Here is a 115,343-nt window from a genome sequence, read left to right on the forward strand (position 1 = left end):
TGGTCAATTTGCTCCGAATCTTGGTGGTCAGTTTACTCCGGAACAGGTGGTCAATTTGCTCCGAAAATTGGTGGTCAATTTGAGCGTTTTTTCCAACAGATACCATTTTACCTTATTCACTATACAAACACGCAGAATTAGATTATGGCGGCAGATTGGAGCGCATTGATTCTTATAATAAAAAGAAAAATGTATTTGTAACCCTTCAGCTATTACCACGAAAAAATTGGGATGAGGAAGCCAAAGAGATTTTTGAGTTTAATGCATTTGTAAAAAAGAAAAAGTGATGAATACGAAATCAGCTTTGTACACCACTGCAGAAATTGAGAATATTTCAGCTCAAATTTCGGTATTAGATTATTTCCTTCATCTAGAAAATAAAGGCAAAGTAAAATTCGAAAGAAAAACAGGAAATGACCAATATTTTCGGACGGAGAATAATAAATTTTCTGTCTCAGAAAATGGATATTATGATTTTAAAACCGCTGAAGGTGGCCAAATAATAAAAGCAGTAATGCAGTTGGAAAAATTAGAATGGAAAGATGCCCTGGAATTTGTAAAGAATTTTAATGGACAAGTTATGGAACAAAGAGGAGTTGCAGAAAAAAAAATATTTCAATTTGAAAATGAAAATGCTCCACTTTCTGAAGTAATTATTACAAATTCAATTAGTCCTAATAATGAGAAACTGATTTCCTATTTCGAAGAACGTGGGATTTCAAAGGATATTTTACTGAAAAACACCCGGCAAATTCATTACGAAACTGCTGGTAAAAATTATTTTGGAATCGGAATAGAAAATCTGTCAGAAGGCATTGAAATTCGGAATCCAATAATGAAAACCAAAATTGGAAAAAATGACATTTCAGAAATTAAAGGAAGTAAAGATGAATTGGTCGTTTTTGAAGGAATGACCGATATGCTTTCCTTTCTGGAACTTTTAAAAACGAATAATCAAAAGAATAATAGAACGCTAATTTCCCTAAATTCCACTACCAATCTCGACAAATTTCTGAGTAGATATTCAGATTTTAGTGGGAAAATGTTTCTTTGTCTTGATGGTGATTCTTCTGGAAATTTGGCAACCCAAAAAATAATCAATGAATTAAAAGGGAAAAACATCAAGGATATACGAGCAATGTATCAAATTTCTGAAAGCGAGAATAATGATCTGAATGATTATTTGGTGAAGAAAATAAATCTTCAAAATAAAAATATTAACTTAGTGGAACCAAAAAATCCGGATCATGAAACCACTACAATTAAATCCAACAGAATATCCGAAACTCAGCAAGTGGAACGAAAATCACTTGGAGAAAACGCTGGAAAAATTAGTGAAAACTTCCAATCCGAGCAAAACGGAATTCACCCAAGCGGACAAAATTTGGGCAGCAACAATGCTGGAAATGGATCTACAATCGCAAGCCGGAGCGATTTATCAGGAAGAGGAAGTAATGAATCCATTAACAGAACACAACAAAAAAATGTTGGCAAAAATGAAGGAAGAGAAAATTCCCTGGGCGGAAGATTTTTAGAGAATTCAACAAATATTGCAGAGTTAGATGCTCTGATTTCAAAATATAAAGGTCAAAAAATGACCAATGAACAAGTCGCAGAAGTAGTTTCTGCGGCTTGTTTTGTTTCTAATGATAAAGAAATCCTACTTCGGGAAAATCTAAAAATCACCAATAGTCTAAAAGATATTTGTAATCAGTTTGAAAGTGGGGGAACTGCGAAAGAAGGCAGGGGTATTTTAGATGAATATTACACCGATGGAAAAATTGTAGAAGTCGTCTGCAATTTAATTAAGGATCAATTTAAAAAATACGATAAAATTTCTGTTCTGGAACCAAGTGTTGGAAGTGGTAATTTTATTTATGCTGCGAAAGGATTGCCCGTAAAATCTAATGTCACAGGATTTGAAATTAATGAAACGACCGCAAAAATTGCTAAAATCTTACATCCGGACGCAACTATCAATCTTCGCTCTTTCGAAACTGAATTTATTGATGAAAAAGGTAATAAAAAAGAGTCAAAAGATTTCTCTGATAAATATGATCTAGTGCTTGGGAATCCACCTTATGGCGAACACAGAGGTTTGTACAAAGGTTTAGGGGAGGAAAGTAAAATCTCAAAATATGAAGATTATTTCGTGAAGCGCGGATTAGATTCTTTAAAAGAAGGTGGAATTTTGGCAATGGTGCTTCCATCTGGTTGGCTCAATCGGCAAAAAAAACTTGAAAATGCAGATCTACAAAATGCTTTTCGTTTACCGAACGGTATTTTTTCGGGAACGCAAGTGGGAACGGACATTATCATTTTGAAAAAATCTCCCCAAAAAATAAGTCAAAATATTTCTACTCATTTTGAAGCAAATCCACAAAATATTTTAGGAGAAATTCGGGAAAAAACCAATCGCTTTGGAAGATTTGAAAACTTCGTTTATGGAAGTTTGGAGGAAGCCATCAATTTATTGGAGAACCTTCAAAACAAAAAGGAAACCGTCAGAATTGGAAATCTTTTTGAGGATTTATCTACAGAGGAAAATACTTCGCAAACTGTTAATTCAAGTGAAAAAATTCACATTAGTAATGAAGAAAACCCATTAAATTCTGAAAAGCAAAATGAATTTTCCCTAAAAATAGCGCAAGATAAAACTGAACTTGTGCTGCAGAAGTTAAATGAAATTAAATTTAAATCGCCTTCAATATTAAGTGAAATTCGAAAATATTCAAATTTAAAAATCCAAATCGGCGATAACTCTAAATCTTTTCCGGCAGATAAGCTGGAAGAGATCATTAAAAAATCGGATAGAATTCTGCAATCTCAAAATGGGAAAAATTCTGAATATGAAATTCAATCTCAACCCTTAATAAAAAAAGGAATTCTAAAATACCAATTTACCAAACAGGATGAGATTGTAAATTCCTCCCTTCAAAATAGTTCAGATATTACGGAAGAACAAATTGCAGCCTTCAAAGCGACTTCTTATGATGGAACTATAAAAAATCATTCAAGACATTTTAATTTTGCCAATTATTACAAAGAAAAATATGTACACGATTTTTATTATGCAGAAGGAAATATCTATGAAAAACTGGAGCAATTAGAAGAGGATTTTAAAAATGATTGGGGAATCGGTGGTTTGGAAAAGAAGCAATACGAAAAACAAAAAGCATTGTTAGAAAATGTTTTGCCTAAACTGAAGGATTTAGAGGAAATATCCATAAGTCCAAATCATGAATTTGTTCATAAATTTGACTTAGGTCAGATTGAAAAAGAGCAGTATAATCCTATTAACGGGCGAACAGAAGAGGTAACTGTAGATTATAATCTTGCAGAAAAGTTTAAGGATTTTGTCAGCAATTTACCGAGTGATGCTTTCTCTGGATCCTCATCTTGGGAAGTGAAAAGTTTTGTAGATAATGAAACGGTTACGGGAAGTGACAAAGAAAGAAATGCTTTAATTAGAGAGAGAAGAAAAGCAGCAGCAAATGATTTGTTTTCTAAATTCATTCGTGAAGAATTAACCGAAGAATTAAGAGATCGATTCGTTAAAGATTTCAATAGAAATTATAATCATATTCACGTTCCAGAATATTCAAAGTTTCCATTATTTTCTAAAATTCATCAAAATTTTAAAGGGGAAGAATTGCGATTAACGGAAGTTCAAAAAGCTGGAATCGGCAGACAAACTACAAAAGGGGTTGGACTTTTGGCGCATGAAGTTGGTTTTGGAAAAACATTGTCTGGAATCCTGTCAATGCACGAAGCAATGGAAAGAGGAAACGCAACTAAACCGCTCATTGTAGTTCCAAACGATACAATATTAAAACAATGGGTAGAAACTATTTTTGAAACCATTCCGAATGCAAAAGTCAATGTTTTAGGGAATCTGGGGAAGGACTATAATTTATCCAAATTTGATAATAAAGAGGGAGAAATAAGCATTGTGACTTATGAAGGGTTTAACAATATTGGATTTTCCAGCGAGATTACGGAAAAATTATCCGAAAAGTTTAATTATATCTCTACGAGCGAGTTAAAAAATCTTACCAATACGGAAAGAGAGCAGCAAATAGAGTTGCAGAAAGAAAAAGAAATCGACGGGAAAATGATGCGTGGTAAAGTCTATGATTGGGAAGATTTTGGCTTTGATCATTTAACCTATGATGAAGTTCACAACGCCAATCATATCGTTGGGAAAGTAAAAATTGAAGACCGAAGATTTTCTTCAGATTTTAGAAATCAAAATCAGCAAACCTCCAAATTAGGAATTAATACTTGGATGGCGGCGCAGTATATTCAAGATAAACAAAATGGCAGAAATGTCACCTTACTTTCCGCAACGCCTTTTACAAACAAACCTTTGGAATATTATTCCATTTTATCTTTAATTGCTAATAAACGCTTGGAAGAATCGGGATATTTTAATGTCAATAATTTCTTTGAAACCTTTATGGAAGCAGATAATGATATGGAAATTGATGCAAAGGGCGATGTGAAATTTAAAGCAAATGTAAGACGGTTTAAAAATAATTCTTTATTTCAGCAACTATTATCCGAGTTTATCGATGTAAAAGGGGAGGAAGATAACGCGGAATTAATTCGACCAAATAAGATCAATAAAGAGTACAAAATTGAGCAGAATGATTTAACTAAAGAACATTACGACCTACTTAATCAAAATTTTAACGATAGGGAAAAGGGCGCAATTTTAACCCATATTTTAAATGCGCGACTGATTGCAGTTTCTCCTTATTTATCACTCTTTTATAATGATGCAGAGCCTACTATCATAGAATTTATAGAGAATTCTCCGAAACTTAATGAAACGATGAATCTGATTCGTCAAAACAAAATGGATATTCCAGATTCCGGACAAATTATTTATTCTGAATTGGCTGTTGCTCAATTTCCAAAATTGAAAGAATACTTAATTAATGAAGTGGGATATAAACCCGAAGAAATAGGAATTATCACCGGAGCGACGAGTAAGAAAAACCGAATTTCCATACAGGATGATTTTAATTCTGGGAAAATAAAAATTGTTATCGGCAGTGAAGCGATTCAAGAAGGGATGAACCTTCAAGAAAATACAACCGACGTTTATTTACTTACTTTACCGTATAACTTCACTTCACTACGACAAATAGAAGGTCGTGCTTGGAGACAAGGAAATAAAAATGAAAACGTGCGCGTAAATTTTATGTTAACAAATGACAGTATTGACGTTTTTATGCTCCAAAAATTACAGGCAAAACAAGCTAGATATTTAGAAGCCATGAAAAAAGGTGCGAATGTTTTGGATATTTCCGACATCAGTACATCAGATCTTAAAACTTCAATCATTACTAATCCGGAAACGCGAGCAAGTATAGAAATTGAATTGATTAAAAAACGTTTGGAAAGTGAGAAAAACAAATATCTGGCAGATAGCGCTTTCGTATTACGCAAATATGAAGATTTCACTAAAGCGCAGGGAGAAGTTACAAAAGCAGAAATGTCCTATAATAGAATTAATGAATATGCAAAAAACACTTCCGACAGTAATTCTGATTATTGGGAAAACCAGCTGCCTTTTTATCAGAAAACAATAGATTTAGCCAAAGTAGAAGTTCAAAAAACAATGGAAAATTTAGCAGAAAAAGGAGTGAATGTTGCAGAAATTGAAAAACAAACCAAAGCAACTGAAGTACGAATTTTAGAATTGGACCAGAAATTAGAAGAACTTCCGACTACGAGAGAAAATTTAATTATTCAATTTAAGGAAGAAAAACTGCAACAAATAAAACAAAGTGAACATAAAAATTATCTGAAAGAAAGATTTGAAGAAAATATGCTTCTTTTTAATTTTCCACATTCTGAAAGTAAAATAATCGAACTTAATAAAGATGAAATCCTACCTCAATATTATTTACCTGAAACAAATATGGAACAATCAAGAATGTCAAGTAGAAGATAATTTATAACCTTGATGAATTTTAGAATAATCTACTCCTAAAAGAAAAAAATCGGAGATATTAGTCCCCGATTTAGTCCCCGATAATGTTAAGTTACTGATTTACAGTAGTTGTTTGTAGACCCACAGGGATTCGAACCCCAACTGACGGTACCAAAAACCGAAGTGCTACCGTTACACCATGGGTCTGTCTTTATTTTGGTGGTGCAAATCTAAAAAATTTTTTCATATCTAACAATTATTTTTCAAAAATTAATCCTAAAAAGAGGTTTGACGTACTTACGGTATCTGTTTTTTCAGATAAATTCCCTATTTTTGAGGAAATAAATATTTACAAATGAGTAGTATCGAAGATAAGAAAAAGGCACTGGCTTTGGTGCTTGATAAACTAGATAAAACCTACGGAAAAGGAACCGTAATGACTTTGGGAGACGCGTCTGTAGACACAACCATTGAAGTGATTCCTTCTGGATCATTAGGAATTGATGTGGCTTTAGGAGTGGGAGGTTATCCAAGAGGACGAGTTATTGAAATTTACGGACCAGAATCTTCTGGAAAAACAACTTTAACCCTTCATGCAATTGCAGAAGCACAAAAATTGGGTGGAATTGCTGCATTTATTGATGCAGAGCACGCTTTCGATCGTGGGTACGCCGCAAAACTAGGAATTAAGCTGGAAGATTTGATTATTTCTCAACCAGACAATGGGGAACAAGCCTTAGAGATTGCTGATAATTTGATTCGTTCTGGAGCAGTTGATATTGTAGTGATTGACTCCGTTGCAGCTCTAACTCCGAAAGCGGAGATTGAAGGTGAAATGGGAGATTCCAAAATGGGACTTCATGCAAGATTGATGTCGCAAGCTTTGAGAAAATTGACTGGAACGATTTCTAAAACAAAATGTACAGTAATTTTCATCAACCAATTAAGAGAGAAAATCGGTGTCATGTTCGGAAATCCAGAAACAACAACAGGTGGAAATGCCCTTAAGTTTTATGCTTCGGTTAGAATTGATATCAGAAAAGCAAGTGCTCCCATTAAAAACGGGGACGAAGCCGTTGGAAGCCGCGTAAAAGTGAAGATCGTAAAAAACAAAGTCGCTCCTCCTTTTAAAATTGCCGAATTCGACATTATGTATGGGGAAGGAATTTCCAAAACCGGCGAAATTTTGGATGCGGCAGTTGATATGGGTATCGTGAAGAAAAGCGGTTCTTGGTTCAGTTACGCAGAAACTAAATTAGGTCAAGGCCGCGACGCGGTAAGAGATATGTTAAAAGATAATCCAGAACTTTCTGACGAATTGGAAGGTAAAATCCGAGAAGAAATCAAGAATAAAAAAGGATAAAATATCGATTTGATGTTTCAGGACTTTGAATTTAAGACAGCGATTGCGCTGTCTTTTTTATTGTGAAAAAGTGAGTCGCGAAGCGGTGAAATAGGGGTAGGTAATTGAGCGAAAAATAGGAGCTGCGAAGCTGCGAAATATTGATAGATCTAATAACCATAAAAAATAAGCTGCGAAGCTGCGAAATATTTAAAAATGAATTTAATTTATCAGTAGAGGCGGGCTTCAGCCCGCCTTTTTTAGGTGAGTTTATCGTTGGCTTTAGCCGAAACTTATGTCGCGGTTTTCTATTTTCTTCTGGTAATTTTTTTTGAAACCTCTCTCCTTAAAGAAATCCCGCTCTGCAATAGGGATAGAAACGAAAATCCCGCAGAAAGCGTTGGAAAAGAAAAGGCTTGAGGAATTGTAGTGTATAGCCCGACCCGAGCGGTAGGAAAAGCTTTGGCGAGGGGATTGCCCAAAAAAAAATTGACAATCTGTCACTTTGAGGAGATTGGTGTTTTATTTGAGAACTCAACTGCATAATTTAAAAATCAATTAACATGACAAAAGGAAATATTAATGTATCGGTGGAAAATATTTTTCCCTTAATTAAAAAGTTTCTCTACAGCGATCACGAAATATTTTTGCGGGAACTGATTTCTAATGCAACGGATGCGACTTTGAAATTGAAACATTTAACAAGCATTGGGGAAATTAAAACGGATTACGGACAGCCGAAAATTGAAGTTAAAATTGATAAGGAAGCGAAAACTTTAACAATTATTGACCAGGGAATTGGGATGACTGGCGAAGAAGTGGAAAAATACATCAATCAGATCGCCTTTTCTGGAGCCGAAGAATTTTTGGAAAAATACAAGGACACTTCAAAGGATTCTGGAATTATTGGTCATTTTGGACTTGGTTTTTATTCTGCATTTATGGTGGCGGAAAAGGTGGAAATTCTTACTAAATCCTATAAAGACGAATCTGCTGCTCGTTGGATCTGTGATGGAAGTCCAGAATATTCTTTGGAAGAAACTGCAGATAAAACCGAGAGAGGAACTGAAATTACTTTGCATATCGCGGAAGATTCTACGGAGTTTTTGGAAGAGTCAAGAATTCGCGAGTTGTTGTTGAAGTATAATAAATTCATGCCTGTTCCAATTAAATTTGGAATAAAAACTGAGACGCTTCCTTTAGCGGAAGATGCTGCTGAAAATGCAAAAGCGGAAACAGTTGAAGTTGATAATATCATCAATAACCCAACTCCAGCCTGGACAAAAGCACCTTCTGAACTTTCAGATGCGGATTATAAAGAATTCTACCATGAATTGTATCCAATGCAATTTGAAGAGCCTTTATTTAATATTCATTTAAATGTTGATTATCCTTTTAATTTAACGGGAATTCTCTATTTCCCAAAATTGACGAATGGTTTAAATATTGAAAAAGATAAAATTCAATTGTACCAAAATCAGGTTTATGTAACCGATGAGGTAAAAGGAATTGTACCTGATTTCTTAATGTTATTGCGTGGTGTGATTGATTCTCCGGATATTCCGTTGAACGTTTCGCGTTCTTATTTGCAAGCGGACGGTGCGGTGAAGAAAATCTCTTCTTACATCACCAAAAAAGTAGCCGACAAAATGGTTTCTTTATTTAATGAAAACCGCGAAGATTACGAGCAGAAATGGAACGATATCAAAATCGTGATTGAATATGGAATGATCTCTGAAGATAAATTCTTCGATAAGTCCGACAAATTTGCGTTGTACCCAACAACTGATGGGAAAAATTATTTGTGGTCTGAATTGGAAGAGAAAGTAAAACCAATGCAAACTGATAAAGACGGAAACTTTGTAATTCTGTATGCAACAAATGCAGATGAACAGCACAGTTACATACAGTCTGCGAAAGACAAAGGGTATGAAGTTCTTCTTTTAGATTCTCCAATTGTCCCACATCTAATTCAGAAATTAGAACAAAGCAAAGAAAAAATTTCTTTTGCCAGAGTGGATGCTGATCACGTAAATAACTTGATTAAAAAAGAAGATACGGCGATTTCTAAGTTGAATGATGAGGAAAAAGAATCTTTGAAGAAAAATATCGAAGAAGCGGTTAGTGATACAAAATTCTCCGTTCAAGTTGAAGATTTAGAAAGTACCGAAGCGCCCTTCATGATCACACAACCGGAATTTATGCGCAGAATGAAAGACATGCAGGCAACCGGCGGCGGCGGCGGAATGTTCGGAATGGGAAGCTTCCCCGAAATGTATAACTTGGTCGTAAATTCTAACAGCGAACTGGCTGCAGAAATTTTGAAGAATGAAAATGCAGAGGAGAAAAACTCTAAAATCAAATATGCTTTAGACTTAGCAAAACTTTCTCAGAATTTATTGAAAGGGAAGGATTTAACTGAGTTTATTCAGAGAAGTTATCAGAATTTAAGCAAGTAATTTCTACTTTGTCAAAGTTTAAATCTTTGACAAAGTTTTTTAAAACAATCCTTCAAGGTTTCAACATCTTGAAGGATTTTGTTTTTACTTACAATTCATCTAGCGGATTCCAAAATACTTTTTTAAAATTCTGAATTTTTCCTTCCTTCACTTCTACACCTTCGAGTTTTAATTTCTCCACAAAATCTCTTTGACAACTTGCAGTAATTCTACCAGAAGCATTACAAACGCGATGCGCTGGAAAATCCTCCTCGTGATTGCGCAAGGCATTTCCAACTTGTCGCGCATGATTTGGATACCCAACTGCTTTTGCAATCGCGCCGTAATTGGTGACTCTTCCTCTGGGAATCATCATGATAATTTCAAAAACCTGATTTTTGAATAGGTCGTTCACTTGATCAATTTAATGGTAATATTGTAAATTGAAATCTAAAAATATAAATTGGTATGAAAAAGAAATTCTTTATAATTCTTAATAAGATCAACAAGAAGATTTTGCCGAAACTTGGTGGACAAGATCCTCTGAAAATGAATAAATTTCAAAAGGGAATGTTGGCTTATCGGTATTATGTGGTGATTAATTCTTTGGATTAGAACAAGAAGAGCTATAAATTGATTTTTTATTGTTTTGCGTATTCGAGCTTGCAGAAATTTTAGAACCATTTTCTTACAATGAAAACTCAAAAAATGTTATTTTCTCGCAATTTCTCTCGGTTACATCAGGAACGATGAATAGAAATAGTGGAAAAAAAACGCCTAAAAAGGCGTTTTTATAATTTTAGATTGTAATTTAAACTTTAGATTTCTAATCATCTAATCATCTAACATCTAACATCTAACATCTAACATTCTAAGAATTCTCCAAAATATAAGAAAACATCAATGGCGCACAAATGGTTGCATCACTTTCAACGATAAACTTCGGTGTAGTAATATCCAGTTTTCCCCACGTGATCTTTTCATTTGGAACCGCGCCGGAATAAGATCCATAAGAAGTCGTAGAATCCGAGATTTGACAGAAATAAGACCAGAAAGGAATGTCCGTCATTTCCATATCCTGATACAGCATCGGAACTACGCAAATCGGGAAATCACCTGCAATTCCACCTCCAACCTGGAAGAAACCAACTCCTTTTCCACCCGAATTTTTCGGATACCAATCTGCCAAAAACATCATGTATTCAATCCCGGATTTCACGGTAGAAGCTTGCAATTCGCCTTTGATACAATAGCTGGAGAAAATATTTCCCATCGTAGAATCTTCCCAACCGGGAACCACAATTGGTAAGTTTTTTTCCGCTGCAGCCAACATCCAGGAATTCTCTTTCGGAATTTCATAATATTGCTCTAGAACGCCTGACAAAAGCATTTTGTACATATATTCATGCGGGAAATACCGTTCTCCTTTCGCTTCCGCATCTTTCCAAATCTCTACAATATGTTTTTGCAAACGTCGGAATGCTTCTTCTTCCGGAATACACGTATCAGTAACTCTATTTAGGCCCCTTTCCAACAAAGCCCATTCATCTTGAGCCGTTAAATCCCGGTAATGCGGCACTCTTTCGTAATGCGAATGTGCCACCAAATTCATCAGATCTTCCTCTAAATTTGCACCGGTACAGGAAATAATATCCACTTTATCCTGACGGATCATTTCCGCCAATATTTTTCCAATTTCCGCCGTAGACATGGCTCCAGCCAAAGTGATCATCATTTTTCCACCATCTTTTAAATGCGCCACATAACCTTTGGAGGCGTCAACTAAAGCAGCAGAGTTGAAATGCAGATAATATTTTTCTATAAATTCCGTGATCGGTTTACTCATAATTTTTGATTTTAGCAAAGATAATGAAATTTAAGAATTTTTTTTGGGAGCAAGAAGATTTGTCTTTTTTCCGAAGATTTTACCCGCTTTCCGTTGCAATCTTTTTTTTGCAAAAAAGGATTTCCACTTCAATCGGGGCTAGAATGAAAGGTATTTTTTCTAACAGAAAATGATTTTTGTTCACCGAAAACCTTGTCAAGGTTATTTTTTGAATATTTGATTGAGTTTTTTAAACTTGAATTTTTTAATTGGAAGAATTTGTTGCGCTTATTCTCCTCTAAATCTTCGGTTCTCCTTTTTTTCCGAAATTTGCTTCTTGGCTTTGATCCTTTTTTCAATTTTTGATCTTGAAGGTTTCGTGGCTTTTCTCGCTTTTGGAATGAACAGCGCTTTCTTCACAATTTCTAAAATCCGGTCTGTCGCAATTTTTTTATTTTGAAGTTGCGTTCTACTTTCCGAAACGGTGAGTTGCAAGATTCCCTCCAGATTAATGCGGTTTTTGAGTTTAGCAAAAATCAGTTCCTTTCCTTCGATAGAAAAAAAATCGCTTTCTGCCACATTCCACATGACGGTTACAGAAGTTTCCACCTTATTCACGTTTTGTCCACCTGCACCGCTGCTGCGGGAAGTTTTATACGTCAATTCTTTGGTAAAATATTTCATAATATTGCAATAATTCCCCTCTTTTGGAGGGGTGGCAAAATTCGTAGAATTTTGACGGGGTGGTTTATTTGTTTTGCTTAACCAAATTTAATAATTCTTTGCGATTCACTTTCCCATTCGGAATTCTGGGAAAGTTTTCTAAGAAAATCATTTCTTTTGGACGATGATTTTTCGAGGGATAAATAATATTTTCGAGATTTTTTTCTACCTCTTCATTTTTTCTTCCTTCAATAAGTAGAATTAGCTTTTGTCCCAGTAATTTGTCATTTATCCCTAAAAATACAACCTCGTTTGAAATTGTTTTTTTAAGGAGACTTTCCAATTGTTCCGGATATATCTTTAATCCTGCAGAATTGATAACATTATCAATTCTTCCCAAAAACTTAAATTCTTTCTCCGGATTTTGATTATTTTCAGGTATTTTAATTTCAACGAGATCGTTCGTTTTTAATATTTCCGGATTTAAATTGGGTGCGAAAATTTGGAGACATCCTCTTTCATCCAAAGAAATTTCCACGCCTTCCAAAATATTGAAATATTCTTCAGCTACAGGATAAATTTGTTTTAAAGCAATGTGAGAAAGCGTTTCCGACATTCCGTAAGTTTCGTAGATGCGATGGTCTGATGTTGGATGTTGGAGGTCGGATGTTAAAGTTGTCGTGATTTTATTTTTCAAAGATTCCGAAACTGCAGCTCCGCCAATAATCAAATTTTTAATCAGGTGAATTTTGTCCAAAGAATTTTCTACCTGAAGTGGCGACATTGCGCAAAAATTTATTTCTTCGAACAGATCTAAAATTGGTTTCGAAGTAGGTGTTTTTACGACCAATTTTAAATTTCTTTCGATGGCTCTTACCACCATCATTTTCCCCGAAATATAATCCACTGGAAGACAGAGTAGGGAAGAATCACCTTTTTTCAGTCCCAAAATATCGCAGGTCACTTTTGCAGAATTCAACATTCTTTCTTTTTCGATTTCGAAAATTTTAGGAGTTCCTGTGGAGCCAGAAGTTTGCACTTTTACCATTTTCGAATCACTTAACCATTCTGCAGTAAATTTCAGCACTTTTTTCTCAAAGTCTTTTTCTGCAGATGATTCGGATAAATTTAAATTGGAAAAGTCAATGTTCATATTTTGAATTTACATTCTATTCACCGTTCCGATTCCTAGTAATTCTAAGCCTTTTTTAATGGTTTTTCCCGTCAATTCTGAGACTTCTAAACGGAAAGATTTTGCATTTTCATCTTCTTGATTTAGAATAGGATTATTTTGGTAAAAGGAATTGTAGGATTTTACGACTTCGTAGATGTAATTGGCAACAAGAGCCGGAGAAAGTTGCTCTGCAGCCCGGGAAATTACTTCTTTAAAGTTGGAAAGATTCATCACTAATTCTTTTTCCGACGGATTTAACTCATGGGTGGACGTAGAACTTGAGGTATAATTTGCTTTACTAAGAAGTGATTGAATTCTAGCATAAGTATATTGAATGAACGGACCAGTATTTCCGGAGAAATCAATACTTTCAGCTGGATTAAAAAGCATTTTTCTCTTCGGGTCAACTTTGAGCATAAAATATTTCAAAGCGCCTAAACCAACGGTTTCGTAAGATTTTTCTTTGTCCTCATCTGATAATGTTTCCAGTTTGCCAAGTTCTTGCGCCTTATCTTTTGCAGTTTCATACATTTCCTGCATTAAATCATCGGCATCAACGACAGTACCTTCACGTGATTTCATTTTTCCTTCTGGAAGTTCCACCATTCCGTAAGAAAGATGATAAAGGTTTTCTGCCCAATTGTAGCCCAGTTTTTTTAATATTTTGAATAAGACATCAAAATGATAATCTTGTTCATTTCCTACCGTGTAAATTAATTTTTGAATATTATTTTCCTCAAATCTTTGAACAGCTGTACCTAAATCTTGAGTCATATAAACAGAAGTTCCATCGCCCCGAAGTAATAATTTATGATCCAATCCTTCTTCGGAAAGGTCGCACCACACAGAATTATCTTCTTTTCTGTAAAGAATACCTTTGATTAGACCTTGGTGAATAAGATCTTTTCCTAAAAGGTAAGTTTCACTTTCATGCTGAACCTGGTCGAAATCCACCCCTAATCTTTTATAGGTAGCGTCAAATCCGGCATAAACCCACGAATTCATTTCGGTCCAAAGTTGACGAACTTGCTCATCACCTTTTTCCCAATCGAGCAGCATTTTTTGGGCTTCTAAAATGATTGGTGCTTGCTTTTTGGCGGTTTCTTCATCTGATCCTTCAGAAACTAATTCCGCGATTTGTTTTTTATACTCTTTATCAAATGCAACGTAATAATTCCCAACCAGCTTATCACCTTTTAATCCTGTAGATTCTGGAGTTTCATGGGTACCCGAATTTTTCCAAGCCAACATGGATTTACAAATATGGATTCCACGGTCATTAATGATTTGGGTCTTGATTACCTTATATCCATCCTCTTTCAAAATTTGCGCTACCGAATAGCCCAAAAGATTGTTTCTAATATGCCCTAAATGGAGGGGTTTATTGGTATTAGGAGAAGAGTATTCTACCATTACCGTTTCATTTTTTGGAATAATCTCTGCAAAAGTATCCTTGGTGGATTTAAAGTTGTCGAGGAATGAATTATTATTTACTGTAAGATTCAAAAATCCCTTTACTACTTTGTAAGATGCTACCAAATCACTTTGAGTAGAAAGTGCATCACCTAGTTCCATAGCAATCAGGTCAGGACTTTTTTTCAGAATTTTGACCAAAGGAAAGGTAACGATGGTAAAATCACCTTCAAATTCCGTTTTATTTTGCTGCACTTCCATTTTCACGTCGGTGATTTGGAAGACCGTTTGGATAATTTCTGATATTTTATGTTCGATTATATTTTTAATGTTCATGGATGTTATTTAGAGGTGCAAATATACGGAAATAAAAAAACCACTCCGAGGAGTGGTTTATATTAAAGAGCTGAATAATTTAGTTTTTATCCCAAATCAATTTAGTGCTCATTTTGTCTCCACCAATACTGGTAGAAGCCGCTTCATAGTTCACACGATTAAGTGATTGCGTAGAAGTAGGGTAGAATAATCTTGCCGGTAAATCAGTTAAACCATCTATTAAAGAAGTAAAGGTATAAGTTGTACTTCCTTCATAAGGTACATTATAAGTGCCAGTTTGACCAGGCAACAATAATGTGTTAGGATAACCAGTTCTTCTGTATTCTGCCCAAGCTTCGTAAGGTTGCATGAATAGAGCTACATATTTCTGATTTAAAACTGTTTCTTTGGTAGCTGCAGGTAGAGTAGCAATAAATGCTGTAATGCTCGCTGCTGGTACACCCCATTTTTCCATAGAGGCTTTAACACCATTCATATAGTTTGCCTGAGACCAACCATTCGCTTCACTCACCAAAAATTCTACTTCAGAATATTCCATGAACATTTCTTTGTAATCCTTTTTGTAAACGTTTTTACTAAAAAAGTTAGCCGTAGAGGCTTGGCTAGGACCTGCTGAACTAGCAATACCGTAAGGCATACCATTAAAATCTGCAGGATTTGTAGAAACTGGAGAAGTTCCAGCTAATATTAATGCTTTAGTTACTCCTACTGGCGTAGCATATTGGAATAATCTTGGGTCTAGTCCAAAATTACCTCTTTGTCCTTTCAATAATTGAACAAAAGTTTTGTTGATAGCAAAATCAGATCTTGTTCTAAAATCTCTGTACATTGGAGATGGATTAACTAAGTTGTCTTCATACATAACTCCAACATTATCTGCGTTAGAGGTCATTACTCCAGAAGCAATTGATTCTGTAATTGCAGCTTCTGCTCCAGGAACAACTCCTTTCACACGTGTTGCAACTCTTAATCTTAATGAGTTAGCGAATTTTTTTAATTTAGCACTAGAACCAAAAAGAACATCTCCAGAAGTAAATACTTTTCCAGGTACGATCATCATTGATGACTCCTTAAGCTCCTTCATGATGTCAGCATAAATTTTTGCTTGAGTAGCAAATTTCGGCTGAAGTTCGGTATTAATAGAAAGCGCTTGAAAATCAGGATCAGCATTTCCGTAAGAATAATAAGGAACATCTCCGTATGTATCAGCTAGATTTAAGAAAACATAAGCAAGCATCGTTCTAGCGGCTGCAATTTGATTTTCATTAGGTCCATAAGCGCTCATAGCACCTTTGGTGGCTGGATTTGTATTTAATTCAATAATCTGCTTGTAATCTTGTGCCACTCTGTAAGAGACAGACCAGATTGTAGCACCACTTGTAATTCTATACGCATATCTGTCTTCATCAGTATATGCTCTTTGTGCTGAGTACTGTACCCAAGGTAAAGCTACTCTACCAGAGGAGAATGAACCTCTCATTTCATCCATATATTCTTTATTGGCACTATTAAAGATACCGTAGGATAATGGGTTTTTTGTTTGATTTGGATTGACATCAATCTCCTCAAATCGATCTGCACAACTGTTTATGCTAAAGAGCATTGTAACAGCGGAGATGATATAAATTATTTTTTTCATTTTTATTAAAATTTAAAATTAACGTTAAATCCGTATATTCTAGTTGATGGCAATGAACCACCCTCTAGACCCTGAATATTACCTGATCCGTAAGATGTATTTTCTGGATCAATTCCTTTATTGCTAAGGTTCCAAGTAAATAGATTTCTAGCGAAAGCAGATACTCTAATTCCTTGAACACCATTTCCGATCATTGATTTAGGAAGGTCATATGACAATGTCAAATCTCTTAACTTAATGTAACTCGCATCAAAAACATTTAAAGCATCTACACCACCAAAATAAGAGGACCCCCAATCTACTGCAGAAATATTTTTAGTATTAACAGATCCGTCTTCTAAAACACCGTCTAAAACAACACCGGCTTCTCTATTTCCGCCTAATGCCGTTGATTCTAGCATCCCTGAATAATGACCCCACATGTTTGTTGTAGAGAAGTATTTACCACCTTCTTGAATATCAAGCAAAGCAGAAAGACTTAAACTTTTATATTTCCAACTTGATCTAATTCCTAAGTTGTATTCTGGAAGAATTGAACCTAGAACTTTTAATGCAGAAGCTTTGTAAAATCCGTTTCCATCAATTACTTTGTTACCGTTTGCATCATATACAAAATCTGTTCCTAAGATTGAACCATATGCATTTCCAACATCTGCAGCTAACTGAGCACGGAATGGTGCATTCGTGATCACATATCTCTCTAAATCATCCTTAAGGGTTACCAATTCATTGGTATTTTTAGCAAAATTTACTGCAATATCCCAAGAGAAATCTGAAGTTTTTACTGGTGTAAGGTTTAAAGTTGCTTCAATACCTTTGTTGGTCATTTCACCTGCATTAATTCTACTAAACAAGAATCCTGTTGCTGGATCTACTGGTACTGGTAAAATAAGGTCTTTAGATACAACATCATAATATGTTACATCAATTCCAACTCTACTTTTAAATAATCTTAATTCTAAACCAATTTCTTTTGTGAATTTAAGTTCAGGTTTGATATTAGGATCATTATTTGTGTTAGGATTTGAATAAGATGGAGCACCATTAAATTGCGGTCTTACATCTGTAAACGTATCTCTAATAAATGCACTAGGACTACTTTGAGCAATCTTAGACCATCCTCCTCTAATCTTACCGAAACTTAACCAGTCTGCTTTCAATACATTACTGAAAACAAAACTACCTGTTACTGAGGGATAGAATCCTGCATCGTTAATGTTAGAAAACCAGTCATTTCTACCAGTAGTTTCTACGAATAACATATCCTTATATCCTAATGAAACGTAGTAAAATAAACTTTTTACAGCTAATTGACTTTCGAAATTAGAAGACTGCGCTGCAGCAACACTATTACTTAAGTTGTATAAGTTTGGAATAACTAAACCACCTACAGTATTACCTGAAAGACGGTCAGATTTAGAATCTCTGTAGTTAGCTCCCACAAGTGAATTTACACTTAACTCACCAAAGTTTTTATCGAAATGTAATCTACCTTCATAGTTATATTCAGAAACGTTTCTTTTGTTAATAAAATAACCTGGGATTGCAGCAGAACCTACAGCAACTCTTTCTGAATTTATCAATGAATAGTTATCGGCGTAAACTTTACCAACTGCGTAGATATTCTTATTGAAATTATAAGTAACTCCAGCAGAACCGTAAGTTCTTACACGCTTGTCCATTGAAGTATTTTCATTGATGGTCCAATATGGATTATCTGAATACAATGGAGTTGGATCATTCCAAGCTGATCTGTTCCAAGTTCTTTGGCTGCCATCAGCTAATCTATAGTCCATCAATTTAGAGTAATCTAACTGACGCTGACCAAATTGATAAAATTTCTGAGCAACTGAATCATCACCATAACCAGTTTCTGGTCTGTTAAATCCTCTTGTTACTACGTAATTAACGGAAGCATCAACTTTTAATCTCTCAGAAAGTTTGGTGTTTAAGTTAATATTTACATTATCTCTGTTCACTTTTGAATTAGGAACAATTCCCTCAATCATCGTGTTCGAGTAAGATAATCTAACGTTAGTGTCTTCAAATGATTTTGAAACTGAGAAGTTGTTTGTATAGTTAGTACCAGTATTGAAAAAACTATTAACATCTTTGTTAGGAGCAACAAATGGAACTGGCTTCAAGTAATCCCCTGCAAATTCAGGATCAAATGCGTACCATGGCAAATACAATAAGTTTTGGTTGTATTTTGGTCCCCAAGATGCATCAGTTTCATACTCCATAATGTTATACAAAGTACCATCAATTACTTGTGTAGGTAGTGTACTAGAAAGTCCACCTCCATATTGATTTTGTAAGATTGGTGCAATGTAAGCGCTTTCGAAGCTAACTCCTGTGTTAAACTCTACAGTAGTTCTTCCTCTTTTTGCAGATTTTGTGGTATATAAAATAGCACCATTTCCTGCTCTAGAACCATAAAGTGCTGCAGCTGGACCACCTTTAAGTACAGTTACAGATTCGATATCGTCTGGACTGATGTCAAAAGTAGCATCTCCATAATCTCTACCACCTGCACCTCTTTCGGTGTTAACATCATTTACATTTGTATTGTCTAATGGAACCCCATCTACTACAATTAAAGGTCTGTTTTCTCCAGTAATGGAGCTAATTCCTCTCATTGTAATCCTTGTAGATCCACCAATAGAAGAGGTAGCAGTAACCTGCACACCTGCAACATTTCCAGATAATGCACTTACCGCATTACTCTGACCAGCATCTGATAGGTTTTCTCCAGAAATTTCCTGAGCAGCATACCCTAATGCTTTTTTCTCTCTCTTAATACCCAAAGCCGTTACTACGACACCTTCGATATCCTGCGTTCTTGCGGTATCAACTTGTGCATTCACTAGTGCGAAAGACGAAGTTAAAACTACAGCTAGTACGCTTGTTGTTAGTTTCTTCATATCAAATTAAATTTTTTCATTGTCACAAAAGTGCAAAACTTTTATAATATGACCAAACTTTTTGTTAAATAATTCTTAATAAATTTGTGGAATACATATCCTAAAACGTGAAAATAGTAGAACAACCGCAAATTGTGGAACTTAAAATGTCTTGGTCAAACGCTTATATAGAAGCGGGTTGCGATGAAGTAGGGCGTGGATGTCTTTGTGGTCCCGTGGTGGCAGCGGCCGTAATATTACCTGAAAATTTTAACCAAAATTTGGTTAATGATTCCAAAAAATTAACATTTAAGACGCGAAATTATTTGGATTCTTATATAAAGGACCATGTAAAAGAATACGCAATCGCGGAACTTTCTCCCGATTTTATCGATGCACATAATATTCTCAATGCCAGTATTCATGCAATGCACTTAGCGCTAGACCAGTTAAGTATCAGACCAGAATTAATTTTAGTAGATGGCAACCGTTTTCATCCTTATCAGTTTATTCCGCATCAATGTATTATAAAAGGAGATGCAGTAATGCTCTCTATTGCGTGTGCCTCTATCCTAGCAAAAAACTATAGAGATGAATTGATGATGAAATTGCATGAGGAATTTCCGTACTATGGATGGAGTACCAACATGGGTTATGCAACAAAACATCATCGGGAAATGCTAAATAAATATGGACCGACCGTTCACCATAGAAAATCGTTTCGATTGGATTACAGTGAAAATTCAGCAGAGAAAAAGGTCAAGAATCAGAAATCAGCGAAATAAAAAAACGGAAGACTTTTGCTTCCGTTTTTTATAATCTTTAAAACAAATTTTATTTCTTTTTTATTTCTTTCTGCTGCGCTTTTTGCTGCTCCTGCGCTTTCTCCATCATTTCACGCATTCTCTTTTGAAAGCTCCCTTCTTTCTTAGGCTCTTTCTTTTTATTTGCTGCAATCTGCGCATGGATTTTCTTTTCATCCAAAATCCAATATTTTATCACCAAAATAATAATAATGTTAATGGCATTGGATACGAAATAATACCAAGATAAACCTGAGGCAGAAGTATTTAAGAAGAAAAGGAAGGTAATCGGGAAGATGTACATTAAAACCTTCATATTTGGCATTCCTTCTTGTGTAGGTTGCTGTATGTTTCCAGAAGTCATAATGGTATAAATCAAAATCACAATGGTACACGCAATGGCGAAAATACTTAAGTGATCTTCTAAGAAAGGAATATGAAAAGGCAAAGCAATCACATCGTCATACGCAGTTAAATCTTTGGCAAACCAGAAACTTTTTCCACGCAAGTCTATCATATTCGGAAAGAAGCGGAATAAAGCATAGAATATAGGAATCTGTAGAAGTGCTGGTAAACAACCTGCCATCTGATTAACTCCGGCTTTCCGGTAAATAGCCATGGTTTCCTGCTGCTTTTTCATGGCATCAGCATCCTTGTTTTTCTCATTAGCAGCATCAATTTCTGGTCGAATCACTTTCATCATAGCGCTCAGTTTATGCTGCTTAAACATTACAGGTGATAAAATGATTTTCACGATGATTGTCATCAAGAAAATCACCCAACCTGCGGCAATTCCCCAACTGCTAATTATATTATACATCGGGATGAAAAACCATCTGTTTAAAGAGCCAATAAATGACCAACCTAAAGGCAACAATTCATCAAAGTTTTTATCATAAGATTTCAATAAATCTAAATCCAAAGGCATAAAATACCATTTAAAATTTTGATTCAGTTCATTCCCAGCTAAGTCCAACTGACCATCAAAATTGAATTTCTTTAAAAACTCACCTTCTTCAATCATGTCTTGAACACCTTTTGAATTTTTGAATCCAGTTTGAGGCTCAATGACTGCAGAGAAAAACTGTTGCTTAATCGCTAGCCAATTTAAAGTTTCATCGGGTTCATCCATTTCAGTTCTTCCATCGTAGTCAAAACTGGAATAGTTATCAAACGCGTAATTAAATTCGGTGTGGGTTTGTTCCTGAGACCGACCTTTTTCCATTTCACGAACGGTGTAATCCCAAATGAAATTTGCTTTCTGATCAGAAATTATTTGACCTAAACCTTGTGTCTTAACATCGAAATTAACCGTGTATTTTTCTCCTAATGTATAGATAAACTGAATAATCGCACCATTGAAATTAGATTGCATCGTCACCGTATTTCCGGCCTGAGTTGGACTAAATACCAGATCTTTCGTGCTAAATGTTTTTCCGGTTTTATCTTTAAATTGAAAACCGTACGTGGAATTATTTTTGTCGAAAATTAATAATTCTTTATCGTTGCTGTCTGTTTTCGGGTTATAGGCTTTGTACTCATTCAATTGAACTGTAGAAATCTGACCACCCAAAGTAGAAATTCCTAAAGTTAATTCCTTATTCTTTAATTGAACTTGCTGAATGGAGGCAGTTTTTACACTGTCATTCATATTCGTCACCATCGCAGGTTTAGTATTAACGGGTGCAGCGGTGGAAACTGTAGAAGTGGTATTGGCTGGATTTGCTTTAAGATCTGCGGCTTGTTTATTTTGAAAATAAAACATGGCGCCGATAAGAATCATAGAGAATAGCGCGAAACTGATAAGTTGATTTTTATCTAAACCGTTATTTTGTTGCATCTTTTAGTATTGAAATTTTTCTTTAGGAAAGAAATTTTTAAGTGATTTTCTACCTTTTAATTTTGGGTGACAAAAATACTTAAATTTTTGGCAATGAAGAACTTTTTGCGCTTCATTTAAAAGAGAAGAGATAAAAAACGAGTTGTCTTTTATCTCTTTTTGATTTATTTTTTTGTTGAGGCTTTAATTAATGCCTTAAATAAAGGATGTGGAGAAGCCACCGTACTTTTATATTCCGGGTGATATTGCACTCCGATGTAAAAGGGATGATCTTTCAGCTCAATGGTTTCTACCAATTCCGTTTCTGGATTAAAGCCAGTAGGAACCAGGCCATTTTTTTCGAATTCATCTTTAAACTCAGAATTAAATTCGTAGCGGTGACGGTGTCTTTCGCTGATATTTTTAGCGCCGTAAATTTCATTTAATTTAGAACCTGTTTTTAGGGAACATTTCCACGCACCTAATCGCATGGTTCCACCTTTATCGACTACATTTTTTTGATCTTCCATTAAAGAAATTACGGGTTCAGGTGTAGAAGTGTCGAATTCCATAGAATTCGCTTTTTTATATCCCAAAATATTTCTAGCAAATTCGATGGTCATGATTTGCATCCCCAAACATATTCCTAAAAGCGGAATATTATTTTCTCGCGCATATTTCGCAGCAGCAATTTTTCCCTCGATGCCACGATCACCAAATCCGGGCGCAATTAACATTCCATCAACTCCGGCCAAAGTTTCTTCAATATTTTCTTCTGTGAGATCACCACTATAAACCCACCGAAGTTTTACTTCAGTTTCTAAATCTGCACCGGCATGGATAAAAGATTCCGCAATGGATTTATAAGAATCTTGTAAAGACACATATTTACCGACTAGTGCGATTTCTACTTTTTTCTTCGGATTTTTATATTTTTTCAAAAAGTTTTTCCAGTCTTTTAAATCAGCTTGTTTGTCAGATTTTAGATTCAATTCTTTTAATACTACATCGTCAAAATCTTGCTTTTGAAGATACAATGGAACTTCATAAATCGTTTCCAGATCTTTGCACTCAATTACATTTTCTAGGGAAACGTTACAAAACTGAGCTAATTTCATCCTTTGCTCTTTTGGAATAACGTGTTCTGTTCTACAAACCAAAACATCGGCCTGGATTCCGGATTCCATCAATTGGCGAACGGAATGTTGCGAAGGTTTTGTTTTCAATTCACCGCTAGAAGCTAAGTAGGGAAGAAGGGTCAAGTGAATCACCATGGAATTATGTTCGCCCAGTTCCCATTTTAATTGCCGAACACTCTCTATATAAGGAAGAGATTCAATATCGCCCACAGTTCCGCCAATTTCGGTGATGATGATGTCGTAATTTTGTTTCGCCAGCATTTTTATCCGGCGCTTTATTTCGTTCGTGATATGGGGAATCACCTGCACGGTTTTTCCTAAAAAGTCGCCTTTTCTTTCTTTTTCAATAACGGTTTGGTAGATTTTACCCGTCGTTACATTATTGTTTTGAGAAGTTTTAGAATCCAGAAATCTTTCATAATGACCAAGATCCAAATCGGTTTCGGCACCATCATCAGTTACATAACATTCGCCATGCTCATAAGGATTTAGCGTTCCCGGATCAATATTAATGTAAGGGTCAAGTTTTTGGATGGTGACATTAAATCCTCGCGATTTGAGCAGTAAGCCCAATGATGCAGAGACGATTCCTTTGCCTAAAGAAGAAGTTACACCGCCCGTTACGAAGATGAATTTCGTGTTCTTTTTACTCATTAGTTTAGGTTTGCGCAAAGTTAAGTGAATTTAAAAGAGAGCGCAAGTAAAACGCTACTGAAAATATTTTGTCTTTTTTTAGGAGTCGGGAACCTGCTCTACACTATATCTTTTTTGTCATTGCGAACAAAGTGAAGCAATCTTTAAAAAACGTTCGCAATCGTAATGAAAAAAAAGGATGCCGTTTCGATCAGGACTAGAGATTTTTGCGTAAAAATTATAACTGTAATTAATTAGAAATCATTTTAAAAGACTTTGACAGGCTTTGTCTGACAAAATATTCATTGATTGTAAATGATAAAACGCCTCACACTAATCCTGTCGAAGAGTTTTACAATAGACCAGTAAGTTTTGGCTAAAGCCAGCGGATTTTTGAATTTTTTAAACAGGCTGAATCCCGTTTCTATTGATGCCGCTTTTATTTAAAAATACGCTCCTAATCTTTTTCCGCGCGTCACTTCTTTTGATCTTGGTTAATTTTTTTGATCACATCTGTTTTCAAAATCACTAAAAAATTACTTTTTGCATTCCATAAGCTGGTGTATTTTTTTGAAATGACTGTGTAATTTTCCCATCCTGTAAATTTTTGATAAAGCATCAATGTACAAATATCTGTGGGCGTTATAAATGGCCAATCTTCTAAAACGTGAGAGTGCACCGCGGAAACACTTTTTCCTATCTGTTCGTCTACCATTTTTTGCGGAATGAGCGATTTATGCAAAGGTTGAATAGTAGTAATTTCATTTTTTTGATTAAAATTGATCAGGTAGTCGTTTCCGAAGAGCACCAAATTATTATCATTTGTTCCAGTAAGGAGATAGGTTTTCTTCTCCGTCTTTGTGATGATCGGGATAATGTTAAAGTTGTAATTTTCATATTGTTTGAAAATTGGATCCGTTAATGTTCTCATTTTAACCTTTTGCTGAAGTTCAAAATAATTTTTTTCAGTCTCAGAGAAATCCCTTTCCTTTAAATCTAACTTTGCGTCTTTCGATTCATAATTAGTGGGAAAGGAAATGGTGCCAATAACTTTCTCGTCTTTTGAGAAAAAGATGCACTTTGGAACTCCATCCTCGAGGTAAGAAAAGTAACCCGCAATATTTTCCCGCTGAGGATAATTTGCCAAGAAAATATCAGTTCCATACCAAGACGCCATTTCACTTCTGTATAAAATAATTCCTTCGGCAGTTATTTCTTTCGCAATTTTCTGCAAATCTTGCGCAGAAGAGATCAGAAAAGTAAAGAGAAGAAGAAATGTGTAAATTTTTTTCATAAAATCGAATTATTAGCAAATCTAATAATTTTAAAGAGTTTGGTCTCCTAAAAGATTTATTTAGTTTTTAAAACTAAAAATTGATGATCTTTCTGGATGCCTTCGAAAGAAAAACCATTCTTTATTCTAGCCCGGATCGCAGCGGCATCCTGTGATTGCGAGAGTTCAGATAATTTTATTTTAAGATTGCTTCGTTCCTCGCAATGACAGATACAGCGGAGAGCCGGACTGAATTTTCGGAGAAACTGAAATCGTCCTGCTTCCATTAATAAATTTGTTTATTATTCAAATATTTTCAGGAAATTCGCGACATGGCAAAAGTGAAAACGGCATATTTCTGTCAAAACTGTGGATCGCAATATCCGCAGTGGCTCGGTCAATGCAAGAATTGTGGGGAATGGAATACTTTGGTAGAGGAGATCGTAGAGAAATCGCCCGCAAAAAGTTATACTGATAAATCCAAACAGCACATCATCAATATTATCGAGGTTGAAACCTTTGAAGAACCCCGGATTATAAGTCCTTCTGAAGAGTTGAACCGTGTTTTAGGCGGTGGAATTGTTTTAGGTTCCGTCACACTAATTGGCGGTGAACCGGGAATTGGAAAGTCGACTTTATTGTTGCAGTTGGCTTTGAAAATGAAGAAGAAAATCCTTTATGTTTCCGGCGAGGAAAGTGCGTCGCAGATTAAAATGCGTGCTGATCGATTAACGGAACTTCAAAATCCAAACTGCTATCTTTTTACAGAAACTTCTGTAGAAAAAATTCTTCACGAAGCTAAAAAACTGAAACCTGATTTTGTAATTGTGGACTCTATTCAAACACTTCAAAGCCAGTTGATCGAAAGTTCTCCCGGAACGGTTTCTCAAATTCGGGAATGTTCTAATGAGATCATTAAATACGCGAAAGAAACGAATACGCCGGTTTTTCTCGTAGGTCACATTACAAAAGACGGACAAATAGCCGGACCGAAAGTTCTGGAACATATGGTTGATGTGGTTTTAAATTTTGATGGGGACCGAAATCATTTGTTCAGATTATTGAGAGCGAGTAAAAACCGTTTTGGTTCCACCGCAGAAATCGGGATCTACGAAATGGTTTCTCAAGGTTTGAAAGAGATAAAAAATCCCTCAGAAATATTAATCACGAAGAAATTCGAGGAACTTTCGGGCAATTCTGTAGCCGTAACTTTGGAAGGAAATCGCCCGATGTTGATAGAAATTCAGGCTTTGGTAAGTTCTGCAGTTTATGGAACGCCGCAAAGAAGCTGCACCGGTTTTGACTCGAAAAGACTGAATATGCTTTTGGCGGTTTTAGAAAAAAGAGCTGGTTTTCAATTGGGTGCAAAAGATGTTTTTCTCAATATTACGGGCGGAATAAAAACGGGCGATCCAGCTTTGGATTTAGCAGTTGTTGCGTCTATTCTTTCCTCAAATGAAGATATTGCGATTTCTGAACATTTTTGTTTCGCGGGAGAAATCGGTTTGAGTGGAGAAATTCGGCCCATTCCGCAGATTGAACAACGAATTTCCGAGGCGGAAAAATTAGGTTATGAAAAAATATTTGTTTCAAATTTGAATAAGATCCCAAAAAAGAAATATGGGATTGTAGTGGAAGAAGTGAGCAAGATCGAGGATTTTCATGAGAAGCTTTTTTGATTGATGAGCGCTGTTAGAGCTCGAAGCTCTAACAGCGCTTAATAAATATTGAAAATGAAAAATAATATATTCCCTTTAGAACCAGACCATTTCTATCACGTTTATAACAGAGGAATAAATGGTGGGCAACTTTTTTTCAACCATCAAAACTATCTTTGTTTTTTAAAACTCATTTCAGAAAAATTAAAACCACTTGCTGAGATTCACAGCTATTGTTTGTTGCAAAACCATTTTCACCTTCTTGTAAAGATTAAAAGTGCAGATGCGATTAGAGATAAATTTTCGGATAAAGCAAATTTGGAAATAGAAACCATTATTAGCCAGCAATTTTCAAATACTTTTAACAGTTATTCCCAAGCAATAAATAAACATTTTGGCAGGACAGGAAAGCTTTTTGAATTACCATTCAGAAGAAAAAAAGTTTCCGATAAAATACAATTAGAAAATAGTATTTTGTATATTAATAAGAATGCTGTAAAACACAAATTAGTGAATGACTGTTTAGATTATCCTTATTCTTCTATCCATGATATTATCGCAGGAAACAGTAATTTTGTTGAAAGTGATCAAGCATTGAAATTATTTGGGAACGCAGAACTTTTTTTAGATGCTTTGAGAAAATAGTAAGCGCTGTTAGAGCTTTAAGCTCTAACAGCGCTAAAGAGATGCAAAACCAATGAATTACCTCGCCCATTCTTTTCTCACCTTTTCCGACGAACAAATCGTAGGTCAGTTTTTGGAAGATTTTATTCCAAATAGGGATCGCTTTTCTTATCCCGAAAAAATTCAGCAGGGAATAACTTTGCATCGAGAAATTGATACGTTCACGGATGCTCATCCTGAATTAAGAGAAGCCAAGAAAATTTTCAGCCCCTTGGTAAGATTATACGCAGGTGCTTTCGTAGATGTTTCGATGGATTATTTTTTGGCGAATTCACTTTCCGATCAAGAATTGAAGTCCCATGCAGAAAGAGTGTATCGGGTACTTCGGAAAAATGAAAAGATTTTACCTGAAAGGTTAGTAAGAATGCTCAATGGAATGGAAAAAGACAATTGGCTTTACAATTATAAAAAAGATTGGGGCATTAAATATTCCATACAGAATGTTTTGAACAAGGCGAAATATTTGGAGAAAGACCTAGAAGTTTTTGAGCTTTTTATGAATAATAAAATGCAGCTGCAAAAACATTTTGATGCGTTTTTTCCAGAATTACTAGCTCACTCGAAAAGAATCAACGCAACGTTCTAGAAATTTTTATAAAGGTATCGATTCGGATAATTCAGCTGATCACTTTGGCGTTGACCATTAACGATGATGTGAATCATATTCATTTGATCCTCGAATTCATTATATAAAAGACTTACTGCAGTTTCTACTTTTTTCGGTTTCAGCACAGTCTCCGACTCTAAATAGATATTAACCGATTCACTATCTTCTTCAAAACCGACATAATTTATCGCCAAAAATTCATTGTCTGCCTTCAGTTTTAAATATTCTCGGAAATATTTTTGGAGCAGGGTGTTAATTTGCGCTTTGTATTTTGCATCATTAAAATGTACAGAAATTCCATATTTTTCTTTCAGCGCGTTTTCCAAATCATCTAAGAAAAATTTACCAGTAATCTGAAATGTTTTCGAAGTAGAATTATAGTTAAATTCAACAGAACCAACATGATATGGATGGATTTCTTTGGCTGGCGACAGAGTGAAAAATATTAAGGAGAGAAGCAGGAGTAGTTTTTGCATGAGGCAAAATTAGAAATAAATTTTGTATTATCGCATCTCAAAAAAAATTTGAATGATGCGGGACTTTTTGTTTTACTTAAATTTAGGTTGGGAACATATCATTTCTTGGGATGCCCTAGATCATCAGCTTTTTGTTTTGGTTTTAGTGGCGGTCTATTCATACAAAGAGTGGCGTAAGATTTTAATTTTGATAACCGCGTTTACCATCGGTCATTCTATTACTTTGGCGCTATGTATTTTAGATATCATCCGAATTCCGGCCAATTGGGTAGAGTTTTTAATTCCGCTCACCATATTATTGACGGCATTAGATAATATTTTGATGCGCAACAAACCAGAAAATTTAATGCGAATGAATTATTATCTCGCTTTGATTTTCGGATTAATCCATGGAATGGGATTCGCAAATACAGCAAAAATGATGATGTCTAGCGAAGAAAATATTACAGTGCCACTTCTTGGATTTAATATTGGGTTAGAATTAGGTCAGGTTGTAGTAGTTCTATTCATATTGCTGGTCGAGTTTTTAAGTTTCAAAATTTTCAAGATAAAAAAAGTGCAGTGGATCGTTTTTGCATCTGTAATAACACTTTTAATTTCCTTAAAAATCTGTATCGAAAGATTCCCGCTGGGTGCCTGAAATTTCATCTTACTTTCTGATTTATTTTCATTATTTTTGAAAGCATTTTTCAATTTTAAAATCTTTTTATGAACCAATCAAAATCCATCTTCTATTTTCTGGTTTTTTTATTCCCATCGCTTTTCTACGCGCAGGATATCCAGAATAATCCAAAAAGCAATCACGGCAATAAATTTGAGCAGCTTGGCACTATTTTGCCAACTCCAAATGTCTATCGTACCGCATCTGGAGCTCCGGGGCAGGCTTATTGGCAAAATAAGGCAGATTATGAAATATCCGCTTATTTAGATGAAGAAAAAAGAAATTTAAAAGGTTCAGAAACGGTGACCTACTATAATAATTCTCCAGATGATTTAGAATATTTGTGGTTACAATTAGATGAAAATGAGCAATCTGCCACCAAAAATGCAGGGTTTCATGATTCTAGTTTTCTTCCAAAAATGGCTACGACAACTGCCATTATACCCTCGGAATTACCTTTGAAAACAAATGGTTATGGCGTAAACTTAGAAAAAGTAACGGATGCTTCAGGCAAACCATTACCTTATATCGTGAATAAAACAATGATGCGGATTGATTTGCCAAAGGTTTTGAAAAAAGGAGAAAAAATTACTTTTAAAATTGACTGGAATTACAATATTCCAGACCGCATGAAAATGGGCGGTAGAGGCGGATATGAATTTTTTCCTGAAGATGGAAATGATCTTTACACTATTACGCAGTGGTTTCCAAGAATGTGTGTGTACAGTGATCACAAAGGATGGCAGCATAATCAATTTACCGGTAGAGGAGAATTTGCTTTAGTTTTTGGAGATTACAAAGTTTCTATGAACGTTCCAGCTGATCATATTGTAGCTTCCACCGGAGCGGGTAAAAATTTCGAACAAGTTTTAAGTTCTGCGCAGCTGGCAAGATGGAAACGAGCGCAAAATTCTGATGAGCCAATAGAAATTGTTACTTTAGAAGAAGCGAAGAAAGCGGAAAGAAACAAATCCAAGGAAAGAAAAATCTGGAAATTCGAAGCTGAAAATGTGCGGGATTTTGCCTGGACTTCTTCCCGGAAATTTATTTGGGACGGCATGAAAGTTATTATTCCCGAGAATAATAATCACGTGATGGCCATGAGTTTATATCCGAAAGAAGCCTATAATTTATACAGAAAATATTCTACAAAAGCAGTTGCTCATACCTTGAAAGTTTATTCCGAGTTTACCATTCCTTATCCTTATCCAGTAGCACAATCTATTGAGGCTTCAAACGGAATGGAATATCCCATGATTTGCTTTAACTATGGACGAACTGAAAAAGATGGAACTTATTCGGAAGGAATTAAAAATGGAATGATTGGAGTGATTATTCACGAAGTAGGCCATAATTATTTTCCAATGATCATTAACTCTGATGAAAGACAATGGTCTTGGATGGATGAGGGTTTAAACACTTTCGTTGAGTATTTAACGGAAGAAAGGTGGGATAATAAATTCCCTTCTCGTCGTGGTCCAGCGCACACCATTGTAGATTACATGAAATTGCCGAAAGACCAATTGGAACCGATCATGACGAATTCTGAAAATATCAATTTATTCGGACCAAATGCATACAGCAAACCCGCAACGGGCTTAAATATTTTACGAGAGACTATTATGGGTCGTGAATTATTTGACAAAGCTTTTAAAACGTATTCCAAAAGATGGGCATTTAAACATCCAGAGCCTGCAGATTTCTTTAGAACAATGAATGACGCCAGTGCAGAAAATTTAGATTGGTTCTGGAGAGGTTGGTTTTATGGAATTGATGCTGTAGATATTTCTATTGATAAGGTTACGGTTGGTGCGCCTAATTTTGAGGCCACCCCGAAAGCTAGAGAAATCACCTATACTGTAGATAAACCGCAGCAAAATGATTTCGTAGATATTTCTAAAATTAGAAATAAAGATGATAAGACCACTACTTTTTATACAGATACCGATAAAGAATTGCAAGATTTTTACTGGAGATATAACAGAGGTCAAGAGAAGGTAGATACTACCAAGGAGTATAAAAATAAAGTAGAATTTTTTGACAAGGTTGATAAGAAAGACGTGGCGCAGATAAAAGATGTTCATGCTTATCAGATTGATTTTATAAACAAAGGCGGTTTAGTAATGCCAATTATCTTAGAATTTACGTTCGAAGATGGCTCAAAATTAACGGATAAATCATCTGCTCAAATTTGGAGAAAAAATGAGCAGAAAGTTTCTAAAACGTATTACTTTGATAAAAAATTGAAATCCATTCAATTAGATCCAATGCGGGAAACTGCAGATATTGATACTTCTAATAATTTTTGGGGAGAAATTCCAGCACCCTCTTCAAAATTTGATGTATTCAAAGAAAAACAAGGCGGTTCAGCAAGAGGAGCTTCTACCGGCAGAGTTAATCCTATGCAAGCTGCAGGCAAGAAAAACTAGCAATTTTAAGAAGAAATTTAAAAAGTCATTTGATTAACCGAATGACTTTTTTCTGCCATAATTTCATAATCCTATGTTTCACGTGACAGATTAGCCATAATCCACAAGTGGCACTCTTTTAGAGAAAAAGATAGCAGATAACAAATTAAAATAAATTATATGTCAGTAAATTTTAAACCATTAGCAGACCGAGTTTTAATAGAACCAACGGCGGCTGAAACTACTACCGCCTCCGGAATTATTATTCCAGATACTGCAAAAGAAAAGCCTCAAGAGGGAATTGTAATCGCAGCAGGTCCAGGAAAAGTTGATGAGCCTACCACTGTAAAAGTTGGGGACAAAGTGCTTTATGGAAAATATGCAGGATCCGAATTGAAAGTTGATGGTAAGGATTTTCTTATCGTAAAAGAAGGTGACATCTTAGGAATTATTGGATAAGATTTTTCTGCGTTTAAATGTGTATAAAATTCCACTAAAAATATTAAACAAACAAATAAAAAGTGTTTTGTAAACTTTACAAACCATATAAATACAAACAAACATGGCAAAAGAAATTAAATTCGATATAGAATCCAGAGACGCCTTAAAAAGAGGTGTTGATGCTTTGGCAAATGCAGTTAAAGTAACGCTAGGACCAAAAGGTAGAAACGTAGTAATTGAAAAATCTTTCGGTGCACCGCACGTGACCAAAGATGGAGTTACCGTTGCAAAAGAAATTGAATTAGAAGATAGAGTAGAAAACATGGGTGCTCAAATGGTGAAGGAAGTTGCTTCCCGAACCAACGACATCGCAGGAGATGGAACTACTACTGCAACTGTTCTTGCGCAAGCTATCGTTCGCGAAGGTTTGAAAAACGTAGCAGCAGGAGCAAATCCAATGGACTTGAAAAGAGGAATTGACAAAGCAGTAACTGCGGTTGTTGAAAACCTTAGATCTCAGTCTCAGCAAGTTGGTGATTCTTCGGAAAAAATCAAGCAGGTTGCTTCAATCTCTGCTAATAATGACGATACCATAGGAACTTTAATCGCGGAAGCTTTCGGAAAAGTTGGTAAAGAAGGTGTTATTACAGTTGAAGAAGCAAAAGGAACGGATACTACAGTAGATGTAGTAGAAGGAATGCAGTTTGACAGAGGTTACCAGTCGCCTTATTTCGTGACTAACCCTGAAAAAATGACGACTGAATTAGAAAATCCTTACATCTTATTAGTGGAGAAAAAAATCTCTTCTATGAAAGATTTGTTACCAGTTCTAGAACCGGTTGCTCAAGCTGGAAAAGCTCTATTAATTATCTGCGAAGAAGTAGAAGGAGAAGCTTTAGCTACTTTGGTAGTAAATAAATTAAGAGGTTCTCTAAAGATCGCTGCTGTGAAAGCTCCAGGTTTTGGAGACAGAAGAAAAGCAATGCTAGAAGATATCGCAATCTTAACAGGTGGAACAGTAATCTCTGAAGAGAGAGGCTTCACCATGGAGAATGCTACTTTAGAAATGCTTGGAACTGCAGAAAAAGTAGTGATTGACAAAGACAATACAACTTTAGTAAACGGTGGCGGAGACGAAGCTCAAATCAAAGGAAGAGTAAATCAGATCAAAGCGCAGATGGAAACTACAACTTCTGACTATGATAAAGAAAAATTACAGGAAAGACTTGCAAAATTAGCAGGTGGAGTTGCAGTTCTATATGTAGGTGCAGCCTCTGAAGTAGAAATGAAAGAGAAAAAAGACCGTGTTGATGATGCACTTCACGCTACAAGAGCAGCGGTAGAAGAAGGTATTGTTGCAGGTGGTGGAGTTGCTTTAGTAAGAAGCATCAAAGCTTTGGATTTCGAAGGTGATAACATGGATGAAACAACGGGAATTAAAATCGTAAAAAGAGCCATAGAAGAGCCATTGAGACAAATCGTGGAAAATGCAGGTGGAGAAGGTTCTGTAATTGTTGCGAAAGTAGCAGAAGGAGAAGCTGATTTTGGTTTTAATGCTAAAACTGATGAATATGTAAATATGTTCGAAGCAGGAATCATTGACCCTACAAAAGTCGTGCGTGTTGCGTTAGAAAATGCAGCTTCAGTTTCCGGAATGTTATTGACAACGGAATGTGTAATTACAGAAGTTAAAAAAGACGAGCCAGGGATGCCAATGGGAGGAGGAATGCCGGGAATGATGTAATATTTTCATCATACCAAAGCAAACTTTTTCGTCATATATAAAATCCGTTTCGCGTAATAGCGAAACGGATTTTTTTATTTTGACATCAGTTCAGAATTTAATTTTCTAGAAGTTCTACCTTCGAGAATAGCTAAGATGTTAGAATAATAATCAAAGTGTGTAGCATCAATCAATTCCGTGAGTTTATTTAAGATCACTTCTTTCTCAGAAGGATTAGAAAAAATATATTTAACAATATAATATTGAATCGCATAATATTTTTGCCAGCCCAAAGAGAGGTTTTCCAAATTGACCTTATCTAAATAATTTTTTGATTTTTTGTAATCTTTCATTTTAAGGTACGCCACAGCACACATAATACTCCAGCATTCCTCATGGTTTTCCTTTCTGTCTTGCGGTATAAATTTTTTATCACTGTATAACTGAGTAATGTTGTTATCAATGAGGAAAAGCATTTCCTGGGTTTTGTCCGTGAAAATTAAATGTTCCAGCACTGCATATTCAAAACTGCAGACAGACTTTTCAGAAGTTTCTCTATAATTTTCTCTCACTGCTACCATTTGGCTGAAAACTTTATCAAAAGTTTCATCATCTTTCCGGAAGTGAGAATGAAGAAGCATTACGCCAAATTTTCTTCCGACAGGTAAAATATAAATCTCTGGAGTGAGCTCAATTTCTTTAATTTTTTGATAATAGAGATCCATGAATTCCTCATTCTCCGTTAAAAAAGCTCCCATGTATAAAAATCCGTAGGCAAATAATTTTGCTTCATTGGAATTTTCATATTTCAAATAATCTTTAAAATATTGGGAATACACAGTTCCGGCAAGATCCCGAATGGGATGATGTTCCATGAAAAAGGTTCTTGCTAAAGGGTATTTAAGTAATTTATGATGGACGCTGACCAACAAAGAAGGTGATTCGATAATTTTCCGACAAAGGTCATCACTTATCTTCCAGTAATTATCTTTTGATCTGGTGCGTCCAATTTCATCCAAAAATAACTCGAGTTCGTTTTCTATCAAAGTTTTCTTGTAAGCAGAAAAATCAGCATGTCCGCAATAGAAAGCAAGCGCGTCTAAAGTGAAATTACTAAAACCTCCATGGGTTTTGATCAACCCAAAAAATCTCCGAAATGTTTGCGGATTAATAAGAATTCCGTCTTTTTGAATCGCCACAGACAATTCATTGCAATGCACTGAAGTGTTGACTTCTCTCCCGAATTGCTCGCAAACTGCACGGCGTAAATGATGTAGATTTCTTTCCTCGATATTCATTAGGTTAAATGTGTGAAAAACAAATTTAACATAAATTTAACAAATATAATTGTACAAAATTGTACTTTGGTAGAATAAAATGAATTTATACCTTTGCCGCAGTCAACACAAATGATGGACTTAAGTGGTCAAAAGGAAGACGGGTAATTTATTTTACGCGTCTTTTTTTTGTGGTTTAAATAAATATTCTCGGCTTCTAACTAAAGGTCAATTCAAGGATTTGTACTTGTAAAGCAATAAACAGTTTAATTTGCAATTCCTTCGAATTTGCTTGGTCTAAGTAACAAAAAAAATGCGTTCAATAAGCACGCATTTTATAATTTTCGAAAGTCTTTAAATCGTAGTCAGTCTTAACGTGTTGGTTTTTCCACCTTCGTATGCTGGAGTTGCGTTGAGGTTGATCACAAAATCTCCCTGCTCTACAAATCCATGCGTATGAGTTAACATATTAACCTGAATAATGGTTTCATCCGTAGATTTTTCCATATCATAATAAAATGCACGTACTCCCCAAAGTAAATTCAGCATCGTTAAAACGCGTTTATTTGAACTGTAAACAATGATATTAGAATTCGGTCGGTGTGCTGCAATTTGGAAGGCGGTATATCCAGAATAAGTCAGAGTAATAATGGCTTCTACAATGGTAGTTTTCGCAATTCTAACAGCAGCAAGACATACTCTATTCGTGATGAAACGCTCATCTATGCAATTAAAATCATGCTCGATCGGTGAGTTTTTAGTTTTGTAAAAATTAGTCTGTTCAATATTTTTAATGATCTTAGACATATTTTTCACCACATCCACCGGATATCGTCCCACAGATGTTTCACCAGAAAGCATCACTGCATCTGCACCGTCTAGTACGGAGTTTGCAACGTCATTAACCTCTGCTCTAGTCGGTGTTAAACTGTTAATCATCGTTTCCATCATCTGGGTTGCAATAATTACAGGCTTAGAATATTTTCTCGCAATTTCTACTAAATTTTTCTGTATTGCTGGAACTTCTTCCATCGGAACTTCCACTCCTAAATCACCTCTGGCAACCATTAAACCATCACATTCCAATAATATTTGCTCAATATTTTTAACCCCTTCAGGTTTTTCAATTTTCGCAATGATAGGTGTTTTTTGTTTATTGGTGGGGTGATTTTTAATGATTTCCTTTAAGTCAATAATGTCTTGCGCATGACGAACGAATGAAAGTGCAATCCAGTCTAATTCTAAGTCCAACATAAAGTTCGCATCCTCCACATCCTTTTCAGTTAAAGCTGGTAGAGAAACATCTGTATTTGGTAGATTTACGCCCTTTTTAGAACTAAGCGGTCCACCTTGAATCGTTTTCGCAGTTACGGTATCTATATTATTGGTTTCTATAACTTCTAATACCAATTTACCGTCATCAATCAATATTCTTTCCCCAGCTTTCACATCTTGTGGAAATTTCTGGTAAGTCATATAAACTTTTTTAGAATCTCCTTCTATTTTTTCATTGGTGAAGGTTAAAATATCACCTGGATTAAGATAAGATCCTTCTTTTACAACTCCCACTCTTAATTTTGGACCTTGCAAATCTCCTAAAATCCCTACAGAGAAACCATATTCCTGATTGAGTTCTCTAATTGTGGCCACGTTTCTCTTAACCAAATCATAGTCAGCATGAGAAAAATTAATTCGAAAAACATCTACTCCAGCTTGAATCAACTGCAAAATAACTTCCTTGTCAGAAGAGGCAGGTCCAAGTGTTGCAATGATTTTTGTCTTTTTTAAATATTTAAGCATAGTATTGTATTGAGTGAAAAAGTTCTTCATTAGAACTTAACGGAAAATTCTGGATTTGAAATACCATATTTTCCGGGAGCAAAATTACGGAAAAATCATCAAATGGCTCAGAGGTCCATATTAAATAATCCACATCTTGAAAACCATCTAATAAATATAGCGTTTGTTCTTCAACTGAAAATAATTCCGTAGAAACTTTTTTTAAGATATTTTGTGCAGATTTATTAGAGATAAAGTGAATGCAAATGCGGGAATCTGTATGAAAAGCTTGAAATCTTGGGAAATGGTATTCATAGTATTTTCCCTGATGTACATAGTCAGCTATTCGGGAAAATTTGAAAGTATTTAATGTATTGATCTGAAAAAATAACTCATAATCGGCAACATCTTTGGATAGCCGTACGAGTCCTAAAGTAATTTCTTCTTCTTCCTCCTCAATGTCAAGCAGGATTTTTTGATTTTTCAATGATACATTTTTTTTTATTCAAAATATAAAATGCGCGCTGAGCTGCCTTTTCTTCAGCTTTCTTTTTAGAAGTCTCTGTAGCATTAGAAATTTTCTCCTCATTAAAATAAACGTAAGTTCGAAAAACCAATTGCTTGCTCGGTTGTAATTCTTCGCAAGTCACATATTTAATAGTGACTTTCTTTTTTTGACTCCACTCTAGTAATAAACCTTTGTAACTTACGATCTTGTTTTCCAGCTTATTAATTTCAGAAGGCGTTAAGAGCCTTTCTATAACTACATTTTTACAGGTTTCATAATCTACATCTAAATACAGTGCACCAATTAAAGCTTCGAATAAATTACCCGAAATATTTTCACTTAAGGTTGAAGGTGACTCATTCTGAAGAAATTTAGTGAGATTAAGTTCATTACCTAATTTATTCAGGTTCTTCCTATTGACAATTTTGGATTTCATCTGCGTGAGATATCCTTCATTTGCGTGAGGATACGTAGAAAATAATTGACAAGAAATGATAGCTCCTAATACAGAATCTCCCAAAAATTCCAGCCTTTCATAATTTCTGAGTTGATGTTCCTTGCAAGATGTTTTTAGGGAAAATGCTTCTCGGTAAAGATTAATGTTTTGTACTTCGCAACCCGTAATTTTACTGATTTCAGTGGATAAAAAATAATCCTTTTCGGAAAAGGTTTTTTTTCTGTTTAGAAGGAATTTAGAAATGTACTTCTTTAACTCCATTGGTCTCTGGCTTAGATTTTTTGGAAAAGTACACAAGCGTTGTGCCCTCCAAATCCAAAAGTATTACTCATAGCCACATTAACCTCTTTTTCTACGGCTTCACCGAAAGTAAAATTCAATCTACTGTCGATTTTTTCATCGTCGGTAAAATGATTAATGGTTGGTGGTACTACATTGTGAATAATGGTATGAATCGCAGCGATTGCCTCTATAACTCCTGCGGCACCTAGTAAGTGACCCGTCATGGATTTAGTAGAATTAATTTGAATATCAAATGCGTGTTCTCCCAATAATCTAGATATTGCGTTTGATTCTGCAATGTCTCCAAGAGGAGTAGAAGTTCCGTGCATATTGATGTGATCTACTTGATCTGCAGTGATTTCAGCATCATCTAGGCAATTTTTCATTACCAAAAAGGCACCCAACCCTTCAGGATGTGGAGCCGTCATGTGATAAGCATCTGCACTCATTCCGCCACCTTTTAATTCTGCATAAATAGTAGCGCCACGTTTTTTGGCGTGCTCATATTCTTCTAAAATAATTGCTCCGGCGCCTTCACCCAACACAAATCCATCACGGTCTTTGTCAAATGGTCGGGATGCGGTGGTAGGATCGTCGTTTCTTGTGGATAGTGCCATCATTGCATTAAAACCGCCAACTCCACTTGCTGTAACAGCTGCTTCGGACCCTCCACAAACAATTACGTCTGCTTTGCCGAGCTGAATTAGCATTTTAGAATCAATGATTGCGTTTGCAGAAGATGCACATGCAGAAACAGTTGCGTAATTAGGACCATGAAATCCATACTCAATGGAAATATGTCCTGGTGTAATATCAGCGATCATTTTAGGAATAAAGAACGGATTAAAGCGGGGAATATCTGTATTCGCCCAACCTAAAACTTCCGTTTCAAACGTTCCAAGACCACCAATTCCAGAACCCCAAATTACGCCTACTCTGTTTTTGTCTACGCCATCTTCCATAATCCGTGAATGAACTACGGCTTCTCTGGCGGCAACAAGTCCGAGCTGAGTATTACGATCCATCTTTTTCGCTTCTTTTTTTTCGAAGTGATCTAAGGGATTGAAGTTTTTCACTTCACATGCAAATGTGGTTTTAAAATTTGTGGCATCAAAAAGAGTGATAGGAGCAGCACCGCTCTCGCCTTTTAAGAGGCTTTCCCAGAAGTCTTTCGCATTATTTCCAACAGGTGTAATGGCGCCGAACCCGGTTACTACCACTCTTTTTAATTCCATAAATTTTTTTCTAAATGATAAGTATTATTTGTTTACCACTTCTTCAATGTAAGCAATAGCGTGTCCTACGGTAGTAATTTTTTCTGCTTGATCATCTGGAATTTGAATGTTAAATTCTTTTTCGAATTCCATAATTAATTCCACAGTGTCTAAGGAGTCTGCTCCTAGATCGTTTGTGAAGCTAGCTTCTGGAGTTACTTCAGTTTCTTCAACGTCTAGTTTATCAGCGATGATAGCTTTTACTCTTGATGCAATGTCTGACATAGTAATTTATTTTTTGATTAATTGTTAGTTGCTGCAAATATATAAAATTCTTTATGATTTGAAATTTTTTTGATGAATATTAAAGAGCCATCGTTTCAAGTCTAATTTTATAAATTTAGAATGCTAAGATAGTATTATTTGTCGTCTAAACGAAACCTGAATCTTTTTAAAATGCCCTCAAAAGTATGTGATTTAATGGAATCGTCCGGTAAAAACATTTAATTTCTATGGTTCTACCTTGAATAAAATTAGAAATTGAGGAACGGTAATTAATTGAATTTAATTGGTTTGCATGAACCATTCGTTGGCTAAACTGGCAGCTAATCTCGCGGTTTTATTGTCGATATCATAGGTAGGATTAACTTCTGCAAAATCTAAAGCCACTAATTTATTAGATTTCAGAATATGACGATACAGATGAGAAAATGCTGCGTCTGCAAAGATTCCATTATAAGCAAGAGCAGAGACCCCAGGAGCAATTGCGGCATTGAAAACATCCATGCAAACAGTAAGATATAATACGTCTATAGGAGCTAGAAAATGATTAATGACCTCATAGTTCTGAGGTAAATTTTCCCAGAATAGTTCATCGGACAGAATGTATTTCATTCCAAATTGATGTGCAGTATCGAAAAGCTTAAGCGTGTTTGAATTTCGCTGGATTCCAATATGTAAACAGTTAATACAACCTTCTTGAGCAATCTGCCAAAATCCAGTGCCAGAACTTTCACCAATTTGTGGGTCAATTTCCCGATTATCAAAATGGGCATCAAAATTAATAATTCCAATTTTTTTATTTGGGAATGCTTTTCTAAGTCCAGAATAATGTCCAAACATCACTTCATGTCCACCGCCGAAAACAAGTGATTTTCCACCTTTTTCTAAGACACGTTGAACTTTTTCTGCTAGGATATTTTGAGCTTCTTCCAAATTAGCATCATCGCACGTAATATTGCCAAAATCCTTCAAAGCAAAATTAGCGTTCACAACGGGAAAATTTGTGCAACTTTTTCTGATGACATCTGGAGCGTCTTTCGCCCCGACTCTTCCTTTATTTCTATTTACGCCTTCATCTACGGAAAAACCGTGCAGAACGAAATCATTCGGTAAAATGTTGTCGTAATTATCTTCCAAATTAACTCTTTGAAAGATTCTATGATAGAGGGGATCATCGCCATCGAAACGTCCTTGCCAAATCATGGTCAATTATTGATTCACGGTTTCTTCTTTCAAGCGCGCAGAAAAAGCTATCGCTGCGTCTTTTACCCAAGAATGTTCTCTTTGTGCTATTCTTTTCGTTTCCAAACGTTTCTTATTGCATGGTCCATTTCCTTTCAAAACTTCCATAAATTCATCCCAAGGTAAATCTCCAAAATCGTAGTGTTGTCTTTCTTCATTCCATATTAAATTTTCATCTGGAACTTTTAAGCCTAAAAATTCCGCCTGAGAAACCGTAACATCTACAAATCTTTGACGCAAATCATCATTGCTTTCTCTTTTTACACGATAATTCATTGATTTTGTAGAGTTTGGAGAATCAGCGTCATTTGGTCCAAACATCATCAAAGCCGGCCACCAAAAACGGTTCAAGGCCTCTTGTGCAAGATTTTTTTGTTCTTTCGTACCTCTGCAAAGCGTCATCAAAATTTCATATCCTTGTCTTTGGTGAAAAGATTCCTCTTTGCAAATCCTCACCATTGCTCTGGAATATGGACCGTAGGAATTTCCCATCAACATGACTTGGTTCATAATCGCGGCTCCATCAACCAACCAGCCGATTGCGCCAATATCTGCCCAAGAAAGTGCCGGATAATTAAAAATACTGGAATATTTTGCCTTTCCAGAAAGCATATCGTTGTACGTGGAATCTCGGTCTGCACCGTTGTCCCCATTATTTAATGTTTCCGACGCGGCATATAAATAAAGGCCGTGTCCCGCTTCGTCTTGAATTTTTGCCAAAAGCGCCATCTTTCTTCGAAGTGTAGGTGCGCGGGAAATCCAGTTCGCTTCCGGAAGCATTCCTACAATCTCAGAGTGGGCATGCTGAGAAATTTGGCGAACCAATAATTTTCTGTAATCGTCGGGCATTACGTCTTTAGGTTCTACTTTATTTTCTCCTTGTACGTATTCTAAAAATTTTTCTTGATTCATAAGGTGCGTTTTAAAAATGATTTAAAAAGGCGAATTAATGAATTGCTATTGCAATCTCTTCTGGTACATAAAGCCCAATTCGTCCTTCAGAAAATTCGCCTACCACGAAGGTTATTGTTTTTTCTGGCGTATTAATGTCATATTGATTAAAAAGATAGGGGTTGCCACTGAGTGGACCAATAACTTCGATTTTTCTTTCTGAACAGTGCCAATAATGATTCCAAATATTAATTCCTTCTACTAAGAATTCTTTGTCCACTTCAATTAAAGATATAAATTTCCAGAGTGCCATGGCTAAAATTTTTATTAATTACTACTTAAACATCATAATTCAGCATCACTACATTGGTTGTCGGGTGACACTGACAAGTCAGTACAAAACCTCGCGCAACTTCGTCGTCGGTTAATGCGAAATTTTTCTCCATAAATACTTCACCTTCCATCACCTGTGCTTTACAAGTACAACAAACGCCGCCTTTACACGCAAATGGAACTGGAAGTTTGTCCATCAATGCTTGGTCTAAAATACTGTTTTTTTTCGAATTTAAATGAAAGGAGTATTCATCATCGTCTATGATTAAAGTGACCATACTTTCTAAGTTCGGAATGGCCTTAAATTCATCACTCATTTCTGCATTTTCCCCGTCGTCGGGCGCGGAATAATATTCATACATCACTTGCAAAGAGGGAACTTTCTTATCTTTTTTCAAATAATTTCCAATTCCTTTTATCATTTCTGAAGGACCACAGATGAAATAAGTAGCGTCTTGAACTGGAATTCCTGGAAACCTTTCAAAAATTAAATCCAACTTTTCAGCAGAAATTCTTCCTTCAAAAAGTTCATCTTCAAAATGCTTCTCCCGAGAAAGAAGGTAAATGATTTTAAGTCTTCCTTCAAACTTTTCTACCAAATGATCTAATTCTTTTTTGAAGATAATGTCATTCAGACTTTTGTTGCTGAAAAGCAGATACGCCTTACTTTTTGGTTCTTGGTAAAGTGCCTCTTTTAAATTAGATAAAACCGGAGAAATTCCACTTCCCGCTGCTAAACCAATATATGTTTTTTGATTAATTGCGTTGTAATGCGTGTAAAAGTGACCAGATGGAGCCATCACTTCTACCATTGCCCCTTCCTTTAATTCATGATTCAAATAAGTTGAAACTTTTCCCTGATCTAAATGTTTCACCAAAATCTCCAATTCCCCGTTTTCCTCACTGGGCGAGTTAATAATGGAATAACTACGTCGTAAATCTTCACCCTCCATCAAAAATCTTACGTTGATATATTGACCTTGCTTAAAGGCAAATTCGTGACGTAAATGTGGCGGTATCTCGAAGCCAATATGGATACAGTCGTTGGTTTCTTTCTTTACTTTGGTCGCCTTTAATAGATGAAAATGGTGCATAATTTTTGGAAAAACAGTTTGAACAAATATACTTAAATTTAGAAAAAGAGAAAAGGGATTTCTCTCATTACCTTTGTCTATAAGTTCTCCATTATATATAATTTTGATGCGATATTAAATATTAAAATAGAGTATTTCGGAAATTTTGTCTCGTAAAAAATTGCTTTTATTGCTAAATTCGGAAATTTTGACTGAATATTATCGGAATTTTATAAGTGTACACTTTTTGCGGATAGCATGTTAGAATTAAATAATGATTGATTAGGAAGAGTAGGAATTCGTAGATTTATAGGGATTCTTACTGTTTCTAAAACTTAAAAAATTACTGCTATGAATTTAAATCAATATACCGTAAAATCACAGGAAGCCATCCAAAAAGCGCAACAAATTGCGATGGAGTTTGGAAATCAAAGTATTGAACCCCAACATCTCTTGGAAGGAATTTTTCAGATTGATGAAAATATTTCGGTATTTCTCTTGAAAAAATCTGAAGCTGAATTGACCTTAGTTCGGGAGAGAAACCGCGAAAGTTTAGAAAAACTCCCGAAAGTGGAAGGCGGAAATGTTTACCTCTCTCAATCAGCCAATAAAATATTGCTGGATGCACCAAATATAGCCAAGAAAATGGGCGATGAGTTTGTAACCATCGAACATTTATGGTTATCTCTTTTTGATGTGAATTCAGAAGTTTCTAAAATGCTCAAAGATATGGGCGTCACCAAAAAAGGTTTGGAAATGGCAATCAACGAATTGAGAAAAGGATCAAAAGCAACTTCCGCCAGTTCCGAAGAAACCTACCAAAGTTTAAATAAATACGCGAAAAATTTCAATGAATTAGCAGCGGAAGGAAAACTTGATCCCGTAATTGGACGAGACGAAGAAATCCGCCGCGTTTTGCAAATTTTATCCAGAAGAACGAAGAATAATCCAATCTTAATTGGGGAACCTGGAGTAGGTAAAACTGCGATCGCGGAAGGAATTGCGCACCGAATTATTTCTGGCGACATCCCAGAAAATTTGCAGGACAAAACTTTGTACTCTTTAGATATGGGTGCATTAATTGCCGGAGCAAAATACAAAGGGGAATTTGAAGAACGATTGAAATCCGTTATCAATGAGGTTACCAATTCTGATGGGCAAATTATTTTGTTTATCGACGAGATCCACACTTTGGTTGGTGCAGGTGGAGGCGACGGTGCGATGGATGCTGCTAATATTTTAAAACCAGCTTTGGCACGTGGAGAACTCAGAGCAATTGGTGCGACGACTTTAAATGAATATCAAAAATATTTTGAAAAAGATAAAGCTTTAGAAAGACGTTTTCAAAAAGTAATGGTAGAAGAACCCGATACAGAATCTGCGATTTCTATTTTGCGTGGAATTAAAGATAAATATGAAGCACACCATAAAGTTCGGATTAAAGATGAAGCAATTATCGCGGCGGTTGAGCAATCTCAACGCTATATTTCTGATCGTTTTTTACCAGATAAAGCCATCGATTTAATTGATGAAGCATCAGCGAAGTTACGCATGGAAATTAATAGCAAACCCGAAGAGCTCGATGTGTTTGATCGTAAATTGATGCAAATGGAAATCGAACTCGCAGCAATTTCCAGAGAAGGAAATGACGTGAAAGTGAAACATTTAAAAGAAGATATTTCAAAAGTTTCCGAAGACCGAAATGAAATTAACGCGAAATGGTTGAAAGAAAAACAGAAATCTGAGGACTTAACTAACATTAAAAAGGACATAGAAGCCTTAAAACTAGAAGCAGAAAGAGCGTCGCGAATTGGTGACTACGCTAAAGTTGCAGAAATTCAATATGGAAAAATAAAAGAGAAAGAAGGTGATTTGCAGAAACTGGAACTAGAAATGCAAAATCATCAGAATGAATTAATCAAAGAAGAAGTCACTGCAGAAGATATTTCTGAAGTAATTTCTAAATGGACCGGAATTCCCGTGACAAAATTAATTCAGTCCGAAAGAGAAAAATTATTGCATTTAGAAGATGAACTGCACAAAAGAGTCGTCGGTCAGGAAGAAGCAATCGAATCAATTGCAGATGCCATCCGCAGAAACCGCGCTGGTTTGAATGATGAGAAAAAACCGATTGGGAGTTTCTTATTCCTTGGAACTACAGGAGTTGGGAAAACGGAATTGGCAAAAGCTCTTGCCGAATATTTATTTGACGATGAAAATAATATGACCAGAATCGACATGAGCGAATATCAGGAAAGACATTCAGTGTCACGATTGGTCGGCGCTCCTCCAGGATATGTTGGTTATGATGAAGGTGGCCAATTAACCGAAGCGGTTCGACGAAGACCTTATTCCGTGGTGCTTTTAGATGAAATTGAAAAAGCGCATCCCGATGTTTTTAATACATTGCTTCAAGTTTTAGATGATGGACGATTGACGGATAATAAAGGACGCGTTGTCAATTTCAAAAACTCGATCATCATTATGACTTCCAATTTAGGCTCTCATTTGATTCAAGAAAACTTTGAAAATATTACAGAGGAAAATGTAGATGAAATTGTAGCGAAAACGAAAGAAGAGGTTTTCAGTTTATTAAAGCAAACCTTGCGTCCAGAATTTTTGAACAGAATTGATGAAACAGTCCTTTTTCAACCCTTGAGCAAAAAAGAAATTGGAAAAATTGTTCACTATCAATTGCGTGGATTTAATGACATGCTCGCAAAACGCGGAATATTTATGACGGCCACAGAAGACGCCATTTTCTATATTACCAATAAAGGATATGATCCAAGTTTTGGTGCAAGACCTTTGAAAAGAGTTTTGCAGCAAGAAGTGCTAAATAAATTAACCAAAGAAATATTAAGTGGCAATGTTAATGATGGAGACCGTATTACGCTGGATTATTTTGATGAAAGTGGTTTAGTTTTCCGTACAACAGATTGATTACTAGTCCATTTCTGCAATTTGACAAAATGTGGCGCGATAATTGCAACTTCTTACTTGAAAATTTATTTTTTCCATCATTTGTGTTAACGAGCCCGCGGATTTTTCCGTGGGTTTGTTTTTTTGCTGAAAATTGTAAAAATTATAGATAAAAGTTTTGATAATTCAAAAAATTATATAATATTTGCACCATTCAAGGCTGATAAAGCCGAGAATAAATTTTTTTTCATCATTTGTGTTTGGAATCCATCATTAACTTGATGGATTCTTTTTTTATTCGCATCAATCCATATTTTATAATTGTGATTTGATTTCATTTATCCTTTATCCTTACTCATTACAATATTTCATGCTGGGTGGAAAAAGATGATTTTTAGAGGGTAAAAGTGAATTGCCATCAAAAAAATACGCAAACGGACGAATAAAATGATGGTTTTTCGGAAGAGTTTGAAATTGATTTCCACTGCATTTCTCTCGATTTTGCTGAAATTATCCTCAAAAAATTGAAAAAGGCACAATTTTTTACCATCCTTTTTCCTTTCTATTAATTTTAATTACTTTTCACTACTTTTGCACCTCGAAAATTCATTACTAATAAAGCATCATCAATATGATTTCTGTTCAAGGTTTAGGGCTTCATCATTCGGGGAATTACCTCTTTCAAAATGTAAATTTCACCATAAAAAAAGATGACAAAGTAGGCTTGGTCGGTAAAAATGGAGCAGGTAAATCTACTTTGCTGAAAATGCTAACTGGCGAAATCAACTTTTACGAGGGAAGCATTATTCAAGAAGGCACCGTAACCATCGGATTTCTAAAGCAGGATTTGGATTTTGTAAAAGGCAGAACAGTTTGGGATGAAACTTTGCAGGCTTTCGAACAGATTAACGCCATGAAGAATGAATTGGAAGACGTGAACCATCAAATGGTGACCAGAACTGATTATGAAAGTGATTACTACGAAAATTTAATTCACAGAATGACGGAATTAAATGATCTGTTAATGCATTATGATGCCTACAATTTAGAAGGCGACGTAGAAAAAGTTTTATTAGGATTAGGTTTTAAAGCCGACGATTTTCATAAAATAACCGATGAATTTTCTGGTGGTTGGCGAATGAGAATTGAACTCGCAAAATTACTTTTACAGAAAAATGATTTAATGCTTTTGGATGAACCGACGAATCACCTGGATATGGAATCTATTATTTGGCTGGAAACTTTTTTGAAAGATTATCCCGGTTCCATTGTCTTGGTTAGTCACGATAAACAATTTATGACCTCTGTTTGTAACAGAACTTTCGATATTAATAATAGAAAAGTTGATGATTACAAAGCGAATTATACTAAATATCTAGAACTGAGTAAGGAGCGAAAAGAAAAGCAAATTCAAGCCAAGAAAAATCAGGATGTGGAAATTAAACAGATGGAAGATAACATCAACCGTTTCCGCGCCTCTGCAACCAAATCTTCTTTCGCGCAGTCTTTAATCAAAAAATTGGATAAACTGGAGAGAATTGAAGTGGACACCGACGATGTTTCTAAATTCAATATACGTTTTCAACCTGCAGTAACGCCAGGAAAAGTTGTTTTTGAAGCGAAAAATCTTGGGAAAGCCTATGGCAAGAAACAGATTTTTGATAAGGTAGATTTCTTTATTGAGCGTGGTCAGAGAATCGCTTTATTGGGTCAAAATGGACAGGGAAAAACAACTTTAGCTAAAATTTTAGCCGGAGAAATTACAGATACCACCGGAGAATGGAACTTGGGTCACAATGTAAACATCGGTTATTTTGCTCAAAATCAGGAGGAAGTTTTAACACCAAACAAAACCGTTTTAGAAGAAGCTGAAGATTCTGCCACCGAAGAAACGCGGCCAAGAGTTCGGGATTTATTGGGAAGTTTCCTTTTTCAGGGAGATGATGTAACCAAAAAAACCAAAGTACTTTCGGGTGGTGAAAGAAACCGTTTGGCACTGTGTAAATTATTGCTGCGTCCCTTCAACACTTTGATTATGGATGAGCCCACAAATCACTTGGATATTCAGTCTAAGGAGATTATCAAAATGGCGCTACAGAAATTTCAGGGAACTTTGATCGTTATTTCTCACGATAGAGAATTTTTACAAGGTTTGAGTGATAAGATTTTTGAATTCCGCGATGGTAGAATGAAAGAATTTTTAGGCGATATCAATGATTATTTAGAATTCCGACAGAAGGAAAGCATCCGAGAAATTTCTGCAGAAAAATCCAAATTACAGGAATTGAGAAATGAACCTGTTGCAGAAAAAGTAATCGAAAAGCCCGTTGAGGTTAAGCCGGTCATTATAACGAAAGATCAGAAAAACATTCAAAATAAAATCAAGAAAGTTGAAGAGAAAATTTCGGATCTCGAATTAAAAATCGAGGAAATGGAAAAAACTTTCACTACCGAAAATCCTTCCGAAGAAACTTTAGAAGTTTATAATGCGAAGAAAGCAGATTTAGATCTGGCTTTGCAGGAATGGGAGTTTTTGGGAACGCAGTTGGAGGATTAAAATTACTAGAAGCGGGTATTATCCGGTTTTAAAGAATTAAATATCAATAGGAACGGGCTTTAGCCCGTTTTTTTACAGTAATTATTGTATTGACTTTAGTCAAAACGTCTGGTGCAAAAATAATCCAGTCAAGATTTTTCGAAAATAGAAATTCATTCGTGACTTTGCACTTTCATAGACCTTCTGTCCTGAAATGAACGAATATTTCTATTCCCGTCAACAATGGTAACATTTTCAAAAACTTCTCCTACCGAAATCCTATTTCTTTTTCTTCGACCTTTCTATAGTAAATAAATTGGCGGTGTATTTTTTTGAATAAGCAAACCTTTATGTTACGATGTGGGGAAAGTAAAAATTTATACTTTTTGAATCTTGGATTTTATTAATCTTTGACTGTTATTTTTCGACTCTCTTTCTTTTTGGGAGATATGTCAATTTCACTGTCTGCTTCATTAATTGTAGCACTAGAACCTACATTTTGCAAAAATGAATTTAAAGCTTGGTTTACAATGGTATTTATTTTTAATACTGTATTAAGGGAAATAAAATGGAGACTCTCGTGAATTTCCGGTGATGTTCTAACATCGAACACGCCTTTAAATTCTTTTTTCAGGGGAATTTCGTATTCTTTACAAAGCGCAATATATTCCTCCACAGCAGATAAGAAGTTGGTATTAAATTCTGAAGCTTCTGTACCTTCGTAAAGAACGACACCATTAATTCCGATTAATTTGCCGAAAAACATTTTACTTTCCTGATCAAATTCTACCGTTCCTTTTATGCCTTTGTGCTCAATTGTATTCATAATAAATTGTGATTTTCTAATTCTTCTATAATTGCTTTTAGCTGATAATTTTTCAGCACGTCTGGACTATGCGGTTTATAAAGTCAGATTACGCTTGCCAAATTAATGTTGATAAATGAGACCGAACTTCCAGAAGTACCTCCATTATTAGATTCCCCGTATCCCAATGAAATTAAAACCGTTCTTCATTCAGAATATTTAAAATCTTTAAGTTTTGATTTTAATCGTTCTAATAGTTTTTCCTTCTTTTACATTGCTGCAAATATTTAACAAAATGTAACTATTTTTTAGTTACAAAAACGCACAATAAATTTCAATAACATTTTTCGGGATTTAAAATTAGTTCGTGCATTCATGGCAAAAAATTTTTAAGTAAAATAAGTTGCCACGAGTTCGCGAATTCCTATTTCCTTTTGGGAGGTTTTTCTTTCGTAAATAAATTGGCGGTGTACTTTTCGTAGAGTTCGAAGAGGTAAACCATTCTGTTGGCTTCTGTGGTAAAGGGCGCGCTTCTGTAGGCGGAATCTACAGCTTTGTCCAAATCCTGGTGTGCTTTTGTTAAACTTGGCGGCATGGTTAAAGGATTGCAGAGAGGCAAAGAATTACCACCCCGTCCTTCGGACACCCCTCCAGAGGAGGGGAATTGAAAACTGGCGCGAACATCTAAAACTTTCTGAGCTTTTTCCTCAATGAGGTTAATTTGTTTTTCGGTGGGATTTTCTGGCCAGGGAAAATTGTTGTAACCTAAAGTGTTTGAATATCTAATATCACTTTTTAATCTATCGCAAAAACTTTATGCAAGAATTTTGCATTTTTGAACTCATTATACCAAATGAAAATAATGACGCATTGGGAATCATATAAATTTTATTACTAGCAATCGTCGAACTATTCACATATCCAACGGGAATGTAATTTCTGTTTTCTGAAGAAAATTCTGGCAAAGCAAGATAGTCTGTGTTATCATGTCTGTTTTCTCCGAAAAGCATAGTAGTTTGTGCATCTTTTCGAGTAGTTTCTCTATTGCTTAATAATCTGTTGCTTTTTACATTTTCAATTCTATTTAATAATAAAGGCATTGTTCTTATTTCCGTCGGATTTGCTTCGGACAACCACAAACACCATCTTTCTTTATTGTTTAAAAATTCATAACCGCCAATAAATCTTTTAAAATGTTTTTCAGAATTTGGTTCTTTACTTATAGAATCATTTTTCTATTGTTCTGTAAATAAATAAAATCCTCCATCATTTGGCATACTTCCTTTTATCATTTCAGAAACTCTGCAAATTGGTAATCTTCTCTTTTGAACAAAGTTGTCGTTTCCTTCTAAAAGATATGGATTTATATTTTTCACTTGTATTTCGTGAGGTTCTCCTTTAATGTGTTGATATTCAAAAATATTTTTATTAGTAGTATCAAAGTTTGCGAAACCAACAATTACACAATGAACAGCGGCATTTCCTTTTGCTTCATTGCTCCAACTAAAAGTTCTGTGTGCACAAAATGAATTTTAATTTTGTAATGATTAAAAAGTAAATTCCACAGAATGCCAACTTGCTCACCTTGAGCGATTGATTTTGTAGAAACAAAACCAACTTTTATTTTTGTATTTTGAATAAATTGAGCAGCTTTCAAATACCAAGCAGAAACATAATCTAAAACTCCTGCGCCTTTAACATTTTTAGAAATAATTTCTAAATCCTTTTTTTGTTCAACGTTTTGATTTGATTTTCCTAAAAATGGCGGATTTCCAATTATAAACGAAAGCTCTTCTTTAGGAAAAACCGTTTCCCACTCAATTTCTAAAGCATTGCCATGTACAATATTTACAGATTTTTTCAAAGGCAACCTCGCAAAATATTGTCCGAATTCATTGCTGATGAGCATATCATTTGGTGATCGATGAGCCATATGGCGACTTCTGAAATACGGGCGGGAAATTCTTCGTACTCAATTCCTCTCATCATATCTACATCCAGCCAAATAATTTAGGAAGCATCCAGAATTCCCTGTCCGGATCTGTACGTTGCGCGCAAAACTTCGATCTCTAAGAGGCGCAATTCCCGATAAGTAATGACGAGAAAATTACCACAACCACAAGCTGGATCCAGGAATTTGAGCGTACTTAGTTTTTGGTGAAACTCCGAAAAATTGTTCTTATTATTTTTCAGGGTTTCAAATTATGCCCAAAGTTCATCCAGAAATAAAGGTTTAATGAGTGTCAGAATATTGGTTTCGCTCGTGTAATGTGCGCCAAGATTTCTCCGTTCTTTCGGATTCATCACGCTTTGAAACATGGAACCAAAAATGGCGGGAGAAATTTTGCTCCAATCGATATAGCAACAATTCAGTAAAGCCTGTCTCATCTTGGAATCAAAACTCGCCATGGGAAGAATTTCCTGAAAGAGTTTTCCGTTCACATAGGTAAATTCGGCTAATTGTTCATCTAGATTTTTGAAGCGTTTTTCAGTGGGCATATCTAAAAGTTGAAAGAGTTCCTGAAGTTTGGGGGCGAGATCACTTCCGTCTTCATTTGTTCGGTTTTCTATAAATTCCTGAAACTGCTGTTTATTGAAAATGGTGGTGTCTTCTGTAAAAAGACAGAAAAGAAGGCGCATCAAATAGACTTCTAAAGGATGGCCATGGTACCCAATTTCTTCGAGCCGATTATGTAATTTGCCCATTAATTCTGCGGCTTTGATGTTGGCAGGATCCTGTTCTTTGTAAACTTTTTTCTGATAACCGAGCAGGAAACCAAAATACTGAACATTGTTGACGAGGTCTGCAATTTTAAATTCTACGGTTTTATCTTCTTCTAAATCATAGAGTTTAAAGATCTCAAAATCGGAGACGAGAATATATTTGGGTAATTCGTGTTGTTTTAAACCGTGCAGATAATCTTTGGCTTGTTGAAAGGCTTTGTCGGGATTTTTGCCGCGGCTTTTCATTTCGATGAGAACAGTACCTTACCAGAGAAGATGGATGTAACCATCGCGTTCATCTAATTTTTCCACGCGATGTTCAAAGGTTGCGACTTTTTTGCTGTAGATGCCGAAAATGTTAAAGAATTCTACCAGGAAAGGTTTCGCATCGGCTTCTTCGTTAGAGTAATTTTCCCATTCTTTGGAGAATTTTACTGCCCGTTCTTTAATCTCATTCCAACTTAGCGCCATGAAGAGGTGTTTTTGATAAGGCTCAAATAGGGATTTAAAAGGTTAAAATTAATGAGAAGAGATAAATAGCCAGAAATGCGCGAACTTTCTTTAGGCATAAATCCATCATCCATCCCCCAACATAACATCCCACTGAATTTCCTATCTTTGAATTTCAAAAAACTATTTCTATGAATCATCAACCGGTTGAAGGTTTTTCTAAGTTGACCAAGCAAGGGAAAATCGATTGGATTGTTACAGAATATCTGCACGGAAACGCAGACTACCAAGAAATTTTAAAGCAATACTGGAACACAAAGCCAGACCTTCAGAAATTACACGAAGAATTTTCCGAGAACACGATCTCCAATTTTTATATGCCTTATGGAATCGCTCCCAATTTCCTTATTGATGGAAAATTATTAGCCTTACCAATGGCGGTAGAGGAAAGTTCTGTTGTTGCAGCTGCTTCTAAAGCGGCAAAATTCTGGATTGATAAAGGCGGTTTTAAAACCACAATCATCAACACCAAAAAATTAGGACACACGCATTTTATTTTGAATGTAGAGCCGCATAAAGTTTTGCATTTCTTCAACTTTAAACTCAAGAAAAAATTGTTTGAAGCAACTGAAGAAATTACCAAGAATATGCGAAATCGTGGCGGTGGAATTTTGAATATTCGGCTTATTGATAAAACCGCGGATCTGGAAAATTATTTTCAGTTGAAGGCGAGTTTTGATACGGTAGATTCCATGGGTGCAAATTTCATTAATTCTTGCCTGGAAATTTTTGGAAAAACTTTGAAAGAAGAGGTGGAGAATGAAGAAAACTTCACACAAGAAGAAAAAGATTCTTTGCAAATTGTGATGAATATTCTCTCCAACTTTACGCCGGATTGTATTGTACGAGCCGAGGTTTCCTGCAAAATTGAAGATTTAAAAGACGATAGCGGAATTTCTAATGAGGAATTTGCGACGAAATTTAAACGTGCGGTTACGATCGCAGAAATTGAACCTTTCCGCGCTACGACGCACAATAAGGGAATTATGAACGGAGTTGATGCGGTGGTGATTGCGACAGGAAATGATTTTCGCGCAACCGAAGCTTGTGCACATGCTTATGCGGCGAAAGATGGAAAATATTCCAGTTTGACGCATTGTACGATTGATAATGGAATTTTTCGGTTTTGGATCGACCTGCCGATTTCTGTGGGCGTTGTAGGAGGTTTAACAAATCTTCATCCGCTTGTAAAATTTTCTTTGGCACTTTTGGGGAAACCATCTGCACAGGAACTGATGAGTATTTTGGCGGTTTCCGGTTTAGCGCAAAATTTTGGGGCGCTGCGTTCTTTGGTGACAACCGGAATTCAAAAAGGACATATGAAAATGCATTTGTTCAATATTTTAAATCAATTAGGAGCAACAGAAGAGGAAAAAAATCATTTTGTGGCTTACTTTAAAGACAAAACGGTTACGCATCATGAAGTGATTAGTGAATTCAATCAATTGAGAAATAAATAATATGATAGGATTAATAGTAGCAATTGCCATTTTAATTTTTGGCGTTTTTTTAAAAAGCACGAATGACCCAAAACTGGAAAGTTCGAAGAGATTTTCCTGGATGTTCATTCTTATCGGAATATTAACATTAATTGGAAAATTAGTCATCATGTATCAAAACGGAGAACTTTAAAATATGAAAACATTTACATTAGTAGTCGGCGCAGTTTATGGGTTGATATCAGTTATTTTGGGAGCTTTCGGTGCTCATGCTTTAAAAAAAATAATTTCTGCAGATAAATTGGTGAGTTTTGAAACCGGGGTGAGATATCAAATGTATGCTGCATTTTTTTTGCTCATTGTAGGATACATTCTAAAATTTGAAACCACTGCTGAAAAATGGATTTCGATCCTGATGATTGCGGGAACTTTTATCTTTTCTGTGAGTATTTATCTAATGGCTTTTAGTGATGTGGTGGCAATCCCTTCCAAAATAATCGGTCCAATTACGCCACTGGGCGGCTTATTAATGATTGTTTCTTGGGTGCTTTTAATTTTTCATTTCGCAAAATCTAAATTTTAGAGATGAAAAATTTTATATTGATTGCTCTATTTTTTAGTGCAACTTTTTCTGCGCAACAGATGACAGAATATGGTTTCGGGGTACCTTATACCATTTCTTATCCAGCTGGGTACATGAAAACGTATGATTTAAATGATTATGCAGCCTCCCAATTTACAAATGCGGTGCATGGAAAGCATTCCGTAATAATTGACGTGGAAAAAGATAATCTGACTTTTGCGAAAGTTAACTTTGTAAACATCAAAGAAGCCGGGCAATATTATACAGATATGATCAATGGCGGTTTGATTGAAGATCAATATTTTAAAAATTCTAAAGTCAAAGAAATTCTCATTAATGGTCTTCAAGCGGCAGAAGTAAGCATTGAGGGAACAATGCAGGATGAGGAAGATAAAGAAATCTCTGTACAGCTGTTCTATCTGCTCACTTTGGTAGAAAGCAAGGACCATTATTTCCAGATTTTATCTTGGTGTAACTTGAAAGATAAAAATAAGAATCTAGAGGAATTTAGAAAAATCTCACAGACTTTTAAAATTAGAAAATAAATATTGTATGTTTTTTTTATTCGGCTTTAATAAAAAACCTATTGGCAAGGAACAGCGCAAAATCATGAAAAATGGTTTGGAAGTCAATGCAATTATCACCGTTTACAAGAAATATTTTGAACTTTTCTTTATTCCGATTCTACCCCTTGGAAAAAGCTACAGCCTCTATATTCCACATTCCGACGAATATTATGAGCCCGGTTTTTTTGGGAAAATTCCAGCAGAATATGTAGAAGTTTGTGAACAGGTAGGAAGACTTTATTAAAATGACGAAGCCCAGAATTGCTTTATTTCTCGGAATTCTTTGCATTTCTATTTTCCCCGTTATTGTGAAGATAAATCTAACTTCGGGCCTAATTTCGGCTTTTTACAGAATGGCAATTGCAACCGTGATTATTTTACCCTTCGCACTTCTTAAGAATAAATTGCACTTAGAAAACCCCAAATCTTAATTGCAATAGCGATTTGTGGTGTTTTATTCGGTTTAGATATTGCAGTTTGGAATATTAGTATTCAAAATTCTTCTGCCACGCAGGCAGCTCTCCTTACCAATCTTTCCCCGATTTGGGTAGGGATTTCTCTTTTCTTTTTTTAAGGTATCGTCCACGGAAAAGTTTCTGGGAGGGAACTTTAATCGCTCTCGCTGGAATGGTAATCTTTGTGGGTTTAGAGATAATTATCAAATTAAAATTAGATACTGCATTTTTCCTGGCCTTGCTTTCGGGGCTTTTGTATACCTTTATATTTTGATGAATAAAAAAAGTTTTAGCAGAGGTCGATGTGATTCCGTTTATGACGTACAGCATGATCATCAGTACCCTGTTTTTATTTCTGGTGAATGTAATTTTCAAAGAGAATTTCGCGGGATTCTCCGAGAAAGCGTGGTTTTCACTTTTGATTCAGGGAATTGTTTTTCCAGCTTATTGCGTGGTTGCTCATCAGTTACACCACGCAAAAAATGCGTCCGACCAGAGTTTCTTTAAGTCTTTTAAGCCAAGCGATTTTTGCGATGATTCTCGCCGCAATTTTTGTAAATGAGAAAATAACCGTCCTGAAAATGATTGGGAGCGCAATTATTCTGGTAGGAATAGCGACCACTTTTTATGAGAAGAAAGCAGATGCTCTTGTTTAAGATAACTTTAATTCACAATATCAATAGGTTATCAAATTGTTTAAGTTCTTAAGTTGTATCTTTACGGAAAATATTTTCACCTTGAAAAAGTTTCTCGCCATCATGTTTACCGTTTTCTATTTCGGATTTTCTTCCGGGATGGTTTACAACGTGCATTATTGCCTGGATCAAATTTTCGTTTCTACTTCTTCTGATAACACATGCAATATTTGTGGCACGAAGAAAGAAAGCGATTGTTGCAAGAGTGAAATTAAAATTTTAAAAACGGATGTTGCGAAAAAAGCTGATGTTTCATTTATCAATGATGCGCCGTTAGTAGCAATTCTTCCCGAAGTTTTTTATACACAATTTGTATTGCCTGCTGTTGAGCGAAATCAATTTTCTGTACAGGTAAACGCACCACCAGATAAAGGAGAACTTCCTCTCTTTATTTCATATTGTAATTTTAGAATTTAGAATAAATCTGTCATTTTTCATTAGAAGAATGCAAATCAACTGTGTCCAAATTTTTTGGACTATCCCTATTTTAAAACAATCTAAATTTATTACAATGAAAAAATTAATTTTCACAACCTTATTTACTCTATTTTCAATTCTTAATGTATCTGCTCAGAAGAGTGATGCCTCCATGTCGAAATTGTATCAAAACTACTTGAACATCAAAACAGCTTTGGCTACGGACAATTCTGATGAAGCCTCAAAAGCCGCCAATACATTTATAAAAGCCGCTTCAATGGTAGACTACAAAGTTTTATCTGAAGGTAATTTAGATATTTTACGTAAAGACGCTTCTTCCATTGCAGAGAGCAGAAGTATTGAAACGCAGCGAGCATCTTTTGGTAAATTATCAAATAACATGATCACCTTGAGCAAAAAGTTTAAACTCTCAGACAATTCTGTTTTTGTGCAATACTGTCCAATGGCAGATGCAAGTTGGTTAAGCGCAGAAAAAGCCGTGAAAAATCCGTTCTATGGAAAATCCATGCTGACTTGCGGAAGTGTGAAATCTGAAATTAAATAAAGTACTCTTCTTTTTATAACCCATGAAGTATTTCACTTATCAAATAAGAAAGGTGAAATATTTCCGGGCTTCAATTTCTAAATTTTAACCTCAACAATTTATTATGGAAACGAATTCAGAAAGCAGCAGTTACACAAAATTTGTTTTAATGCTTGCAGCGTCATTTGTGGCAATGTATGTCACGATGTATCTAAACACCTATCAATTGGATCACGTTTATTTCAGCTTAACAAGATTTTACATGACTTGTCTTGGAATCTCTACCATGGCAGTGATCATGTGGTTTTTTATGCGAAAAATGTATCAAAACAAAAGCAAGAATATTGCAATTTTAGCAGGAAGTTTAGTTCTATTTGCCAGTGCACTCGGTTTAGTTCGTGCGCAAAGTCCAATTATTGGCGATGTTCTTTGGATGCGGGCAATGATTCCACACCATTCCATTGCAATTTTAACAAGTGAAAGAGCAGATATAAAAGATCCCGAAGTAAAAAAATTAGCGGAAAGCATCATTATTGCTCAGAAAAAAGAAATTGAAGAAATGAAATCGATGATTAAAAGATTAGAAAATGAAAAATAAAATACCCCTTTCGAAAGGATTCTTAGTACTTGCTTTATTTTTAAGTGCAATATTTGTTTATTCTCAGAATACCCAAACCTATTACACTTGCCCAATGCACCAGGAGATACGTTCTGCAAAACCAGGAGATTGTCCTAAATGCGGAATGACATTGGTAAAAAAAACAATAGCAATCGTAAAAAAAGATAAACCGGTTGTTAAGAATTTTCCAATTGCGAAAAAAATTACAAAGGAGATTTCAAAACCTGCGGTAAAGCCTGCGCCGAAAAAAGTGAATGCAGTTTCTCCTGCTAAACCAAAAATAGTTTCCAAAAATGCGAAAGTATCTCCTAAAATGTCGAATGATATAGAGAAGATAGGCATTTACTCCTGCCCAATGCATCCAGAAGTGACCTCCGATAAACCGGGAAAATGTCCGAAATGTGGTATGGCATTAGAAATGAAACAATCAGCAGAAGATTCTCATGCAAATCATCAAATGATGGGTGCGGCTCGTGAGCGTGAAACTATTTCTTTTGGTGGAAAGAAGGTTCGTTATGATCTCTATGTTAAAGACACGCTCGTAAATTTTTCCGGTAAATCAGCCAGAGCAATTGCGACGAATGGAAAATTACAAGCGCCAACTCTATATTTTACAGAAGGCGATACGGCAGAAATTTATCTGCACAATCAGTTGAAAGAAAACACTGGTCTGCATTGGCATGGAGTAATTCTACCCAATGAAATGGATGGAGTTCCGTACTTGACTACGAAAGAAGTGAAACCTGGTGAAACGCATCTTTACAAATTTAGAATTTCTCAAAATGGAACCTATTGGTATCATTCTCACGAAGGAACTCAGGAACAAATCGGGATGAATGGAATTTTAGTTTTTAATAAAAGAGAAAGTCAGCCAGGTAAAAAGTTTGCGGCAGATATTCCAGTTCTTTTAGGAGAATGGACCGATGAAAATCCAAAACAAATTATGCGAAGATTGCATATGGATCAAGGAGATTATTGGGCAGTTAAGAAAGGAACGGTTCAGAGTTATTCCGAAGCCATTGGAAAAGGGCATTTCGGCACCAAACTTTTGAATGAATGGAAGCGAATGGAAGCCATGGATGTAAGTGATGTTTATTACAATAATTTTCTGATCAACGGCGCGGTTTCTTCTGATTACAAAAATTTAAAAGCCGGAGATAAAGTTCATTTACGCGTAGCCAACGGAGGTTCCTCTTCTTATTTTTGGTTGAACTATGGTGGTGGAAAAATCACCGTTATCGGTAATGATGGTAATGAAGTAGAACCTGTGGAAGTTGACCGCTTAATCGTGGGTGTTTCTGAAACTTACGATATCGAAGTGACTGTACCTGAAAATAAAAGTTTTGAATTTCGTGCAACTTCAGAGGATCGACAAGGTCATGCCTCGCTTTATTTAGGTGATGGAGAAAAAGTTGATGCTCCGAATCTGCCAAAATTAATGCTGTTTGAAGGAATGAAAATGATGAACGGCATGATGGAAATGAGTGGTGATATGAAGCCGATGAACATGACCATGGGAAATCAGATGATGGATATGAACGAAGTGATGTATCCAGAATTATCTGAAAGTCAACGGATGCAAACCATGAAGCATATGAATGAAATGATGGGAATGACGGATAAATCTTCTGAAATGAAAATGGATTCTGGAAAGGAAATGGATCATAGTAAAATGGACATGAACTCTGATATGAAAATGGATGATGGTAAAATGCAAATGGATCACAGCAAAATGGACATGAAATCCGACATGAAAATGAAGGATGGAAAAATGGACATGGATCACAGCAAAATGGACATGAACTCTGATATGAAAATGAAGGATGGCAAAATGGAGATGGATCACAGTAAAATGGACGTGAAATCTGATATGAAAATGGATGATGGAAAAATGGATCACAGCATGCATAATATGACTTCTGCCGATCAAAAAAACATCAAACGGTTGAGTTATAACATGCTTAAATCTCCCTTTAAAACAATCTTGCAAGATGATAACGTAAAGGAATTAAAGTTCACTTTGGAAGGGAATATGCGAAATTACCTTTGGACCTTAGACAATAAAACGGTGGCTGAAAGTGATAAGATCTTAATTAAAAAAGGTCAGGTCGTAAGAATTACCATGTACAATAATTCCATGATGCGTCACCCGATGCACCTCCACGGACATGATTTCCGACTCATTAATTCGAAAGGTGAATATTCTCCCCTCAAAAATGTGGTAGATATGGCACCGATGGAAACAAATACCATTGAGTTTGCTGCGAATCAAGATGGCGATTGGTTTTTCCACTGCCATATTTTATATCACATGATGGCCGGAATGGGCAAAGTTTTTACCTATGAAAACTCCGCACCGAATCCGCAATTGCCGGATAAAGAAGCTGCTTATAACAAGTTTCTGAGCACGAACAGAATGATCAGCACAAAAGCGATGCTCGATGTTGCGTCCAATAAATTTCATTTTGAAAATATGACAATGGTAGGAGCAAGATGGATGAACATTAATGAAATCCACTCAAACTACGATTTTACGCATTACGAAGGAACTGTAAAAGTAGGTCGATTTCTGGGGAAATACCAATGGGCAATGCCTTATGTTGGTTTTCGAAGCAACAAAAATCATGATATGGCAAAAACCTGGTTTGGACAAAATGTAATGCCGGAAAATCAAAATGTAGCCATTGCGGGAATCAGATATATTTTGCCGTTTTTAATTATGGCAGATGCAAATGTGGATCACAATGGTAAAGTTCGGTTGGAATTAGGCAGAGAAGGAATTCCAATTTCACCTAGAATTCGCGGAAATTTTGCCGTTAATTCGGACAAAGAATTTGACTTTGGTCTGAAATATATTCTTCAAAAATGGGTTTCCGTTTCCACAAATTACGACAGTGAATATGGTTTTGGAGCGGGTCTGACTTTTATGTATTAATGAGTGAAAACTTCACTTGCAGAATCGAAATAAGGTAAAATAGATTTAATTGCATCAATTCTGATTGAGTGGCAATGAAAATTTTTAGAAAGTGAGGATCTAAGCGCCGTCCTTAATTGTAACAAAAGATTTATCATGTCTATGAGATCGATGACATTTGACTCATTTACTTTGAATGTTTATCTTTGTTAAAAATAATTTATTATGTACAATTTCAAAATTAAGTCAACACTGACCCTATTAACAATAAGCGTGGCGCTTTTGGTTTCCTGCAACAAAACTGAAGAAAAAGATGTAGTTGTAGATGCCCCAGTTGAAGCTACTACTCCTGATGTTGCTAAACAAGACACGATCAAAATAACGTTGAATTCTAATGATAAGATGCAATATGATCTGTCTCAAATTGATGTTAACGAAGGTCAAACCGTTGTACTAACATTAAACCACACGGGAACCATGCCGATGGCTTCGATGGGACATAACTTCGTACTTTTAAAACAAGGTACAAATCTTGAAAAATTCGAAGAAAAAGCTGGAAAAGCTCAAAAAGACGGCTATATTCCAACTGACAAGAGCGATATTATTGCCAATACTAAGTTAATTGGTGGTGGAGAAAGTGATACAATAACTTTCATGGCTCCAGAAAAAGGAAGCTATGATTATTTGTGTTCTTTCCCAGGACATTACTCCGTAATGAAAGGTAAGTTTAACGTAAAATAATTTTTAAAGATTTTTTATCTTTTGAAGATTTACATAAAAGGATTGGTATTTATACTATTCCTTTTATTTTTTTATTTGGAGATGGATTGATGTTTAATTATTTAATTCAGGTTAAAAAGTAAGGCGCTTTTTTATTTTTTCACCCCAATTTTTTCGCCCATTTTTATAGTAGTCTCTAAATCTTTTGACGTATTAATCAACAAATCAGCATCAATTTTAATCTTGTCCTTTTCAAATAGCAAAACCACGGTTGAACCCCCAAATTTGAAATATCCTTTTTCTTCACCCTTCTTTACAGTAGCGCCTTTGTAAGTCTGAATCATGCTTCCGACCATGGTTGCCCCAACTTCTACCATGACAACATCACCAAAAATCGGACTTTTTATCACTCCATATTCCCGCTTATTGAGCCAGAAAATTTCAGCTTTTTCACGAAGAGCCAAAGGACTTACCGAGTAGTAATCACCCTCAATTTTAATGTTTGAATTTGAAGTGTTTCCACTTACCGGGAAATGATACCGATGATAATCCGGTGGTGCAAGTCGAAAAACGATCATCGCTCCGTTTTCATATTTTTTCGCTAATTCGGTGTTATTTAAAAAGGATTGAACATTAAATTTTAAGCCTTTGATGTAAAAATCGGAATTATTGATGTTGTTATAAGCTAAAATTTTTCCATCTGCGGGAGAAGCTACTGCGAGAGAATCTGCAACGATTGGTCTAGCCTCTGGTTTGAGTTTCCGAATAAAAAAATCATTAAAACTTTTAAACTTTTTATTTTGGGCGATACTCATATCCACACCGTAATCTTTTATAAAGGGTTGGATTTTATCAGCTGAGGCTGGTTTTTCTTGCATGTTTCCATAAACAGAACTTACAATTTTCCGTTTTGCAATGGTCCATAAAGTCGCTTCACCGATTGGATTATGGTATAACCAATTGAGCCATTCTTCACCGTAAACTTTTTCAATTTTAATTTGCCCATTTTCTCGCTCCACATATTTGATGGGATTTTGGGGTGGCACTGGAAAAATCGTGATTACGAAAATGAGGACTAAAATAAACCAGATGATGATCCATTTTATATTGGGTCTTTTGAATGTCATAGTTTTTTCGATAAATGGTTAGGTTTTATGAAGGGGAACAATTTATGACAATTTTTGAGCAAAGACAAATCTGAATTTTTGAAAGCAAAACGACTTAAATCAAGATATTTGTTTGCGCACAGCTCTCACAGTTTAGCACAGACATATTCTTTTTTTATACTTGAGAAATGTACCTATTAAATTTTCTGTGTAAATCTGTGAGATCTGTGCGCGAAAAAATACAGTTTTTGATCTTTTTGAAAAGCACAAGATTTCAAATGAGAAACAAACCGCGCCCCGGATTGAACGGCATGTTTGAGCTCTCCCGATGCATTTGATCGGGAAGCGAGTAGTAAAAGCCGGAAATGTGCGCCCAAAATTAAAAAAAATAACGAAAGTTCGTATCGTTAAAGTCAATTGTGCACCAGAATAAAATATTATACAAAATTTTTCGACAAGGTTAATCTTGTCCTTCAAATAATTTGAAGTCGAAACCCACTATCTAAGCAAATTTTCTTAAATTTGTAAATCTTTAAAAAAAATAAAAATCTAACAAAAATAATATGAATCTTCACGAGTACCAATCGAAAGAAATTTTGGCAAAATACGGCGTAAATATCCAACGTGGTTTTATCGCAAATACTGTTGACGAAGCTGAAGCAGCTGCAAAAAAGTTAACAGAAATGAACGGTAATGAAGGCTGGGTTGTAAAAGCACAGGTTCACGCAGGTGGACGTGGAAAAGGCGGCGGCGTAAAGTTTTCTCCAACCATGGAAAAACTGAAAGAAAATGCTGGAAACATCATCGGAATGCAGCTGGTAACTCCTCAAACTTCAGCAGAAGGTAAAAAAGTGAACTTCGTATTAATTGCGGAAGACGTGTATCAACCGGGCGAAACTGAAACAAAGGAATTTTATGTTTCGATCCTTTTAGACAGAGCGCAGGGAAAAAACATGATTGTTTATTCTACAGAAGGTGGAATGGATATCGAACATGTAGCGGAAGTTACGCCTCATTTAATTCATAATGAAACAGTAGATCCGGGTGTTGGTTTACAAGGTTTTCAGGCAAGAAAAATTGCTTTCAACTTAGGGTTAGAAGGTGCCGCTCACAAAGATTTCGTAAAATTTATCGGTTCATTATACAACGCTTATGTTGGAATTGATGCTTCACTTTTCGAAATTAATCCGGTTTTAAAAACTTCTGACAATAGAATTATTGCGGTTGATGCTAAAGTTTCTTTAGATGACAACGCGCTTTTCCGTCACAAGGATCTGGCTGAATTAAGAGACACGCGTGAAGAAGATGCAACGGATGTAGAAGCGGGTGAAGCTGGTTTGAACTTCGTGAAATTAGACGGTGACGTTGCCTGTATGGTAAATGGAGCCGGACTTGCGATGGCGACCATGGATATCATTAAATTATCTGGTGGTAATCCGGCGAATTTCTTGGACGTGGGTGGAACTGCAGATGCAGAAAGAGTTCAGAAAGCTTTCGGGATTATCCTGAAAGATCCAAATGTAAAAGCAATTTTGATCAATATTTTTGGTGGAATTGTACGATGCGACCGTGTTGCACAAGGTATTGTAGATGCTTACAACGCGATGGGAAGTCTTCCGGTTCCGTTGATCGTTCGTCTTCAAGGAACTAATGCGGTAGAAGCAAAGCAACTGATTGATGATTCTGGTTTGCCGGTTCATTCAGTTATTACTTTGGAGGAAGCTGCAAATAAAGTAAAAGAAGTTTTAGGTCATTAAGATCTTGAAAATAGTACAGATCGTCTCGTCATTAATTGACGAGACGATTTTTTTTGGAGCTATTTCCGGCTCGGAATTTATCCTGAGCATGTCGAAGGGCTTTATCTTTTCCGGCTCGTTCCTCCCCGGAAAAGGATGTCGTTGCGATCCGGGCTAGTTACGCTGAGGTTGTGAAACTTATGGATGGACTATAATTTTTTATTAGAGACAAATTAATCAAATATTGCAGGGTGTTTTCAAAATAAAAAAAAGGATACTCATTAATTTAGCATCCTTTTATATTCTAAAAATAGACGTGTAAAATTTCTATTCCGCGCCAACTTTATTGACCACCTGAGAAGCTAAATCTGCCTGTGTTGCTAATGTAATGCCTTCACTTTCCAGTTTGCTTTTCAGTTTCATTAGAGCGTCTGTTTTTACTTTATTAATGCTTGCACCGCTTTTCATAAAAAATCGCACTTGCATATAGAAGATCCCGAAAGATTGTTTTTGAATAAAAACCTGCGTGTCTTCCACATGATCTGCAAATTCGAAAGTTTTTACCTCTGCTAATATTAAATCACTCACTTTTTGCAGATCCTGATCGTTGGAGATTTGAATATCTAAGAAAACTTTTCGCTGTCCCGATGCGGAATAATTGATAAAAGGCGCACTGAATACCAATTGATTCGGAACGTGAACTTTTTTGCCTTCATCTGTAATTATTTTAGTTGTTAGAAAGTCAATACTTTCTACCGTTCCAAAAATATCTTTAATGGTAATATAATCTCCCACTGCAAAGGCTTTGTCAACGCTGATCAACGCACCCGAAAACATGGAGGAAACCAAATCTTTCAATGCGACACCCGCAATAACCCCTGCAACTCCTAAACTCCCGATAAATTTCAAGACAAATCCGCCCAATCCTATAATCTCCAGAGAAATGAAGGCACCTGAGAGAACGATAAGAAATTTGAAAACTTTGATTAAGGTGACGATAGACCGGTTCTCACTTTTAGGAAAAAACCGATGGAATATTTTGACAGAAATTTTACTAAAAAAAGAACTCGTTGTTAAAAAAAAGAGAAAAACTAAAATCCCTACTAAAATTCTCGGAGTTGCTAAGGCAAATTCCGCGTACCAACGGTTAAGAACAGAGGTGATGATTTCTAAATAATTATGGAACATCAGATGCAAAAATTTTAAGTGTCCTGCTTTGCAAATGTCTGTCCATTATGTTAAGATTAGTAAGGTGTTTTATTTACCTTTGCAATCCAGAAGAAAAACAGCCTGTTGATTTCCGTTTCGGCGGAGGTAGGAAAGTCCGGACACCATAGAGCAGCAAAGCGGATAACATCCGTCGGTCGTGAGATTAGGACAAGTGCAACAGAAAGTATGTATATTAATTTATAGTGAAACCAGGTAAACTCTTTGCGGTGCAATGTTAAGTATATCGGATTTCTCGATTCGTCGAGATAGGAGTGGCTCGCTCCAAAAACCGAGGGGTAAACAGCTAAAGTTTTGCAGCAATGTAAAACGCAGATAAATAACAGGCGTTTTGATTTCGGTCAGAAAACAGAATCCGGCTTATCGTTTTTCTTGTGGGTTTTTAAAAAAAAAGCAGAAATTTAATTTCTGCTTTTCTTATATATTGAATCATCTTATTTATTCATTTTCCAACTGTTTTTTCGCATCTTCCAAACCTTCCGTTTCCTCTTTAGATAGCGTCGGGAATTTTAAATCCATCTTTTCTAATGCATTAATGATAACCTGTATTGCCGCAACTCGTGCAAACAATTTACTATCGGCCGGAATTACATGCCAAGGTGCGTGATCTTTGGATGTTTCGTTAATTGCTATTTCATAAGCGTCCATATAATTTCCCCATAAAGCCCGTTCCGATAAATCTGCAGCAGCGAATTTCCAGTTTTTTTCTGGCTCATTAATTCTGTCTAAAAATCTTTTCTTCTGCTCTTTCTGGGAAACATTCAGGAATATTTTAATAATGGTGGTTCCATTGTCTGTCAAATGTTTTTCAAAATTCCTGATGCTGTCATACCGGCTTTCCCAAAATTTTTCATCAAAATCATCTACCGATTTCCAAACTTTTTCGCTTAAGTTATATTCTGGGTGAACTTTGCAAACCAGTACGCTTTCATAATGGCTTCGGTTAAAAATTCCTATTTTACCTTTTGGGGGTAAAGCGATGTAATGGCGCCACAAAAAATCATGATTATACTCCTGATCATTTGGAGTTTTAAAACTGGTCACTTCACAACCTTGCGGATTCACGCCCCCGAAAACATGTTCAATCAAAGAGTCTTTTCCCGCCGCATCCATGGCTTGCAAAACAATGAGTAATGACTTGCTGCCATCTGCATATAATTTTTCTTGCAAAGCGTGGAGATTTTCGTGCTCTTCTTCAAGCATTTTCTTACCGTCAGCTTTTTCAAATTTGCCTTTGTATTCTGTATCGAAATCTTTGAGAGAAAATTTTCCTTTGATGATAAAATCGTCTGTGAAATCCGCATTCATATCTTATATTTTGATTAAAAATAAAAAAATCACTCCAATAAAGAGTGATTAATTTGATATTTGTAAAATGGTTGTAATAACCAAAGCAATTATTTTGTTCTTGCAGCTTGTGCAGGTACTGCTTCTGCAGACATCATCGCGGCGGCAGGAGCGGCAACTGCAGAACCTTCAACATTACCTTTAATCATGATGGTTTCTCTACCCACCTTAGGATCGTTTGAATAAACCTCAATGTTTTTAGCAAATGGTCCTACAATCGTTGTGTTGTAACCCACTTTAATTTGGGCAGTTTTTCCTGGCATAATTGGATCTTGGCTCCATTCTGGAGTCGTACATCCGCAAGAAGCCTGTACTTTTGAAATAATCAAAGGTTTGTCTCCCGTATTTTTTACAGTAAACATTCTGTGTCCATCTGCACCCATCTTAATATTACCATAATCATAAGTAGTTTTGTCAAAAGAGATTGACTGTGCAGAAGCTATAGCGAAAGAAGCGGTTAATAATAATGCCGCGAATACTTTTTTCATCTTATTAGATTTTTATTAATTATTTAATGATCTGAGAAAGCAAAGTTAAAAATTAAATCAATATAAAGAAAAACTTTTTTTATTTGCCTACTTTTGCACCTTATTATTAAAGAACAGATTCTATGCAGATTTCAGAAAAATATAGTCCTCGCGAAACAGAAAACAAGTGGTATCAGTATTGGCTGGATCAAAATTATTTTCATTCTGTACCAAATGATAAACCTGCCTATACCATTGTAATTCCGCCACCAAATGTTACTGGAATTTTGCACATGGGTCATATGCTGAATAATACCATTCAGGATGTATTGGTTCGTCGTGCTAGAATGCAGGGTTTTAATGCATGTTGGGTTCCTGGAACTGACCATGCTTCCATCGCTACAGAAGCAAAAGTAGTGGCTAAGCTGAAATCCGAAGGAATTAATAAATCTGATTTAACTAGAGAAGAGTTTTTAAAACACGCCTGGAACTGGACGGATGAATATGGCGGAACCATTCTGGAGCAACTAAAAAAATTAGGATGTTCTTGTGACTGGGAAAGAACGCGATTTACTTTAGAACCGAAACTTTCTGCCCAAGTCATCAAATCATTTGTAGATCTTTTTAATAAAGGACTTATTTACCGCGGCTACAGAATGGTCAATTGGGATCCAGAAGCGAAAACCAATATTTCTGATGAAGAAGTTATTTTTAAAGAACAAAATGGTAAACTTTATTATCTAAAATATAAAATTGAGGGCACCGAGGATTTTCTTTCTGTGGCTACAACCCGTCCAGAAACCATTTTTGGAGATGTTGCAATCTGTGTGAATCCTCTTGATGAGAGATATGCGCATTTAAAAGGAAAAAAAGTGAGGGTTCCGCTTGCTGACCGACTTATTCCCATCATAGAAGATGAATATGTAGACATCGAATTTGGGACTGGAGCCTTGAAAATTACGCCGGCTCATGACACCAATGATTACGAGATTGGTAAAAAACACAATCTTCCAATGATTGACACGTTGGACGATGATGCCAACTTGAATGATCACGCCTTACATTATTCTGGAAAAAACCGGTTCGTTGCAAGAAAATTAATCGCGAAGGAATTAGAAGAAAAAGATCTATTGCTAAAAGCGGAAGATTACGTTAATAAAGTAGGAACTTCAGAAAGAACGGGCGCTGTAATAGAACCTAAAGTTTCTGTTCAGTGGTTCTTAAAGATGGCAGACTTGGCGAAACCTGCTTTAGAAGTGGTGATGAATGATGAGGTTAAATTTCATCCAGAGAAATTCAAAAATACCTACAGACATTGGATGGAAAACATCCGAGATTGGAATATTTCCCGACAACTTTGGTGGGGTCAGCAAATTCCTGCTTATTACTACGGCGAGGGAGAAAATGATTTCGTAGTTGCAGAAACAATTGCAGAAGCATTAATTCTTGCGAAACAAAAAACAGGCAGCCAACAATTGGCAACCAATAACTTAAAACAAGATGAAGATGCCCTAGACACTTGGTTTTCTTCGTGGTTATGGCCAATGTCTGTTTTTGATGGAATTACAAATCCAGATAATGAGGAAATTAAATATTACTACCCGACTTCTGATTTAGTAACGGGACCAGATATTATCTTTTTTTGGGTAGCAAGAATGATTATTGCCGGCTTAGAATACCGCCAAGAAATACCTTTCAAAAATGTTTATTTCACCGGAATCGTTCGGGATAAGCAACGTCGAAAAATGTCTAAGCAATTAGGGAATTCTCCAGATCCGATAGAACTCATTGAAAAATATGGTGCAGATGGCGTCCGTGTTGGAAGTTTGTTAAGTTCTGCAGCCGGGAATGATTTGCTTTTTGATGAAGAGCTCATGTTGCAGGGAAGAAATTTCGCCACTAAAATCTGGAACTCCAATAAATTGATTCAAGGTTGGAAAAAAGACGGTAGCATTAAAGCCAATGAAGGTGATGAGCAAGCAATCATTTGGTTTGAAAATCAAATGGATAAAACCGTAGCGGAAATCGCTGATCAGTTCGAAAAATTTCGGATTTCCGATGCATTGCATTTGGTCTATAAATTAATTTGGGATGATTTCTGTTCTTGGTATTTAGAAGCGATCAAACCTAATTATGGCGATCCTATTTCCGAAGAAGTGTTTAATAAGACGATTTACTTTTTTGAGGAATTAATGAAATTGCTCCATCCTTTTATGCCATTTTTGTCCGAGGAACTGTGGCAAAACATTTCCCCGAGAACACCCGAGGAAGCCTTGATCATAGCACAACAAAGAAAAAATCAAAGTTTTGATGTAGAAACAATTCAAAATTTCGAGGTGACGAAAGAATTAATTTCCGGCATTCGAAATTACCGCCAAACGAAAGGGATTTCTCCTCGGGAGGAAGCAGAAGTATTCACCAATGCAATTTCTTTCCCGAATGAAAATCTCTTGCGAAAATTAGGTAATATTTCTACCATTCATTTTGCAAAAAAAACGGATAAACCTACGTTTACGTTTTTGGTAGGATCTTCCGAAATTGCTATTCCTCTAAGTGAAAAACTGGATTTAGAAGAGGAAAGAAAGAAAACAGAAGAAGAAATTAAATATTTGAAAGGATTTTTAATTTCCATAGAAAAAAAATTATCCAATGAAAAATTTATGGCCGGAGCGCCACAGCAGGTTGTGGATGTAGAGCTTAAAAAGCAGAGCGATGCCCGACAGAAAATTCAACTTTTAGAAGAGAAATTGAAAACGTTATAGTTTGCTTTGCTCCTTTTTCAAAGTCTAATAAATTATTTTTTTCCATATGCAACATTTAGAAAACATAGAAAAACTCTTCACCAAAAATTTTGTAGAAAACCCTTTGGTAGAAAGTTTTGAGGGCGGTATGATTCACCTTCCCACAGGAAAAATTGTAGCGTGTGACCCCGTTCTAACCAATGATATGAAGGAATTCAATATTCATTTTCCCACAGGTGATTTTCCGGTTTTGATTCATAAAGAGCGAGAAAGTAATTGCGTTGCCTATGTGGAGATTGTGTTTGGCTCCGAAGAAATTAAGGAATGGAAATTGGCAACTACGGAAGATCAGCATGTTGCAGATTTAAAGAAAGAAGAGATCTTCGGCTATCCGGTAGAAAGTGGAATGGGGAGTTTTATGGATGTAGAAACGCAGGATGATTTAAACCAGTTGGAACAAAAACTTTTCCACAGAAAAGGCGCTGAATTTATGGGGATTTATGAAGAATTTTTCCATGTTCATTTTTTTGATGAGAATGGTGCCATTGATCAGTTTGCTCTTTTAAAACCAGACGAAGAAAAATCCGGAAATATTCTCGCTTTTGAGACGGGTTATGGTGAAGGTTTTTATGCAAGTTATATCGGTTTCGGAGTAGACAATCAGCCCTTGAAATTAATTTCAGAATTTATAGAAATTGGCAGTTAATTAACAGTAAAAAATTTTCATTCTCTAATTAAAAATTTAAATTTGTTTAGCAAATCCAAAAGGCGCGATCAATCGCGTCTTTAATTTTTAAATACAGTAAGTCAAAATAATTTTCCCCATGAATATTACTTCAGAACAACCCAAAATAATTGTAGTCGGGAGTTCATCCATCGATTTGGTTCTTAACACGGAGTATTTCCCAGGTCCCAATGAAACGGTAATTGCCCAGAAATCAGAAAGTTTTTTCGGTGGGAAAGGTGCCAATCAAGCCGTGGCCACTTCTCGCTTGGGTGCAAGTGTTTATTTTATTGGTTGTGTAGGAATGGATCCTTTTGGTCAGCAAATCCTTCGGAATTTGGTTGATGAAGGGGTGAATGTAGGCTTCGTGGCAGAAACTGAAGATGCCGCAACTGGAACAGCGTACGTAACTGCTGCTAAAGGCGTTAACTCCATCGTTGTAGTTCCTGCCTCTAATTTTTGCTTAACATCAAAACATGTTTTAGAAGCGGAAAAATATTTTTCTACAGTGGATATGGTTTTATTGCAATTAGAAATTCCAATGGAAACCGTGGAAACGGTGGTTCAATTGGCGAAAAGCAACAACAAGAAAATTGGAATTTATGCGTCGCCTGCAAAAAAATTGTCTGAAGAAATAATTGAAGATGCCACTTTCATTGTGGCAAAAAGCAATGAGTTGTCGCTCGTTTTTGGTGATGAACAGAGGGAACAAATTCTTAGGAAATATCCAAATAAATTATTTGTTAGAGATGATTCTAATTCTACCACGTATTTCAACGGTGTAGAAATGAAATATTACAGAAACGATCACGATTCCGTTTTGCATAAAATGGGAATGGGAGATGCATTTACGGCTGGATTTGCCGTTGCGCATTGTCACCAAAATTCAATTGATGATTGTGTGCAGTTTGGAAATGATGTATCATTAAAGGTTACAAAAAACAGAGGTTCGCAACGTGGTTTACCTTTCATTAAAGATTTTTTTCCAGAATAATTATTCCCGAATTACGCCTCTAATTTTCATTATATTTCCCTTCATACTAAATGCTTTTTCGAATAAATTGTTCGTCATCTTTATCAAATGCAGGAATTATTTCTCCAAACTTCTGATCAGATTTCCCTTGCCCTCAAAATCTTTAAGCCAAGTTTATCAAACAGTAAACTTTTGCTCATTAATGCTGCAACGGGTGTAAAACAGCAAGTGTATTTTTCTTTCGCTAAGTTTTTAGCCAGTGAAGGAATTACCGTAATCACGTATGATTACCGCGGAATTGGAGAATCCAAACCATTGAAAATGCGAGGTTTTGATGCTACGATGAGAACTTGGGGATCAGTGGATTTTCAAACCGTTACTGATTATGTCCAAAATCATTTTCAAAATCATGAAAAATTCTGCTTGGGACATTCAGTTGGGGCGTTGATTTTAGGCATGAATCCCGGCTCAAAAATTTTCAAAAAATTTATTTTTGTGACTACGCAGGATGCCTATGTAGGAAATTTAAAGTGGAATGTTGCGTTTTTGGGCGCTGTTGGTTTTGGCCTGGCTGTTCCGCTCACCACCAAATTTTTCGGTTATTTTCCGGCGCACCGTTTTGGCTTGGGCGAGTCTTTGCCAAAAGGAGTTGCCTATGATTGGCGAACATTAATTCTGAATAAAAAATCAACCAGCAGACTTTATGAAAAAATTGAGGAAGATTTTTCTAAAGATTTATGCCAGGAAACACTTATTATTCACGCGGAAGATGACCATTGGGTTACGAAAAAAGGTATGAATAATCTAATGAATAATGTTTATCCAAATTTGAAAAAATCCTTTAGAGAAATTAAAATTTCCGAGTCTGAGAAAGGAGAAATTGGGCATATTAAATTTTTCAGAAGTTATAATAAAAATCTTTGGACCATAATTTTGGAGGAACTTTAAAAAAAATCTGAAAGTTCTTGACTTCCAGATTTTTGTTGAATGTAGAGCGTAATTGATGAATCCGTGACGAATGAGTTGCCATTTTTCTACCAATCTTCCTTATTGAAATTGAGTCTCCAGATCTTTTAGCTCCGAAATGATGCCGTCTAATTTCGCGTCTTGTTTTTTTATTTCCCTTTTGCCCAAATAAAAATAGGCAAATATCATCCAGGAATAGGTGATGACAAAAGCCAAAATCATTTTCCATAAATCCACATTTTTCAGCAATTCAAAAAGGTAAACTCCAAGAGCAGAACTGAGTAGAATGTAGTAAATCGGCATATTCCAGTGTCTTTGCTTTTTCTGAAAAGTCTGGTAATTTCGCCACTGTTGGAGATGGAAACTTGGTGTTTGACTTTCATCTATATCTGTAATTTTCTTCGCATTGTAAAGCATTAAAATTGCCTGCAGAAAACAGATTGCGGAGATTATGACCATCGAAGTAATGATCGGTGTTGTTTTAATTTTGGTGTCAAAAGTGGTCATTAAAATCAAAATCAAAATTCCTGTCAAAATGAGCAAAGTTGCTCCTTTAATGTTCGTGTTTTTTAGTTTCATACGATTGTTTTTTATTTTAGAAATATTCGTGTTTTTAGCGGGAACCTTTGTTTCTGCTTGTTTCCAAAGGTTTTCTAGGTCTTTAAATTCTTCCATAATTGGTATAAATTTCTTGCAGTTCTTTTTTGATTCTATGAATTTTTACACGCAGATTATTTTCTGTAATTCCTGTAATTTCTGCGATTTCTTCGTAAGGTTTTTCCTCCAAAACCAAAGTGATAATAATCCTTTCGCTTTCTTTTAATTTGCTGATGCTTTCGTAAAGTCTATTAATTTCTTTTGAATTATCTTCGGTTTCTTCGTAAACTAATTTGGAAAGAATGACTTCAGAATTTTGGTCTTTATTTTTTTCTTTTTTCAATCCCATTAAACATGTATTAATGGCGATTCTGTAAATCCAGGTTCCAATTTTACTTTCGCCGCGAAATTTCGGCAAACTGTTCCAAACTGCAATCCAGCTTTCTTGATGAAGGTCGTCTGCGAATAATCGGTCCCCAGAATAACTCAAACATAATTTGTAAATCCTGGGAGAAAATTCCTGATAAAGGTGATCAAAATCGTAAGTCATTTTTTGCAATTTTGGAGTAGAACATTTTAAATAGATGATTTTTCATGATAACGTTTTATGGTGAAGAAAATCATTTACTGGCTTCTGAACATTGGATACAAATTTTTTGAAATTATTACAAAAAACTTTTAAAAATTTTAAATGTGAATCTTTTCCCTCTTCTAAAAAACCTTAAATTTACGCTTCTATTAAAGTAAAATAATGAAAATTTATACAAAAACTGGCGACAAAGGTGAAACTGCTCTATACGGCGGAACCCGAGTTTCCAAAGCTTCCGCAAGGGTAGAGTCTTACGGAACCATTGATGAACTGAACTCTTTTATTGGTTCTGCGAAATGTGAAATTACGGACGAAAAAGTTTTAAATCAACTCAAAAAAATTCAGTTCGATTTATTTACGGTCGGTTCAGAATCTGCAACACCAACTGATAAATTAAATTTAGCCAACGGAAAATCTCGCTTAGCTTTAATGATTTCAGATATAGAAATCGAAGAGTTGGAAAATTGGATGGATGAATTTGAAAAAGAGTTGAAACCACTTCAATATTTTATCCTTCCCGGCGGTGGAAAAGGTCCAACTTCCCTGCATATTTGTAGAACGGTTTGCAGAAGAGCAGAACGCAGTTTGGTTTTCTTGAATGATTCTGAAGAAGTTCGTCCGGAACTCATCAAATATTTGAACCGACTTTCGGATTATTTATTTGTTTTAGCGCGTTATGTAGCTCATTTACATGATGAACCTGAAGAATATTGGAATCCAAATGACCGATAAAGTTCTTTTGTTCATTAATGGTGTTCCACCAAGCAATCTTCCCGAAACAGAAGGTTATTCCTTGATTGCGTGTACTGATGGTGCCTTTCATTATTTAAAGGAGAAAAACTTCCCTCTTGATCAATTAGATTTTATTTCTGGAGATTTCGATTCTCATTCTGGACAAGATGATTCAGTTTATGAGGAAAAATTTATTTACACGCCGGATCAAGACAAAACGGATTTTCAAAAAGCCTTAGAAATTATTGAAAGTAGGGGTGGAAAAGAAATAGAAATCTATGGCGCAAGTGGCGGAGAAATGGATCATTTCCTCGGGAATCTTACCGTAGCTTTTCAATTTAAAGAAAAGATGGACATCACCTTTTATGATGAATCTTCTACCTATTTTTTTGCGAAGAAGAAGGCAACATTGAATGAGGTTCACGGAAAAACCATTTCTCTTTATCCTTTTCCCGCAGCGATTGCAGTAATGACCAAAGGTTTAAAATGGCCTTTGAACCAAGAAACTTTAGACTTAACTAAAAGAATTGGAACTCGTAATGTAGCGGATTCAGAAACGGTTGAAATCTCATACACTTCTGGTGACTTGATTATTTTCGTAGGCAAATAATTAAGGATTGAAAAGTTTTTAGCAATCGAATTCAAAGTAAATAAAGATTACAGCGCTCAACTGAACATTTTCTGAAATGTATTAAGTTTTTTTTATGTTTTAAAACCCATATTTTTTTCTCAAATTTGCACCACCAAACACAAAGAACCTAATTTAAAAATCCGGCACGCCAAACATGAAGATTAAATATTCAGAACTTATTGACCAGACCCTATATTTTCCCACAGAAGAATTTAATGTGGAAGAAAATAGTTTGAAATTCCACGATATTCCTTTGATGGAGGTCATTGAACAGTTTGGAACGCCTCTGAAATTTAATTATCTGCCGAAAATTTCCACCAATATTCAACGGGCAAAAGCTTGGTTTAAAGAAGCCATCGAAAAGCACGATTATAAAAAAGGTTATCGATATTGCTATTGCACGAAATCCAGTCAATTTGCTTTCGTAGTAGAAGAAGCCCTGAAAAATGACATTTCTCTGGAAACTTCTTCCGCTTATGATATGGATATTGTCCGTTCTCTCTACGAGAAAGGCAACTATGGAAAAGATATAGAAGTGATATGCAACGGTTTTAAAACCGACGATTATCTCGCCAAAATTTCTGATCTCATTAATAATGGTTTTCAAAATATTATTCCGATTTTGGATAACTACCGTGAACTGGATAAATTAACAGAAAGTATTGACACCACTTTTAATATTGGAATTAGAATCGCTTCTGAGGAAGAACCAAAATTCGAATTTTATACCTCCAGATTAGGAATTGGATACAAAGATATTATTCCATATTACAGTCAAAAAATTGCAGAACATCCGAACGCGAGATTGAAAATGCTGCATTTTTTTATCAATACCGGAATTAAAGACACGGCATATTACTGGAATGAATTATACAAATGTTTGCGCGTTTACGCTCGTTTGAAAAAAATTGCGCCAGAAGTTGATTCCCTTAATATCGGTGGCGGTTTTCCCATCAAAACTTCTTTGAATTTTGATTACGATTACCAATATATGGTGAATGAAATTGTTTCTCAAATCAAGAAATTCTGCGAAGAAGAAGGCGTAGAAGAACCAAATATCTACACTGAGTTTGGTAGTTTTACCGTGGGTGAGAGTGGAGGACATCTTTACAAAATTATTTCTCAAAAACGCCAGAACGACCGGGAAAAGTGGAATATGATCGACTCTTCATTTATGACGACTTTACCTGATACTTGGGCGATTTCTCGTAAATTTATTATGCTTCCGCTTAATCGTTGGGAGGATACTTATGAACGTGTTTTTCTGGGTGGTTTAACTTGTGATTCCGATGATTATTATAATTCTGAGCAACATACGAATGCTATTTATTTGCCCGTTTTCAGCGAAACAAAATCGCTTTACATCGGATTTTTCAACACTGGAGCTTATCAGGAGACAATTGGTGGTTACGGCGGTGTTCATCACTGTTTAATGCCCCAACCGAAACATATTTTGATCGATAAAGACGAAGAAGGAAATTTCAGCTATAAAGTTTTCCGCGAAGAACAAAAAGCGGAAGATGTTCTGAAAATTTTAGGATATTAAAATTCCCCTTCTTTGAAGGGGTGGATTTTTGCGCAAGCAAAAAGTCGGGGTAGTTTTTAGGAGCAACCCAGTTTTCGCTTCTTTTAAGAACCCATCCCGCTTTCCACTCTATCTTTTCCTTTTTTCAGAAAAAAAAGAAAAAGGATGCCGTTTCAATCGGGGCTAGAACTTCCGGCAGTTTGTCATATCATTGGACGAAATTTCTACAACTAACTTCTTGATTCAATCATATAAATGATAAATCCGAAAAAAGCCATCATCAATAAAAAAGCGAACACCGATTTTGTTTTCGCAAAATTGATCGTCCAACCCATCCACGGAATTCTTTTGGGCGGAAAAATCCGGTCATCATTCTTATTGAAATAAAATATTCCCCAAATCCAGTGGGAATTATTTTGTTCTGGTTTTACCTGTTCCATCGTAAATTATCTTTAGTCAAATTTAAAAAATAAAAATTCAATTTTCATATCTTTGAAAATTCATTAAAAATTTAAAAATTCATATGCAAACTTACGCCGGAATTCCAGAAGAAAACGCAACCTTAGAAAACTCAAAAGTGATGCTCGTAACCGTTCCTTACGACGGAACTTCCACGTGGGGAAAAGGTGCAGACAAAGGTCCGGAATTGTTTTTAGACGCTTCCGAAAATATGGAATTGTACGATATAGAAACTGGAACAGAACCTTATTTAGAAGGCGTTTATTTGGGTGGAGAAATCACGGAGAAATCTTCTCCAGAAGCAATGACAGAAGCGGTTTACCAAAAAACAAAAGAACTTTTAAAAAACGAGGGAAAATTATTTACCCTTTTTGGAGGAGAACATTCGGTTTCCATCGGTTCAATCCGTGCGGTTGGTGAAAATTTTGAAAATTTAACCGTTCTACAATTAGATGCACATACCGATTTACGTCCAGATTTTCATGGATCGACTTCCAATCATGCTTGTGCGGTTTTTGAAGCAAGCCAAAAACACAATTTAGTTCAGGTCGGAATTCGTTCGGGAGATATTGAGGAAATGCAATATGTACAAGATGGAAATTGTTTCTGGGCACATGAAATCGCTACAAATCCAAACTGGATCGATGGGGTTTTAGATAAGGTTTCCGGGAATGTTTATATCACAATCGATTTAGATGCATTCGATCCTTCCATCGCGCCTTCCACGGGAACGCCAGAACCAGGAGGTTTACAATGGTATCCAACTTTAGAATTATTAAAAAAAGTTTTTGAGAAATGCAATGTTGTCGCCTTTGATATTGTAGAATTAATGGATTCTCCGATGCCGAAACCAACCGCTTTCTTAGCTGCGAAATTGTATTATAAAATGTTGGCGTATTATCATTTGGAAAGTGCCAAGTAAAAAGAAACAAGTAAAAAGAAACAAGAACCAAGAACCAAGAACCAAGATTTAAGATATGAAAAATGCTTTGCAAAATTTTTGAAAGCATTTTTATCTCTAAAACCTACAGTCTAACGTCCAATTTCTTACTTCAAAACATCCACTTCCACAGAACTGTCTCCGAAAATTTTAATGAATGCTTTCGTGTAATCTTCTTTCGTGGCCATATTTACATTGGGAATAAATTTCTGTGGATTTACGGTGAATAATGGAAACCAAGTACTGGAAATTTGGATCTGTATTTTATGTCCTTTTTTAAAGGTGTGCATCACATCCTGCAACCTGAAATCGACTGCCGTTTTTTGATTTGGAACCAAAGCTTCGGGTTTTTCCCGGGAATTTCTGAATCTTGCAGGCATAATTTCACTTCGCACCATTTGATGATAATTGCCGTAAATCACCCCATCTTTTTTCTCTTTCGGTACAAAATCCTCCGGATAAACATCGATTAATTTCACGGCGAAATCTGCATCCGTAGAGGTAGAGGCAATATTCAATTTCGCCATCAATTCTCCACCAAAAGTCATGTCTTCTGTCAAAACATCCGTGGTGAAAGTGACAACGTCTGGTCTACCGACCGCAAATCTTTGGTCCTCACTCATGTAATTTCTCGGGGTAAAGCCATTAAAATCTTTCAAATTCTCAGAACTTAAAACGGGCTTTGCAGGATCGCTGTAATATTCTGTAAATCCGTTACTCGCTTCATAATTCATCTTTTCATTGGATAAATAAAAGCTTACTTTTTTAACGTCTTTTGGTGGATATTGCGCAAATTCTCGCCATTCTTTGTTTCCGGTGTCATACATTACCGCTTCGGGAATTCCTGCATCTTTCTTCGTGGCACCTTTTAGATAGTGATCAAAAAACTTGGTCTCAAGATTTTTTTGATAATAAGTGGCGATGCTGTCTCCAAAATAAATCTGATTGTGAAACTGTTTTCCCATTTCCCGAGACCAACCTCCATGCGCAAATGGACCCATCACAATGGTGTTTTTCGCTTTTGGACTTGTTTTCTCAATGGTTTTGTAAATATTTAAGGGACCAAATAAATCTTCGGAGTCATACCAACCTCCAACCGTCATTACGGCGTGGTCTACATTTTTAAGATGAGGTAGCAAACTTCTTTTTTGCCAGAATTCATCGTAGTTCGGATGGTTCATAATTTCCGTCATAAAGAAATTATCCTTGTAATATTTATCATAACCTTCTTTTAAAGTTCCCATATCACGGTAGAATTTAAGACCATCTTCTGAGGTAGGTTTAACAAAAGAATCCATATACCAACCTTCTTTTTCAGCTTTTGTTTTCTGAACACCGAAAACAGGAAAAGTTCGGAAATAACCCAACATAAATCTGCCATTGTGCAAAAAATCGTCATTCCAGAAATCAGAAATAGGAGCTTGTGGAGAAGAAGCGACCAAAGCGGGGTGATTTGCTAAAATTCCTGCTGCCGTGTAAAATCCTGGATAAGAAGTTCCATACTGACCCACTTTTTTATTATTATTCTCTACATTTTTAATAAGCCAATCGATGGTGTCATACGTATCCGTACTTTCATCGACGTCTTTTTTAGATTTTCTTTCCACTTGCGGCGTCATATTGGTAAATGTACCTTCGCTCATGAATCTGCCGCGAACATCTTGATAAACAAAGATGTAACGGTCTTTCATCAAATATTGATTCGGGCCTAAAGAATTTGGGAACTCAGTTTCGCCGTATGGACCTATGCTGTAGCAAGTTCTTTGCATAAGAATAGGAAATTTTTTATTTTTGGAAATATCTTTGGGTGTATAAATAGAGGTGAAGAGTTTTACGCCATCTCGCATGGTGATGTACACTTCTTTTTTGATGAAATTTTCTTTCACAAAGGTGTTGTCTCTTTTGTTTTGTGCGACTACAAAAGTCATGAGCAAAACAAAAATAAGCTGCAAATATTTTTTCATAAGTAAAATTTGAGACGAATTTATAAAATAAAAAAGATAAATTGAGAACTTAAATTGATGACGTATGGATTTATTTGAAAATGTGTCCGATGCCAATATTAATCTGCTGCCTCAAGATGGAACAGTACATTATTATGGTAAAATTCTCACTCAATCTGAAAGCGATTTCTTCTACTCGCAACTTTTGGCAAATATCGATTGGCGAAATGACGAAGCGGTAATCTTTGGAAAAAAAATAATTACCAAACGGAAAGTCGCTTGGTACGGCGATTTTGATTTTGAATATACCTACTCGAATTCTACCAAGAAAGCGATGGCGTGGACACCAGAATTATTGAAGCTAAAGAAAATTGTGGAAGAAAAAACCGGGGAGCAATTTAATTCCTGTCTTTTAAATTTGTATCATAACGGAAGCGAAGGCATGGCTTATCACAGTGATGGCGAAAAGGATTTAAAAAAAAATGGCGCTATTGCATCGGTCAGTTTAGGGGCAGAACGCAAATTTTCTTTTAAACACAAAACCACCGCGCAGAAAGTAGAGCTGCTATTAAATCATGGCAGTTTATTGGTGATGAAAGGTGAAACGCAAACATTTTGGAAGCATCGTTTGCCGCCAACCACTAAAATTTCCGAGCCTAGAATCAACTTGACTTTTCGGACTATCGTTCAGAAATAAATTAATTGGTTGAGTTCCTTTCAGCATCCTAATTATTGAAGTAAACTTTGCTAAATCTGTAGCAAAATTGAAAAACTTTAAGAAAAAATTAGCATTTTTTAAGAATTTACCCATGATTTTATCATTAAATTTGGAATCAATTATACTTTAACAATTAAAAAATTCAACTATGAAAAAAACAATCGCAATGGCGACTTTGGCACTTGCAGTGTCTTTCGGTTCTATTTCTTGTAAGAAAAAAGTGACAGACGCTGAGTTGCAAACTCAGGCAACTACCGTAGTAACCTCTAATCCTAATGCTTCCGTAGAAGTGAAAGATGGTACAGCTCACTTAAGTGGAACCTTCGCAGATCAAGCTTCCAAAGATTCAATGATTGCATCACTAAAAGCAATTCCAGGAGTGAAAGAAGTAATGGATATGTCCACTGTTGCAGAAGCGGTAGTGGTAGAAACTGTTTCAGCAGTAGATCCAATGGTTCAGCAAAAAGTAACAGATGCAGTAAAAGATTTTCCTTCAGTTAACGTAGAAGTGGTAAACGGTGAATTAACATTGACTGGAAATATTTCTCCAGCGCAGGCAAAACAAGTTAAAATGTCTGTAGATGCATTGCAAGCAGGGAAAGTAAATTATAACTATACTGTAAAATAATTAGAAATGAGCGCATTACAAGATAAATACGCAGGGGTGATTGCTGCTGCCAATTCAGCAGGGTTGTCTAATCTGCAGGTTTCTGAGCAAGACGGAATTCTTTATGTTTCTGGTCACGCTACCAATTCTGCGGCAAAAGATGCAGTGTGGAATGCTCTAGGAGTAGTAGATTCTTCCTATTCGGCTTCTGATATTAATGTAGATGTTCAGGTTGCCGGTTTGGCAACCGGATCACCATTAACGGTAGTAACAGAAGATTCTAACTTAAATATTAGACAAGATCCTTCTACGGAAGGCGCTATTGTTGGAAAAGCAGGTAAAGGTGAATCTGTAACTTTGGTAGAGCAAACTTCTGATGATTGGTGGAAAGTAAAAACTGCTGATGGTGAAGAAGGTTATGCTTACGCAAGATATTTGAAAGCCTAATTTCTTATAAAAATTGTACATGAACCTCTGATTTTTCAGGGGTTTTTTTGGGTCTTATTTTCCTTTTCAAAACGAGACACGAGTTTCGACGATTCAATTAAGAATATAAAATATTAGTACGTCAAACGTTTGTCCGATTTTTTTTTTGTTCTCAAGCGACGTAACTGCATCAATTTTTTTTCCCAAAAGTTTAAACTGCTAAAAATTAATTTATATTTGTAACCGGTCATCTTAAATAATGAGACCGAAAATTGATATGAAATTAGCGCTCCACTGGAAGATATTAATAGGTATGGTTCTCGGAATTGTTTTCGGGTATACCATGAACAATCTTGGATTTAATGATTTTGTGGCCAATTGGATCAAACCTTTTGGAACTATCTTTATTAACGCTTTAAAATTAATCGCTGTTCCTCTAATCGTAGTTTCTTTAATTACCGGAATAGCAGATCTAAAGGATATTTCCAAAATTTCTAAAATTGGGGGCAAGACAATTATCTTTTATCTTTTTACAACAGTAGTTGCTGTTTCTTTGGGTCTTATATTGGCTAATGTGATTCAACCCGGGAATTTTGTTTCTGCAGAAGCCGGTGCACAACTTTTAGAAACTTTTAAAGATGATGTTTCTACAAAGATTTTAATGGCAGATGAACACAAAAGTTCTGGTCCCCTTCAACCACTGATAGATATTGTTCCTGACAATTTTTTCAAAGCTTTAACGGATAATGGCAGTATGCTGCAGGTTATTTTCTTTAGCATCTTAATAGGCATCGGAATTATTTTAATTAAAGAAGAAGACTCCAAACCAGTTGTAGGATTTTTCAAAGGGATGAACGGCGTAATTTTAAAAATAATTGATCTTATTATGCTTGCAGCACCTTATGGTGTTTTTTCACTTTTGGCAGCTCTCATGGTAGAAATTCCAGATTCTTCCATTCTAAAAGGTTTAGTTGCCTATGCATTGACCGTAGTTTTAGGATTAGGAACTTTAATTTTCTTCTTCTATACTTCTATTTTCTATGTGGTGACCAAAAGAAATCCCTTTGAATTTTACAAGCAAATTCTACCTGCACAACTTTTAGCATTTTCTACGAGTTCGTCCGCAGCAACTTTGCCTGTAACCATGGAAAGAGTTACGGAACATGTGGGAGTAGATGATGAAATTGCCAGTTTCGTTTTGCCACTTGGTGCAACGATCAATATGGACGGAACTGCTATATATCAGGCAATTGCTGCAATATTTATTGCACAAGTAATGAATATAGATCTCACTATTTCCGAACAGTTAATGATTATTGTAACTGCCACTTTAGCTTCTATCGGTTCTGCCGCGGTTCCTAGTGCAGGAATGGTCATGCTGGTAATTGTCTTGGGACAGGCTGGAATTCCAGAGGCTGGTTTAGCCCTTATTTTTGCGGTTGATCGACCTTTAGATATGTTGAGAACAGTGGTTAATGTAACCTCCGATTCTACCGTAGCTGTTATTGTTGCAAAATCAGAAGGTTTGCTACACGATCCCAAAATAAAATATTGGGATGAAAACTATCCTCCAAAAATCTAAGATCATTTTTTAAAATCATTAAATTTTGAAGAAGTTTTTCAAAAATAATATGCTAAAAAAATGATTCGAATGAATATTATTATCATTAATCATCTTTAAGAAAAAAAATAGGTTGTGAAAAAACTCTACTTCTTTTAGTACTCCCGATTATTCAAATTTATAATTCGCAGATAACATTTCATAATTGTGTGTACTCCTTTGGACCAGCTCCTTATAATGCAATGTTCACTGGAAACGGAACTATATATTACACCACCGACGGTACAGAACCCACAGGAAATTCTCCTTCTGGTGTTAATGAAATTAATATTTCAATTTCAGAAGTCTTAACAGTAAAAGCAATACTTAAAGACAGCAATAATCAATTGTCGCAGGTATTTTCTAAAAAATATTATTTCGGATCATTTCCTGTAAAAGAAATTTTCTTTAAAAAAACCACCTGAATGGACTTCCACTTGTTCCTACGTAAATTCTTATGATCCCGCACTAGCTTTGGATGTTTTTTCAGGTCCACCAATGACCGCAGTTTGTGATGGTTGGTATAAAGCATCCAATGCATATTTTGTCGGAGCTATTACCTATGATAATTGTAAATCAATGGCTCCACCACCAATTTATCAATATTATGGAATAATTACAGACAGCGTGGTTTTCTACGATTATTCTTTGGGTCCGATTACAAATCCTCCAGCATGCCTTTTGGGAGTAAGTGGAAACGCTAAGAAAATTACTGTAGTGAAGGTTTATCCAAATCCAGTTAAAGAGACACTCCTCACTAAATCAGACAAAGTTTTCAACGCCTACGAAATTATGGAGGGTAGCGGAAAGTCTTTGGGAAAACATGAATTTAAAGCAGAAAATATAAATGTGGCGAAGCTTTCCGCAGGGACTTATTTTATGAAACTTTTTTCTCCTGATGAAATTACGGTAATGGTTAAATTTAGCAAAAATTAAATTTGCCTCCCGTCTTATTGTTCTACCTATTTTTTCTCCCTTCTATTTCTTTATTCTGAAACAGAAGTTTTAGCAAAGTAAATCAGACATTTATCATAGATTTTAATCATTCTAAATAACAAAAATTTCCGTAATTTTGGACTTCAATTATTTATAAAGATTTATGTTGACCAAAGAACGAGTTCAGAGCTTTCTGAAAGAAATAGAAGTAGATGATTTAGTACAGAATTTTCAGGTGATGGGGAATGATGTCTATATAGATATGACTGCGCATTCACCCGCAATGCATGAAAAGAAAAAGTTAGAAGCTGCCATGAAGCAGGCTTTTGCCTCAGAGTTTGGGGAAGAAATTGTTTTGAAATTAAAAATTGCTTCGCCTGAACCTTCAGAAGTACAGCAGAGCCAAATTAAGGGAAAGCAAATCCCCGGTATCCAAAATATCATTGCCGTAGCTTCTGGTAAAGGTGGCGTTGGTAAATCCACAGTTGCTGCAAATCTTGCCGTAACTCTGGCAAATATGGGATTTAAAGTTGGTATTTTAGATGCCGATATTTATGGACCATCTATTCCAACCATGTTTGATACGGAAGGAGCAAAACCACTTTCTGTAGAAGTAAATGGTAAAAACCTCATGAAACCCATAGAAAATTATGGCGTGAAAATGCTTTCAATTGGATATTTTTCTGGGGCAAATCAAGCTGTAGTTTGGCGTGGACCCATGGCTTCTAAAGCTTTAAATCAAATGATTCGCGATGCGGATTGGGGAGAATTAGACTTTCTTTTAATTGATCTTCCTCCCGGAACAGGTGATATTCACTTATCGATTATTCAAGAAGTTCCAGTAACTGGAGCTGTAATTGTAAGTACGCCACAACACATTGCCTTGGCAGATGTTCGAAAAGGTATCGCCATGTTTCAAATGGAAAGTATCAATATTCCTGTGCTAGGTTTAATAGAAAATATGTCTTACTTTACTCCAGAGGAATTGCCAGAAAACAAATATTACATTTTTGGAAATCAAGGCGCGCAATTTTTAGCTGAAGATTTAGGAATTCCTGTTTTAGGAGAAATACCACTTATCCAAAGCATAAGAGAATCTGGTGATGTTGGCAGGCCAGCGGCTTTGCAAGAAGATTCCAAAATTGCTGAAATCTACAAAAAGACTACACAAAATATTATAGAAAGTTTGGTGGCAAGAAATAAAAATCTACCTGCAACCGAGGCGGTAAAAATTACCACAATGGCGGGTTGTGCTCCAAAACAGAATAAAGGGAAGTAATAGCATTTTACTTTAAACCTAAAATTCTTCTAAATAGACTTTAAAATAAAGATGAATAAAGAATTAATACACGAAGAAACGGTTACTAAAGTTTTAAACGCTTTAGAAAGTATCCGTCCGTTCCTTAATAAAGATGGTGGTGATATAGAATTGGTAGATGTAAAAGACCAAAAGGTTTATGTAAAACTACACGGCAATTGTAATGGTTGTCCCATGAGTTTTTCTACCATGAAACTGGGTGTAGAAACGACCATAAAACAGCATGCTCCAGAAATTTTGGAGGTGTTAAACGTAGAATAAGTTGACAATACAGTTATTAATAGAGCAATTCATTTTTTGAATTGCTTTTTTATTTTTCACCTTATTCATTCCTTCCAAAAATGCCCTACTAATTAATCGCCTATTTTTAAAATTAAATTAATATTTTAGCATCTTAAATCAAATTTAATATGATTGCCATAATAGACGGCGGCTCTACCAAATGTGACTGGATGATTCTAGAAAATTCTGGCAGTCTAAATCTCAAAACCACCACATTAGGATTTAATCCAAACATTACGAATACGGATTTTATTTCCCAAGAAATCGATAAAAACGAAGAGCTCTTTTTTTTGAAAAATCATATAGAAAAAGTATTCTTTTACGGTTCTGGATGTGGAACCGAGCACAACGCTAAAAAAGTAGAAACAGAATTCATCAAGACTTTTCCCGAAGCTGAAATCTCGATTAAAGAAGATATGACCGCCGCTGCCTACGCTGCTTATAATGGCAATCCTGCAATTGTTGGTATTTTAGGTACTGGATCTAATTCTTGCTTTTTCGATGGCCAAAAAATCAGAACAGATTTACCCTCACTTGGATTTTTAATTGGAGATGAGGGAAGCGGCAGCGCTTTAGGAAAACATCTTTTACGTCGGTATTTTATGAAGAAGCTTCCGAAAGATTTAGAAGAAGATTTTATTCAAACGTACCGTCTGAGCATTGAAGATGCCATTAAAAATATGTACCATAATCCACGCGCAAATGCTTATTTAGGGGAGTTCAATAAATTTATAGCAGATCGTAAAAAGCATCCTTATTTCCAGAATATGGTGTTTGATGAGTTAAAAAATTATTTGGACTACCAAGTGTTGCCTTATCCAGAATCGGGTGAAGTAGAAGTAAACTGCATTGGATACATTGCTTTTATTTATGAGGACATTTTACGAGCCGCGGCCGCAGAACTCAATTTAACCATTGGTAAAGTTGTACAAAAACCCATTGAAAGTTTAGTAGATTACCACAAAAAATATATTCTGAATTTAAAATAAGTTCAAAGTAGAAACAGTGACTTCAAAATCACTCGAATCAAAAAAAAATTATGTCAAGCAAAACGAACAGAGATCAAAAAAATTTCAACCAGGCAGCCCTGGATTATCACAGCGTAGAGCCGAAAGGCAAAATAGAGGTAATTCCTTCTAAACCACATACTTCTCAGCGGGATTTGTCCTTAGCGTATTCTCCGGGAGTTGCTATTCCGTGTTTAGAAATTGAGAGAGATCCAAAATTGGTGTATGAATATACCGGAAAAGGAAATTTAGTAGCTGTAATTTCTAATGGAACGGCAGTTTTAGGATTGGGAGACATTGGTGCAGAAGCTTCGAAGCCCGTGATGGAAGGAAAAGGTCTCTTATTCAAAATCTTCGCAGACATCAATGTTTTTGATATAGAAATCAATGAAAAAGATCCAGATAAATTCATAGAAATTGTAAAAGGCATCGCACCAACTTTTGGTGGAATCAATCTGGAAGACATTAAAGCACCCGAAGCTTTTTACATAGAACAGCGTTTAAAAGAAGAGCTCAATATTCCTCTGATGCATGATGATCAGCATGGTACCGCGATTATTTCTGGTGCCGCCCTAATTAATGCTTTAGAAATTGCCAATAAAAAAATTGAAGATGTAAAAATGGTGGTCAATGGCGCTGGAGCCGCGGCGATCGCGTGTACCAAATTATATTTGGAATTAGGTTTACGAAAAGAGAATGTGTTAATGTGTGATTCCAAAGGAGTCATTAATCATAAAAGAGAAAACTTAACGCCAGAAAAATTAGATTTTGTGGCGCAAACAGATAGTACCACTTTGGCTGAAGCATTAATTGGTGCCGATGTTTTTGTAGGTTTATCTAAGGCGGATGTGATGACGCCGGAAATGCTTGTGACGATGGCAGAAAATCCAGTGGTTTTCGGCTTGGCAAATCCAAATCCCGAGATTGAATATGAGGTAGCGATGGAAACCCGAAAAGATACCATCATGGCAACAGGGAGAAGTGATTATCCTAATCAGGTGAATAATGTTTTAGGTTTTCCCTATATTTTTCGTGGAGCTTTAGATGTTCAAGCCACTGCCATTAATGAAGAAATGAAATTGGCCGCCGTCTACGCAATTGCAGATTTGGCAAAAGAACCAGTACCCGAAGCAGTAATGCTTACCTACAATTTAAAAAGTTTGAATTTCGGACGGGATTATTTTATACCCAAACCTTTTGATAATCGTTTGATTACCCGAGTTTCCAAAGCGGTGGCAAAAGCTGCCATGGACAGTGGAGTTGCCGGAAAACCGATAGAGAATTTTGAGGATTATGAGACGGCACTTTTAGACAGAATGGGTCGGGATGAAAAACTCATCCGCATGATGCAGAATAAAGCCCGCTCTAATCCAAAACGCGTGACATTAGGTAATGCAGAGGAATACAATGTTTTAAAAGCGGCACAAATTCTTTACGAAGAAGGCATAGCACAACCGATTTTATTAGGGGAGAAAAAATTTGTAAAAGAGCAAATGAAGAAATTCGGGATTGAAATTGATGTACCGATTGTGGATCCTATGGATGATGATCAAGAAGAAAATCGCGTGAAATATCGGGAGACCCTCTGGAAAATGCGCCAGCGAAAAGGCATGAATGAGTATAAAGCGAAACGCTATGTGCGCCAAAGAGATTATTTCGGACCCTTAATGTTGCGTCATGGCGATACAGATGCCTTGATTGTTGGATTTTCTAAAAACTATTCTTCTAATTTGAGACCCGTTCTAGAAGTGATCGAACGGGAAAAAGGGGTAGATAAAATCGCTTCTATGATGATGATTTTAACGGAGAAAAAACCCATCTTTTTTGCAGATACTTCCATCAATCAAAATCCCACCGCAGAAGATCTGGTAGATATTGCAAGAATGTCGGAAATGACGGTTAAGTCATTTGCCATTCAGCCTAGAATTGCGATGCTATCTTTTGAAAACTTTTCTGGAATTTCTGATACTTCCAAGAAAATAGCAAAAGCAGTTTCTATCCTTCATGAAAAATTTCCGAAGATGATTGTAGATGGAGAAATTCAACCTGATTTCGCCATGAATGCTGATCATCTCTCAGATTATCCGTTCTCTAAATTGGGAACCACACCTGCAAATGTATTCGTCTTCCCGAATTTAGAAAGTGCCAATCTCTCTTATAAAATTATTCGTGGATTAAAGATGGCACAAGTGGTAGGACCTATATTAATGGGATTAAAACAACCCGTTCACGTTTTGCAAATGCGCGCGAGCGTTGATGAAATTGTGAACTTAGCAACCATTGCCGTTCTGGATGCGCAGAAAAAAGAGAACGAAAAGCTCTAAACAGAATTTCAAATCTAAAGCCTGATATAAAATTAAGTCAGGCTGTAGATTTTTTAAATAAAGAAAGAAATTTCCTCTAAAAACACACAAATGATTTATTTACTCAAAGGTTCTGTACTGGAACTTAATCCAACTTCCGTAGTGATAGACGTGAACGGAGTTGGATATTTTGTAGGCATCAGTTTGCAAACATCAGAAAAATTGCTTCTTGGAAAAGAAACGCTGCTTAATATTCAGCAAATCATCAGAGAAGATGCTCATTTGCTCTATGGTTTTAACACTATTTTAGAAAAACAAATGTTTAATCTCTTAATAAGTGTTAATGGAGTTGGGCCTGTTTCTGCCCTGATTATGCTTTCTTCCCTCAGCTTAGAAGAGATTGCAAATGCCATCCTTTCTAACAACAGTTTGCTGCTGCAAAAGGTGAAAGGAATCGGCACAAAAACCGCGGAAAGGATCATCGTGGACCTGCGGGACAAAGTCCAAAAATTCAATGTTTCTGACGAAAATATATCTACATTTGCAAATAATAAAATTAAAGAAGAATCGTTATCTGCCTTAGAGGTTTTAGGTATTCCTAAAAAGATGAGTGAGAAGATTGCAGACCGCATTTTAAAGCAAAATCCGGATCTTACGGTAGAAGATTTGGTTAAGCAAATTTTAAAAAACATTTAACATTTGGAGAATTTTAGTTTTTTTAGACATCGATTAATCGTTTTTATATTCTTGTGCGTTTCTTTTGCAAGTCTTTCTGCGCAAGTAATTCCGAGTGATAGCGCTTCTGTAAGAACAGATTATTCATTGCCAAACCCAATGCGTTATGATGCTTTCTACGATGTAGAAACGGGTATGTATTTTCTCTATCCGAAAATTGGAAATATGATTGTGGGAAATCCCGTTTCCATGACGTCTGCCGAGTACAACCAATACATGCTCACCAATCAACTGAGCGCTTACTACAAAGAAAAATCCGAAACCAATAATCTAGGAAATCGGAAAGATCAGTCAGATGCGATTAAGAAAGGTCTTTTGCCAAGTCTTAATGTAAAAAATAAATTATTTGAGTCGATTTTTGGTGGAAACAAAATTGAAATTATTCCCCAAGGTTTCGCCTCTTTTGACATTGGCGGACTTTATCAAAAAATTGATAATCCTTTAATTTTACCCCAAAACAGAACCAGCTTCGCGATTGATATTCAGCAGCGGATTCAATTAGGATTGCTCGGAAAAGTGGGCGAAAATTTACAGCTCAAAGCCAACTATGATACGCAAAGTGGTTTCGCCTTTGAGAATAAAATGAATTTGGTTTGGCAGGCAAAAGGGTCTTGGAAAGACTTACAGTCTAAAGGTTTAAATGATAAAACCACTGGCGGCGAAGATAAAATTATCAAGAGAGTAGAATTCGGAAATGTTAATATGCCGCTTTCTACCAGTTTAATCAGAGGAAGTGAATCTTTGTTCGGATTAAAAACTGAATTTCAACTCGGAAAAACTTACGGAACTTTAGTCTTCTCTCAGCAACAGGGTGAAGCAAGAACAATTGTGGCGCAAGGCGGTGGTGTGATGAACACCTTTAAACTAAACGCGATTGATTATGAAGACAATCAGCATTATTATTTAGGTCATTATTTCTTAGACAATTATGATAACGCGCTTTTAAATTATCCTCAAATCAATTCCCGAATTAATATTACGAGAATTGAAGCGTGGGTTTTGGATCAAGGTTCAGGGAATCTTCAGGATCAGAAAGGAATATTGGGAATCCGTGATTTAGGTGACGGAATTTCTGGTTTCCCTGATAATTCTCAAAATAATTTATACCAAGGAATTGTAGGTTTAGGTGCTCCAATTAGAGATCCTAATTCAGCATACAACACCATAAATGGTCAAACTTTTCCCAATGCTGATGGTTCGCCAGAATTGTATCAAGATGGGGAACAATTTATTTTCAACAGAAAGGCACGGAAATTAAATCAAAATGAATTTACTTTCAATCCACAATTAGGATATCTTTCTCTTAATCAAAGGCTTAATGACAATCAGCTCTTATCTGTGGCGTATTCCTTCACCTTAAATGGAGACAGCAGAGTTTATAAAGTAGGAGAGTTTTCCGAAGAAAGTCCAGTTTTAATTACGAAACTTTTAAAGTCTAACATCAAAACCACCACTACGACTCCAATGTGGGATTTGATGATGAAAAATATTTATTCATTAAACTCCAACGATATTAACAGTGATGGATTTTTACTCAATGTTTATCTGCGTGATGCAACCAATGGTAAAGTAAATTATCTCCCCAACACGCCCGTTCAAGATACCAACTTATTGAAGTTATTCAATTGGGATCGCTTGAATATGAACAATGACTTGCAGCAAAACGGAACATCAACTGGTGATGGTATTTTCGATTTTGTTCCCGGTTTAACCATTAATCCACAAGACGGGAAAGTAATCTTCACGAAGGCAAAACCTTTCGGGGCTTATTTGCAAAATGTCTTAGGCACAAATAATCCAGATTATGTATTCAATGAGTTGTATGACCGTTTTAAAAATGTTGCTTCTGAGAATAAATTAGCTTTGGCGTACACCTTAGAAGGTCGATTTAAAGGTTCGCAGGGAACTGGGATTTCTTTAGGTGCCATCAATGTTCCGCAAGGATCTGTAAAAGTTACGGCGAATGGAGTACAGCTTCAAGAAGGTGTTGATTTTACCGTAGATTATATGCTTGGTTCCGTGAACATCATCAATGAAACGGTGAAGCAATCGGGTCAGGCAATTAATATTTCCTTAGAAAATCAGTTGACTTTTAATACGCAAAGAAAAAGATTTTTAGGTCTAAACTTAGAAAGAAAATTCAATGAGAATTTAACGATTGGTGGAACAGTAGTCAATTATGCAGAAACGCCACTTACTCAAAAAGTAAATTTCGGGCAAGAAGCAGTGAATAATACCATGGCAGGTTTCAATATTTTGTATAATAATGAATTGCCTTTCTTAACCAGATTAACAGACAAAATACCGTTAATCAATACAGAAGCTCCGTCCAATTTAAGTTTCGCAGCTGAAGGTGCATATTTGATTCCCGGACAAAATAAAGGAATTGGTGACCAATCTTATATTGATGATTTTGAACAAACCACTTCTAAAATTTCCTTGAAAGAACCTGCGATGTGGAGTCTAGCTTCTAAACCAGAAAAAAATCCAGAATCTATTTTTAGCACAGCAAATCTTAATGATAATATTGCCTATGGAAATGGGCGTGGTTTGCTAACTTGGTACAATATTGACCCTAGATTCTACGGAATTGGGGGTAGAGCTCCAAACGGAATAAATGCGGAAGCACTTTCTAATCACGCGTCAAGAAGAGTTCAAACCAAAGAATTATTCAACTCCAGAGATTTTGTGGCCGGTGAACAGTTGTACACCAATACTTTTGATTTAACGTATTTCCCACAAGAAAGAGGACCTTATAACGTAAATCCAGGTATAGAATCTACGCAACAAAGATGGGGCGGTTTAATGCGACCAATATCTGTGTCAAACTTTATCAATTCTAATATTGAGTATGTAGAATTTTGGATGATGGATCCGTATGCAGATGGAACTACTTTAGGGGCTAATCCTAAATTATTACTTCAGTTAGGAAACGTTTCCGAAGATATTTTAAAAGATGGTAAACTCAATTATGAAAATGGTTTGCCGACACCTACTGTTCCTGCAAATACCACTACAACAAATTGGGGAGTACAGCCAAATCAATTCCCTGTGCTTTATGCGTTCTCTACAGAAAATGAAGATCGTGCAGCGCAAGATGTGGGTTATGATGGACTAAATGCTGATGGCGAAGCAGCAAAATTTGGGACTAACTTTATCAATCCAATTACAAATACTTTGGATCCGGCTTCAGATGATTTCGTGTTTTATCTTTCCGATCAGTTTCAAGGTACTCAGGCGTCTTCTTTAGTGCAGCGTTATAAATATTTTCGCGGTCCTGATGGTAATTCGCAGAGTAATTCTTTGGAAGTTGCCACACAAACGCCAGATGCTGAAGATATCAACCGCGATTATAATTTAGATCAAAACGAAAATTATACCCAATACACCATTAATTTGGATCAGTCGAGTCTTGCTTTGGGTCAAAAATTTATTGTAGACGAAAAAGAAGTGGAAGTAAAATTCCAAAATGGTCAAACAGGCTCAAACAAATGGTTCTTATTCCGAGTTCCTGTAACTCAATTTGATGAGGGTGCAAATGAAGGTGGAGTGAAAGATCTTTCTATTCTGAATAATGTGCGTTTTGCCCGAATGTTATTAACTGGTTTCGATCAAACTTCAACCATCCGTTTCGGAACATTAGATTTGGTAAGAAGTGATTGGAGAAAATACACCAAAGACATTGCAACATTAACCACTGATACGGAAGGAACCTTCACTGTAGATGGTAGAGGTCTGGATGTAGGAAGTGTAAATTTGGAAGAAAATGGATTGAGCCAGCCTCCTTACGTTCTTCCTCCCGGAATTGACCGTCAGATCTTAAGTGGAAATGCGGGTGCACAAAGACAAAATGAAGCTTCCCTTTATTTAAAGGCTACTGATTTACAAGCCAACACTTCCCGTGGTGTTTTCAAAAATGTCGCTTTAGACATGCGTCGGTATAAAAAACTAGAACTTTTCGTTCACGCCGAAGATTTAAAAAATGTGACCTCTTCAGATTTTGATGATAAAGCAAAATTCTTTATTCGATTTGGAAGTGATGCCACAGATAACTATTATGAGTACGAAACTTCTTTAAAATATACACAGAAAAGTGCCACTTCACCACTAGAAATTTGGCCTAATGAAAATACGGTAAACTTAGAAATTCAAAACTTCATCGATGCTAAATTACGCCGTGATCAACAATCAGGAGTTGTTATTGATGAGCGAACTGCAGATGATGAGTACAATTCCATTGATCCAGATAAACAGATCTTTATTAGAGGTCGGCCAAGTTTAGGAAACGTAACTACGATTATGTTAGGGGTGAGAAATAAAGAAGCTGCTGTTTCAAAAGATTTAGTGCTTTGGGTGAATGAAATCCGACTTTCTGAAATTGAAAATAAAGGCGGTTATGCCGGTAATGCAAGTTTAAATTTCAATCTGGGAGATTTCGCCTTAGTTAATGCTAATGCATCTTATTCAACGATTGGATTTGGCGCAATTACGCAGAAACCTTCTGAGAGAGCACAGTCTGCTTTGTCTGCATTCAACATCAACACAACGGTAAATGTGGATAAATTTTTGCCAGAAAAAATTGGGATGAAGATTCCTGTGAATTATTCTTACACGCAAACTATTGAAGACCCGAAATACAATCCATTAGACAATGATGTTACTTTCGAAAAAGCTACAAATAGAGAGGAATTAAAAACAGTAGCGAGAACATATACGCAGCAAAGAAGCATTGGGGTAGTAAATATGCGGAAAGAAAGAATGAATCCGGAGAAAAAACCGAAATTCTATGACGTTGAAAATCTTTCTCTCACTACCGTTTATAATGATGATTATTATCGAGATGTTTATACCAAGAAAAATTACCGTCAGTATTTAAGAGGATACGTTGACTACAATTATTCATTCAAACCATTTGTCATCAGACCTTTTAATAAATTGGTGAGTGATACGGCGAAATCTTACAAATATTTACGTTGGGTAAAAGAGGTGAATTTTAATCCAGTACCAACAAGATTATCTTTCCGTACAGAAATTGACCGAAATTATAATGAGTTAGAATTTAGAAATATAGAAGCGATTCTTAATGGGACTACAGGTCAAGATTTTGATGTCATCAGGAACAGAAATTTCTACTTTGGATGGCAATACGGTTTAGGATTTAATTTCACCAAATCTCTAAAATTGGAAATTAATTCTGCCATGCGAACGTTGAATGATAATTTAAATGTTGCGGATATGAACACTAAATCTATTTTCGCAGATCCTTTCCGCGCAGGTAGGCCCGTTCTTTACAACCACAGAGTTCAGCTAAATTATAAGTTCCCTTTTGAATATTTGCCTTATCTGGATTTCGTGAATGCGGAATTGGGTTATGGATTTACGTACAACTGGAACGCGAGAAGTACAGTCTTAACAAATTTCATCAACCCTGATACCAATCAAGCAGAAAGTTTAGGAAGCATCGGGCAGAATACCAATAATATTGTTGCCACTGCCGCCGTAGATGTACCGAAATTCTTTAGCAAGTTTAAATACTTTCAGGCAATCAATACCAAAATGCAGAAACGCAAACAGGAAATTGATTCTTTGAACAATGCGTATAATTTGGTCTGGCAAAAGAAAAATTCGAAGAAAAACTTCAAGAGCTATAAATTCAAGAATAAATTGAATCCATTGCAAAGTATTGCCTACGCTTTAACATCTATTAAGCAGGTTGATATTTCTTACAATGAGAATAATGGAACAGTGCTACCAGGATTACTTTCTGCACCGAATTGGTATGGTTACGGTCAAACTTTGGGTGGACCTACTTATGGTTTCCTTTTAGGTTCGCAAGCAGATGTCCGCAGAACAGTGATCGAAAATGGGTGGATCTCTAACTCTACGTATATGAACGATCCTTATACCCAGTTGAAAAGTCAAAATTTATTGGCAAATGTGCAAATTATGCCGGTGAATGAATTCCGAATTGATTTCAATGTGTTGAAAAACTATAACAGTAATTTCATTCAAGGTGGTTATAATGTAGATGCTGATCCCGTGCGTTCTGGTTTCCAAAATTCTTTCGGAACAGATCTAATTACGTATTCAAGAACAGCGTGGACTTTCGGCACCGCCTTTAAAGACGGTAACGAAATTTATAACAACATGTACGAGTACGCCAAACAAATCTACGTTCAGTCTGGCGGAGCTTTTAATCAAACTGACTTTGCAAACGGGAGAGGTTTAGCAGATGCTTATGTTTTAATTCCCGCATTTCAAGCAGCTGTGGAGGGAAAATCTCCAAACGGTAGACTTACTGACCCGAAGAAATCTGGTTTCCCACTTCCGAATTGGAGAGTTACCTATTCTGGGTTGAAAAATATTCCGTTTATTAACAGTCAGTTTACCAAGTTCGATGTGTTACATGGCTATACATCAACTTACACAGCTTCCGGAATTCAATCCAGCGTTGATTTTTATAACGCACAGAATAATCCTGGAGCGCCGCAAGCTGATACTTTTGGGAATGATTTCAATCCGTACACATTCTCTCAGGTAGGATATGTAGAAGCTTTTGCGCCATTAATTGGAGCAGATGTAACCATGAGAAACAATATGCAATTCCGTGCTCAATATAATAGAGACCGTTTGTTTATGTTAGGTTTGGTAAATCAAACTTTAACCGAAGATTCTGGTAATGAATACATCGTTGGTTTTGGATACATCTTAAAAGATTTAAAATTAAAAGTAAACTTTAAGGGGAAAGCCACCAATATAAAAAGTGATTTAAATATCCGCGGAGATTTTTCTCTAAGAGATAGTCAGACGAAAATTACCAACATTCTTCAAAATGACTCTCAAATTACGGGCGGTCAAAGAATGATGAGTTTTAAACTCTCTGCAGATTACAACATGTCTCAGAATTTTAACATTAGAGTCTTTTACGATCAATTGATGACGAAGTATAAAATTTCTACCGCCTTCCCGCTTTCTACAATTAGAGCAGGATTAACGGCAACCTTCACTTTTGCGGGTGGTGGTTTCTAAAATATTCTAAGGTAAAATCTTACATAATCCCTTTCCTTTTGGAGAGGGTTTTTTGGTATGGAGAATAAAAATTAAATCCCTAATTTTGTCCTTCATTTTTTACACTATGAATCAAGAGATAGACAATGATGATGACATCTTCACTGGCAAAGAGCATACTCCACTAAGAGAAGATGCCTTTGAAAAATCCGCAGAAGAAAAAACCCAAATTATTCAGCACCATTTCCACCAAATTATGGAGACTTTAGGCTTAGATATGATGGACGATTCCCTGAAAGATTCCCCAAAAAGAGTTGCGAAAATGTTCGTGAATGAAATTTTTGGCGGCTTACTGCCAGAAAATAAACCCGGTATCTCTACCTTTTCTAATAAATACAAGTACCGACAAATGTTGGTGGAAAAAGACATCACTGTTTATTCATTTTGTGAGCATCATTTTTTGCCCATCATTGGCAAAGCGCATGTGGCATACATTTCTAATGGCGAGGTGATTGGTCTTTCTAAAATTAATCGATTGGTCGATTATTACGCAAAGCGACCACAGGTTCAAGAACGTTTAACCATGCAGATTGTTGATGCTTTAAAAGATGCTCTGGGAACCAAAGATGTTGCGTGTATCATTGATGCGAAACATTTGTGTGTGAATTGTCGCGGAATTAAAGATACTTCCAGCTCCACCATTACGGCAGAAATGAGCGGAATTTTCCGCACCAATCCTATTACGCGTCAAGAATTTTTACATTATGTAGGAAGCCACGCGAAGCTTGACTAAATTAATTTAACGTTTTGGTCATTTGCACTAATTCTTGACGTGCACTTCACCTTTAATTCTTATCCAATATGGCCCTTAAAATATACAACTCCCTGACCAACGAAAAAGAAGTTTTTAAACCAATCCACGAAAATAAAGTGGGAATGTATGTGTGTGGACCAACCGTTTACAGCAATGTGCACCTCGGTAATGTGAGAACTTTTATGTCTTTTGATTTCATCTACAGAACTTTGATGTATTTAGGTTATGATGTTCGCTACGTGCGTAATATTACAGATGCCGGTCATTTAACAGATGATGGAAATGTTGAGAATGACCGCTTTGTAAAACAATCTCGGTTAGAAAAACTGGAGCCCATGGAAATTGTTCAAAAATACACCGTGGATTTTCACAAAGTTTTAGATATTTTCAACTTACTTCCGCCTACCATAGAACCTACGGCAACCGGACATATCATTGAGCAGATTGAATTGACCCAAAAATTAATTGACACTGGTTTCGCCTATGAAAGCAATGGTTCCGTTTATTTTGATGTTTTAGCGTACAATGCGAAAGGTTTAAATTACGGAGAATTATCCCGCAGAAATATCGAAGAACTATTTGCTAATACCCGCGATTTAGACGGCCAAAGCGAAAAGAAAAACCCGCAAGATTTTGCCCTTTGGAAATCTGCGTCTCCTGCCCATATTATGCGATGGAATTCCCCGTGGGGTGAAGGTTTTCCTGGATGGCATTTGGAGTGTACTGCCATGTCAACGAAGTATCTCGGTGAAAAATTTGATATTCACGGCGGGGGAATGGACTTGAAATTTCCGCATCATGAGTGCGAAATAGCGCAAGGTAAAGCCTGCAATGGAACCAATCCCGTAAATTATTGGATGCATGCAAATATGTTAACCATGAATGGACAGCGTATGAGTAAATCAACTGGAAATTATATTATTCCCATGGATCTAGTTTCAGGGGAAAATGACTTTTTCCAAAAAGCCTTTCATCCAACTATTGTTAGATTTAACTTTTTACAAGCCCATTACAGAAGTGTTTTGGATATTTCTAATGATGCCATGGTTGCAAGTGAAAAAGGATTTCAGCGATTGATGGAAGCGGTTAAAATCTTAAATTCATCAACAGGAACAGCGAAAAGCGATTCGGAGTCAACATTCGATTTTACGGCTTGGAAAAATAAATGTGACGAAGCATTAGGTGACGATTTCAACTCACCGATTCTTATTTCTCATCTCTTTGAAGCGGTTAATTTTCTTTTTAAATTAAAAGAAAGGAAGGAAGGTATTTCAGCAGAGAATTTAGAGCTTTTAAAAGCGGCAATGAATGAATATGTTTTTCAGGTTTTGGGATTACAAAACATCGAAGAAAATAATAATTCCAAATTAGATCAAGCGTTACAGGTTTTGATTGAGTTGCGAAATCAAGCACGTAAGTCTAAGAATTTCGACTTGTCTGATCAGATTCGCGATCGTTTGTTAGCAGAAGGCATTGAGTTAAAAGATGGCCGAGAGGGAACGACTTATTCCATCCAATAATTTTATAAACTTATGAAGAGCCTTCTGTAAATGGAAGGCTTTTTTTTATGGAAATTCCGACTGTAATTTTAATATTAACGACGTGGTTTTTATTAAATCGGTAAATTATTCTGCTTCTAAGATTTTGAGTCTTGTAAAGGTTTATATTTCAGATGTTAAGCTATATGTTGGTCAAAAAACAAAGCCGTAATTCAGTCTTATTTTAAACTTAGAAATTGTAAATTGCAAGTGTTAAAAACATTATTTATGAAACTTGATTTTACAATAAATTACAGAACCAAAGTTGGCGAGAATTTACAGCTTTTGGTTTGTGGAAATGAGGCCGAAGACAAAGTACATTCCATGACTTATTTGGATAATGGAACCTGGACTGTAGAAGTGGACCATTTTTCTAAAACAATATCGTATAAGTATCGCGTAGTTAATGATGAGGGTTATATACTGGTAGAAGAACTATCTCTTCATTTCCTAAATCTACCTCATAACTATGATGAATTATTGATCGATGATGTTTGGAACGCCAAAAATTTTCCAGAAAATTACCTCAATAATAAAATTCTCAAAAACAAATTAAGTGGTTTTAAACCGAAGAAAGTTTCGGTATTAAAAAAACATTCTCATCTTTTTCGTTTGGAAGTTCCCATTTATCAACCCAACTGGAAAGTGGTTTTATTAGGCAATACCGAAGCTCTGGGGAATTGGGAATACTTGCGAGCCGTGCCGATGTCTCAGACGGATTTTGGAATTTGGGAAGCTGCGGTAGAAATTATCTCAGATGAAACGATAATTTACAAATACGGATTGCAGAATACCGATTCCGGTGACGTCTTCGATATTGAATATGGTGACAACCGCTGGACTTTTCCAAATGTCGAAAAAAATATTCTTCGCATAAAAGCAGATCATTTCTTTAAATTTAAATCTTTTGAAATGTATCATGCAGCCGGAGTTGCAGTGCCTGTTTTTGCCTTGCGTTCAGAAAAAGGTTTTGGAGTTGGAGAGTTTTTAGATCTCAAAAATTTGGCAGATTGGGCAAGTAAGACGAAACTTTCGATTTTACAAATCTTACCAATAAATGATACTACTGCAAATTACACGTGGACAGATTCATATCCTTACGCGGCCATTTCTGTTTATGCACTTCATCCGCAATATCTTTCTATTGATCGCTTAGAATATTCTATTCCGAAAGAATTACAAAAAGATTTTGAGTCCAAGAAAGCTGAACTGAATAAGGTCAGTTTAATTGATTATGAGCAGGTAATTTCTGAGAAATGGAGATTCGTCAAAGCTATTTTTACGGCTAATAAAGAAAGTATTTTAAAGGACCGAAACTTTAAAAAATTCCTGAAGGAAAATGAAGAATGGGTCCTTACTTACAGTGCGTTCTGTGTGCAGCGAGACAAGTATAAGACTCCAAATTTCAATGATTGGAAAACGCACAAAAAATATATTGCGGGAAAAATTACTCCTTTCTTTTCTCCGAAAAATAAAGAATATGAAATCGCGATGCTTCATGCTTGGGTTCAGTATCAACTTCATTTACAACTAAAAGAAGCCGTTGATTATACGCACGGTTTAGGAATTTCTGTGAAAGGTGATTTGCCAATTGGAATTTACCGGTTTTCTGTAGAAGCTTGGACGGAACCAGAATTGTTCGGAATGGATTTTCAAGCGGGAGCACCGCCGGATCAGTTCACAGATTTAGGGCAAAACTGGGAATTTCCGACCTATAACTGGGAAGCCATGAAAGAAGATGGTTACCGATGGTGGAAAAATCGTTTCAAAGCCTTGGAACAATATTTTGATGCCATGAGAATTGATCATATCCTTGGGTTTTTCCGAATTTGGAGAATGCCAATGAGCGCCACTCAAGGTATTTTAGGATATTTTTATCCGGCGATTCCAGTAAAGATGGAGGAATTTTATGCGAGAAACATTCCTTTTAATGAAGATCGGTATTGCAGTCCATTCATCAATGATCAAATCCTTTGGGATAATTTCGGACAAGAGAAAGACGCTATTCAGAATGAATTTATGCACAATCATTTTGATGGAACCTATACTTTAAAAGAAGAATTTGATACTCAAAGAAAACTGACGGATTATTTCAAAACCAATCCACACGATTGGGCAGAAGAAAAATTAATCTCACTCTGTGCAAATGTTCTGTTTTTGCCAGAAACCTTAGATAATGGTGAAATTGTTTACCACCCGAGATTTAATATTCAAAAAACTTCTTCTTACCAAAATCTTTCGGATTGGGAGAAAATTGCTGTGAACGAATTATACGTAGATTATTTCTTTAAACGCCAAGATGGAATGTGGGCAGAGAAAGCCATGGAAAAACTACCCGTAATTCTAAATGCCACAGACATGCTTATTTGCGGCGAAGATTTAGGACTCGTTCCAGATTGCGTTCCAGATATTATGGATCAGTTAGCGATCACCGCTTTAAAAGTTCAAAGAATGCCTTCTGATAATATTCCATGGTACAATCCAAAATCTGCTGGATATATGAACGTAGTAACCGCAAGTTCCCATGATAGTTCTACTTTACGTCAATGGTGGCATGAAGACCGAAACTTGACCCAGGAATATTTCAATAAACAACTCGGTCAATCTGGAACTGCACCTTGGAACTTAGAGCCGGAGCTTGCAGAAATTATTATGAAACAGCATCTTTATAACAATTCAATGTTGGCCATTTTTCCAATTCAGGAGTTTTTAGCGACAGACCGTGAATTGTCCAACCCCAATATGGATGAAGAAAGGATTAATAACCCTGCCGTATTTCCACACTTTTGGAGATACAGAATGCATCTTAATGTTGAAAATCTTTTAAATAAAGAAGGATTCAATCAAAAAATTGCGCATTGGGTCACGGATTCTAACCGAAGCTAAAAACATTTTAATATATTTTTCAGCCTTTTTTCAAAGTATTTGTCGGCTGAAGGGATTTATTTACGATTTTTATTTCTTTTAAAATCAATCGTTTATCAATTTATAAAAGGAAGTTGAAACCTCGGTTTTAACTTCCTTTCTTTTTTGTAATCAAAAGTGTGTTGAGTAATGATATTGACGCTTTAAATTATTGTCTTTCAATGTATTAACTGATATTAATGGCACGTTTTTCTCTTATTCTCAACTAACAAATAAAGATTTTACAATGAAAAAAATATTTTTGGGATTTTCGGTGTTTTTATCAGCATTGATTTCCGCGCAGCAGTATCCAGACTATTATCCAGCTAGTAATGACTACAGTAACTATTATGGAGATAATGAAGATGCTTACTATTTTCCCGATGATTATTACTATGAGTATCCTAATGATTATTACACCAATAATTTTTATGAAAATTCTTATAATGATTACAGAAGAAGTATCAATGACGTAAACTGGAACAGATTCTTTTCCATTAACCGTTTGGCACCTTGGCAAATTCAACAAATTATAATGCTGAATGAACTTTATCCTTCATTTAATAGTTGGGATTTTAATTACAGATACAATCCAGACCGGTGGTATTATGATCGCTTCTATGCATTAGAAAGAATTTTGGGTCCACAAGCTTTCGTTGTTTTTCAAAACAGCTACTATAATGGATACAGCCCTGTGAATTATTACAGAAATTACAGAAGACAACATTATTCTACGGTAGTATATGTGGTACCGAGATATAGAAATGTAAATGTTAATCGGTATAGAGTTGATAGAAATCAATACCATCAAAGTAACCCGAGAAATAATTACGGCTTCCGGGATACGCCAAAGCAAGGAAATGGAAACTGGAATACAACACCGCAGATTAACGGTTTCAGAAATAATGATGCTTCTAATAATATCGAAAAAGGAAGTAACTTTAGAAATAACACCTCTGCTCCAAATGCAAATACGCAAAGTAATGGAAACAGTGGATTTAGGAATGATGCAGCAACCAAAACAGAACGTACTGCACCGAAAAGTAATGGTTTCAGAAATCAAAACTCTGTTTCGAAACCGCAACCTTCGGCTCCACAAAACAGTGGTTTTCGAAATGGAAATTCTGGGAACATACATGCAGCACCAGAGAGAAGGTTAGAAAATAATTCTGGCAACAGAGAAATGTCTAGGCCAACTCCTGCAGCGCCCTCAGCGAGTTCAAGAAGTTCAGGTTTTAGGTTTACTTCTAAATAAATTTAGATTTTGAAAATAATAGGAGAGAGCTGAACAAAAACAGCTCTTTTTTTATTGGCAAGAAATAGGAAGACTCAAATGCAAGTCTATTTAAGGTTTCTGAAAAGTTTTGTTAACATTTTATTAATATTATTGCTCGAAACCTGATTTTAACAATTAATTATCATCTTAAGCTTTAACTTATTTTCAAATTTATTATCCAAACATCAACACCAAGATAAAATTAATAAAACAATGAAAAAAATTATTTTAAGCGCAGCAATGATCGCCTTCGGAACATTTGCAATGGCACAGGAAACTAGTAAAATGACTAAAAAAAATCCAGCGCATATGGAACAGAAAAGACAGGAAAATATGCAGATGATGAAGCAGGAATTGAACTTGACTTCTGCACAAATGGACAGAATTAAGTCACTACAAGACAAAAATATGGCAGAGAGAAAAGCCAATGCTCCTGCAAAACAAGCGGAACGAAGAGAAAAAATGGCGGAAATGAAAGCCAAGCGTGCTCAGCATAATGCTGAAATGAAAAAAATTCTAACCGCAGATCAATACACAAAGTGGGAAGCCAACAAAAAAGAAAAAATGCAGAAGAAAGGCAGAAAGATGAGTAAAATGCAACAGGTTAGGTAGTTTATAGTTTAAGTTTTTTTTTACATGAAGCGGAAATTTTATTTCCGCTTTTTTTATTGCCTACATTAGAGAATTGTGATACATTTGAAAAGATTGTCTTAAGCTATTTTCAATAATATTATTAAGCGATTAACAAATTATATTTACATTTAACATATGAAGAAAATATATTTCCTTTTTTCCTTAATTCTTTCCCTATTTCATTATTCTCAAGATTATAATTCGGCCAACATTCCAGAAAGTTTATTATCTGGAGCCAATACCGTTGTTAGAGAAGAATCTGAGGATTACATTTTGAAGTCCGTTAATGACATGGAAATTAAAAATTCCTTGGCCATCACTATATTAAGTAGTGGCGGAAATGAAAACGCAACAGTCGTAATTCCTTACAATCCTACTACCAAAGTCAGTAATATCAAAGTTGAATTATTTGATAGTTCGGGTAAACTGATGAAAACTTATACCAAAAAAGATTTTTCCGATTACACGCACAATCCCAGTGCTGCTTTGTATGTAGATGACCGAATTTTAGTCTTAAAACCCATGTCGACTAAATATCCTTACACTGTAAAATCTTCCTATGAGGTGAATACTTCGAACACCGTATATCTCAGTAATTTTCGTCCGATGAGCGCCTACGGTGTGGCCGTGGAAAAAAGTGTATTCTCTATCCGAAATCCATCGGGCATTAAAATACGCACCAAAATTAACAACAAACCTTTGGCAAAAGTTTCATTTTCTGAGGCTTCTGATGTTTGGACATATTCTTACTCTAATATTCCTGCAATCACTCAGGAAGATTTATCTCCCAGTATCTCTTCTCTAATTCCCAATGTAGAATTTTCTCCAGAAAAGTTTACGTTGGAAGGTAATCAGGGAGATATGACGAGTTGGGACAGTTTCGGGAAATGGTATTATGATAAACTTTTATCTCCCGTTTCTATGGTAACGCCAGAAATTTCGGCCGAAGTAAACGCCTTGAATTTAACGGGAACTACGTCTGAAAAAGTGAAAACCATTTACCAATATCTTCAAAATAAAACACGCTATGTTTTAATTGCCATGGGAATCGGTGGGTGGCAACCAATGTCTGCAGCTGAGGTTAGTAAAAAAGGTTACGGAGATTGTAAAGCTTTGACGAATTATATGCACACCATGTTAACTGCAGCGGGGATCCCTTCTCATTATGCAGTGATTTATGATGATCAAACCGTTTTTAGTTTTGATAAAAATTTCCCCAAACTATCCGGAAATCATGTGATCTTAATGGTTCCCACTGAAAAAGAAACTATTTGGTTAGAAAACACTTCTCAGAAAGTAGCTTATAATCATTTATTCTATTCTTCTCACAACAGAAATGTCTTGGCTGTAAAAAAAGATGGTATAGAAATCATTGATACACCCATTTATGAACCGCAACAAAGCAAAGAAAAGCTCTTAGGAAAAATCCAAATTCTTAGTGATGGGAGTATGAATTCTACTGCTAATTTCCAATTTTCTGGAGGACAGTATGACGGTAATTTACCACTGTTCACTTTAAAAAATGACGAGGTCAATGATGCGTTGAAAAACAGATACTACAATCTGAAAATTGATGAATTAGATGTTTTGAATTTAAAGAATGATAAGGATCTCGCAAAAATACATTATGATTTAAAACTAAAGGCAAATAGCTTCTCGAAAAAGCTGGGGTCGGATTTGTTCTTTCCTGTAATGCCCTATTATCAAGCAATGATGCTTTCTTCGAACGAGGAACGTAAACTTCCCTTTGAAAATGCTTTCCCTTTTCAAGATGATTATGAAATTGAGTACAGCATTCCCGTGGACTACAAATTTTCAGAAATTCCTACTCCTACGGAATTTACTACAGAGTTCGGATCATATAGCATCAACTTTACTTTAATAGACCAAAAACTTTCAGTTCACCGGATTTTAACCATCAAAAAAGGACTTTATCCTAAAGAAAAATACAGTGAATATCTGGCTTTTCGTAAAAAAACAGCCAGCTTTGACAATACTAAAATTCTTATTACAAAACTATGATAAAACATTTATTTTATTTACTGATTCTACTGCAGGCAGGACTGTTTACTGCACAAAACAAATTTCTAAACACTCCAAAAATATCAGATGCGGATCTTGCCAGTGTGAAGTCTGTGAAATATCCAGATGTTCCCGCGGAAATACTTTATCGCTCAGTACATTTTTTGGTGGATTATGATGGGTATCTGACGCAAGAAATTGTAAGCCGCATTAAAATTTATGATAAAGACAATGCCGGAGATTATTTGGATCATCAAATCTCATTGTATGATAATAAGAAAGGATCGAGAGAGGTTTTGAGTAATCTGAAAGCATTTACCTACAATCTGCAAGACGGAAAAATTGAAGCCACTAAAGTAGAGCGAGATGAGAAATATGCATCTAAAGAAGATAAAAATTATTCTATTACAAAATTTGCATTTCCTAATGTAAAAGATGGGTCGGTTGTAGAATATTCTTATAAAATTTTCACACCTTTTCTCGGTTCCACACCTCGGATTTTGATCGAAGATAAAATTCCGGTTAAATATATTGAGTATGTTTTCGATACGGCAAAACCTTTAGGTTATTCCATTAATTACAAGGGAAATCTTGTTCCTACTTTTCGGGATATGGGAGAAAAAATTCTGTACGGTGGAGAGTACAAAGTCTATCGCTTTGGTTATGAGAATGTGGCACCCTATAAAGAAGAGAAGTATGTCCGGAATAGCGATAACTACAAGACAGGAATTAAAGCTGAATTGAATTCAACACTGTTTAATAATCAATTAAAATCCTACTCAATTTCTTGGAAAGATATCAGCAAAAGATTGTATGAGAATGAAAACTTCGGTACAGAATTGAATAGAAACAGTCTGGTAAAAGATCTTCTGCCCGCAGATATTAAATCGATGCCCGTGAAATTAGAGCGCGCGCGAGCTGTTTTAAGGTACGTTCAAAAAAATTACACTTGGAACAAAGAAGATGATGTAGTAACAGACAAAGGAATTAAAAATCTACTCAACACCAAAGTTGGTAATACCGCGGAACTAAATATATTATTGATTTTACTTTTAAAAAGTGCTGATATAGATGCGCAACCTATCGTTCTAGCCACTACCAGAAGAGGAATGTTAACAGATTATCTTCCCTCTATGGCACAATTAAATTTCGTGGCTGCTTCTTTTTTGGAAAATGAAAATTTCTTTGTATTAGATGCAACCTCCAAGCAAAGTGATATCAACATGATTTCACCACGCGCTTTAAATTACTTCGGCTTTTTTATGCCGAAAGATGATGCTAAGCAAATTAATATTGTATTCCCAGAAAAGAGCAAAACATTTCTTACCGTAGATGCTAAAATGAATGCAGATGGTAGTTTTGAGGGTCATTTTGCAGACCGTGATACCAAGTTATTTGGAATGATGGTGAATGAAAGCTACGAAGAAGACAAGGATAAATTCGCGAAAAACTATAAAGACGAATATAAATTTCCCTTTTCTAATTTTAAACAAGGTGCCCTAGAAAATCGAGATTTCGAATCAAGTTTTGATTTTAGCGCAGATACTTTTACGGATGTTTTAGGGAGTAAATTGGTTTTCAATCCATTGCTTTTTCTTTATTCTCAGAATCATAACTTTGATCAAACCGAAACGAGAAAAGCGCCTCTGGAATTTGTTTCCTCCTTTGACCGTGTGAAAAAAGTGACTATAACCATTCCAGATAATTATGTTTTTGAAAATGTGCCGAAATCTAAAAAGTTCCGGACAGAAGATAACGCCTTGCAATATACTTATGATGTGCAGCAAACCGGAAATAAATTAACGGTAGAAACCACGGTAAAGATTGACGATTCTGTTTTCCCAGCCGAATATTTCCCAGCTTTTAAGCAAATCTATGACAACATTACAAAGCTTGAAGCGCAAGTAGTAACTGCAGTAAAAAAATAATATTTCATTATTTCTTTTCAAAAATTAAACCTGTCTCCGTGAAGACAGGTTTTCGTTTACACGTAAATTAAGGTTTTCTCAATTACTTTTTTACCTAATTTTTCTAAGACATTTTGATATTCCTCAATCTGATTTTGGTGTTTTTCTTTTTCCTCACCAGTTTTAAAATCAATGATAATAAATCCTTCTTCCGCCTCTATCAAACGATCTGGTCTGTACATTTTTGATTCTCCATTTGCGGAAATCATGATGTCTTTCTCATTAATCACTTTCAAATGCTCTTGGAAATACTTTTCATAAAGCACATTTTGAATGATGGAAAGCAGTTGATTTGTAATTTCTAACTTTTCTGCCTTGGTGATTGTTCCTTCTAAAAGATAAGATTGCAAGGTGTTTTCAATGTCTTTTTCCGAATTAATCTTGGAAAGAATTTCATGCGTGAAAATACCAATCCGCACTTTTTCCACTCTGTTTTGGTAGCTTTTTGAAGGGGTCGCAATCTTTATGGAGTTGGGACGAACTTCTTTTTCTGCTTTAAAAACAATTGACTTGGTTAAGAGTTCCGCCTCTTTTTTAGTCTTTTTCTTTTTCAAATCTTCTTTAGAAACTGCGTAAAAGTCAAAACTTTCTACCCATTCACCGCTTTCATCTTTCGGTATTTGAGATTCTAAAAAGTCAAATATTTCTAAATGATTCTGTGTTTTATTGGGTTTTTGAAGGTAGAAATACAATTGCTCCACCGCTCTGGTTGTGGCAACATATTGCAGACAAAATCGATCAATTTTATTTTGATAGGTGTTTTCGTTATTAAAGTTTTCCATCTCTGCATCATAAATCAATAGAGATTTTTCAAAGGAATTAATGTTGACTGCAGCTAAACCTTTCTCCTCAGAAATTGATAACCAATCGCTAAATTTTCCATCTTTATTGGTGTTTTCCATTGGTAGAAAAACAACAGGAAATTCCAAACCTTTAGCTTTGTGAATGGTCATCAAGTTGATTGCATCTAGATTATCAGAGGATTGAATGGTCTTTGCATTGGCTTCTTCGTCCCAAAATTTTAAAAATTCTTTCAAGGTAGAACTCGTATTCTGGGAGTAAGCATAAACCATTTCCAAGTAATTGAAAAGAAAATCTGTTTCCTTATTTTGAACAGAAAACTCATGCAAAAAATGCTCAATGTAATGGTAGAGGTTAAGTTGGAGTAAATCGCTATTTTTTAATTTCAGACCATATTTGTTTTCAATAAAATCTTCCATTTCCGCCTTCGAAGATAATTTTAAAAGTTCCATCATTTCCAAACTAAAATCTTCAATTGTAATCCGTCCTAAAGCATTTAAATAGTAGAGCATTTTCACCGGAAACTGAAAGTTTTTCGGGTTTTGTTCCCAACGAAGAAATTCGGTGAATGCTTTTAAAGTGGAAGATAAATTGAGTGTTAACCCCGATTCCGAAATTGTTTTGATAAAATCCTCCTTCCCTTGATAAGTAATTTTCAAATTCCCTAACAACCGGGAAAAGTTGAAAATATCGAAATTACCGCGGCAAAGAATGGTAATGTCAGACAGATTAAAACCATTGTTTGCGCATTCTTGAATGTCTTGCTGCATCTTTTCGGCAACAGAATCGTAGAAGACGCTTTTTTTATCATTCTCTAATAAATTGATCTTTACTCTACCATTGTCTTTCGAAACCGATTTTTGCTGAGATCCATTTCCAAAAGTTTCACAGTGTTCTGCGTTACAAGACGTTGATAAGTGAATATAAAGTTGATTGTTAAAATCCACAATGTTTTTTGCGCTGCGCCAATTATGTTCCAGATTTTCTAAATCTGCATAAATCAGGGAATTTTCTTTTTTATTGATGATGTCCAGCATTATTTTTGAATCTCCTCCGCGAAATCGATAAATGCTCTGTTTTAAATCGCCCACCAAAGTAAAACTCATACCTTCCGTAGCATTTGCATGTTCTTTTAAAGGTAAAATATTTTGCCATTGCAAGAATGAAGTGTCCTGAAACTCATCGAAGAAATAATGCGAGAATTGGGTGCCTACTTTTTCATAGATAAATGAAGTCGGCTCGTTGCGGAGATTTTCATGGATGAGGATATTAAATTTTGAAAGTAAAACCAAATCATTTTCTTCCTCAATCTTTCCGAGTTGATCTTGAATATCTTTGTTAACCTTTAGAGGCAGAAGCGCGCGTAAAACTTTGTCTTTCTTCTCAATTAGAACGTGATTTTGAATTATTTTCGCGCGATTTTTAACCAGATATTCGATAATTTCCAGAATTTCCTCTTGCCTGTTTTTTGATTTAGAGGAAGCACCTTTCAAAATTGCATTTACTTTATTGTCTTCCGCCACACGATCATCGTATAATTGGGGAACTTTCCGCTCCATGAATTTGGAGAAAAATCCACCGATGCTGTGAATTCCACCCGCGAAATCGGAATTTTCTAAATTCTTTTCTTTCATCAAATCCAAAGATTCCTGGGCAATCTTTAGAGAATCTTCTTTAAGTATCTGAATAGATGACCTTAGGTTTTTCTTTGCATTTTCATACACTTCCCAGTTAAAATCCTTATTGTCATTGAGTCGAAAATAATGCTTGTCTTGCACATATTCCTTCGCAGAATCATATAAGGTTTTATTAAGATTAATGCGGTCATTATTATCCAAACTATAATTCACAAAATCCATAAAAGCGTCTGAAACCTCATTTTTTTCGCCAATGTCTTCCAGCATTTTGTCCACCGCTTCCATGAGGAAAGGTTCGGGATTGATTTCCAGGTTAAAATTTTGGGCAAGTCCTAATTCATAAGAAAAACTCCTTACCAATCGGGCATTAAATTTATCGATGGTTCCGATATTCAGCGTAGAGTAGTTGTGCAAAACGTAATCTAAAATCTTTTTTGACCGCCGATGAAGTTCGTCTAAAGAAACCTCAATTTTTTCGGTCTTTAATTTTTGCTGAATATCTATTAAAGCAGAATTTTCTTTGTAATTTGGAGATGAAAAATCTTTTAGCCATTTAATGATTCGGTGCTTCATTTCATTTGCCGCTTTATTGGTAAAAGTGAGCGCCAAAATATTTTGGATTTTGTTAGCCTGCGTAGAACTCTTCAAACAAATGGCTAAAAGATTCTGTACCAAGGCGTAAGTTTTGCCCGACCCCGCGGAAGCATTAATGACTTTGTAATTATTTTGCATCTGGAAAATATAATAAGTTTAAAAGTAGGGAAAAAATTTGTCATATAGAAAATATTTCCTACTTTTGCAATCCAAAATGAGATGTAAATTATGTTAATAATCCCAGTAAAAGATGGTGAATCCATCGACAGAGCGTTAAAAAAATACAAGAGAAAATTTGACAAGACAGGAACTATCAGAGCTCTTAGAAGTCGTCAACAATTCAACAAGCCGTCTGTAGTGAAAAGACAGGCTAATGTGAAAGCTGCTCACAAGCAAAGGCTACAGAGCAAGGAAGAGCAGGCTTAAGCCAAAATTTTCTTTACCAAATACTTTAATCACTTTTCAAATACTTATATTTGAGAAGTGATTTTTTGTTGTTATACTTATGATTGAAAGATTTTTGGAATATATTTCGGTAGAGAAAAGATACTCGCCGAACACGTACAAAAGCTATCAAAGAGATTTGGGAGATTTTTCCAATTTCCTGTTGAAGACGGAATCACACCAAAGTTTCGAAACGGTTGACAAAAAAGTCATTAGAAATTTTATGGTGGAGTTAAGTGCTAAAAAAATCGCTAAGCGATCGATCAATCGTAAACTTTCTACCCTTCGGAGTTTTTATCTATTTCTTTTGAAAGTGGGGCAGGTGCAAGTTTCTCCCTTGGAAAATATCACTTCTTTAAAATTTTATGCTGAGAAACAAATTCCATTTTCCGAAGAGGAGATGGAGCAGCAACTATTACCAGAATTTAAACCGGAAAACGGCTCTTTCTTAAAAGCGTTGGTCATTGATACCCTTTATCAAACAGGAATGCGACGTGCAGAACTAACGGAGCTTCTGCTCAATGATGTTGATTTTTCTAAAATGGAAATGAAAGTTGTGGGAAAAGGCAATAAAGCACGAATAATTCCCTTCTCTGAAAAATTAGGTGCAGATTTAACCCAATATTTAGAGCAGAGAAAGCCCTTGAAAGAGAGTCAACTGTACTTTTTTATTAATAAGAACGGCAAAAAGTTAAATGATAAATTTGTCTATCGTTTGGTTAATTCTTACCTTAGTCTTGTCACTTCTAAGAAGAAAAAAAGCCCTCATATTTTAAGACATAGTTTTGCAACACATGTCTTAGAGCATGGGGCTGAAATTTCTAAGGTGAAGATGATTATGGGGCATTCGTCATTAGCTTCTACTCAAGTTTACACGAGTGTCAATATTGAACAGTTAAAAAAAGTATTTAACAAAGCTCACCCTAGAGCTAAAAAAATGTAGATTATGAAAATATCAGTACAGTCCATTGGATTAACTCCACACGCGCCGCTTCAAGAGCATATTGAGAAAAAGCTGAACAAGTTAGAAAACTACTATGATAAGATTGTAGAATGCAAGGTTTTCTTAAAGGTAGAAAACAAATCTGATAAAGAAAATAAGACGGCAGAAATCTTATTGGCCGTTCCGGGTGATGATATCGTAGTAAAAAAGACCAGTTCAAGTTTTGAAGAGAGTTTAGATCAGTGCGCAGAAGTAGCTAAAAAGCTGCTAATCAAGAAAAAAGAACTGGCTTAAAAAAAAATTATAAAAAAAAGTTAAAAATTATTTGTAGGTTTAAAAAAAACTCCCTTATATTTGCACTCGCAAAAAGAGATAAGTAGTTCTTTAAAAATCTTTGCCTCCGTAGCTCAGCTGGCTAGAGCAGCTGATTTGTAATCAGCAGGTCGTGGGTTCGAGTCCCTCTGGAGGCTCATTTTTTGTAAAATACTGGGGAGATTCCAGAGTGGCCAAATGGATCAGACTGTAACTCTGCTGTCTTACGACTTCGTAGGTTCGAATCCTACTCTCCCCACTTTTTATAAAAAACACTTGTTTAGTTTAAAATTTATTTTAAATTTGCAAACCGTTTACCAACAGTTTTTGGAAACAAAAATGCGGAAGTAGCTCAGTTGGTAGAGCGTCAGCCTTCCAAGCTGAATGTCGCGAGTTCGACCCTCGTCTTCCGCTCTAAAAAAAAATCACAATCATTTTATGTTTTGTGATTTTTTTTTAATCGTTTCGCCGACTTAGCTCAGGGGTAGAGCGTTTCCTTGGTAAGGAAGAGGTCGTGAGTTCAAATCTCATAGTTGGCTCTTTAAAATCTCTCAATAATTGAGAGATTTTTTTTACGCTTGAACGTACTCTTATTTATTTTGTGATTTTCTGATGACTATTATTCATGAAGTTTTCAAGACACTCAAAATAATATAAAGTAAACTCTAATTGTTTCAGTTTTATCTTCAGATTTTTCTAAACAGATATTTTTTCATAAATTTGCACTCGCGTAATTCGTGTAAAATAGGATGCGGTAAATAGATGTGTATTTTGAATGCTGAAATTTTTAGTAAAAAAAGATTTTCAATATTCAAAAAATCACTATATTTGCACACTGAAAAAAGGAATAATTAATTAATAAATAATTTATATCATGGCAAAGGAAACGTTTAATCGTAACAAACCACACTTGAACATTGGTACCATCGGTCACGTAGACCATGGTAAAACTACACTTACTGCAGCAATCAGTAAAGTATTATCTGACAAAGGATTCGGAACAGCAAGAGATTTCTCTTCTATCGATTCTGCACCAGAAGAAAAAGAAAGAGGTATTACAATCAATACATCACACATCGAATATGAAACTGCAAGCAGACATTATGCTCACGTAGATTGTCCAGGTCACGCCGATTATGTAAAAAACATGGTTACAGGTGCTGCTCAAATGGACGGTGCTATCTTAGTTGTAGCTGCTACAGACGGACCAATGCCTCAAACTAGAGAGCATATCCTTTTGTGTCGTCAGGTAAATGTACCTAATGTACTTGTTTTTATGAACAAAGTAGATATGGTAGATGATGCAGAATTACTAGAATTAGTAGAAATGGAAGTTAGAGAACTTTTATCTTCCTATGACTATGATGGTGACAACGCTCCAGTAATCCAAGGATCTGCTTTAGGTGGATTGAACGGAGATGCGAAGTGGGTTGAAAAAATTGAAGAATTAATGGAAGCTGTTGATACTTGGATTGAACTTCCAACTAGAGATGTTGACAAAACTTTCTTAATGCCAATTGAAGATGTATTCTCTATTACAGGTCGTGGTACAGTTGCTACAGGAAGAATTGAAGCAGGTGTAATCAATACAGGTGATGCAGTAGACATCGTAGGTATGGGTGATGAAAAATTAACTTCAACGGTAACAGGAGTAGAAATGTTCCGTAAAATCCTTGATAGAGGTGAAGCTGGAGATAACGTAGGTATCTTATTAAGAGGTATTGAAAAAACTGACATCAAAAGAGGAATGGTAATCGCGAAAGCAGGATCTGTAACTCCACACAAAAAATTCAAAGCAGAGGTTTATATCCTTTCCAAAGAAGAAGGTGGTCGTCACACTCCATTCCATAACAAGTACCGTCCACAGTTCTATGTTAGAACTACTGACGTTACAGGTGAAATTTTCTTACCAGAAGGTGTAGAGATGGTAATGCCAGGAGATAACTTGACGATTACAGTAGAATTGTTACAGCCAATCGCTCTTAACGTAGGTCTTAGATTTGCGATCAGAGAAGGAGGTAGAACA

General features: G+C 35.7%; 87 protein-coding genes, 5 tRNA genes, 1 other RNA gene and 3 pseudogenes (1 of these 96 running past the window's edge). 63 read left to right on the plus strand and 33 right to left on the minus strand.

Going from position 1 to position 115,343, the window contains the following annotated elements; translation table 11 throughout:
* Nucleotides 1-89: 89 nt before the first annotated feature.
* Both RCH13_RS07845 and RCH13_RS07850 read left to right on the plus strand, forming a co-directional pair.
* Nucleotides 90-287: pseudogene (locus tag RCH13_RS07845) on the plus strand (hypothetical protein); the annotation flags it as partial.
* Nucleotides 287-5,965 carry an Eco57I restriction-modification methylase domain-containing protein gene (locus RCH13_RS07850; protein WP_326986693.1) on the plus strand — a complete coding sequence of 1,893 codons (5,679 nt, stop codon included), beginning with the start codon at nucleotides 287-289 and terminating at the stop codon, nucleotides 5,963-5,965. The pseudogene RCH13_RS07845 and the gene RCH13_RS07850, both read left to right, overlap by 1 nt.
* 115 nt (nucleotides 5,966-6,080) lie before the next feature.
* Here the strand turns inward: RCH13_RS07850 and RCH13_RS07855 are convergent.
* Nucleotides 6,081-6,151 (minus strand) — tRNA-Gln (locus RCH13_RS07855).
* Between the two features lie 148 nt (nucleotides 6,152-6,299).
* On the opposite strand from RCH13_RS07855, the gene recA reads away from it, so the two are divergent.
* Nucleotides 6,300-7,307, plus strand: coding sequence for a recombinase RecA (gene recA / locus RCH13_RS07860; RefSeq protein ID WP_326986694.1), 1,008 nt, complete (start codon nucleotides 6,300-6,302; stop codon nucleotides 7,305-7,307).
* Between the two features lie 542 nt (nucleotides 7,308-7,849).
* On the plus strand, nucleotides 7,850-9,745 hold the full coding sequence (gene htpG, locus RCH13_RS07865; protein ID WP_326986695.1) for a molecular chaperone HtpG: 1,896 nt from the start codon (nucleotides 7,850-7,852) through the stop codon (nucleotides 9,743-9,745).
* 88 nt (nucleotides 9,746-9,833) lie between these two features.
* Here htpG and RCH13_RS07870 read toward each other — a convergent pair whose 3' ends face one another.
* Nucleotides 9,834-10,139 (minus strand): MGMT family protein, encoded by a 306-nt coding sequence (locus tag RCH13_RS07870; RefSeq protein ID WP_326986696.1) that lies wholly within the window; start codon nucleotides 10,137-10,139, stop codon nucleotides 9,834-9,836.
* A gap of 53 nt (nucleotides 10,140-10,192) precedes the next feature.
* On the opposite strand from RCH13_RS07870, the gene RCH13_RS07875 reads away from it, so the two are divergent.
* The gene (locus RCH13_RS07875) at nucleotides 10,193-10,339 is read left to right on the plus strand and encodes a hypothetical protein (RefSeq protein WP_326986697.1); all 147 of its coding nucleotides are present in this window, start codon (nucleotides 10,193-10,195) and stop codon (nucleotides 10,337-10,339) included.
* Between the two features lie 256 nt (nucleotides 10,340-10,595).
* Here the strand turns inward: RCH13_RS07875 and RCH13_RS07880 are convergent, their stop codons facing one another.
* The 6 genes from RCH13_RS07880 to RCH13_RS07905 all read right to left on the minus strand — a co-directional run bounded on the left by RCH13_RS07880 (nucleotide 10,596) and on the right by RCH13_RS07905 (nucleotide 19,698).
* The gene (locus RCH13_RS07880; RefSeq protein ID WP_326986698.1) at nucleotides 10,596-11,570 is read right to left on the minus strand and encodes a deoxyhypusine synthase family protein; all 975 of its coding nucleotides are present in this window, start codon (nucleotides 11,568-11,570) and stop codon (nucleotides 10,596-10,598) included.
* A gap of 267 nt (nucleotides 11,571-11,837) precedes the next feature.
* Entirely contained in the window at nucleotides 11,838-12,233 is a 396-nt protein-coding gene (gene arfB, locus RCH13_RS07885) for an alternative ribosome rescue aminoacyl-tRNA hydrolase ArfB (RefSeq protein WP_326986699.1), read from the minus strand.
* A gap of 64 nt (nucleotides 12,234-12,297) precedes the next feature.
* Complete coding sequence (locus RCH13_RS07890) at nucleotides 12,298-13,365, minus strand: AMP-binding protein (protein WP_326986700.1); 1,068 nt, start codon at nucleotides 13,363-13,365, stop codon at nucleotides 12,298-12,300.
* A 9-nt stretch (nucleotides 13,366-13,374) separates the two neighbouring features.
* Nucleotides 13,375-15,135, minus strand: a complete 1,761-nt coding sequence (gene argS, locus RCH13_RS07895) for an arginine--tRNA ligase (protein WP_326986701.1) — start codon at nucleotides 15,133-15,135, stop codon at nucleotides 13,375-13,377.
* Between the two features lie 79 nt (nucleotides 15,136-15,214).
* Nucleotides 15,215-16,774 (minus strand): SusD/RagB family nutrient-binding outer membrane lipoprotein, encoded by a 1,560-nt coding sequence (locus RCH13_RS07900; RefSeq protein WP_326986702.1) that lies wholly within the window; start codon nucleotides 16,772-16,774, stop codon nucleotides 15,215-15,217.
* A 5-nt stretch (nucleotides 16,775-16,779) separates the two neighbouring features.
* Nucleotides 16,780-19,698: a SusC/RagA family TonB-linked outer membrane protein gene (locus RCH13_RS07905; protein ID WP_326986703.1), complete on the minus strand. Its 2,919-nt coding sequence runs from the start codon at nucleotides 19,696-19,698 to the stop codon at nucleotides 16,780-16,782.
* Nucleotides 19,699-19,844: 146 nt separating this feature from the next.
* Between RCH13_RS07905 and RCH13_RS07910 the strand changes: the two genes are divergently transcribed.
* Nucleotides 19,845-20,462 (plus strand): ribonuclease HII, encoded by a 618-nt coding sequence (locus tag RCH13_RS07910; RefSeq protein ID WP_442784623.1) that lies wholly within the window; start codon nucleotides 19,845-19,847, stop codon nucleotides 20,460-20,462.
* A gap of 49 nt (nucleotides 20,463-20,511) precedes the next feature.
* Here the strand turns inward: RCH13_RS07910 and yidC are convergent, their stop codons facing one another.
* The 3 genes from yidC to RCH13_RS07925 all read right to left on the minus strand — a co-directional run bounded on the left by yidC (nucleotide 20,512) and on the right by RCH13_RS07925 (nucleotide 25,365).
* Nucleotides 20,512-22,320: a membrane protein insertase YidC gene (gene yidC, locus RCH13_RS07915; protein WP_326986704.1), complete on the minus strand. Its 1,809-nt coding sequence runs from the start codon at nucleotides 22,318-22,320 to the stop codon at nucleotides 20,512-20,514.
* Between the two features lie 164 nt (nucleotides 22,321-22,484).
* On the minus strand, nucleotides 22,485-24,092 hold the full coding sequence (locus RCH13_RS07920; protein ID WP_326986705.1) for a CTP synthase: 1,608 nt from the start codon (nucleotides 24,090-24,092) through the stop codon (nucleotides 22,485-22,487).
* Nucleotides 24,093-24,546: 454 nt separating this feature from the next.
* Entirely contained in the window at nucleotides 24,547-25,365 is an 819-nt protein-coding gene (locus tag RCH13_RS07925) for a hypothetical protein (RefSeq protein WP_326986706.1), read from the minus strand.
* A gap of 311 nt (nucleotides 25,366-25,676) precedes the next feature.
* Between RCH13_RS07925 and radA the strand changes: the two genes are divergently transcribed.
* The 3 genes from radA to RCH13_RS07940 are packed head-to-tail and all read left to right on the plus strand — an operon-like array spanning nucleotide 25,677 to nucleotide 28,272.
* Nucleotides 25,677-27,023: a DNA repair protein RadA gene (gene radA, locus RCH13_RS07930; protein ID WP_326986707.1), complete on the plus strand. Its 1,347-nt coding sequence runs from the start codon at nucleotides 25,677-25,679 to the stop codon at nucleotides 27,021-27,023.
* 54 nt (nucleotides 27,024-27,077) lie between these two features.
* Entirely contained in the window at nucleotides 27,078-27,647 is a 570-nt protein-coding gene (locus RCH13_RS07935; RefSeq protein WP_326986708.1) for a transposase, read from the plus strand.
* Between the two features lie 52 nt (nucleotides 27,648-27,699).
* Nucleotides 27,700-28,272 carry an acyl carrier protein phosphodiesterase gene (locus RCH13_RS07940; protein WP_326986709.1) on the plus strand — a complete coding sequence of 191 codons (573 nt, stop codon included), beginning with the start codon at nucleotides 27,700-27,702 and terminating at the stop codon, nucleotides 28,270-28,272.
* Here the strand turns inward: RCH13_RS07940 and RCH13_RS07945 are convergent.
* Nucleotides 28,269-28,769, minus strand: coding sequence for a DUF6702 family protein (locus RCH13_RS07945; RefSeq protein ID WP_326986710.1), 501 nt, complete (start codon nucleotides 28,767-28,769; stop codon nucleotides 28,269-28,271). The two genes, RCH13_RS07940 and RCH13_RS07945, sit on opposite strands and share 4 nt — an antisense overlap.
* Before the next feature lie 52 nt (nucleotides 28,770-28,821).
* On the opposite strand from RCH13_RS07945, the gene RCH13_RS07950 reads away from it, so the two are divergent.
* From RCH13_RS07950 to groL, 4 genes are all read left to right on the plus strand, one after another.
* The gene (locus RCH13_RS07950; RefSeq protein WP_326986711.1) at nucleotides 28,822-29,409 is read left to right on the plus strand and encodes a HupE/UreJ family protein; all 588 of its coding nucleotides are present in this window, start codon (nucleotides 28,822-28,824) and stop codon (nucleotides 29,407-29,409) included.
* Nucleotides 29,410-29,477: 68 nt separating this feature from the next.
* Nucleotides 29,478-31,859, plus strand: coding sequence for a M1 family metallopeptidase (locus RCH13_RS07955; RefSeq protein ID WP_326986712.1), 2,382 nt, complete (start codon nucleotides 29,478-29,480; stop codon nucleotides 31,857-31,859).
* A gap of 159 nt (nucleotides 31,860-32,018) precedes the next feature.
* Nucleotides 32,019-32,297 (plus strand): co-chaperone GroES, encoded by a 279-nt coding sequence (locus RCH13_RS07960; RefSeq protein WP_326986713.1) that lies wholly within the window; start codon nucleotides 32,019-32,021, stop codon nucleotides 32,295-32,297.
* Nucleotides 32,298-32,400: 103 nt separating this feature from the next.
* Complete coding sequence (groL, locus tag RCH13_RS07965; protein WP_326986714.1) at nucleotides 32,401-34,023, plus strand: chaperonin GroEL; 1,623 nt, start codon at nucleotides 32,401-32,403, stop codon at nucleotides 34,021-34,023.
* Between the two features lie 74 nt (nucleotides 34,024-34,097).
* Here groL and RCH13_RS07970 read toward each other — a convergent pair whose 3' ends face one another.
* The 10 genes from RCH13_RS07970 to RCH13_RS08015 form a co-directional block, all read right to left on the minus strand.
* Nucleotides 34,098-35,300: a hypothetical protein gene (locus RCH13_RS07970; RefSeq protein ID WP_326986715.1), complete on the minus strand. Its 1,203-nt coding sequence runs from the start codon at nucleotides 35,298-35,300 to the stop codon at nucleotides 34,098-34,100.
* A 333-nt stretch (nucleotides 35,301-35,633) separates the two neighbouring features.
* Nucleotides 35,634-37,079, minus strand: coding sequence for a pyruvate kinase (gene pyk, locus RCH13_RS07975; protein WP_326986716.1), 1,446 nt, complete (start codon nucleotides 37,077-37,079; stop codon nucleotides 35,634-35,636).
* Nucleotides 37,072-37,545 carry an IPExxxVDY family protein gene (locus tag RCH13_RS07980; RefSeq protein WP_326986717.1) on the minus strand — a complete coding sequence of 158 codons (474 nt, stop codon included), beginning with the start codon at nucleotides 37,543-37,545 and terminating at the stop codon, nucleotides 37,072-37,074. Before RCH13_RS07980 ends, pyk begins: the two co-directional genes overlap by 8 nt.
* Nucleotides 37,520-38,284, minus strand: coding sequence for a ribonuclease III (gene rnc / locus RCH13_RS07985; protein ID WP_326986718.1), 765 nt, complete (start codon nucleotides 38,282-38,284; stop codon nucleotides 37,520-37,522). Before rnc ends, RCH13_RS07980 begins: the two co-directional genes overlap by 26 nt.
* 11 nt (nucleotides 38,285-38,295) lie before the next feature.
* Nucleotides 38,296-39,540 carry a beta-ketoacyl-ACP synthase II gene (gene fabF / locus RCH13_RS07990; RefSeq protein ID WP_326986719.1) on the minus strand — a complete coding sequence of 415 codons (1,245 nt, stop codon included), beginning with the start codon at nucleotides 39,538-39,540 and terminating at the stop codon, nucleotides 38,296-38,298.
* Nucleotides 39,541-39,564: 24 nt separating this feature from the next.
* Nucleotides 39,565-39,804, minus strand: a complete 240-nt coding sequence (locus tag RCH13_RS07995; RefSeq protein ID WP_002976354.1) for an acyl carrier protein — start codon at nucleotides 39,802-39,804, stop codon at nucleotides 39,565-39,567.
* Between the two features lie 279 nt (nucleotides 39,805-40,083).
* Nucleotides 40,084-41,004: a formimidoylglutamase gene (hutG, locus tag RCH13_RS08000; protein ID WP_442784620.1), complete on the minus strand. Its 921-nt coding sequence runs from the start codon at nucleotides 41,002-41,004 to the stop codon at nucleotides 40,084-40,086.
* A 6-nt stretch (nucleotides 41,005-41,010) separates the two neighbouring features.
* The gene (gene paaA, locus RCH13_RS08005) at nucleotides 41,011-41,955 is read right to left on the minus strand and encodes a 1,2-phenylacetyl-CoA epoxidase subunit PaaA (protein ID WP_326986721.1); all 945 of its coding nucleotides are present in this window, start codon (nucleotides 41,953-41,955) and stop codon (nucleotides 41,011-41,013) included.
* Between the two features lie 34 nt (nucleotides 41,956-41,989).
* Nucleotides 41,990-42,247: a hypothetical protein gene (locus tag RCH13_RS08010; protein ID WP_326986722.1), complete on the minus strand. Its 258-nt coding sequence runs from the start codon at nucleotides 42,245-42,247 to the stop codon at nucleotides 41,990-41,992.
* 25 nt (nucleotides 42,248-42,272) lie between these two features.
* Entirely contained in the window at nucleotides 42,273-43,361 is a 1,089-nt protein-coding gene (locus tag RCH13_RS08015) for an FAD-binding oxidoreductase (RefSeq protein ID WP_326986723.1), read from the minus strand.
* 330 nt (nucleotides 43,362-43,691) lie between these two features.
* On the opposite strand from RCH13_RS08015, the gene clpB reads away from it, so the two are divergent.
* Together clpB and RCH13_RS08025 are read left to right on the plus strand one after the other, a co-directional pair.
* On the plus strand, nucleotides 43,692-46,283 hold the full coding sequence (gene clpB / locus RCH13_RS08020) for an ATP-dependent chaperone ClpB (protein WP_326986724.1): 2,592 nt from the start codon (nucleotides 43,692-43,694) through the stop codon (nucleotides 46,281-46,283).
* Nucleotides 46,284-46,893: 610 nt separating this feature from the next.
* Nucleotides 46,894-48,819, plus strand: coding sequence for an ABC-F family ATP-binding cassette domain-containing protein (locus tag RCH13_RS08025; RefSeq protein ID WP_326986725.1), 1,926 nt, complete (start codon nucleotides 46,894-46,896; stop codon nucleotides 48,817-48,819).
* 382 nt (nucleotides 48,820-49,201) lie between these two features.
* Here the strand turns inward: RCH13_RS08025 and RCH13_RS08030 are convergent, their stop codons facing one another.
* On the minus strand, nucleotides 49,202-49,624 hold the full coding sequence (locus RCH13_RS08030) for a type II toxin-antitoxin system HicB family antitoxin (RefSeq protein WP_326986726.1): 423 nt from the start codon (nucleotides 49,622-49,624) through the stop codon (nucleotides 49,202-49,204).
* A gap of 403 nt (nucleotides 49,625-50,027) precedes the next feature.
* Nucleotides 50,028-52,798 (minus strand): annotated as a pseudogene (locus RCH13_RS13925) (DNA methyltransferase).
* 170 nt (nucleotides 52,799-52,968) lie between these two features.
* On the opposite strand from RCH13_RS13925, the gene RCH13_RS08065 reads away from it, so the two are divergent.
* The 11 genes and pseudogenes from RCH13_RS08065 (at nucleotide 52,969) to azu (ending at nucleotide 61,810) form a co-directional block, all read left to right on the plus strand.
* Nucleotides 52,969-54,297: a hydroxymethylglutaryl-CoA reductase, degradative gene (locus tag RCH13_RS08065; protein WP_326986728.1), complete on the plus strand. Its 1,329-nt coding sequence runs from the start codon at nucleotides 52,969-52,971 to the stop codon at nucleotides 54,295-54,297.
* 1 nt (nucleotide 54,298) lies between these two features.
* A complete protein-coding gene (locus RCH13_RS08070) occupies nucleotides 54,299-54,469 on the plus strand; it encodes a hypothetical protein (RefSeq protein ID WP_326986729.1) in 171 nt (56 codons plus the stop codon).
* Nucleotides 54,470-54,472: 3 nt separating this feature from the next.
* On the plus strand, nucleotides 54,473-54,859 hold the full coding sequence (locus tag RCH13_RS08075; RefSeq protein WP_326986730.1) for a DUF423 domain-containing protein: 387 nt from the start codon (nucleotides 54,473-54,475) through the stop codon (nucleotides 54,857-54,859).
* Nucleotides 54,860-54,861: 2 nt separating this feature from the next.
* Entirely contained in the window at nucleotides 54,862-55,404 is a 543-nt protein-coding gene (locus RCH13_RS08080; RefSeq protein ID WP_326986731.1) for a hypothetical protein, read from the plus strand.
* Between the two features lie 7 nt (nucleotides 55,405-55,411).
* Nucleotides 55,412-55,669: a hypothetical protein gene (locus RCH13_RS08085; protein WP_326986732.1), complete on the plus strand. Its 258-nt coding sequence runs from the start codon at nucleotides 55,412-55,414 to the stop codon at nucleotides 55,667-55,669.
* Nucleotide 55,670: 1 nt separating this feature from the next.
* A pseudogene (locus RCH13_RS13930) lies at nucleotides 55,671-56,536 on the plus strand (DMT family transporter).
* 81 nt (nucleotides 56,537-56,617) lie between these two features.
* Nucleotides 56,618-56,992, plus strand: coding sequence for an HYC_CC_PP family protein (locus tag RCH13_RS08100; RefSeq protein WP_326986735.1), 375 nt, complete (start codon nucleotides 56,618-56,620; stop codon nucleotides 56,990-56,992).
* A 94-nt stretch (nucleotides 56,993-57,086) separates the two neighbouring features.
* Nucleotides 57,087-57,557, plus strand: a complete 471-nt coding sequence (locus RCH13_RS08105; RefSeq protein WP_326986736.1) for a DUF3347 domain-containing protein — start codon at nucleotides 57,087-57,089, stop codon at nucleotides 57,555-57,557.
* A gap of 103 nt (nucleotides 57,558-57,660) precedes the next feature.
* Nucleotides 57,661-58,134, plus strand: coding sequence for a DUF305 domain-containing protein (locus RCH13_RS08110; protein ID WP_326986737.1), 474 nt, complete (start codon nucleotides 57,661-57,663; stop codon nucleotides 58,132-58,134).
* The gene (locus RCH13_RS08115) at nucleotides 58,124-61,090 is read left to right on the plus strand and encodes a multicopper oxidase domain-containing protein (protein WP_326986738.1); all 2,967 of its coding nucleotides are present in this window, start codon (nucleotides 58,124-58,126) and stop codon (nucleotides 61,088-61,090) included. Before RCH13_RS08110 ends, RCH13_RS08115 begins: the two co-directional genes overlap by 11 nt.
* A 204-nt stretch (nucleotides 61,091-61,294) precedes the next feature.
* Nucleotides 61,295-61,810, plus strand: coding sequence for an azurin (gene azu, locus RCH13_RS08120; RefSeq protein WP_326986739.1), 516 nt, complete (start codon nucleotides 61,295-61,297; stop codon nucleotides 61,808-61,810).
* Between the two features lie 131 nt (nucleotides 61,811-61,941).
* Here azu and RCH13_RS08125 read toward each other — a convergent pair whose 3' ends face one another.
* Nucleotides 61,942-62,916 (minus strand): phosphatidylserine decarboxylase, encoded by a 975-nt coding sequence (locus tag RCH13_RS08125; RefSeq protein ID WP_326986740.1) that lies wholly within the window; start codon nucleotides 62,914-62,916, stop codon nucleotides 61,942-61,944.
* A 542-nt stretch (nucleotides 62,917-63,458) separates the two neighbouring features.
* On the opposite strand from RCH13_RS08125, the gene sucC reads away from it, so the two are divergent.
* Nucleotides 63,459-64,652, plus strand: coding sequence for an ADP-forming succinate--CoA ligase subunit beta (sucC, locus tag RCH13_RS08130; RefSeq protein ID WP_326986741.1), 1,194 nt, complete (start codon nucleotides 63,459-63,461; stop codon nucleotides 64,650-64,652).
* Nucleotides 64,653-64,958: 306 nt separating this feature from the next.
* Here the strand turns inward: sucC and RCH13_RS08135 are convergent, their stop codons facing one another.
* Nucleotides 64,959-65,819: a mechanosensitive ion channel family protein gene (locus tag RCH13_RS08135; RefSeq protein WP_326986742.1), complete on the minus strand. Its 861-nt coding sequence runs from the start codon at nucleotides 65,817-65,819 to the stop codon at nucleotides 64,959-64,961.
* A gap of 89 nt (nucleotides 65,820-65,908) precedes the next feature.
* Between RCH13_RS08135 and rnpB the strand changes: the two genes are divergently transcribed.
* Nucleotides 65,909-66,237, plus strand: an RNA gene (gene rnpB / locus RCH13_RS08140) — RNase P RNA component class A.
* 59 nt (nucleotides 66,238-66,296) lie between these two features.
* Here the strand turns inward: rnpB and RCH13_RS08145 are convergent.
* Both RCH13_RS08145 and RCH13_RS08150 read right to left on the minus strand, forming a co-directional pair.
* Nucleotides 66,297-67,166, minus strand: coding sequence for a PPK2 family polyphosphate kinase (locus RCH13_RS08145; protein WP_326986743.1), 870 nt, complete (start codon nucleotides 67,164-67,166; stop codon nucleotides 66,297-66,299).
* An 89-nt stretch (nucleotides 67,167-67,255) separates the two neighbouring features.
* Nucleotides 67,256-67,693: a DUF1573 domain-containing protein gene (locus RCH13_RS08150; RefSeq protein WP_326986744.1), complete on the minus strand. Its 438-nt coding sequence runs from the start codon at nucleotides 67,691-67,693 to the stop codon at nucleotides 67,256-67,258.
* Between the two features lie 122 nt (nucleotides 67,694-67,815).
* Here RCH13_RS08150 and RCH13_RS08155 point away from each other — a divergent pair, with 122 nt between their 5' ends.
* The 4 genes from RCH13_RS08155 (at nucleotide 67,816) to RCH13_RS08170 (ending at nucleotide 73,058) form a co-directional block, all read left to right on the plus strand.
* Complete coding sequence (locus RCH13_RS08155) at nucleotides 67,816-70,434, plus strand: valine--tRNA ligase (RefSeq protein WP_326986745.1); 2,619 nt, start codon at nucleotides 67,816-67,818, stop codon at nucleotides 70,432-70,434.
* A gap of 46 nt (nucleotides 70,435-70,480) precedes the next feature.
* Nucleotides 70,481-71,119 carry a DUF4241 domain-containing protein gene (locus tag RCH13_RS08160; protein WP_326986746.1) on the plus strand — a complete coding sequence of 213 codons (639 nt, stop codon included), beginning with the start codon at nucleotides 70,481-70,483 and terminating at the stop codon, nucleotides 71,117-71,119.
* A 118-nt stretch (nucleotides 71,120-71,237) separates the two neighbouring features.
* Entirely contained in the window at nucleotides 71,238-72,131 is an 894-nt protein-coding gene (locus RCH13_RS08165; RefSeq protein ID WP_326986747.1) for a ribokinase, read from the plus strand.
* 87 nt (nucleotides 72,132-72,218) lie between these two features.
* On the plus strand, nucleotides 72,219-73,058 hold the full coding sequence (locus RCH13_RS08170) for an alpha/beta hydrolase family protein (RefSeq protein WP_326986748.1): 840 nt from the start codon (nucleotides 72,219-72,221) through the stop codon (nucleotides 73,056-73,058).
* Between the two features lie 99 nt (nucleotides 73,059-73,157).
* Here RCH13_RS08170 and RCH13_RS08175 read toward each other — a convergent pair whose 3' ends face one another.
* Nucleotides 73,158-73,751, minus strand: a complete 594-nt coding sequence (locus tag RCH13_RS08175; protein WP_326986749.1) for a hypothetical protein — start codon at nucleotides 73,749-73,751, stop codon at nucleotides 73,158-73,160.
* Nucleotides 73,738-74,223, minus strand: a complete 486-nt coding sequence (locus RCH13_RS08180; RefSeq protein WP_326986750.1) for an RNA polymerase sigma factor — start codon at nucleotides 74,221-74,223, stop codon at nucleotides 73,738-73,740. Before RCH13_RS08180 ends, RCH13_RS08175 begins: the two co-directional genes overlap by 14 nt.
* Before the next feature lie 201 nt (nucleotides 74,224-74,424).
* Between RCH13_RS08180 and RCH13_RS08185 the strand changes: the two genes are divergently transcribed.
* The 3 genes from RCH13_RS08185 (at nucleotide 74,425) to RCH13_RS08195 (ending at nucleotide 77,171) form a co-directional block, all read left to right on the plus strand.
* Entirely contained in the window at nucleotides 74,425-74,994 is a 570-nt protein-coding gene (locus RCH13_RS08185) for a cob(I)yrinic acid a,c-diamide adenosyltransferase (RefSeq protein WP_326986751.1), read from the plus strand.
* Nucleotides 74,954-75,604: a thiamine diphosphokinase gene (locus RCH13_RS08190; protein ID WP_326986752.1), complete on the plus strand. Its 651-nt coding sequence runs from the start codon at nucleotides 74,954-74,956 to the stop codon at nucleotides 75,602-75,604. Before RCH13_RS08185 ends, RCH13_RS08190 begins: the two co-directional genes overlap by 41 nt.
* Nucleotides 75,605-75,779: 175 nt before the next feature.
* A complete protein-coding gene (locus tag RCH13_RS08195) occupies nucleotides 75,780-77,171 on the plus strand; it encodes an arginine decarboxylase (RefSeq protein WP_326986753.1) in 1,392 nt (463 codons plus the stop codon).
* A gap of 209 nt (nucleotides 77,172-77,380) precedes the next feature.
* Here RCH13_RS08195 and RCH13_RS08200 read toward each other — a convergent pair whose 3' ends face one another.
* Nucleotides 77,381-77,590, minus strand: coding sequence for a DUF5808 domain-containing protein (locus RCH13_RS08200; protein ID WP_326986754.1), 210 nt, complete (start codon nucleotides 77,588-77,590; stop codon nucleotides 77,381-77,383).
* A gap of 83 nt (nucleotides 77,591-77,673) precedes the next feature.
* On the opposite strand from RCH13_RS08200, the gene speB reads away from it, so the two are divergent.
* On the plus strand, nucleotides 77,674-78,531 hold the full coding sequence (speB, locus tag RCH13_RS08205; RefSeq protein WP_326986755.1) for an agmatinase: 858 nt from the start codon (nucleotides 77,674-77,676) through the stop codon (nucleotides 78,529-78,531).
* Between the two features lie 125 nt (nucleotides 78,532-78,656).
* Here speB and RCH13_RS08210 read toward each other — a convergent pair whose 3' ends face one another.
* Nucleotides 78,657-80,513, minus strand: coding sequence for a CocE/NonD family hydrolase (locus RCH13_RS08210; RefSeq protein WP_326986756.1), 1,857 nt, complete (start codon nucleotides 80,511-80,513; stop codon nucleotides 78,657-78,659).
* 64 nt (nucleotides 80,514-80,577) lie between these two features.
* On the opposite strand from RCH13_RS08210, the gene RCH13_RS08215 reads away from it, so the two are divergent.
* The 19 genes from RCH13_RS08215 (at nucleotide 80,578) to RCH13_RS08305 (ending at nucleotide 108,547) form a co-directional block, all read left to right on the plus strand.
* A complete protein-coding gene (locus RCH13_RS08215) occupies nucleotides 80,578-81,189 on the plus strand; it encodes an alpha-ketoglutarate-dependent dioxygenase AlkB family protein (protein ID WP_326986757.1) in 612 nt (203 codons plus the stop codon).
* A 169-nt stretch (nucleotides 81,190-81,358) separates the two neighbouring features.
* Nucleotides 81,359-81,838: a BON domain-containing protein gene (locus RCH13_RS08220; RefSeq protein WP_326986758.1), complete on the plus strand. Its 480-nt coding sequence runs from the start codon at nucleotides 81,359-81,361 to the stop codon at nucleotides 81,836-81,838.
* Nucleotides 81,839-81,844: 6 nt separating this feature from the next.
* On the plus strand, nucleotides 81,845-82,264 hold the full coding sequence (locus RCH13_RS08225) for an SH3 domain-containing protein (RefSeq protein ID WP_326986759.1): 420 nt from the start codon (nucleotides 81,845-81,847) through the stop codon (nucleotides 82,262-82,264).
* 238 nt (nucleotides 82,265-82,502) lie between these two features.
* Nucleotides 82,503-83,825 (plus strand): dicarboxylate/amino acid:cation symporter, encoded by a 1,323-nt coding sequence (locus RCH13_RS08230; protein WP_326986760.1) that lies wholly within the window; start codon nucleotides 82,503-82,505, stop codon nucleotides 83,823-83,825.
* Between the two features lie 188 nt (nucleotides 83,826-84,013).
* Complete coding sequence (locus RCH13_RS08235; RefSeq protein ID WP_326986761.1) at nucleotides 84,014-84,268, plus strand: FN3 associated domain-containing protein; 255 nt, start codon at nucleotides 84,014-84,016, stop codon at nucleotides 84,266-84,268.
* A 49-nt stretch (nucleotides 84,269-84,317) separates the two neighbouring features.
* A complete protein-coding gene (locus RCH13_RS08240; protein ID WP_326986762.1) occupies nucleotides 84,318-84,779 on the plus strand; it encodes a T9SS type A sorting domain-containing protein in 462 nt (153 codons plus the stop codon).
* A gap of 163 nt (nucleotides 84,780-84,942) precedes the next feature.
* A complete protein-coding gene (locus RCH13_RS08245; RefSeq protein WP_326986763.1) occupies nucleotides 84,943-86,058 on the plus strand; it encodes an Mrp/NBP35 family ATP-binding protein in 1,116 nt (371 codons plus the stop codon).
* Between the two features lie 51 nt (nucleotides 86,059-86,109).
* Nucleotides 86,110-86,358, plus strand: coding sequence for a NifU family protein (locus RCH13_RS08250; protein WP_326986764.1), 249 nt, complete (start codon nucleotides 86,110-86,112; stop codon nucleotides 86,356-86,358).
* A 149-nt stretch (nucleotides 86,359-86,507) separates the two neighbouring features.
* Nucleotides 86,508-87,368, plus strand: a complete 861-nt coding sequence (locus RCH13_RS08255; RefSeq protein ID WP_326986765.1) for a BadF/BadG/BcrA/BcrD ATPase family protein — start codon at nucleotides 86,508-86,510, stop codon at nucleotides 87,366-87,368.
* A gap of 50 nt (nucleotides 87,369-87,418) precedes the next feature.
* Entirely contained in the window at nucleotides 87,419-89,710 is a 2,292-nt protein-coding gene (locus RCH13_RS08260; protein ID WP_326986766.1) for an NADP-dependent malic enzyme, read from the plus strand.
* Between the two features lie 90 nt (nucleotides 89,711-89,800).
* Nucleotides 89,801-90,385, plus strand: coding sequence for a Holliday junction branch migration protein RuvA (gene ruvA, locus RCH13_RS08265; RefSeq protein WP_326986767.1), 585 nt, complete (start codon nucleotides 89,801-89,803; stop codon nucleotides 90,383-90,385).
* A 3-nt stretch (nucleotides 90,386-90,388) separates the two neighbouring features.
* Nucleotides 90,389-97,453: a cell surface protein SprA gene (sov, locus tag RCH13_RS08270; RefSeq protein ID WP_442784621.1), complete on the plus strand. Its 7,065-nt coding sequence runs from the start codon at nucleotides 90,389-90,391 to the stop codon at nucleotides 97,451-97,453.
* Between the two features lie 106 nt (nucleotides 97,454-97,559).
* The gene (gene folE / locus RCH13_RS08275; protein WP_326986769.1) at nucleotides 97,560-98,225 is read left to right on the plus strand and encodes a GTP cyclohydrolase I FolE; all 666 of its coding nucleotides are present in this window, start codon (nucleotides 97,560-97,562) and stop codon (nucleotides 98,223-98,225) included.
* Nucleotides 98,226-98,293: 68 nt separating this feature from the next.
* The gene (gene cysS / locus RCH13_RS08280) at nucleotides 98,294-99,766 is read left to right on the plus strand and encodes a cysteine--tRNA ligase (protein ID WP_326986770.1); all 1,473 of its coding nucleotides are present in this window, start codon (nucleotides 98,294-98,296) and stop codon (nucleotides 99,764-99,766) included.
* Nucleotides 99,767-100,012: 246 nt separating this feature from the next.
* Nucleotides 100,013-102,670 (plus strand): 4-alpha-glucanotransferase, encoded by a 2,658-nt coding sequence (locus RCH13_RS08285; RefSeq protein ID WP_326986771.1) that lies wholly within the window; start codon nucleotides 100,013-100,015, stop codon nucleotides 102,668-102,670.
* 265 nt (nucleotides 102,671-102,935) lie between these two features.
* Entirely contained in the window at nucleotides 102,936-103,943 is a 1,008-nt protein-coding gene (locus RCH13_RS08290; RefSeq protein ID WP_326986772.1) for a hypothetical protein, read from the plus strand.
* A 234-nt stretch (nucleotides 103,944-104,177) separates the two neighbouring features.
* Entirely contained in the window at nucleotides 104,178-104,576 is a 399-nt protein-coding gene (locus RCH13_RS08295; protein WP_326986773.1) for a hypothetical protein, read from the plus strand.
* Nucleotides 104,577-104,732: 156 nt separating this feature from the next.
* On the plus strand, nucleotides 104,733-106,619 hold the full coding sequence (locus RCH13_RS08300) for a DUF3857 domain-containing protein (protein WP_326986774.1): 1,887 nt from the start codon (nucleotides 104,733-104,735) through the stop codon (nucleotides 106,617-106,619).
* Complete coding sequence (locus RCH13_RS08305) at nucleotides 106,616-108,547, plus strand: DUF3857 domain-containing protein (RefSeq protein ID WP_326986775.1); 1,932 nt, start codon at nucleotides 106,616-106,618, stop codon at nucleotides 108,545-108,547. Before RCH13_RS08300 ends, RCH13_RS08305 begins: the two co-directional genes overlap by 4 nt.
* A 56-nt stretch (nucleotides 108,548-108,603) precedes the next feature.
* On the opposite strand, the gene RCH13_RS08310 is transcribed toward RCH13_RS08305, so the two are convergent.
* Nucleotides 108,604-111,756 (minus strand): UvrD-helicase domain-containing protein, encoded by a 3,153-nt coding sequence (locus RCH13_RS08310; RefSeq protein ID WP_326986776.1) that lies wholly within the window; start codon nucleotides 111,754-111,756, stop codon nucleotides 108,604-108,606.
* A gap of 90 nt (nucleotides 111,757-111,846) precedes the next feature.
* Between RCH13_RS08310 and rpsU the strand changes: the two genes are divergently transcribed.
* The 8 genes from rpsU to tuf form a co-directional block, all read left to right on the plus strand.
* Entirely contained in the window at nucleotides 111,847-112,044 is a 198-nt protein-coding gene (gene rpsU / locus RCH13_RS08315) for a 30S ribosomal protein S21 (protein ID WP_326986777.1), read from the plus strand.
* 79 nt (nucleotides 112,045-112,123) lie between these two features.
* Complete coding sequence (locus tag RCH13_RS08320) at nucleotides 112,124-113,005, plus strand: tyrosine-type recombinase/integrase (RefSeq protein ID WP_326986778.1); 882 nt, start codon at nucleotides 112,124-112,126, stop codon at nucleotides 113,003-113,005.
* Between the two features lie 3 nt (nucleotides 113,006-113,008).
* Nucleotides 113,009-113,299 (plus strand): ribosome hibernation-promoting factor, HPF/YfiA family, encoded by a 291-nt coding sequence (gene hpf, locus RCH13_RS08325; protein ID WP_326986779.1) that lies wholly within the window; start codon nucleotides 113,009-113,011, stop codon nucleotides 113,297-113,299.
* A 102-nt stretch (nucleotides 113,300-113,401) separates the two neighbouring features.
* A tRNA-Thr gene (locus tag RCH13_RS08330) sits at nucleotides 113,402-113,475 on the plus strand.
* A gap of 18 nt (nucleotides 113,476-113,493) precedes the next feature.
* Nucleotides 113,494-113,576 (plus strand) — tRNA-Tyr (locus tag RCH13_RS08335).
* Between the two features lie 82 nt (nucleotides 113,577-113,658).
* Nucleotides 113,659-113,731, plus strand: a tRNA-Gly gene (locus RCH13_RS08340).
* 53 nt (nucleotides 113,732-113,784) lie between these two features.
* Nucleotides 113,785-113,856: transfer RNA gene (locus RCH13_RS08345), tRNA-Thr, on the plus strand.
* Between the two features lie 335 nt (nucleotides 113,857-114,191).
* Nucleotides 114,192-115,343, plus strand: the 5' portion of a protein-coding gene (gene tuf, locus RCH13_RS08350) for an elongation factor Tu (RefSeq protein WP_326986780.1). It continues 36 nt past the right edge of the window; only the first 1,152 of its 1,188 coding nucleotides appear in the window; the start codon lies at nucleotides 114,192-114,194; its stop codon lies beyond the right edge, outside the window.

Source organism: Chryseobacterium sp. MP_3.2, assembly GCF_035984805.1.
GTDB lineage: Bacteria > Bacteroidota > Bacteroidia > Flavobacteriales > Weeksellaceae > Kaistella.

Bases quoted from the DNA above. Each gene is read 5' to 3' on its own strand.
- RCH13_RS07850 (WP_326986693.1), top strand. From the start codon at position 287: ATGAATACGAAATCAGCTTTGTACACCACTGCAGAAATTGAGAATATT.
- recA (WP_326986694.1), top strand. From the start codon at position 6,300: ATGAGTAGTATCGAAGATAAGAAAAAGGCACTGGCTTTGGTGCTTGAT.
- htpG (WP_326986695.1), top strand. From the start codon at position 7,850: ATGACAAAAGGAAATATTAATGTATCGGTGGAAAATATTTTTCCCTTA.
- RCH13_RS07875 (WP_326986697.1), top strand. From the start codon at position 10,193: ATGAAAAAGAAATTCTTTATAATTCTTAATAAGATCAACAAGAAGATT.
- RCH13_RS07880 (WP_326986698.1), bottom strand. From the start codon at position 11,570: ATGAGTAAACCGATCACGGAATTTATAGAAAAATATTATCTGCATTTC.
- arfB (WP_326986699.1), bottom strand. From the start codon at position 12,233: ATGAAATATTTTACCAAAGAATTGACGTATAAAACTTCCCGCAGCAGC.
- RCH13_RS07890 (WP_326986700.1), bottom strand. From the start codon at position 13,365: ATGAACATTGACTTTTCCAATTTAAATTTATCCGAATCATCTGCAGAA.
- argS (WP_326986701.1), bottom strand. From the start codon at position 15,135: ATGAACATTAAAAATATAATCGAACATAAAATATCAGAAATTATCCAA.
- RCH13_RS07900 (WP_326986702.1), bottom strand. From the start codon at position 16,774: ATGAAAAAAATAATTTATATCATCTCCGCTGTTACAATGCTCTTTAGC.
- RCH13_RS07905 (WP_326986703.1), bottom strand. From the start codon at position 19,698: ATGAAGAAACTAACAACAAGCGTACTAGCTGTAGTTTTAACTTCGTCT.
- RCH13_RS07910 (WP_442784623.1), top strand. From the start codon at position 19,845: ATGTCTTGGTCAAACGCTTATATAGAAGCGGGTTGCGATGAAGTAGGG.
- yidC (WP_326986704.1), bottom strand. From the start codon at position 22,320: ATGCAACAAAATAACGGTTTAGATAAAAATCAACTTATCAGTTTCGCG.
- RCH13_RS07920 (WP_326986705.1), bottom strand. From the start codon at position 24,092: ATGAGTAAAAAGAACACGAAATTCATCTTCGTAACGGGCGGTGTAACT.
- RCH13_RS07925 (WP_326986706.1), bottom strand. From the start codon at position 25,365: ATGAAAAAAATTTACACATTTCTTCTTCTCTTTACTTTTCTGATCTCT.
- radA (WP_326986707.1), top strand. From the start codon at position 25,677: ATGGCAAAAGTGAAAACGGCATATTTCTGTCAAAACTGTGGATCGCAA.
- RCH13_RS07935 (WP_326986708.1), top strand. From the start codon at position 27,078: ATGAAAAATAATATATTCCCTTTAGAACCAGACCATTTCTATCACGTT.
- RCH13_RS07940 (WP_326986709.1), top strand. From the start codon at position 27,700: ATGAATTACCTCGCCCATTCTTTTCTCACCTTTTCCGACGAACAAATC.
- RCH13_RS07945 (WP_326986710.1), bottom strand. From the start codon at position 28,769: ATGCAAAAACTACTCCTGCTTCTCTCCTTAATATTTTTCACTCTGTCG.
- RCH13_RS07950 (WP_326986711.1), top strand. From the start codon at position 28,822: ATGATGCGGGACTTTTTGTTTTACTTAAATTTAGGTTGGGAACATATC.
- RCH13_RS07955 (WP_326986712.1), top strand. From the start codon at position 29,478: ATGAACCAATCAAAATCCATCTTCTATTTTCTGGTTTTTTTATTCCCA.
- RCH13_RS07960 (WP_326986713.1), top strand. From the start codon at position 32,019: ATGTCAGTAAATTTTAAACCATTAGCAGACCGAGTTTTAATAGAACCA.
- groL (WP_326986714.1), top strand. From the start codon at position 32,401: ATGGCAAAAGAAATTAAATTCGATATAGAATCCAGAGACGCCTTAAAA.
- RCH13_RS07970 (WP_326986715.1), bottom strand. From the start codon at position 35,300: ATGAATATCGAGGAAAGAAATCTACATCATTTACGCCGTGCAGTTTGC.
- pyk (WP_326986716.1), bottom strand. From the start codon at position 37,079: ATGCTTAAATATTTAAAAAAGACAAAAATCATTGCAACACTTGGACCT.
- rnc (WP_326986718.1), bottom strand. From the start codon at position 38,284: ATGGAGTTAAAGAAGTACATTTCTAAATTCCTTCTAAACAGAAAAAAA.
- fabF (WP_326986719.1), bottom strand. From the start codon at position 39,540: ATGGAATTAAAAAGAGTGGTAGTAACCGGGTTCGGCGCCATTACACCT.
- RCH13_RS07995 (WP_002976354.1), bottom strand. From the start codon at position 39,804: ATGTCAGACATTGCATCAAGAGTAAAAGCTATCATCGCTGATAAACTA.
- hutG (WP_442784620.1), bottom strand. From the start codon at position 41,004: ATGATTTGGCAAGGACGTTTCGATGGCGATGATCCCCTCTATCATAGA.
- paaA (WP_326986721.1), bottom strand. From the start codon at position 41,955: ATGAATCAAGAAAAATTTTTAGAATACGTACAAGGAGAAAATAAAGTA.
- RCH13_RS08010 (WP_326986722.1), bottom strand. From the start codon at position 42,247: ATGGCACTCTGGAAATTTATATCTTTAATTGAAGTGGACAAAGAATTC.
- RCH13_RS08015 (WP_326986723.1), bottom strand. From the start codon at position 43,361: ATGCACCATTTTCATCTATTAAAGGCGACCAAAGTAAAGAAAGAAACC.
- clpB (WP_326986724.1), top strand. From the start codon at position 43,692: ATGAATTTAAATCAATATACCGTAAAATCACAGGAAGCCATCCAAAAA.
- RCH13_RS08025 (WP_326986725.1), top strand. From the start codon at position 46,894: ATGATTTCTGTTCAAGGTTTAGGGCTTCATCATTCGGGGAATTACCTC.
- RCH13_RS08030 (WP_326986726.1), bottom strand. From the start codon at position 49,624: ATGAATACAATTGAGCACAAAGGCATAAAAGGAACGGTAGAATTTGAT.
- RCH13_RS08065 (WP_326986728.1), top strand. From the start codon at position 52,969: ATGAATCATCAACCGGTTGAAGGTTTTTCTAAGTTGACCAAGCAAGGG.
- RCH13_RS08070 (WP_326986729.1), top strand. From the start codon at position 54,299: ATGATAGGATTAATAGTAGCAATTGCCATTTTAATTTTTGGCGTTTTT.
- RCH13_RS08075 (WP_326986730.1), top strand. From the start codon at position 54,473: ATGAAAACATTTACATTAGTAGTCGGCGCAGTTTATGGGTTGATATCA.
- RCH13_RS08080 (WP_326986731.1), top strand. From the start codon at position 54,862: ATGAAAAATTTTATATTGATTGCTCTATTTTTTAGTGCAACTTTTTCT.
- RCH13_RS08085 (WP_326986732.1), top strand. From the start codon at position 55,412: ATGTTTTTTTTATTCGGCTTTAATAAAAAACCTATTGGCAAGGAACAG.
- RCH13_RS08105 (WP_326986736.1), top strand. From the start codon at position 57,087: ATGAAAAAATTAATTTTCACAACCTTATTTACTCTATTTTCAATTCTT.
- RCH13_RS08110 (WP_326986737.1), top strand. From the start codon at position 57,661: ATGGAAACGAATTCAGAAAGCAGCAGTTACACAAAATTTGTTTTAATG.
- RCH13_RS08115 (WP_326986738.1), top strand. From the start codon at position 58,124: ATGAAAAATAAAATACCCCTTTCGAAAGGATTCTTAGTACTTGCTTTA.
- azu (WP_326986739.1), top strand. From the start codon at position 61,295: ATGTACAATTTCAAAATTAAGTCAACACTGACCCTATTAACAATAAGC.
- RCH13_RS08125 (WP_326986740.1), bottom strand. From the start codon at position 62,916: ATGACATTCAAAAGACCCAATATAAAATGGATCATCATCTGGTTTATT.
- sucC (WP_326986741.1), top strand. From the start codon at position 63,459: ATGAATCTTCACGAGTACCAATCGAAAGAAATTTTGGCAAAATACGGC.
- RCH13_RS08135 (WP_326986742.1), bottom strand. From the start codon at position 65,819: ATGTTCCATAATTATTTAGAAATCATCACCTCTGTTCTTAACCGTTGG.
- RCH13_RS08145 (WP_326986743.1), bottom strand. From the start codon at position 67,166: ATGAATGCGGATTTCACAGACGATTTTATCATCAAAGGAAAATTTTCT.
- RCH13_RS08150 (WP_326986744.1), bottom strand. From the start codon at position 67,693: ATGAAAAAAGTATTCGCGGCATTATTATTAACCGCTTCTTTCGCTATA.
- RCH13_RS08155 (WP_326986745.1), top strand. From the start codon at position 67,816: ATGCAGATTTCAGAAAAATATAGTCCTCGCGAAACAGAAAACAAGTGG.
- RCH13_RS08160 (WP_326986746.1), top strand. From the start codon at position 70,481: ATGCAACATTTAGAAAACATAGAAAAACTCTTCACCAAAAATTTTGTA.
- RCH13_RS08165 (WP_326986747.1), top strand. From the start codon at position 71,238: ATGAATATTACTTCAGAACAACCCAAAATAATTGTAGTCGGGAGTTCA.
- RCH13_RS08170 (WP_326986748.1), top strand. From the start codon at position 72,219: ATGCAGGAATTATTTCTCCAAACTTCTGATCAGATTTCCCTTGCCCTC.
- RCH13_RS08175 (WP_326986749.1), bottom strand. From the start codon at position 73,751: ATGGAAGAATTTAAAGACCTAGAAAACCTTTGGAAACAAGCAGAAACA.
- RCH13_RS08180 (WP_326986750.1), bottom strand. From the start codon at position 74,223: ATGACTTACGATTTTGATCACCTTTATCAGGAATTTTCTCCCAGGATT.
- RCH13_RS08185 (WP_326986751.1), top strand. From the start codon at position 74,425: ATGAAAATTTATACAAAAACTGGCGACAAAGGTGAAACTGCTCTATAC.
- RCH13_RS08190 (WP_326986752.1), top strand. From the start codon at position 74,954: ATGATGAACCTGAAGAATATTGGAATCCAAATGACCGATAAAGTTCTT.
- RCH13_RS08195 (WP_326986753.1), top strand. From the start codon at position 75,780: ATGAAGATTAAATATTCAGAACTTATTGACCAGACCCTATATTTTCCC.
- RCH13_RS08200 (WP_326986754.1), bottom strand. From the start codon at position 77,590: ATGGAACAGGTAAAACCAGAACAAAATAATTCCCACTGGATTTGGGGA.
- speB (WP_326986755.1), top strand. From the start codon at position 77,674: ATGCAAACTTACGCCGGAATTCCAGAAGAAAACGCAACCTTAGAAAAC.
- RCH13_RS08210 (WP_326986756.1), bottom strand. From the start codon at position 80,513: ATGAAAAAATATTTGCAGCTTATTTTTGTTTTGCTCATGACTTTTGTA.
- RCH13_RS08215 (WP_326986757.1), top strand. From the start codon at position 80,578: ATGGATTTATTTGAAAATGTGTCCGATGCCAATATTAATCTGCTGCCT.
- RCH13_RS08220 (WP_326986758.1), top strand. From the start codon at position 81,359: ATGAAAAAAACAATCGCAATGGCGACTTTGGCACTTGCAGTGTCTTTC.
- RCH13_RS08225 (WP_326986759.1), top strand. From the start codon at position 81,845: ATGAGCGCATTACAAGATAAATACGCAGGGGTGATTGCTGCTGCCAAT.
- RCH13_RS08230 (WP_326986760.1), top strand. From the start codon at position 82,503: ATGAGACCGAAAATTGATATGAAATTAGCGCTCCACTGGAAGATATTA.
- RCH13_RS08245 (WP_326986763.1), top strand. From the start codon at position 84,943: ATGTTGACCAAAGAACGAGTTCAGAGCTTTCTGAAAGAAATAGAAGTA.
- RCH13_RS08250 (WP_326986764.1), top strand. From the start codon at position 86,110: ATGAATAAAGAATTAATACACGAAGAAACGGTTACTAAAGTTTTAAAC.
- RCH13_RS08255 (WP_326986765.1), top strand. From the start codon at position 86,508: ATGATTGCCATAATAGACGGCGGCTCTACCAAATGTGACTGGATGATT.
- RCH13_RS08260 (WP_326986766.1), top strand. From the start codon at position 87,419: ATGTCAAGCAAAACGAACAGAGATCAAAAAAATTTCAACCAGGCAGCC.
- ruvA (WP_326986767.1), top strand. From the start codon at position 89,801: ATGATTTATTTACTCAAAGGTTCTGTACTGGAACTTAATCCAACTTCC.
- folE (WP_326986769.1), top strand. From the start codon at position 97,560: ATGAATCAAGAGATAGACAATGATGATGACATCTTCACTGGCAAAGAG.
- cysS (WP_326986770.1), top strand. From the start codon at position 98,294: ATGGCCCTTAAAATATACAACTCCCTGACCAACGAAAAAGAAGTTTTT.
- RCH13_RS08285 (WP_326986771.1), top strand. From the start codon at position 100,013: ATGAAACTTGATTTTACAATAAATTACAGAACCAAAGTTGGCGAGAAT.
- RCH13_RS08290 (WP_326986772.1), top strand. From the start codon at position 102,936: ATGAAAAAAATATTTTTGGGATTTTCGGTGTTTTTATCAGCATTGATT.
- RCH13_RS08295 (WP_326986773.1), top strand. From the start codon at position 104,178: ATGAAAAAAATTATTTTAAGCGCAGCAATGATCGCCTTCGGAACATTT.
- RCH13_RS08300 (WP_326986774.1), top strand. From the start codon at position 104,733: ATGAAGAAAATATATTTCCTTTTTTCCTTAATTCTTTCCCTATTTCAT.
- RCH13_RS08305 (WP_326986775.1), top strand. From the start codon at position 106,616: ATGATAAAACATTTATTTTATTTACTGATTCTACTGCAGGCAGGACTG.
- RCH13_RS08310 (WP_326986776.1), bottom strand. From the start codon at position 111,756: ATGCAAAATAATTACAAAGTCATTAATGCTTCCGCGGGGTCGGGCAAA.
- rpsU (WP_326986777.1), top strand. From the start codon at position 111,847: ATGTTAATAATCCCAGTAAAAGATGGTGAATCCATCGACAGAGCGTTA.
- RCH13_RS08320 (WP_326986778.1), top strand. From the start codon at position 112,124: ATGATTGAAAGATTTTTGGAATATATTTCGGTAGAGAAAAGATACTCG.
- hpf (WP_326986779.1), top strand. From the start codon at position 113,009: ATGAAAATATCAGTACAGTCCATTGGATTAACTCCACACGCGCCGCTT.